This is a genomic window from Candidatus Binatia bacterium (assembly GCA_036563615.1).
GTDB lineage: Bacteria > Desulfobacterota > Binatia > UBA12015 > UBA12015 > DATCMB01.
Genome location: DATCMB010000022.1, coordinates 169,058 through 281,492 on the forward strand (window position 1 = coordinate 169,058; position 112,435 = coordinate 281,492).

Here is a 112,435-nt window from a genome sequence, read left to right on the forward strand (position 1 = left end):
TTGCGCTCCGCGAACGGGCGCAGCGGCGACACGTAGGCGCCGCTGCGGGCGTCGCAGCGCTGGCCGTCGTTGCTCTGCCAGGTGCCGTTCGAGCAGTACATGACGAGCCCGCCCGAGCACACGACCGCGTTCTCGGGGTAGCGGCGACCGTCGAGCAGGCAGCTCGAGCCATCCTGCGCGAGCGCGGACGCGGGACCGGCGAGCACGAGCAGCGCCGCGAGCAGCAGGGGCGAGCGATGCGCCATGGCGCGCGATTCTATGCGCGTCCCGACGCCGAAGCGAGGAAACGGAAGGGGGCGAGGGAACCAAGGCGGATCCGCTGCGGCGACCCGACTGGCGGTCGCCCGTCCGCACGCCTACGACTGCGACGTGCGACCGCGCCTGGTGGTGGACGAGAACATCCCGCTCGCGCGGGAAGCGTTCGGCGAGCTCGGCGAGGTCGAGCTCCTCCCCGGACGCCGGATCGACGCTGCGGCGGTCGCCCAGGCCGACGCGCTGATCGTGCGCTCGGTGACGCGCGTCGACGAGCGTCTGCTCGGCGCGAGCCCGGTGCGCTTCGTCGCCACGGCGACGATCGGCACCGACCACGTCGATCTCGGCTACCTCGAGCGGCGCGGGATCGCGTTCGCGCACGCGCCGGGCTGCAACGCGCGCTCGGTCGCCGAGTACGTCACGGCCGCGCTGCTCGAGCTCGAGACCGAGGGCGGTCGTCCGGCGAGCGGCTGGCACGGCGCGACGCTGGGCGTGGTGGGCGCGGGCAACGTCGGCACGCGCGTGATGGCGATGGCGTCCGCGCTCGGGCTGCGGGTCCTGGTGTGCGACCCGCCGCGTGCAGAGGTCGAAGGGGAGAGCGGCTTCGTGCCGCTCGCGCGCCTGCTGGAGGAGGCGGACGTCGTCACGCTGCACGTGCCGCTCACCCGCGACGGGCGTCATCCGACCTGGCACCTGCTCGGCGCCGCGGAGCTCGCGCGGCTGCGCCCCGGCGCGCTGCTGATCAATACCTCGCGCGGCGGCGTGGCCGACGATCGCGCGCTGCGCGAGGCGTGCGCTGCGGGCCGGATCAGCGCCGTGCTCGACGTCTGGGAAGGCGAGCCCGAGCCCGACGCGGCGCTGCTCGACCTCGTCCGCCTCGCGAGCCCGCACATCGCGGGCTACTCGCTCGACGGCAAGCTCGCGGGCACCCGGATGGTCGCCGAGGCGGCGTACCGCTTCTTCGGCGTCGCGCCCCCGGATCCGCGACGCTTCGAGGTGCCGAACCCCGAGCCGCTGATCCGGCTCGAGGGCGCCGGACGCGCCGCCGTCCGGGAAGCCGTCCGCCGCGCCTACGCGATCCGCGACGACGACGCGCGCATGCGCGCCGCGCTCGCCGCGGCGCCGTCGCGCGGGGCGGAGTTCGATCGCCTGCGCCGCGACTACCCGGTGCGGCGCGAGTTCCCGACCTTCGTCGTCGACGGCCCGGACCTCGCCGCGGACGACCGGACGACGCTCGCGGCGCTGGGCTTTCGCCTGGGAACCCGCTGAGTGCGCGCCCGACCTCGGTGGCTCGCACGGGAGCCCTCTGGTACGCGCTCCTCGATGCTGGACAACGAGGCAAAGGCACACTGGCAGCGGCACGGGTGGGTGTGGCTGCGCGGGTTCCTCGACGCCGAGGACACGAAGCGGATCGCGTCCTGGACCGAGGAGATCGCGGCCTGGCCCGAGACGCCCGGCAAGTGGATGCGCTACTACGAGCGCAGCAAGCAGGACGGCCAGAAGCTCCTCGCCCGGATCGAGAACTTCATGCCGTACCACGAGGGGCTCGCGTCCATCTTCGGCGGCGAGCGCTTCCGCGAGCTGCTCACCGAGTGCTGCGGCGAGCCGGTGGTGCTCTTCAAGGACAAGATCAACTTCAAGCTGCCCGGCGGCGCCGGCTTCGACGACCACCAGGACGCGCCGGCGTACGTCAACTTCGGCGTCGAGCACCACGTGACGCTGATGGTGCCGGTCGACCCGTTCACGCTCGACAACGGCTGCCTGGAGATGGCGCTCGACTCCTGCGAGCGCGTCTTCCTGCCGTCCGAGCCGGACGGGACGCTGAAGCCCGAGGTGATGGCGAACCTCGAGGTGGTGCCGCTGCTCGCGGTGCCGGGCGACGTCATCGTGTTCGACGCCTGGGTGCCGCACCGCTCGGGCCCGAACCGGTCGTCGCAGCCGCGACGATCGTACTACTTGACGTTCAACCCGGCGTCGGCGGGCGACCACCGCGCCGAGTACTACGCGCGCAAGCGCGAGTGCTTCCCGCCCGAGTACGAGCGCAAGCCCGGCGTCGACTACGCTTCGCTGGGACGCCAGTTCAACCTCGGCAACCCGTTCGACTGACAACCCGTTCGACGGAGCCGCGGACGCAGGTGGTGCGTCCGCGGACCGTCTTTTTCGACGTGCCTGAGAGCGCAAGGAGGAAGGATTCATGAGTGAGATTCGTTTCGACGGCCGCGTGGCGGTGATCACCGGCGCTGGCGGCGGCCTTGGCAAGACGTACGCTCTCGAGCTGGCGCGTCGCGGCGCGAAGGTCGTCGTCAACGACCTCGGCGGCAAGACCGACGGCACCGGCGCGAGCCACAGCATGGCCGACCAGGTCGTCGAGGAGATCAAGAAGAACGGCGGCGAGGCGGTCGCGAACTACGACTCGGTGTCGACGCCCGAGGGCGGCGAGGCGATCATCCGCGCCGCGGTCGACGCGTTCGGCACCGTCGACATCGTGATCAACAACGCCGGCGTGCTGCGCGACAAGACCTTCGCCAAGCTCACGCCCGAGGAGCTCAACATCGTTCTCGACGTGCACCTGAAGGGCGCGTTCTACGTCTCGCAGCCGGCCTTCCGCATCATGAAGGAGAAGGGCTACGGGCGCTTCATCTTCACGTCGTCGGCGGCCGGCATCTTCGGCAACTTCGGCCAGACGAACTACGGCGCGGCCAAGATGGGCCTCGTCGGCCTGATGAACGTGCTCGCGGTCGAGGGCCAGAAGTACAACATCCGCTCGAACGCGATCGCGCCGACCGCGCGCACGCGCATGACCGAGGAGCTGCTCGGCCCGCTCGCGCCGCTGCTCGACCCCGAGGCGGTGACGCCGCTCGTCGTCTACCTCGCGTCCGAGCGCTGCCAGCTGACGCACGAGATCTTCTCGGTCGGCGGCGGCCGCTTCGCGCGCATCTTCATCGGCTTGACGCCGGGCTGGGTCGCCCCCGCGGGCTCCAAGACGAGCGCCGAGGACATCGAGGCGCACATCGAGGAGATCCGGAACCCCGAGGGGTACACGATCCCGGACAGCATCGCGGACGAGCTCCGCATCCTCGCCAAGGCCCTGAAGGCCTCCTGAACGGATTCACGCGGCGGCCCCGTGCGGGCCGCCGCGTGCCGCGGGCGCCGTCCAGCGCGGCTCTCTCGGACGGTCTTACAAGAAGAACGTACAGCGGCCCGTGCGCGGGCAGCTGGGCTCCTCGCAGTCGAGTCGAGCCCGCCCGCGCGCGGCGGCGTCCGATCCTCGTTGCGTCCTGGCAGCGATCTTGCGTTAGCGAGCGCCCCGGCGCACCTGAGAAACGAGAGATCGGACGCACGCATGAGGGCCTCCACCGCTCGACCGTCGCGCGCGCGCAGGCTGGCGCTGCCGGCCGTCGCGCTCGCCGTCCTGCTGCAGGTCCCGACCGCGCTCGCGGTCGAGCCGACCGAAGACGTCCTGCAGTACGAGCTCCGTCCGGGCGACGATCCGTCGCGCGTCGCGCGGATGTTCCGCATCCCGGTCGAGGAGCTTCTCGCGCGCAACGGCATTCGCGACGCGAGCCGTCTGCGCGTGGGGACGGTGCTCACGATCCCCGACCCGCGCGCGACCGTGGTGCGCGAGCTGCGCGCCGAGCAGGCGCAGCTCACGAAGACCGTCGACGAGCTGCGCGCGACGCTCGACGAGCAGCGCGCACGGATCGCGTCCCTCGAGGGCGAGCTCGAGCGCGCGATCGCCCACCGTGAGGCGCTCGAAGGCCAGCTCACGATGTACCGCGTCACCAAGCTGGTCGCGGGGATCGCGCTTCTCCTCTGCCTCGCGCTCGCGGGAGCGCTGGTGCTCGTGCTCGCGCGAATGCGCGACGAGCAACGCCGCCGCCTGATGACCGTCAAGCACACCGAAGCGCTGCGCGCGGCGGTCGAGCGCTACCGCAACCTCGGCGCGCAGCTCGAGCTCAAGTACCACAACCTCTACCGGCAGACCCCCGATGTCTCGATCGAGACCGCGGCGAAGGCGCTGCGCTCCGCGTACGACGAGGAGCGGGCGGCGCTCGAGGCGAAGATCGCGGACAGCGAGGCCGCGCTCGCGGAGCTCGACAAGCCCGCGTCCGGACGGCGCCGCCACCACAAGGCGGCCTGAGCTTCAGAGCAGCGGCGGCGTCGTGCCGCCGTCGTAGACGATCCGTCCGCCGACGACGCGGGCGAAGTCGGGCAGGCGATGCTCCGCCGGGCGGTCGCGGCCGAGGTGGAGGACCTGCCAGCCGGCGACCAGCAGGTGGTCCGCGATCAGCCGGCGGTGGCACTGCCACCAGAGCGCTTCGGCGCACATGATCGCCGTCGGACGTTCCGCGGCGAGCGCTCCGAGCTCGGCGAGCGCGCGTGCGAACTCTTCCGTGTCGGCGTAGTCGGCGTAGGCGCGGAACGCGTCGACCGTCCAGGCGAGGTGCGGCGAGCGCTCCAGCGTCGGGCGGCGTCTTCCGCCGAGCTCCGGCATCCAGCGGTAGTCGATGCCCGCCGCAGCGCAGGAGGCGGCGAGCGCCTCGCGGCCGAACTGCGGATGACGGCGCGAGCCGGGAAAGGCGCGCACGTCGACCAGCCGTTGGATTCCCGCCCGACGCAGGACGTCGAGGAAGTCGTCGATTGCGAGGTTCGAGTGGCCGACGGTGTAGATCGTGCGCGTCACGCTCGAGAAGAGCTTGGCAGAGCGTGCGCCGTCCTGCATGCGCGATGCGCGGTGGACGACGGAGGGCGTTCGTCCGGAGCGCGCTCTTGAGCGCCCCGCGGCTTGGTGTCAGAGTGGGGCGCGCACGGTTCGCCGCAGCGGCGCGGGAGGAGCCTATGCAGACGGTTCGCGATCTGCTCCGCAAGAAGGGCGGAGAGATCTACTCGGTTTCGCCCGACAGCAGCGTGTACGAGGCGCTGCAGCTCATGGCCGACAAGAACATCGGCGCCGTGCTGGTTCTGGACGGCGAGCAGATCGTCGGCATCCTGTCGGAGCGCGATTACGCGCGTCAGGTGATCCTCAAGGGCAAGACGTCGCGCGAAACTCCGGTCCGCGAGATCATGACGACGCGGGTCGTGTTCGTGAAGCCCGAGCAGACCATCGAGGATTGCATGGCGCTGATGACCGACAAGCGCATCCGCCACCTGCCGGTCATCGAGAACGGCAAGCTCGCCGGCGTGCTGTCGATCGGAGACGTCGTCAAGGCGGTGATCTCCGAGAAGCAGTACCTGATCGAGCAGCTCGAGGCGTACATCACCAGCGGCGGCTGAGCGGTCGAGCGCCGACGCGGCCGGGTGCGTCGACCAGGACTTTCGACCACGGCCCGCGTCAAGCTATGCTCGAACACGCAACTTTTGACGGCACGGTGGACGTGCGCACGACGGCGCAGGGAATCCGGCGTCGCGTGCGCAGCCTCGCGAGACCTCGATGAGCGCATCGTCGGGATCATCCTCGGGACAGGGAACGGGCGGCGGCACGCGCAGCGTGATCCACGACCTGCGGCAGCCGCTCGCGGCGCTGCAGGTCTGGCTCGACCTGCTCGACGGCGCGCTCAAGGGCCGGCTCGACGAGAAGGAGCAGCGCTACCTCGCGAAGATCCGCGAGGAGGCGTCGCGGCTCGGCGCGTTGCTCAGCAGCGCGAGCAGCGCCGGCGGCACGAGCAGCGCCGCTGCGACGCCCGCGGAGCCTGCAGCGACGACGCGCGCGAGCACCCCAGGCGACCCGAAGCCCGGCGCGGCGCCCGAGAACCCGCCCGGGCTGCGCCTCGCCGGCGCGCCGCTGCTGCTGGTCGAGGACGACGACGTCACGGCCGAGGCGCTGCAGCTCGCACTCGAGGCGGAGGGCGCGTCGGTCGCCATCGCCGGCTCGATCGCGGACGCGCTCGCGCTCCTCGACGCCGCACCGCCGGTCGCGGTGCTGAGCGATCTGCGCCTGCCCGACGGCGACGGCTACGACCTGGTGCGCGAGATCCGCAAGCGCGACCAGGCGGCGGGTCGGCACACCGCGGTGGTCGCGGTGACCGGCTTCGACAGCTCGGAGACGCGCGCCGCGACGCGCTCCGCCGGCTTCGACGAGCTGATCGGCAAGCCGTTCTCGATCACGCACCTGCTCGCGACCCTCGATCGCCTGATCGCGGCCTGACGCGCGCTCTGCAGACGAGCGTTCCGTAGCGGCGCCCGCGGTCACGGACGATTTTCGCGCCGCGTCTGTAGAAGCTACATCGTGGCCCGGCGTCGTCGTGGCCCGTCGTCCAGCGTTTGCTGGCCTCCGACGCCGCTCGTCGCGTGGCACGGTTCGCGCTTTCCGCAGCGACGCTCGTTCGGGGCGAACGGCGGAACGTGTCGATGGCGGCTCCAAGTCCAACGCGCGACGTGCGCGACCACTCCATGCGCGACGATTCCTTGATCGCCGCGGTCGTGGACGTGTTCGACGCGGGGCAACGGGTGCTGCTCGACCGGATCGACCTCGCGTGGGTCGAGGGCCGCGCGATGGTCGCCGGCACGGTGACGAGCCTCGCGCTGCTGATCGCGGGGCTCGCGTTCCTGCTCGTCGGCTGGTGCGCGCTGAACGCGGCTTCGGTTCTCGTTCTGTCGCGCACGCTTTCGCTGCCGCAGGCGATCGGCCTGATCGCCGCCGTGAACGTCGTCGCCGGCGCCGTCGCGCTGGCGCTCGCCCTCCGTCAAACCAGATCCCTCACCGGGACCACGAACGAAGGACCGCAGGGAGGAGCACGCGCATGACGCAGGCCTACGCAGAGCAGATCGAGGCTCTCCAGGAGTCGCTCGATCACGACCGCGCCGAGCTGCGCGCCGCGATGGAGCGCGTCAAGCGCGCCGCGCGCGAGCCGCTCGCGGTGCGGCGGAGGATCCGCGAGCGACCGACGCCCTGGATGTTCGGCGCCGCGCTGGTCGGCCTGTGGCTCGGCGCAAGGGAGTCCGTATGAGCGCGCAAAGCACGCACGGGGGAATTTTGTCGAGCTCGCTCGAGCACATCCAGCTGCGCGACGGCACGACCGGGCGCGAGGAGCTCGAGCGCCTCGATCGCCAGGTCCGCAATTTCGTGACGGAGAAACCGCTGATGGCGGTGATGCTGGCGCTCGCCGCCGGCTACGTCGTCGGCCGCATCGTCTCGCGCATCTGACGCGTCGCCCGGTCGCACGGGTTGGGGAGCATCGTGAAGAACCAAAGGAAACAGAGCGAACAGCAGAGCTGGGAAGGCGAGGGCGGCATGGGCTCGGGCTCGAACGGACACGACCGCCAGAGCGAGGCCGTGACGCGCGTCTACGAGCAGTCGAAGCGCGTGCGCGAGGACTTCGAGGGGCTCGTCTCTGCGGTCTACGAAGCCAAGGCGGACGTCGAGTCCGCGCTGCGCGAGCGGCTCAAGGAGCATCCGTACCTCGGCCTCGCCGCGGCCGCGGGCCTGGGCTACGTGCTCGGCGCCGGCATCTCGCCGCGGCTGCTCCGCACCGCGTTCGGGCTCGGCACCCGCATCGCGTTCGCGGCGGTGATGCGCCAGCTCGCCACGCCGATCACCGAGGCGGTGACGGCGCGCACCTGAGCGCGTCGCCGCCTCTCCTTTTCACGACCAGACAACCAACGGAGAACGACATGCACGCGATGGAGCTCAGCAAGAGCTTGCCGTCGGCGGAGGAGCTCCTCCGCGCGATCGGCCTGCAACGGACGCGGACCACCAGCGACTTCGTCGGCAGCATGGCGCTGTTCGGCGCCGGCATGCTGGTCGGCGCCGGACTGGCGCTGCTGTTCGCGCCGAGCTCGGGCGCCGAGATGCGCGAGCAGCTCGGATCGCGCCTCGGCAGCGTCCGCGAGCAGCTCGGCGAGAAGGCCGAGCAGGCGCGCCGCACGGCGGCGAGCTCGGTCGGCGCGGCCGCGCATGGCGGGTGAGCGCGCCGGGGCGCGCGACACCTACGCTCCCCGGATCGTCGTCGCTCTCATCACCTCCGCGCTCGCGGGCGTCCTCGCCTGCGGCAGCGGCAGCAGCGGCGGCGGCGAGGCCGTGCCCGCGCCGCTGCCGCAGGAGAACCCCGGCTTCCGCGCGATCGCCGGCGTGTCGATGGGCGCCTACGGCGCGCTCAACGTCGGCACCAAGCACCCCGACGTCTTCGGAACCATCGCGGCGCTCGGCGGTCCGGTCGACCTGACGCAGCTCCTCACCGACACGGTCGAGGAGGGGCTCGAGGTCAAGCCGCAGACCGTGATCCCGCGCACGATCGGCGACGACTTCACGTTCGATCACCTGCCGCCGTACCCCGGACGCGACACGCAGGTCCGGCTGCTGCGCGATCTCGTGATCGCGTTCGGCAACCCGTTCCTGCACCACCCCGACCCGGCGCGGCAGTTCTTCGCGATCGACTCCGAGCCCGCGATGCTGCTGCGCGACGACGTCTTCGGCACCTTCACCGTCCCCGGTGAGGTGCGCGGCTTCTTCGACGGCGGCGACGGCAACGAGGACGGGCTGCGCCAGAGCGACGAGCCGGCGGATCTACCGACCGACGTGCTGCTGGTCGCGAACGGCTCGCTCGGCGCGATCGCGGGCGTCGAGCCGACGGCGATCGTCGGCGGACGCGCGCTCGCCGACCTCGACGGCGACGGGGTCTACGACGTCGGCGACGGCATCGTGCTGAACCCGTCCGAGCCGATCCGCGGCGACGACGGCGATCTCGTCCTCGAGCCCGAGCTCGGCGAGGAGTTCGACGACTTCGGCCTCGACGGCGTTCCCGGCACCGGCGACTTCGGCGAGGGCAACGGCGTCTTCGACGTCGACCCCGACCGCGCGACCTGGCTCGAGGAGAACCCGACGACGCGTCTCGCGGGCCGCTCGGCGAGCGACATCGCGCGCCAGCGCATCTACATGGACGTCGGCACCGAGGACGAGTTCGAGTTCGGGCAGCACTACACGAACCTCGTCGAGGTGCTGCGCGCCAAGGGTCTGCAGGTGCGCGTGCAGGACGGCTACGAGGGCGACTGCTTCGACGTGCCGAAGCCGTCCGAGCCGCTCTACCTGCTGCGCTACCCCGGCGGACACATCGGCATCCCCGAGTCCGACAGCGTCCTCGACGACCTGCTGAACGGCGAGGTCTGCGGCGCGATCGGCATCTGGCAGCGCCTGGTGAGCCTGATCGGCTACCTCGACGCGAGCTTCCCCGACGGCAACTACGGCGTCGGCGAGATCGACATCGACATCGATTTCGACGACTTCGATTTCGACTTCGGCGATCTCGACGTGCGCGGCGAGATGGTGGAGCGCGACGTGCCGGCGCCGAGCCTGCAGCTTCGTCCCGAGGACGCGGTGCCGACGCAGCGCGTGCTGGTCTACCGTCCGCCCGAGTTCGAGCGCAGCGACGGCGCGTTCCCGATCGTCTACGTGCTCGGCGGCTACGGCCAGACGCCGCAAGATTTCGAGCGCGCCGGCGACCTGCTCGATTTCCTCATCCTGACACGACAGGTGCAGAACATGTTCGTCGCGTTCCTGCCGGGCTCGGGCGGACAGCAGGGGTCGTTCTACGTCAATCACAGGGTCGCCGAGGACGGCATCCCGGACGTGATCGGGCCGACTTCGGGCCGCTACGAGGACGTGATCCTCTTCGACTTGATTCCGGCGATCGAGAACGACGTCGCGCGCGGACGGATCCGGCGCTGACGTCGGTAGAACGTGCCGAACGTCCGGCACGGATTACACGCGCCGAAGAAGCGAGCCCCATGCTTCGGGGCGCGCAACCTCGCAACCGCGCGGCTACGCGAGGCGAAACGCGCGCCGGACGGCGAGCCGACCGTGGCACCGCTGTTGCACTTCCCCCGCACCGAGCCGCTCCGCGACGACGCGGGCGGGATGGAGGAAACCGACATGTTGAGCTGGGCAGTTACTTTCTTCGTCATCGCGTTGATCGCCGCAGTGCTCGGCTTCCGTGGAGTCGCCGGTCTGTCGGCGGAGATCGGCTACGTGCTCGTCGTCGTCGCCCTGATCTTCCTCGCGATCGCCTTCTTCACCGGTAGGTCGACCCCCACACCTTAGCGGCACCGCCGAGCGGCGAGTTCCGAGAACGAAGGAGCACCAACAAAATGGGTCAGAGAGATCGGCGCAACGACGATCAGATCAACAAGGAAGGCGCACGTCGCTACGGCGAGGGCGTGCGGCAGAACGCGCCGGCGAGCGACCAGCAGGCGAAGGACGCTGCGAAGGCGCTCGACGGTCCCGAGGGACAGTCACTGCGCCGCGCCGAGCGGGCCGGCAAGGCCGCGGCGAAGCTTCCCCGTCACTGAAGCGGCTCGGGACGGGCGGCTGTGCGGCGCGCTCAGGCGCCTGCGGCCGCCCGTCACTTGACCGCCACCACCTCGACGTCGCCGAAGCGACGCAGCACGTTCACCCCGACGTCGTCTCCGTGGCGGTGAAAGGCGACGTCGATCGTTCCCGCGCCCACGTGAAGGTCGCGGATCTCCACGTGGTCGATGTACGCGGGCAGCATCGAGTGCCCAAACACGACGCGCTGGCCGGCGCCGTCGATCGAGATGCCCAGCACCGCCGCGAGCGTCAGCAGCGGAGCGCCCGACGCCCAGATCTGCGGCGCGCACGCCACCGGGTAGAGCGTCGGCCCCTCGCCGGGACGGCGCGGGAAGCCGCAGAAGAGCTCCGGCAGCCGACGTAAAGCAAAGAACTTGCTCGCGTCGTAGAGTCCCGTGAGGATCGCGCTCGCCTCGTGACGCTGCTGGTAGCGCGCCATGCCGGCCGCGATCATCGCATTGTCGTGCGGCCACACCGAGCCGTTGTGGTACGACATCGGGTTGTAGCGACGCTCCCCGACCGCGAGCGTGCGTACGCCCCAGCCCGAGAACGAGCCGGGATCGGTCAAGCAGCTCGCGACCCGGCGCGCGCGTTCCGGTGATGCGATGCCGGCGAAGAGACAGTGCCCCGCGTTGGAGGTGCGCACGCGACACGGTCGCTTGTCGCCGTCGAGCGCCAGAACGTAGGTGCCGAGCTCCTCGTCCCAGAACAGCTCCTCGAAGCGCTCGCGCAGACGGGTCGCTTCGCGCTCGAGCCGCTCCGCGGTGGACTCGTCGCCTCGCATGCGGGCGAGGCTCGCGGCGCCGAGCTTCGCCGCGTAGACGTACGCCTGGATCTCGCACAGCGCGATCGGCCCCGTGGCGAGCGTGCCGTCGGCGTGCATCACCGAGTCGTCGGAGTCCTTCCAGCCTTGCTGGCGAAGCCCGCTCGGGCAGTGCGACGCGTACTCGACGAAGCCGTCGCCGTCGAGGTCGCCGTGACGATCGATCCACGCGAGCGCGCGCTCGATGCTCGGCCACAGCGCCTCGACGGTCGCTCGGTCTCCCGTGCGCCGCCAGTACTCGCTCGCGAGCCAGATGAAGAGCGGCGTGGAATCGGCCGATCCGTAGTAGCGACCGAACGGGATCTCGCCGAGCGCCGCCATCTCGCCCGAGCGCGCCTCGTGCAGGATCTTGCCAGGTTCGGCATCCGCGACGTCGGAGGACTCGGTCGCCTGCGTCGCGGCGAGGTAGGTGAGGACGCCGCGTGCGAGCTCGGGCTTGCACCACAGCACCTCGAGCGCGGTGATGATGCCGTCGCGGCCGAACGGACAGCAGAACCACGGCACGCCGGCGTAGGGGTACAGACCCGTCGGCACCTCGGACGTCATCATCGCGAGGTCCGCGAGCGAGCGCTCGAGCCACTGGTTGAAGTCCTCGTTCGAGGTGCGCAGCGCGGCGCCGCGCGTCGCGTGGCGCGTGATCGCCGCTGCCGCCGCACGCCGCGCGTCGCCGAAGGAGAGCAGCTTGCGCCGCTGCGGCTCGAGCTCGCACGAGATCGCCACGTGCAGCGTCACGTCGTCGTGTGCGACGAGCCGCACGTCGTACTCTGCGCGGCCCGGCTCGATCGTCGTCGGCGCCGGATGGAACGCGATGCGCGTGCGGCGCACGACGCGGTCGAGTCCGTGGTAGCGCAGCACGACGTCGCCGCCCTCGACCAGCGGAGGCTCGAGGCGTCCGCGCGATGCGCGGCGCGTGCCGCGCACCTCGAACATGTCGGCGTAGTCGGCCGCGAAGTCGACGCCGAGCCGCAGCGCGACGGGCTCGGGCTGGTAGCTGCGCAGCCGCAGCTCCTGGTACAGCGTGCCGTTCCAGAGCAGCAGCGAGCGCAGGACGTGCACCGTGTCGCGCTGCACGATGCTGCCGTCGGCGAGCTCGAGGTCGGGGTTGGTGAGGTTCGCGACGAAGACCGCGTTGTCGTCGGGCACCGTCGAGCTCAAGAGCAGGAAGCGCAGCGACTGCACGTCGATCTCGAGCTGCGAGAGAAAGCGCGTTCCCTGGTGGAACAAGCCGTCGGTGCCGAGCCCGATCGGACGCACGTCGCCCGAGCGGTCGACGATCAGGAAGGTGTCGTCGTGCTTGAGGACGCGCGTGTGCTCGGGCTCGAGCGCGCCGGTGACCAGGATGTAGAACTGGTCGTGAACCTGGATGATGTTGCTCATCGGTCGCGTGCGTCTCGACGTGGAGACGCCTTCGTAGCGAGCGCCTGTCGCTCGCGTCGTGCGGAAGGAACGTCCGTCAGACGCCGCGCGCCATCGCCTCGGTCTGCGCCTCTCCGGCCGAGGTGATGTCGTGCGCGCCGAGCCGCTCGAAGACCTCGCGTGCGACCTTCCGCTCGTTGCTCGCCTCGGTGTGCACCGAGATGAGGTAGTTGCCGCCGGCGATCTTCCCGGCGAACCGCTTCGCTTCGAACTCCGGGATGCCGAGCCCGACGAGCGCTCCCGCGATCCCGCCGAGCGTCGCGCCGATCGCGGCGGCGCTGAGCGCCGCGAGCAGCGGGCCCGCGGCGACGAACGGACCGAGCCCGGGGATCGCGAGCGCGCCGGTCCCGGCGAGCCAGCCAAGCAGGGCGCCGATCAGGCCGCCTGCGCCCACTCCGGCCGCCGTTCCCTCCGGGGCCTTGCTGCGCAGCGCGTGCGCGAAGTGTCGGGTGCCGGTCTGGTCGGGAAAGAGCACCGAGATGTCGCCGCGCGAGAACCCCGCCAGGCGGAGCTCGGCGACGATCGCCTCGGCCTGCTCGTCGCTGTCGACCAGGCAGAAGACTGCTCTCGACACCTTTGCGTATCTCCGTGTGAGCGTGCCGTCGCGTGCGCGCCGAGCGCGCATCGCGGAACATCGGCCGCACGACAGGAGCGAAGGCCGTGCCACGAGCAACGAGGAAAGCGGTCTGCAGAGCCCGTGGCTGAGACGCGGCTGGCGCTTTCGCCGTGGCAGTCTTCCACAACTTACCCTGTAAAGTTTTCAGAGTGCCGAACGGGCCCAGTAGCTTTTACAGCCAGCAGGGTCCGATCAGGTCCCGCCGATCCCGCCTGCAATCGCGGCAATGCATCGAAAAATCCGCCGCTTGCGCCTGCTTCGCCGCAAGCTCCGAAGCGTCCGGCAGGCGTGGCGCACCCATTGCTCGACGTGCCCCGGACTTTCGTCTCAAGAGGAGGACAGCGGATGAGCTCGATGCCGGGATCGGCGCAGGACGTACCGCGGTTTTTCGCTCCGGACATCATCACGCCGGATCAACACCTCGACCGGATCCGGCCGGCGAGCGCGGACTGTCCAGAGATCCGGCTGATGCTTGCGGTGATGGAGAACGGCATCGCCACCTACCTGCGCTACGCCGCCGAGGCGCAGATTCCCGCCAAGCGACGCGCGCGCAGGCTGTTCGGCGAGGCCAAGGCGTGGGTCGAGTCGTCGGACACCAGCTGGCCGTACTCCTTCGAGAACCTCTGCACCGCGCTGGGCTTCGATCCGGGCCAGCTGCGCAAGGGCCTGGGTTCCTGGGAGATGGCGAACATGATGCAGCGGCGGCCGACGCGGCTGTCGATCCGGCGGATCAACGGGTCGCGGCACGTGATCGGCGCCGGCACGGACCGGCGGCGCAGCCGCGGCACGGCGCGCGTTCGCCGTCAGGAGCGCGGCGCCGGGGGGCAGTCGCCGCGCGAGGCGACCGCCTGAAGCGAGCAGCCTGAGGGCGACGCGGCGCTCCTTGCCGCGCCGGCCGGAGGAGCGAGAGCCCGCCATCCCGAGAGGATGGCGGGCTCTTTTCGTTCCGGATTCCCGCGCCGCTTCGTGACGCTCGAGTTTCAGCTCGAGCGCTTCTGCTGCGCGATCCCCGCCGACGCCGTCCCGGACACCGACGCGCCGGCCTGCGCACCGCGCTGCGCTTCGTCCGCGCCGCCCGGTTGCACGCGCAACCGATTGTGCACTTGCTTGACGCCGGGGATCTGCTCGACCAGGTCCTCCGCGTCGCGCTTCATCTGCCGGTCCTCGACCGAGCCCTCGAGCGTGACCTCGCAGGCGTCGACGGTCACGGTCATGAACGACGCGTCGATCTCGGGATCCGCCATCAGCGCGTCGCACACGTCTTCGCGGATGCGCTCGTCGCTGCGCTGGTAGCCCTGCGGGCCGCGTCCGGTGAAGCGTCCGGCCTGCATGCCGAAGCCGCCACGGAGACGTTCGCGCCAGCCGCCGCGCGCCCCCGCGTGACCGAGGCCCCACTCCGAGCTGCCCGCACGCCGGCGTCCCTCGAGGAACTCCGGCCCGACGCCGCCGTAGCCCTCGCGGCCGCTCTCGAGACCCTCGCGCTCGGGGCCGGGCCACTCGCCGTAGCCGCCGTAGCTGCGCTCGCCGTAGCCGCCCGGTCCGTGCTGCCAGGCGCCGAGGCCGCGCTCGTTCCAGCCCTCGTAGCCGCCGAAGCCTTCGTGCGGCGAGGGCGCGTTGCGCGAGCCCCCGTAGGGCTCGCCGCCGTACGGCGCAGCGCCGTAGCGACGCTGACCGTACTCGCCGCGACCGTAGCCTTCGCGGCCGCCGCCGTAGCCTTCCTCGTAGCCGCGGCCGTAGGACTCGCGCCCGTAGCTGCGCTCGCCGTAGCGCTCGGAGCCGTAGCCGCGCGGCGAGTGCTCGAACGACTCGCCCGCGCCCTGCGCGGACCAGCCGCGACGCTCGCCGCGCCCACGCTCGATCCCCTCGGTGCGGTAGCCCCAGTCGCGCTCGTCGTCGGTCGCGCGCCAGCGGCCGCGCGACTCCTCTTCGCCGAAGCGGCGCTGTCCCTGCCGCTCGTGACGTCCTTCTTCTTGACGGTAGCCGCCTTCGTGACGCTCAGCCATCACAGCTCCTTCCCTCGTGCGTGTTTCGCGTGTGGGCGAGCACACGAGCCGAACGACATGCGGCTGCAACGGCGGTGCCACGGGGGTTTCGACGTGAACCCGCGCTGGACCCGCGCGCGACGCGGCAGTCTGTACAAAGCGACGGGTAAGAGCGTCGGCCGCGGCTCGCGTCAGCCGTTCTCGCGTCAGCCGTTGATGATCTCGCCGCCGTTCGGGTGCAGCACCTGCCCGGTCATGTACGACGCGTCCTGCGACGCGAGGAACACGTAGCTCGGCGCGATCTCCTCGGGCTCGCCGGCGCGCTTGAGCGGCACGTCGGAGCCGAAGGTCGCGACCTTCTCGGGCGGGAAGGTCGACGGAATGAGCGGCGTCCACACCGGACCCGGCGCGACCGCGTTCACGCGGATGTGCTTGTCGGCGAGGCTCTCGGCGAGCGAGCGCGTGAAGGCGACGATCGCGCCCTTGGTCGCGGCGTAGTCGAGCAGCGTCGGGCTGCCGCGGTACGCGGTCACCGACGTCGTGTTGACGATCGCGCTGCCCTCGTGCAGGTGCGGCAGCGCCGCCTGCGTGAGGTAGAACATCGAGAAGATGTTCGTGCGGAACGTCCGCTCGAGCTGATCTGCGCTGATCTCGGCGATCGACTCGCGCGGGTGCTGCTCCGCGGCATTGTTGACCAGCACGTCGAGGTGGCCGAGCTCGCGCACGGTCTCGTCGACGACGCGCCGGCAGAAGTCCGGATCACCGACGTCGCCGGCGAAGACGATGCAGCGCGCGCCCTCGCGCTCGACGAGCGACTTGGTCTCGCGCGCGTCCTCGTGCTCGTCGAGGTACGCGATCGCGACGTCGGCGCCCTCGCGCGCGAACGCGATCGCCACCGCGCGCCCGATGCCGCTGTCGCCGCCGGTGATCAGCGCGACACAGCCGGCGAGCTTGCCCGAGCCGCGCTGACCCGGGCGCGTCGCCTTCGGGCGCGGCGTCATCTCGCTCTCGAGACCCGGCTGGCGGTCCTGCTGCTGCTCGGGACGCAGCTTCTTCTTGCGCTCAGACTTGCTCTTGTTCGCCATGCTTCGTCTCCTGCTCGTCGGCCGCGCCGTCGAGCGGTGTCAGATCGTGGTTCGCCGGACCGTTCAGCACGCGCCCCATGCACGAGAAGCGCGAGCCGTGGCACGGACAGACCCAGGTGCGCTCGACGGAATTCCACGACACGATGCAGCCGAGGTGCGGGCAGGCCGCGCCGAGCCGGTGCACGCGGCCGTCATCGTCGCGGTAGACCGCGATCTTGGTGAGCCCGCGGCGCAGCACGGCGCCCGAGCCGTTCGCGATCTCCTCTTCGGACGACACGCTGCCGGGACGCAGCCAGTCGACGTACTGCGCCGCGACGTTGAGGTTCTCGCTCAAGAGATCGGTCGCCGCGCCGACCGTCAGCCGGCCCGGGTCGTAAAGCCCGACCCACGGATTCGGACGATCGGCGATCAGGTCGCAGATCAGCATCCCGGCGATCGTGCCGTGCGTCATGCCGTGACCCGAATCGCCGGTCGCGACGTAGACGTTCTCCGCGTCGGACGGGTTGCGGCCGATGAAGGCGACGCCGTCGCTCGGCTCCATCACTTGCCCGCTCCAGCGCTGCTCGACGCCCTCGACGCTCGGGAAGCGCTCGCGTGCCCAGCTCTCGAGCCGTGCGAAGCGCTCCATGCCGTCGTCGGCCTGACCGCTCTTGTGGTCCTCGCCGCCGACGATCAGCAGATCGTGTCCGGCGCCACCGTTGGGTGGCACCGGCTGGAGACGCACGTAGTGGTAGGGATCCTCGGTGTCCCATAGCAGCAGGTCGGGCACCGAGCCGTGCGCGACGCGCAGCGCGATCGCGTACGTGGTGTACGGCGCCTGCTTGGCGTGGATCACGAAGCGGTCGTTGACCGGCGTGTTGGTCGCGACGACGACGTGCGCGCACGACACGCGGCGTCCGCCGAGCGTGTCGACGTGCGCGTCCTTGCCGCCGACGATGACGGTCGCGCGCGTGCCGGTGAAGACCTGGCCGCCGAGGCGCTCGAACGCGCGGGCGAGCCCCTCGAGGTAGCGCAGCGGCTCGATCCGCGCCTGGGCCGGAAAGCGCAGGCACGGACCGGTGTCGAACGACGCGAGCGGCGCGCGCATGACCTGCTCCACGCCAGGCACGCCCGCGCGCAGCGCCGCTTCGAGCTCCTCCTGCAGGAGATCGGACAGCGTGGGAAGCGTCGTCGGCGGCGCTTGGAGCGCGCTCGCTTCCGGTGCGAACAGGAAGCCGTCGACGCGCGCGAAGTCGCAGTCGATCCCCTCGTCGCGCGCGATCTCCTCGATGCGCGCGATCGCCGAGGTGTGGCTCTCCGCCGCGAGGCGTGCGCCGCTCTCGCCGTGCAGCCGCTCGAGCTCGCCGTAGCGGTCGTCGAGCGCGTTCGAGAGGTGCGCGGTGGTGCGACCGGTCTGACCGCCGCCGATCGGGCCGTCGTCGAGGACGACGACCTGCGCGCCGTCGCGCTGCAGCAGGTACGCGGTCGAGAGGCCGGCGATCCCCGCGCCGACGACGCAGACGTCCGCCCGCACGTGCGAGGAGAGAGCCGGCCGTTCGCGGACGTTGCCGTTGCCCGACCAGGGCGATCGCATGGAGACGCGGTGCAGCACGGCGGGGTGCCGCGCACGAAGCGTGCCGCGCCGTTCGCCGCGCGTCTTCCTGCGCGCGTCGGACGGATGTTGCCGCCCGCGTTGTAACAACTTCCGCGCGTGGCGAGGATTCTTGTCGCTCGCGCCTGCTCGGGGCCGCCTTTCGTCGTGGCCGAGCCTTTGCACCGCGACGTGGAGCCCGGCGGTGCCGCGGGCGATGACACGGGAGGGTCCGGCTTTGAGAGCAATCAGAATGAACCTCGAGACGTCAATCATGGTTGCGACGCGCTCGCTTGCGCGCGTCGCGTGCCTGGCCGTGCCGCTCTGTCTCGTGCCGACGCACGCGCTGGCGCAGGACGCGCCGTCCGGCGTCGCCGTCACCGGCGTGCAGCGGTCGGGCACGACGGTCACCGGCTGGGTCGAGAACCAGACCAACCACGAGGTGCGCGATCTGCGTCTCCTGGTGCAGCAGGACTGGCGTTGGGCCCGTGAGAAGTCCCCCGGGGAAGACAACCCCGGCACGAGCGAGATCGTCCGCATCCCGGAGTCGATCCCGCCCGGCGGCAAGGTGCAGTTCCGCTACCAGATGCCGCGGCCGCTGCCCGAGCGCACCGACGGTCACTTCGAGACCAACGTCAAGGTGCTGAGCTTCAGCGAGCACTGGCTCGTCGAGCCGTCCGCCGCGGTCGAGCAACGGACGACGACGATCGAGCGTCGCACTGGCCCGTGAGACGAATCCCGCGTGCGACCTATCGCATCCAGTTCGGGAGCTCGTTCGGGTTTCGTGACGCGGCCGCGATAGCGGACTACCTCGCCGCCCTCGGCATCAGCCACGTCTACGCGTCACCGTACCTCGCCTCGGCGAGCGGGACGCACGGCTACGACGTCGTCGCGCACGATCGGGTCGAGGAGCGGCTCGGCGGCGCGGACGCGCATCGCGAGATGTGCGACGCGCTCGCCGAGCACGGCCTCGCGCAAGTGCTCGACGTCGTGCCGAACCACATGGCGATCTCGGGTCGCGAGAACGCCCTGTGGTGGGACGTGCTCACGAACGGTCCCGCGAGCCGCTTCGCGTCGTTCTTCGACATCGAGTGGGAGCCTCCCGAGCGGCGCATGCGCAACACGCTGCTGCTGCCGGTGCTCGGCGATCACTACGGCCGCGTGCTCGAGAACGGCGAGCTGCGCGTCGCGCGCGAGTCCGACGACGAGCTGGTCGTCCGCTACCACGAGCGCGCGTTTCCGCTGAGCCCGCGCACCATCGACGTGCTGCTCGAGCGCGCGGCGGAGCGTAGCGGGATCACCGAGCTCGCGGCGCTCGCCGAGGACCTGCGACGTCTGCCGGATTCGAACCAGTGCGACCCGATCAACGTGCAGCTCCGCTTCCGCGAGTCGACGCGTCTGCGCGGCGAGCTGCAGCGGCTGCTGCGAGAGAAGGCCGACGCCGCCAACGCGCTCGACGCCGCGATCGCGGAGATCAACCAGGATCCCGACGCGCTCGACGCGCTGCTCGAGCGCCAGAACTACCGTCTCGCGTTCTGGCGCGCGGCCGATCGCGACCTCTCGTACCGGCGCTTCTTCGACATCGACACGCTGATCGGCGTGCGCGTCGAGGACCCGGAGGTCTTCCGCCGCTCGCACGAGCTCGTGCTGCGCTGGGTGGCGGAGGGCATCGCCGACGGGCTGCGCATCGACCACGTCGACGGCCTGCGCGACCCGCTCGGATACCTCGAGCGGCTACGCGCCGAGGCGCCCGACGCGTGGCTGCTGGTCGAGAAGATCCTCGGCCACGAGGAGCGCCTGCCGACGAACTGGCCGATCGACGGCACGACCGGCTACGACTTCGTGAGCCGCGTCGGCGGGCTGCTGATCGACCCGACCGCGGAAGCGCAGCTCACGAAGCTCTACGAGCGCTTCACCGGACGGCTCGAGACCTTCCCGGAGCTCGTCCGCGAGAAGAAGCACGCGGCGCTGCGCGAGCTGCTCGGCAGCGACGTGAACCGCTTGACGGCGCTCTTCCTCGACGTCTGCGAGCGCCACCGCCGGCATCGCGACTACACGCGCCACGAGCTGCACGAGGTGTTGCGCGAGGCGCTGGTCTGCATGCCGGTCTACCGGACGTACGTGCGCCCTGAGCACGGCGAGGTGAGCGAGGAGGACGTCGCGATCGTCGAGGGCATGATCGCGCGCGCGAAGGCGAACCGTCCGGACCTCGACCCGTCGGCGTTCGACTTCCTCGCCGACGTCCTGCTGCTGCGCGCGCGCGGCGAGCGCGAGGCCGAGCTCGTCACGCGCTTCCAGCAGCTCGCGGCGCCGACGATGGCGAAGGGCGTCGAGGACACCGCGTTCTACGTCTACAACCGCTTCATCGCGCTCAACGAGGTCGGCGGCGAGCCGTTGCAGTTCGGCGTGTCGCCCGAGGACTTCCACCGCGCGCAGAGCGAGGCGCAGCGGCTGTGGCCGCGCGCGATGCTGGCGACGTCGACGCACGACACCAAGCGCAGCGCCGACGTGCGCGCCCGGCTCGCCGTGCTGAGCGAGATCCCCGAGGACTGGGCGGAGGCGGTCGAGCGCTGGTCGAAGCTCGCCGAGCCGCACTGGGCGGGCGCGACGCCCGATCGCAACGTCGAGTACCTGCTGTACCAGACGCTGGTCGGCGCGTGGCCGATCGGCGCCGACCGCGTGCTGCCGTACCTCGAGAAAGCGTGCCGCGAGGCGAAGGAGCACACGAGCTGGACGCAGGCGAACGCCGCGTACGAGGAGTCGGTGCGACGCTTCGCCGAGGGCGTGCTCGGCGACGCGGAGCTGGTCGCGGATCTCGAGCGCTTCGTCGCGCGCCTCGTCGAGCCTGGGCGCAGCAACTCGCTCGCGCAGGAGCTGATCAAGCTCACGAGCCCCGGCGTTCCGGACGTCTACCAGGGCACGGAGCTGTGGGATCTGTCGCTCGTCGACCCGGACAACCGCCGTCCGGTCGACTTCGCGCTGCGCCGCCGTCTGCTCGCGGAGCTCGACCACCTCTCGCCGCAGGAGATCGCCGCGCGCAGAGACGAGGCATTGCCGAAATTATGGTTGACGAAGCAGGCGCTCGACGTCCGCAAGCGCCGTCCGGAAGCGTTCGGCGGCGACGCGTCCTACCGTCCGCTCTGGGGGACGGGCGCGCGCGCGCAGCACGTGGTCGCCTTCGTGCGCGGCGAGAGCGTGGTCACGATCGCGACCCGCTTCCCGCTCAAGCTCGCCGGCGACTGGGAGGGCACGTGTCTCGAGCTCCCGCCCGGACGCTGGCGCGACGTCCTCGGCGGCGTCTCGCACGACGGCGGCGCGCAGCCGCTCGACGCGCTGCTGGCGGTGTTTCCGGTCGCCTTGCTGATCGCGGAGGACGCGGCGTGACCGAATTTCGCGTGTGGGCGCCGAACGCCGAGCAGGTCGAGCTGGTGCTCGGCGACGAGCGACGCGCCGAACGCGCCGAGCGCCACGCGATGGCGCGCGGGGAGCGCGGCTGGTGGACGGTCGAGCTGCCGTTCGACGCGAGGGGACGCGACTATGCGTACGCGCTCGACGGCTCCGATCCGCTGCCCGACCCACGCTCGCCGTGGCAGCCGCACGGCGTGCACGGCTTCTCGCGCGTCGTGTCGCACGCCGACTTCGAGTGGCACGACGCCGGCTTCCAGGCGCCGCCGCTCGCGTCGGGCGTGATCTACGAGCTGCACGTCGGCACGTTCACGCCCGAGGGCACGTTCGACTCCGCGATCGCGCGCCTCGACCACGTGCGCGCGCTCGGCGCGACGCACGTCGAGATCATGCCGGTCGCCGCGTTTCCCGGCAGCCACGGCTGGGGCTACGACGGCGTCGATCTGTACGCGCCGTACGAGCCGTACGGCGGGCCGGCGGCGATGAAGCGCTTCGTCGACGCCTGCCATGCGCGCGGCCTCGCCGTGCTGCTGGACGTCGTCTACAACCACTTCGGTCCGGCCGGGAACTACGTCGAGCGCTTCGGTCCGTACTTCACCGACGCCTACCGCACGCCGTGGGGTCGCGCCGTCAACTACGACGACGCCGGCAGCGACGAGGTGCGTCGCTTCGTGATCGACAACGCGCTGATGTGGCTGCGCGACTACCACGTCGACGGGCTGCGGCTCGACGCCGTGCACGCGATCCACGACGAGTCGGCGCGCCACGTCCTGGAAGAGATGGCGGAGGAGGTGCACGCGCTCGGCGCGCGGCTCGGACGTCACCTCGTGCTGATCGCCGAGAGCGACCTCAACGATCCGCGCCTGCTGCGCGCGCGAGAGGCCGGCGGATACGGCCTCGACGCGCAGTGGAGCGACGACTTCCACCACGCGCTGCACGCCGTCCTGACCGGAGAGCAGCACGGCTACTACGCCGACTTCGGCCCGCTCGCCGATCTCGCCCGCGCCGTCGAGCGCGCCTACGTCTACGACGGCCGCTACTCGCCGCACCGCGGCCGTCGTCACGGGCGTGCGGCCGACGGGCTCGACGGCGAGCGCTTCGTCGTCTTCGCGCAGAACCACGACCAGGTCGGCAACCGCGCGGCCGGCGAGCGTCTCGCGCACCTGGTGAGCGAGGGCAGGGCGCGCATCGCGGCGGCGCTGGTCCTCGCGTCGCCCTACGTGCCGCTGCTGTTCCAGGGCGAGGAGTGGGGTGCGACGGCACCGTTCCAGTACTTCACGGCGCACGAGGAGAAGGAGCTCGCCGACGCCGTGCGCGAGGGACGCCGCAAGGAGTTCGCGGCCTTCGGCTGGGGCGACGACGTTCCCGACCCGCAGGCGAAGGAGACCTTCCTGCGCTCGAAGCTCGACTGGAGCGAGCTCGAGCGCGAGCCGCACGCAAGCCTGCTCGCCTGGCATCGCGAGCTGATCCGGCTGCGGCGCAGCGTCCCGGACCTCGCCGACCCGCGGCGTGCGCGCACCTCGGCGCGCTTCGACGAGGAGGCGCGCTGGTTCGTGCTCGCGCGCGGCGACGTCGTGATCGCGTGCAATCTGGCGCAGGCGAGGCAGCGCGTCCCGCTTCCTGCGGGGCCTGCGCGCGTGGTGCTGCTCGCCTCGGACGGCACGCAGGTCGACGGCGCGAGCGTCACGCTCGAGCCCGACGGCGTCGCCGTGCTCGCGCCGGCTCGCTGAGCTGGCTCGCCGAGACGTTGGCCCGCGTGCGCCGAAGGCGAAGGCGCGTCTCGATCCGTTGCCGGACGTCTCGAGGCACGTCGCTTGCGACCGTCGTCCGCTCATCGTCCCGCGACCGCGCTCCTTGCGGTCCCAGGAAGACGGAGGTGTGGCTTTGGCTTCAGCGAAGGGCAGCAAGCAAAAGACGTCCGCGCCTGGCGACCGGCCGGCGCGCGAGCGGCACAAAGCGCGAGCGGCTGCGTCGCCCGCGGCGATGGACGAGCGCATCACCGCCGGCGAGCGTGCGGCCGCGCGCGCCATGATCGAGGACGAGCCCGAGCTCGCGGGGCTCACCGAGGAAGCGGTGCTCGCGCTCGGCGATCTCGAGCGCGACACGGATCCGCTGGTCGAGGCGGGCGCGCCGGACGGCTTCGAGCACGCGGCCGCGGCGCAGCAAGGTCGCTCTCCGGTGCTCGCGGGCGGCGACGTCGACGCGTCGGAAGCGGAAGCGGGCAGCGGCGAGGAGGCGGTCGGCGGCTCGACGCCGACGCCCGATCAGGACAACGTCGACGAGCTCGGGCGCGCGCTCGGCGTGACCTTCGAGGACGACGAGCCGCTCAGCGGCGAGGAGAAGATCAGCAAGCGCGACGACGACCGCTGGGAGCTGGATCCCGCGTCGGCGGAGGACTGGTCCGAGCGGCGCAACTTCCGGCACGCGCTGCCCGAAAAGAAACGCGGCCGACGGAGTTGACCGCCGGCCGCGTCACGCTGCGGCGCGGGCGCGAGGCGCCCGCGCCGTGTGCGCCGAGAGGAGAGGTCAATCCTCTTCCACCTCGGTGCGGGTCTCGGTGCGGGTTTCATGCTTGACGGCCGGCGGCGCCGGAACGACGGTGCGCTCCTCGATCACGCGCTGCTGCACCGGCTTCGAGACGACGACGCGCTCGACCACGACCGGCTGCTCCTGGCTCTCCGTCACGTAGATCTTGACGGGCTGACCTCGAACCTGGTCGTACGTGATCACGTTGCCCTGCTCGTCGACGAACGTGGTGCGCTTGTCGATGCGATACGTGGTGGGCGTACCGGTGGACGACATGACGGTGATCTGCTGCGAGTTCGGCGTGATCTCCTTGACCGTGCCCGAGATCGTCTCGGTCTGCGTGGTCTCGCGACGGACGACGTCCGCGCTCGCTGCTCCGACCAGCGCGCCGAGCGCGATCGAGCCACACGCAGCAATGAAGAATGCTTTCATCGAATCCTCCTCGTGAGGGTAACGCGTCGTGCGACGCGCCGGCTTTGACGCCGTCGTTAGTCCTCGTAGCGCTCCTCGACGCGCTTGGTGCGCGTCGTGGTGGTGGTCGTGTCGTCGAACGGATCGGACGGTGCGATGACCGCCGTGCCCGACGGCACGCTCGCAGTGCTGCTCTCGCGATAGGTCGTCGTGGTGCGCTTGACGTTGTCGGAGCATCCGACGCTGACCCCGGCCATGCCGATCGCGACCGCAGTCAGAAGAACGAACTTTTTCATGTCGCCTCCTTGTTGGCTCGCGGACACGCGCCGGCGAGCAAGCTTCGGAGGAGTGGAGCTACTTGCGTGCCAGCGCCGGTCGTCGCGAACTCGCGTGCGAAAGCGCCCGCGCAGCGTGGATCGCGAGCGCGCGCTTGTAGGTTTCGCCGTCGCGCTTGGAAGCGTTTGCCTGGCGCGCGCTGCGCAGCGTGTGCGAACGACCTCGATCTACGACGACGCGCCGGTTCGCAGCTCGCCCGCGTGCGCGCGGCTTCGTCGCGCGCGCGAGCGACCGAGCTCGACGAGCGCCGCGGCGAAGCGCTTCAGGTCCTCGATGAAGAGGTTCGTCTCGCGCTCGCGGTCGGCGTCGGTCGGCGCGCGCAGCAGCGACGACGGATGAACCGTCGCCATGACCACCGGCGCGAGCGGCGACTCGACCGCACGTCCGCGCTGGGTGGTGACGCGGAAGCTGCGCCCGAGCAGCGCCTGCGCGGCGGTGGCGCCGAGACACAGGATGCCCTTGGGGCGCACCAGCGCGATCTCCCGATCGAGCCACGGACGGCACGCGGCGATCTCGCTCGCGTTCGGCTTCTTGTGGATGCGCGCCTTGCCGCGCGGCTCCCATTTGAAGTGCTTGACGGCGTTGGTGACGTAGACGCGCTCGCGCGCGATGCCGGCGGCCTGCAAGGCGTCGTCGAGAACGCGCCCCGCGGGCCCGACGAACGGACGTCCCGCGCGGTCCTCGCGGTCCCCCGGCTGCTCGCCGACCAGCATCATGTCGGCGTGCGCGGGGCCCTCGCCGAACACCGTCTGCGTGCCGATCTTCCAGAGCTCGCACGCGCGGCAGTCGAGCGCGGCCTCACGGACCTGCTCGAGGCGAGAACGGGGGACGCTCGATGCCATGGCTTCGCTCCTTCCGCCGACGACGGCATGCGCCGAACGGGCGGCTGCACGCGCGGCGCGCCGTGATCTCGGAGCAATCGTTCGGCCGACGAAGCGAAAGGCGAGCGCGCCCGCGCGGCGCTCGCGCGCGTAGTTCCTACATGCAGGACGGACCATCCTACACGCCGCGCCGAGGGGCTTCGTGCAGCCGCGGCGCCTCGATCAGCGTGCGCCGCGACGTCGCGGTGGCGTGCGAGTTGCTGCCTCGAGCAAGACGCACACGACGAACCGGGAGGGACGAACGATGGCACGTCGAATGGCAACCCTGTGCACCGCAGCGACGATCGCGCTCGCGATCGGCGCCTTCGGCTGCGACACGAACCGCGGCGACGGCAGCGTCGTCGAGGGCGATGCCCGCACGAGCGACGCGGCGCGCGACCGCACGTCCGAGCTCAACCCGCCGATGGGCGCCGGCGAGGCCGGCCGTCAGGCCGACCGCAGCGCCGGAGCGCCGGGCGTGAACGCCGGGGCACCGGGCGCGCCGGGTGCGCCAGGCGCGATGGGCGCCGGCGGCGGCGACGCGACGATCGTCGCCGAGGTGCGCAACAAGCTGCGCCGCGCCGTCGACATGGAGGCGAACACGATCGACGTGCGCGCCAACGACGGCGTGGTGACGCTGACCGGCCGCGTCTCGAGCGAGGACGTCAAGGACGACGCCGAGGAGCTGGCGAGCGACGTCGAGGGCGTCGAGCGCGTCGAGAACCAGATCACGGTCGCGCAGGGTCCCGGCGCGGGCTCCGGCAACCCCTGACCCTCGGTCCTGAGCGCTCGCTCACGACGCGGCGCGCGAGGCGCTGTGCACCGTGCGCCTCGCGGTCGGCTCCTACAACATCCATCGCTGCGTCGGGCTCGACGGGCGCTGCAGCCCGGAGCGCATCGCCGACGTGATCGCCGAGATGGCGGTCGACGTCGTGGCGCTTCAGGAGGTCGATGGCGGCTACTTCCTGCAGGAAGGCCGTGACCAGCTCGCCGAACTCGCGGAGGCGACGGGCATGGAGGCGGTCGCCGGGCCGACGCTGACCAGCGAGGTCGGCCACTACGGCAATGCGCTGCTGACCAAGAAGCGCGCGGTCGCGGTACGCCACGCCGACCTGTCGGTCGCTGGCAAGGAGCCGCGCGGCGCGCTGGACGTCGACCTCGAGGTCGACGGCCACTCGGTGCAGCTCGTCGTGACCCACCTGGGCCTGCGCCGCTTCGAGCGCGTCAAGCAGGTCGACCAGATCCTGCGCACGGTGATCGGCGCGCCGGAGGACCGGCTCATCATCGTCGCCGGCGACTTCAACGAGTGGCGGCCCGGCGACCACTCGCTGCGCCCGCTGCACGCGCGCTTCGGACGCTCGCGGCTACGGACCTTTCCCTCGCGCCGGCCGGTGTTCGCCTTCGACCGGATCCTGGTCGAGCCGCGCAGCGCGCTGGTCGAGCTCACGGTGCACGACACGCCGCTCGCGCGTGTCGCCTCGGACCACCTGCCGGTCAAGGCGATCGTCGAGTCCTGAGCGGGCACGGCTCTTGCGGGCGCTCGGAGGGTTCAACCCGGCCTGCGAACGATGGAGGTGAGGCATGGCCAAGTCCAATCGAGGAGTCGTCTCGAGCCTGAGGTCGCTGTTGAGCTTCGGCGAGGAGTCGGAAGCCGGCAAGGATGCGACGACGCTCTTGCACGAGGATCACGACCGCGTCGACGCCCTGTTCTCCCGCTTCGAAGCGGCGACCGGCAATGCCGAGAAGCGCGACATCGCCCGCAAGACCATCGCCGAGCTGCGCGTGCACGCCCAGCTCGAGGAGCAGCTGTTCTATCCGTCGCTCGCGAGCGAGCTCGAGGACGACGAGATGGTCAAGTGCGCCATCGAAGAGCACGGCCTGATGAAGCACCTGCTCGACGACCTCGACCGCATGCGTCCGAACGACGGCAGCTTCGACGCCAAGTACAAGGTGCTGACCGAGATCGTCCGTCACCACGTGCGGGAAGAGGAGAGCCAGGTGTTTCCGGCCGCGCAGTCGTCGGACCTCGACCTCGACGCCCTCGGCCTCGAGCTCCTCGAGCTCAAGCGGAGCCTGATCAGCGGCAAGCGCGTTTCGCGCAAGAGCGGCGGACGACGGAGCGCGGCGCGCAAGCGCTCGCGCACGACCGGACGGACCACCGCGGCCAAGCGTCGTGCGACCGCCGCTGCACGGCGCGCGAAGAAGACCGCCGCCAAGGCGCGTGGCGGAGCGAAGAAGAAGGCCAGCTCGCGCAAGAAGGCGGCGTCGCGGCGTCGCTGACGGACGGAAGATGATCAGGACCGCGGCCGGACCATCCGGCTGTGGTCGCGTGACACGAGGGCACGCGGCAGCGGAGCCGTCGGCATCACCACGGAGGGAGGTCGAGAGGACATGACCTATCTCATCATCGCTGCGGGCCTCCTGGTGGTGCTGTTCCTCTCGATCGAGGCGCGCCTGCGCGTCACGCGCGGGCGACCCGAGGACGCGCCGCGCGCGCCGCGCGTGCACCGCAGCGACGCGCGACGTCTGCGGCGCGGGCGTGCGGATCTTCGCCTGGTGCGCTCTGCGTCGGTCGAGCGCACGCGCCGCGCGCACGGCTAGCCCGAACGCGCTTTTCACATGCGCCTTTTGCAAGCGGCGCGGGAGTTTCTTAACCGCGCGCGCGGCGTCGCGCGCGCTTCGCCTCGACGGAGAAGGCGCTCGGCGGTGGCACGCCCGCTGCTCAGGGTCGCCCGTTGTGAACTGACGCCGCAGCCGCGGCGAGGGAGGTCGAATGAGTCTCGATTTGATGAAGGAGAAGGGCGTGCCCCTCGAGGAGCAGTCGTTCACGCTGCGTGAGCTGACGCCGCCGCCCATCAGCAAGCTCGACGACGACGCGTTCACCCGGGTGCGGATCATCCTGATGAACGGCATCGAGTCGCACGCGCTCCGCTTCAAGCACGCGTTCGCGTGGAACACGCGCGAGCTGCGCGGGACCCTCGCCGCCGTGCGACGCGCGGAGCAGCACCAGCAGACGATGGTCAACTGGCTCCTGCCGGCCGACCAGTCGGTGCTCGAGACCACGATCGGCTTCGAGCAGGTGGCGATCGAGCTCACCGCGAGCCTCGCGCTCAACGAGCCCGATCCCTACCTCGCGCAGACCTACCGCTTCGGGCTGCTCGAGGACTTCGACCACCTCTACCGCTACTCGGCGCTGATGGATCGGGTCGAGGGCAAGGACCCGAACAACATCCTGCAGAGCTACACCGACATCCTCCCGGGCCGTCCGACGCTGGTCGAGCACCGGGCGCCGATCGACGAGATCCGCTGGCCGTACGATCGCGCGAGCGTGCACCCGATGAGCCGCATCAACGCGCTCACGCTGGTCGGCGCGGAGTACCAGACGCACGACTACTACATGGTCGTCGGGCCGACGTTCGCCGATCCGGTCGCGCGCGGGCTCTACGCCGAGATCGCGTCGATCGAGGAGCAGCACGTCACGCAGTACGGCTCGCTCATCGATCCCGACGAGACCTGGCTCGAGAAGTGGGTCCTCCACGAGGCGATCGAGGTCTACAACTACTGGAGCTGCGTCAATTACGAGAGCAACCCGCGCATCCTGAAGATCTGGGAGCGCATGCTCGACTACGAGCTCGGTCACCTGCGCCTCGCGATGGAGACGATGAAGAGCATCGAGCGGCGCGACCCGGCGGAGATCCTGCCGGAGAGCTTCGACGAGCCGGTGCGCTTCGAGAGCCATCGCGAGTTCGTCCGCGAGACGCTGTCGAACGAGGTGCACCTGCGCGCGCGCGGCCCCGACTTCATCCCCGCGAGCGAGGAGAAGCCGGACTCGCCGTCCGTCCTGTATCGCCAGCGGCTGCACTCCGAGGGCACGCCGTCGGAGATCGTCGCCGCGGGCTACCGCTGGATGCCGGGCACCGAGCTCGCCGGCATGGCGCACAACGGCGGCGCGACCGCCGCACGAGAGGTCAGGCCATGAGGGAGACGTCGACGGGAAGGAATCGTACGGGCATCCAGGCGGCGTCGAGCGATCTGCGCCGCGCGATGGAGGACGTGACCGAGCTCACGCCGGTCGACGCGAACGACGGCTCGCTCGCCGCGACGCGCGCCGAGTTCGCCGAGGAGAGCGACGACAACGTCGGCAGCATCCCGCCGCCGCCGACGCTGAAGGGCATGGTCAAGTCGGCCGTCGGCGCGCTGTCGGGCGAGAGCGTCGCCGAGCTGCTCGACCGACTCTCGCAGCGTCTGGCCTTCGAGCGCAGCGGCAGCCGCTACTACGAGGGGCTGATCACCAAGTTCAAGGTCGCGCAGGCGGCGAACATGATTCCGGACGGCGGGCCGACGCTCGACGACCTCGTGCGCTTCCACGACGACGAGATGCGCCACTTCGCTCTGCTCAAGACCGCGATCGAGGACCTGGGCGGCGATCCGACGGTGCAGACTCCGGCGGCCGACGTCGCCGCGGTCACCGGCATGGGCATCGGTCCGGTGATCAACGATCCGCGCACCGACTTCTGGCAGGCGCTCGAGGCGATCCTGGTCGCCGAGCTCACCGACAACGACTCCTGGGACATGCTGATCCAGGTGGTCGCGGGTCTCGGCTACGACGACCTCGCGACCCGCTTCACCGTCGCCAAGACCGACGAGGACGAGCACCTGAGCAACGTGCGCATCTGGCTGCAGCAGCACGCGATGCGGCAGGCAGGCGCCTCGACCTGAGCGGCTGACGTCCGAGTCGGGCTCGCCGCCAACGTAGGGCAGGGCCCCCAGAAAGAATCGCGCGCAGCCGGCGCCGGTGACCCAGTGGTCGGCTGCCCGCGTGCTCGCGATGTAAATGAAATTGACTTTCAATTTCATCCAACGTAGAGCGAAGAGCACGACGCCGCCCGCGGCCGCCGAGGCCGCGACGGCGGCAACCAGGACGAAGGAGCGAGCATGGACGAAGTGGTCGCGTTCACCGAGGAGATGCTGGCGGCGTGCCGGGCGCTGGGCCGCGCACGGGTCGTGCTGCGCAACCCGGTCGGGGTGGTGGAGGTGTTCGCGGACCTGGGGACGCTCGAGCTGCGCGACGGCTGGGCGCACCTCTGCACCGAGCCTTTCCACCTGCACCTGCACTGCCACTCGATCGCCGAGGTGCACTTCCGCGTCCCCGACGGCGAGGGCGCGAGCGCGAGCCGCGCGGTGTGGTTCGCCGACAAGAACGGCGCGCCGCTCCTGCTGATCGTGCTCGACCAGGCGAAGGGCGACCGCGCGACCGAGCAGGCGCGCGTGTTCGACGCGCTGCGCGCGCAGCACGGGCCGTCGCGCCCGCTGATGTCGCTCGACGCGCTCCCGCCACGCAGCGCGATGAGCTGAGCGGCGCGACGCGCCGAGACGCGCGCCGCGGCGAGCCGAGCGCGCGTGTCGCGCGGCGATTCGCCTGCGGCGCGAACTCTCGTTAAGAGCGGGGCGATGGCGGTCCTCGGAACGCGCCTCGACCCTTCCTCCGAGAGCTTCGTGCGCAACCGCGAGGGGATGCTCGCGAAGCTCGCGGAGATCGACGAGCTGCACGCGCGCACCATCGACGGCGGCGGGCCGAAGTACGTGGCGCGCCACCGCGCGCGCGGCAAGCTGCTGCCGCGCGAGCGCATCGAGCTGCTGCTCGACCGCGACTCGCCGTTCCTCGAGCTGTCGCCGCTCGCGGCGCATGGCACGGAGTACGTCGTCGGCGCGAGCGTCGTGACCGGCATCGGCGTGGTGTCGGACGTCGAGTGCGTGCTGATCGCGCACGACCCGACGGTGCGCGGCGGCGCCACCAACCCGTACTCGCTGAAGAAGGCCCTGCGCGCGATGGACATCGCGCGCCAGAACCGCCTGCCGCTGATCAACCTGGTCGAGTCCGGCGGTGCCGACCTGCCGCGCCAGTCGGAGATCTTCGTCCCGGGCGGCGCGACCTTCCGCAACCTGACGCAGCTCTCGGCGGCGCGCATCCCGACCGTCGCGCTGGTGTTCGGCAACGCGACCGCCGGCGGCGCGTACCTGCCCGGGCTGTGCGACTACGTGGTCATGGTGAAGGAGCGCGCCAAGGTGTTCCTCGGCGGTCCGCCGCTCGTGAAGATGGCGACCGGCGAGGTCGCGAACGACGAGGAGCTCGGCGGCGCGGAGATGCACTCGCGGGTGTCGGGCGTCTCGGACTTCCTCGCCGTCGACGAGCGCGACTGCCTGCGCATCGGGCGCGAGATCATGTCGCGGCTCAACTGGCGCAAGCTCGGCCCCGGTCCGACGATGCCCGCCGACGAGCCGCTCTACGATCCCGAGGAGCTGCTCGGCCTCGCGTCGCTCGACTTGAAGCAGCCGATCGACGCGCGCGAGGTCATCGCGCGCATCGTCGACGGCAGCCGCTTCGACGAGTTCAAGCCGCTCTACGGCTCGAACCTGGTCACCGGCTGGGCGTCGATCCACGGCTTCCCGATCGGCATCCTCGCCAACCAGGTCGGCATCCTGTTCTCCGAGGAGGCCGAGAAGGCCGCGCAGTTCATCCAGCTCGCGAACCAGAACGACGTGCCGCTCGTGTTCCTGCAGAACACCACCGGCTACATGGTCGGCAAGGCGTACGAGCAGCGCGGCATGATCAAGGACGGCTCGAAGATGATCAACGCGGTGTCGAACAGCGGCGTGCCGCACATCACGCTGGTGATCGGCGCGAGCTACGGCGCCGGCAACTACGGCATGTGCGGCCGCGCCTACGATCCGCGCTTCCTGTTCGCCTGGCCCAACAGCAAGACCGCGGTGATGGGACCGCAGCAGCTCGCGGGCGTGATGTCGATCGTCGGACGGCAAGCCGCGGAGGCCGCCGGGCAGCCGTTCGACGAGGAGAAGGACGCGATGATGCGCCGCATGGTCGAGGAGCAGATCGAGAGCGAGTCGCTCGCGCTGTTCAACACCGCGCGGCTCTACGACGACGGCATCATCGACCCGCGCGACAGCCGTACGGTGCTCGGCATCGCGCTCTCGGCGTGTCACTCGAACGAGGTGCGCGGCGCCCGCGGCTTCGGCGTCTTCCGCATGTGAGCCGCTCTCTCCGCCAACCGATGTCCGCTTCCGAGCCGAAGACGATCCGCAAGCTGCTCGTCGCAAACCGCGGCGAGATCGCGCGTCGCGTGATGCGCACGTGCCGCGCCATGGGCATTTCGACCGTCGCCGTGTTCTCCGAGCCGGACCGCGGCGAGCCGTTCGTCGCCGAGGCCGACGAGGCGGTCGCGCTCGGCGGCGCGACGCCCGCGGAGTCGTATCTGCGCGGCGACGCCATCGTCGCCGCCGCGCGATCGACCGGCGCCGACGCGATCCACCCCGGCTACGGCTTCCTCGCCGAGGACGCGCGCTTCGCCGCGCTGTGCGTCGACGCGGGTCTGACCTGGATCGGACCGCCGCCCGAGGCGATCGCGGCCATGGGCTCGAAGCTCGAGGCGAAGCGCATCGCCGAGCGCGCCGGCGTGCCGCTCTTGCCGACGCGCGAGGTGCGCGCGGGGCAGGACGCGGCGCTCGACGCGGCGGCGCGCGAGCTCGGGCTGCCGCTGCTGGTCAAGGCGTCGGCGGGCGGCGGCGGACGCGGCATGCGCATCGTGCGCTCGGCCGCCGAGCTCGCCGACGCGGTGGCGAGCGCGAGCCGCGAGGCGCAGAGCGCCTTCGGCGACGACACGGTGTTCCTCGAGCCCTACGTCGAGGCGCCGCGGCACGTCGAGATCCAGGTGTTCGCCGACGCGCACGGCAACGTCGTGCACCTCTTCGAGCGCGAGTGCTCGATCCAGCGTCGATACCAGAAAATCATCGAGGAGGCCCCGTCGCCGGCGCTCGACGACGAGCTGCGCGCGCGCATGGGCGAGGCCGCGGTGCGGCTCGCGCGCGAGATCGGCTACCGCGGCGCCGGCACCGTCGAGTTCCTGCTCGCGCCGGACGGGCGCTTCTTCTTCCTCGAGGTCAACACGCGCCTGCAGGTCGAGCACCCGGTGACCGAGTGCGTGACCGGGCTCGACCTCGTGCGCCTGCAGATCCTGGTCGCGGAAGGACGTCCGCTGCCGGCCGAAGCGCTGACGCCGCGCCGCAGCGGGCACGCGATCGAGGTGCGCATCTACGCCGAGGTCCCGGAGGAGGGCTTCGCGCCCGCGACCGGCACGCTGCACCGCGTGCGCTTCCCCGAGGCGCCGGGGCTGCGCGTCGAGGCGGGCGTCGCGGACGGCTCGGTGGTCGGCGTCTACTACGACCCGATGATCGCCAAGCTCGTCGCGTACGCGCCGACGCGCGCCGAGGCGGCGCGGCTTCTCGCGAGCGCGCTGCGGCGCACGCGGCTGCACGGCGTGCGCAGCAACCGCGAGCTGCTGATCGCGGTGCTCGAGGACGACGAGTTCCTCGCCGGCAAGACCGACACGCACTTCCTCGAGCGCAAGCCGCCGCGCGAGCTGGTCGCGCGCGTCGAGCACCCGGACGCGAAGCGTCTGGGCGCGATCGCCGCGGCGCTCGCGGCGCAGGCCCGTCGCCGGCGCGAGGCCAAGGTGCTGCGCACGATCCCGTCCGGCTGGCGCAACGTGTCCTCGCAGCTCGAGCGCGCCGAGCTCGACTGCGCGGGACGGACGATCACGGTCGGCTACCGGCTCGGGCGCGGCGGCGCCGTGCTCGAGGTCGACGGCGAGCGCCTCGCGGGCGTGGTCGTGCGCGACGCGACGCCCGACACGGTGCTACTCGAGGCGGACGGCGTGCTGCGCCGCTTCGAGGTGCACCAGGTCGGCGACGTTTCGTGGGTCGACGGTCCGCTCGGCGCGTGCTCGTTCACCGAGCTGCCGCGCCACCCGCAGCCGAAGGTCGAGCTCGCGGCGGGCTCGCTGGTCGCGTCGATGCCGGGGATCGTCGTACGGGTGTGCGTCGCCGTCGGGCAGCAGGTCGAGGTCGGCGACGAGCTGGTCGTGCTCGAAGCGATGAAGATGGAGCACCGCGTGCTCGCGCCGCACGCGGGGGTGGTCGAGGCGGTGCGCGTCACCCCGGGGGCGAGCGTCACCGCCGGCGACGTGCTGGTGGTGGTGGCGCAACGAGAGGGCGAACGAGAGGTCGGCAATGCCTGAAGCGGTGCTTTACGAGAACGACGGTCCGGTCGCGTGGCTGACGATCAACCGGCCGGAAGCGCGCAACGCGCTCAACCAGGCCGTGCGCCAGGGCCTGTGGGACGGCTTCCGTCGCTTCGCGGCGGACGATGCGAGCAAGGTGCTGGTGCTGACCGGCGCGGGCGACGAAGCCTTCTGCGCCGGCGCCGACCTGAAGGAGATGGCGGAGCTCAAGCTCGAGGTGCCGCCGCCCGACTTCGCGCCGTACCTCAATCGCAACATCGAGATGCCGAAGCCGGTGATCGCCGCGGTGAACGGCATCGCGTACGCGGGCGGCTTCCTGCTCGCGCAGATGTGCGACCTCTGCGTCGCGGCCGAGCACGCGCGCTTCGGCATCACCGAGGCGCGCTGGGGACGCGGCGCGCCGTGGGCGGCGCCGCTGCCGTGGCTGATCCCGCCGCGGGTCGCGCTCGAGCTGCTGCTCACCGCGGAGCCGATCGACGCGCAGCGCGCATTCGAGATCGGGCTCGTGAACCGCGTCGTGCCGCGCGGGGAGCTGCGCGCGACCGCGCAAGCGCTCGCGCTGCGCATCGCGCAAAACGCGCCGCTCTCGGTGCGCGCCTCGAAGGCGATGGTCTACGCCGCCGCGGAGCGCGGCTGGTCGGCGGCGCTCGACGAGGGCGACCGCCTGTTCGAGCCGGTCTACCTGAGCCAGGACGCGCAGGAAGGCCCGCGCGCCTTCCGCGAGAAGCGCGCGCCGCGCTGGCAGGGGCGCTGAGGCGCCTCCCGTGACGACGAGCGCGGAGAAGCGGCCGGTCCGCATCGCGAACTGCAGCGGCTTCCTCGGCGACCGTCTGGCGGCGGCGCGCGAGATGCTCGAGGGTGGTCCGATCGACTACTTGACGGGGGACTACCTGGCCGAGCTCACGATGCTCATCCTGTGGAAGGCGCGTCTCAAGGACCCGACGCTCGGGTTCGCGACGACCTTCCTGCGCCAGATGGAGGACGTGCTCGGGCTCGCGGTCGAGCGCGGCGTCCGCATCGTGGTGAACGCGGGCGGGCTCAACCCGGCCGGGCTCGCGGAGCGCGTGCGCAACCTCGCCGACAAGCTCGGCGTGAGGGCGCGCGTCGCGCACGTCGAGGGCGACGACCTGCTGCCGCGGCTCGACGAGCTGAAGGCCTCCGGACAGAGCTTCACGCACCTCGAGACCGGCCGCAGCCTCGCCGAGGCCGGCGTGACGCCGGTCACCGCCAACGCCTACCTCGGCGCGTGGGGCATCGTCGCCGCGCTCGAGAGCGGCGCCGACGTCGTGATCTGCCCGCGCGTCACCGACGCCTCGCTCGTCGTCGGCCCGGCCGCCTTCCACTTCGGCTGGAAGCGCGACGACTGGGACCGCCTCGCGGGCGCCGTGGTCGCGGGGCACGTCATCGAGTGCGGTCCGCAGGCGACGGGCGGCAACTACAGCTTCTTCCGCGAGGTGCCGGGGCTCGAGCACCCGGGCTTCCCGCTCGCCGAGGTCTACGCGGACGGCAGCTCGGTGATCACGAAGCACCCCGGCACCGGCGGCGTGGTGTCGGTCGGCACGGTGACGGCGCAGCTGCTCTACGAGATCGACTCGCCGCGCTACGCGAACCCCGACGTCGTCGCGCGCTTCGACAGCATCCGCCTCGAGCAGGAAGGACCGGACCGCGTACGCATCTCCGGCGTGCGCGGCGAGCCGGCGCCACGCGACACCAAGGTCTGCATCAACTACCTCGGCGGCTACCGCAACGGCATGACGTTCGTCCTCACCGGGCTCGACGTCGAGGAGAAGGCCGAGCTGGTCCGGCGCTCGCTGTTCGGCGCGCTGGGCGGCGAGGAGCAGTTCGACGCGGTCGACGTGCGGCTCGTGCGCACCGACAAGCAGGACGCGCCGAGCAACGAGGAGGCGACGGCGCTCTTGCGCGTCACCGTCAAGGACAAAGAGCCGAAGAAGGTCGGGCGCGCCTTCGCCAACGCCGCGGTCGAGCTGGCGCTCGCGAACTACCCCGGCTTCTTCGCGACCACGCCGCCGGGGGCCGAGAGCCCGTTCGGCGTCTACTGGCCGGCCCTCGTGCCGCGCGAGCTGATCCGCGAGGAGGTGGTGACCGACGACGGGCGCCGCATCCCGGTGCCGTCGACGCTGCCCGGCGAGGCGTCGGCGAGCACGAGCACGCACGGGGCGGCGGAGCCGACGATCGAGGCGCCGGCGCTGCCGCCCGCGCCCGGTGGGCCGACCGAGCGCCGCCCGCTCGGCACGCTGGTCGGCGCGCGCTCGGGCGACAAGGGCGGCAACGCGAACGTCGGGCTCTGGGCGCGGACGCCCGAGGCGTACGCCTGGCTGCGCGAGCTGCTCACCGTCGAGCGCTTCCGCGAGCTCGTCCCCGAGGCGGCATCGCTCGAGGTGCGGCGCTACGAGCTGCCGAACCTCCTGGCGCTGAACTTCGTCGTCGTCGGGCTGCTCGGCGACGGCGTCGCGGCGTCGACGCGCTTCGACCCGCAGGCGAAGGGTCTCGGCGAGTACGTGCGCTCGCGCTGGGTGCCGATCCCGCGCGTCCTGCTCGACGCGGCGGCGCGCGGCGCGGCCTGACGCACGAGCGCGCGCGAGTCCGCGCTGGCGCGCGCGGCCTGACGCACGAACGCGCGCGAGTCCGCGCTGGCGCGCGCGCAGGCCGACACACGCAGCCCGCGCGCGCCGCCATCAGCGCGCTAACGCCGCCGGCGCGAGCAACCCCTTGCCGGGCACGAAGTTCACCTCGAGCCGGATCCCGTCCGGATCCTCGAACAGCACCGAGTAGTAGCCCGGCGCCCAGGGACCTTCCTCGGGCGGGTGGACGATCGTGGCGCCGAGCTCGAGCAGGAAGCGGTAGACCTCGTCGACGTCCTCGCGCGAGCGCGCGCGGAAGCACAGGTGGTGCAGCCCGACGCGGAACTGCGCGAAGCGCTCGTCGCGGTAGCGCTCCTCCGCTTGCACGACCCCGACCGCGGTGCGCCCGCCGACGTAGTACAGCATCTGATCCGTCTGGAGGATCGGCGTGAGGCCGAGGAAGGCGAGCAGCTTCTCGTAGAACGGCCGGCAGACCTCGAAGCGGCTGACCGTCAAGAACGTGTGCGCGACGCCGTTGATCTCCATCGCGCCACGATGCCGTCCGCGCCGTGGCGAGACAATCGCTCAGGGCAGCGCGTCGGCGGCGGTCGCGGCCGCGGTGGCCGCGGCGATCGGCGTGCCGCGACGCCGCATTCCCGCCTTGTCGTACACCGCGTCGATCACCCGCATGTTGGCGATCGAGTCCTCGGGACCGGTCGGCACCGGCGCGCCGTGCCGCACGTGCGCGACGAAGGCGCGCAGCTGGTGCACGTAGGTCGCCTCGCCGCTGACCCGCTCGGTGCGCGTCCCGGCCGGCGTGCGCACCGTCAGGCGGTGGTACACGTGCGGCAGGATCGGGTTCCACACGCGCATCTCGCCGTGGTCGCCGCGCACGATCGTCCGCACGTCGAGCAGCCGCGCCGACAGCAGCGACACCGTCATGCGGCCCCACGTCCCGTCCGGGAAGCGGAACTCGGCCTCCATCAGGCGGTCGATGTCCGGGCCGCGCAGCAGGGCGCGCGCGCGGACCACCTCGGGCTCGCCGCCGACCAGGTGGCGCATCTGGTGGATCGCGTAGCAGCCGAGGTCCATGGTGGCGCCGCCGCCGAGCGCGTAGTCGAAGCGGATGTCGCGCGGCAGGACGAGCGGCACGCAGAAGTACGACGACACCTCGCGCAGCCGTCCGAGCTCGCCGCTCGCGACGATCTGCCGCATGCGCTCGGCGAGCGGGTGGTAGCGCCAGTGGAAGGCTTCGACCAGGCGCTTGCCCGTGCGCGCGGCGACCTCGGCCATGCGCACCGCCTCGTCGGCGTTCGACGCGAGCGGCTTCTCGCAGAGCACGTGCTTGCCGGCCTCGAGCGCGCGGATCGTCCACGGACCGTGCAGGGCGTTCGGCAGCGGGTTGTAGATCGCGTCGACGTCGGGCGACGCGAGCAGCGACTCGTACGTCGGGTAGGCGCGCTCGATCCGATGCTTGACGGAGAAGTCGCCGGCCCGCTGCGCGTCGCGCGCCGCGATGCCGACGACCTTCGCCTCCGGAACCGAAGCGGCCGGACGCACCAGCGCCATCGGCGCGATGCGCGCGGCGCCGAGGATGCCGATCCGCAGCGGCCCCTCGGCGCGCGCCTCACCGCTGACCTGGACGTCCTCCGGCGGGACGCTCACAGCCCGAGGATCCGGTTGTAGCGCTCGAGCCGCGACACGTCGCCGCTCTGGATGCGCTTCGCGTGCATGTCGACCATCAGCATGTTGCGCCGGATGAACGACGCCGCGAGCTCGTACTTGGTCGGCACCACCTCTGCTTGGAAGAGCAGCTCCGCCGCCACCACCACGTCGATCACCATGTCGCACACCCGCTTCGCGTTGAGCAGCGCGTAGCGCGGATCCTCCATCAAGCCGGGCAGCGACGCCGTGATCGCGCCGATGCCGTCGCGCACCAGCTTCGCCTCCTCGGGGAAGCGGTCGTCGAGGTGCTCGAGGTCGGCGCGCGTCTGCTCGAGCGCGGTGAACAGCGCGCCCTTGCTCATCTCGCGCAGCGCGAAGCTCGCCTGGATCTCGGACGTGCCCTCGTAGATCGTCGTGATGATCGAGTCCGAGTGGTAGTGCCCGGCGGGCGACTCGGCCATGTAGCCGATGCCGCCGTGGATCTGGATGCCCGCGCGCGTCACGCGGTTCGAGACTTCGGTGCTGTAGTACTTGCAGAGCGGCGTGAAGAAGCGGATCAGCTGCGTGTTGCGCTCGAGCTCCTCCTGCAGCGCCGCGCGATCGACGCCCGGATCGTTGCGGTCGCTCGCGAGGTAGGCCTCGATCGCCGCCGTCATGTCGATCATCGCGCAGGTCCGGTAGAGCAGGGCGCGCGACGACTGGATGTCGAGCGCCATCAGCGTGAGCATCGACTTCACGAGCGGCTGCTCGATGATCGGCGCGCCGAACTGCACGCGCTCCGAGGCGTACGTGCGCGCTTGACGGTAGGCGGCCTCGGCGATGCCGATCGCCTGCGCGGCGACGCCGAGCCGCGCCTGGTTCATGAGGTCGAGCATGGCGCGGAAGCCGTTGCCGCGCTCGCCGAGCAGGAACGCCTCGGCGTGGTCGAACTCGACGGCGCAGGTCGGCGAGCCGTGGATGCCCATCTTGTTCTCGACGCGCGTCACGCGCACCGTGTTGCGCCGTCCGTCGGGCAGCACGACCGGACAGAGCAGCAGGTTGAGGCCGTTGGTCGTGCCCTTCGACTGGTCGTAGGTCGCGGCGTCGCGCGCCAGGACCAGGTGGACGTCCGAGCCGCCGTTGGTGATGAAGATCTTCGCGCCGTCGATGAACCAGCGGCCGTTCTCCTCGGTGGCGCGCGTCGTGATGCCGCCGAGGTCCGAGCCCGCCTGGGGCTCGGTCAGGTCCATGCAGCCCTGCAGCTCGCCGGACGCGAACCGCGGCAGGTAGCGCTGCTTGATCTCCTCGCTGCCGTACTTCTGGATGTCACCGGCGACGCCCGCCTGCAGGCCGACGATCGTCATCAGGCTGGTGTCGGCCCGCGAGACCATCTCGAGGTAATTCGAGTTGAGCAGGACGGGCAGTCCGTAGCCGCCATACTTCGGGTCGAGGATCAGGCAGACGAGGCCTGCCTGGCGCAGCTTGTCGTAGCCGCTCGCGATGTGCGGCGGCACGATGACGCGGCCGTCCTCGAGCCGGACCTCCTCGTGCCAGTGGTCCTTCGCCTCCGCTTCGATGTCCTCGCAGATCTCGCCGATCGTCTGGAGGATCGTCTTGAAGGTCTCGACCTCGCTGGCGACGTCGCCTTCCGAGCCGCGCAAGAGCTTGAAGTAGCGCGCCCAATCGACCCGGTGGTCGATGAACTGGCGCATGTCCTGGTGGAAGAATTCGCGGTTCATCCCGGCCTCCTTATCATGCAGCGCGTCATCGTCGAGCCGGGACGTGAGGGGGCTCGCGGGCCGTCCGCGAGGGGGACGCGCGTCGTCGGCGTCAGGATCTGCTGGCCGCGCGTGTCGCGATGCGCCGCCGGGCGTGCGTCAAGCTCCGCCGGCGGCGAGGCCGACCTCCTGGCCGTGCGACAGCTCGAGCGTGTGGCCGTCGGGGTCGGCGAGCATCGCGAAGTAGCCGACCGGCGCTCCGGCGTCGATCGGCCCCATGCGCAGGCGCCCTTCGGCGCGGGCGACGTCGCACAGGCGGTCGACGTCCTCGCGGGTCGCGCAGCCGACGCCCAGGTGCGCGAGCCCCTCGAGCCGCTCCTCGACGCGCTCGACCTCGATCAGCACGATCACGAACGGGCGCGTGCCGTCCGCGAGCCACACCACCTCGCGTCCGGTCGACGGGTCGCGCCGCCGGTGCACGACGTGCATCGCCGCATAGCGTTCGTAGAACGCGACGCTCGCCGCCGGGTCCGCGACCGGCAGCGCGACGTGCGTCAAGCCGACGTCGGACATGCGCTGCCCCGGTTTGCGCTTCGCCATCGCACGATCGCCACGCTCCGGCGTTCGGCGATCTGCCGCTTGACCGCCCGCCTCCGAGCGGGCACCGTTGTTGGCTGTTGTCCAGGGGTCCGCCGCGCCGTCGGAAACCGGCCGCCTTCGGGACTTCTGGCAGGAACCGCTCGAACCGAAGGAGGTCGATCGATGTCAGTACGCCGTTCCATTGCGTTGCTTGGTCTGCTGCTCGTTCCGGGGGTCGTGCTGCCCGGTGCGACGTCCGCCGCAGACCAGGATACGCTGATCAAGTACTACCGCAAAAAGAACAACGTCCCGCCGAGCGAGACCGTCACGGTGAAGGACGTCAAGGACTCGCCGATCAAGGGCGCGAAGCAGGGCGTCCTCGAGATCGGCACGCCGCCGCGCGCGCGCCAGGTGCCGTTCACCGCGTCGTCCGACTTCCGCTACGTGATCTTCGCCGAGGTCGACGACGTCACCGTCGATCCCGCGAAGGCGGTGATGGACAAGGTGTCGCTGAAGAACGAGGTCTGTCGCGGTCCGAAGGACGCGAAGGTGACCATCATCGAGTACTCGGACTTCCAGTGCCCGTTCTGCGCCAAGGGCTACAACACGATCGAGAACGAGGTGCTGACCGAGTACAAGGACAAGGTCCGCTTCTGCTACAAGCACCTGCCGCTGCCGTTCCATCCGTGGGCCGAGCCGAGCGCCATCGCGATGGAGTGCATGAAGCAGCAGAACCCCGACGCGGCCTGGGCGGTCTACCGCGGCTTCTTCGAGAAGCAGAAGGAAGTGACGCCGGCGAACGTCAAGGAGAAGGCGCTCGAGTTCGCGGCCAACGACAAGATCGACAAGGCCAAGTTCGAGGAGTGCTTCGACAAGAAGGAGACCCTCGACAAGGTCAAGGCGGACAAGGCCGAGGCGACCTCGCTCGGTCTGACCGGTACGCCGTCGTTCGTGATCAACGGCCGCATGGTGAAGGGCGCCCAGCCGGCGGCGAACTTCAAGGCCATCATCGACGACGAGCTCGCGTCGGCGAAGTGAGCAGCGCGGGGACGTGTCGCACGCCGGCACGTCCCCGCATCCATCCCGCCGCTCCCGCGTCCCGACGTGACGCCGCGCGCTCGCGTGGCGGCGTGCCGTCCCCGTCGCGGGTGCTAAAGTGCGCCGGCCAGGGACGGCCGGATGCTTCACGTCGATTCTCACGCTCTGGCGGCGACCCCCGCCGTCAATCATCGGGCGCGCGCTGCGCGCCTGGCGCAACGGGCGCGCGACACGCGCCTGACGCATCACACCCGCCACGCGCGTCACGCGCGCCCCACGGGCGCGTTCCCGCGTCGACCGTACGCGGGCGGCGACACGCCGTGGCTGCGCTGACGGAGCCGCCGCGACGTGCACGGCTCGCGTGACAGCGGAAGGGCAGGGGCGATGCGCTGGTGCTCGACGGCGTCGGAGCAGCCCCGGCTCGAGGACGCGGCGCGCGAGGCCGCCGCGACGCTGCGCGCGCAGCTCGACGGCGCGCGTCCGGACCTGGTGATCGCGTTCCCCTCGGACCAGTACCGCGCCGATCACCGCGAGCTCTCCGCGATCCTCGCCGACGAGCTCGGCGGCGGTCTGCTGCTCGGCTGCTCGGCGCACAGCGTGATCGGCGGCGGGCGCGAGATCGAGCACGGCCCGGCGCTGTCGCTCACCGCGGCGTCGTTGCCAGACGTGAGCTTGACGCCGTTCCACGTCGACCTCGACGCGCTGCCCGAGCCCGACGCGCCGCCCGAAGCCTGGCGGCGCGTGTGCGGCGTCGACGCCGGCGTCGAGCCGCACTTCCTGCTGCTCGCCGACCCGTTCTCCTTCGACGTCGAGCGGCTGATCCGCGGGCTCGACGCGGCCTTTCCATCCAGCAAGAAGATCGGCGGCGTCGCGAGCGGCGGCCGCACGCCGGGCGACAACGCGCTGCTGCTCGGCGACCGCGTGCACCGCTCGGGTCTGGTCGGCGTGGCGATGGCCGGCAACCTCGAGCTCGACACCATCGTCGCCCAGGGCTGCCGTCCGATCGGCGTGCCGATGTTCGTCACGCGCTGCCGCGACAACGTCCTGCAGGAGCTCGACGGACGCCCCGCGCTCGAGGTGCTGCAGGACCTCTACGAGAGCCTGCCGCCGGCGGATCAGGAGCTGTGCCGCGGCTCGCTGTTCCTCGGCATCGAGATGAAGCAGGCGCAGGGCGAGTACCAGCAGGGCGACTTCCTGATCCGCAACCTGCTCGGCTCGGACCGCGAGGAGGGCACGCTGATCGTCGGCGCGCTGCTGCGGCCGCTGCAGGTCGTGCAGTTCCACCTGCGCGACGCGCTGACCTCGGCCGAGGACATCGAGCGCCGGCTCGCGCGCTACGAGGCGGAGCGCGGCACCGAGGCGGTGCGTGGCGCGGTCCTGTTCTCGTGCCTCGGGCGCGGCGTGCACCTCTACGGACGTCCGAACCACGACAGCGACGTCCTGCGCCGCCACCTGGGCGACGTCGCGCTGGGCGGCTTCTTCTGCAACGGCGAGATCGGTCCGGTGCAGGGGACGACGTTCCTGCACGGCTACACGAGCGCGCTCGGCATCTTCCGCTCGCGCGGCTGACGAGCTCGCGCGCTCGCGCGGGCTCACGGTGGCGTCACGGGTCTGCGGTGGACCCGGCTGCGCCGCCCCGATAGACGCGTACGACGTGCCCGTGGACGTACCCGCCTGGTGCCGCTCCGTGGCCGGCGAGGGCCCGGTGCTCGTGGTCGTGCCGCACGGCGGACTGTGCGCGCACGATCTGCTCGAGCTGCGTCGCGGCGGCACGCTGCGCGGCAACGACCTGCACACCGGCGAGGTCGCGCGCGCGCTCGCGCAGCGCCTCGGCGCGTCGCTGATCGAGAACCTCGCGGTCGACCGCAACCAGCTCGATCTGAACCGCGTCGACGAGGTCACGACCCACGCGCCGTGGTTTCTCGACCTGCTGCGCGAGCACCTCGGACGCATCCTCGCGCGCCACGCGCACGCCGAGGTGCTGTTCGTGCACGGCTGGCACGTCGTGCAGCCGACCTGCGACGTCGGCGTCGGGGCGCGGCTCGCGACACCGACGGAGGCGGCGAAGCTCGCGCCGCGGCTCACGGCGTCGCCGAGCTACGTCGCGAGCGCGCTCGACACGCTGCGCGCGCTCGGCGCACGCGACGGCATCCACACGACTTTCGGCGAGCGCTGGCCTGCGGCGCACCCGAACAACGTCATGCAGCTCTTCCGTCGCGTGCCGCGCGCGACCGGCGGGCCGTGCGCGGCGCTCGCGGATCTGACCGCGTCGGGGCGCACGCACGCGGTGCAGCTCGAGCTCGGCGCGCCGCTGCGCTTCCCGGGCGCCTGGCGCGAGCGCTTCGTCGCCGCGGCGGCCGCGGCGTTCGGAGGCGCAGCGCAGCGCGCGAACGTGGACGCGGGCGCGAGCGTGGCGACGCCGTCCGCAGCGCTCGTCGCGCCGCGTGGGCACGCCGACGCGCGGCGTGGGCACGGCGACGCCGCGCAGCGTGCGGCCGCGGCGACGGCCGGCGCGCATGCACCCGTGCGCGGCGTCGCGCTGCAGGCGCACGACGCCGCGGTCGGCGCGCACGGCCTCGGCATCGTCGCCGGCCTGGGCGCGCTCGGACCCGACGAGATCGGCGGACGCCTGCTGCTCCTGCCCGGCGGCCAGCGCGTGCTGCTCTTCACCGGACACGGCCGCCCACGCGCCGACGGCCGCCTCGCGCTCGCCGGGCTCGAGGCGGAGATCGGCGAGCACACGGCCTGGGTTCGCTTCCGCGGACCGCTGCTCGACATCCCCGATGCCGCGCTCTACTTCCGCGACGAGCGCGCGCAGCTCGCGGCCCGCGTCGTCGGCGCCGACGTCGAGCTGCACTACGCGACGAGCGAAGCGCGCACCTGGGGGTGGCTCGAGGGGCGCGTCAGGCTCGACGGCGCCGTGCTGCGCGTCGGCGCGACGGCGTTCACCGATCCCGTGCTCGCGCGTCTCGCGCCGGAGCGTCCGGGCGTGCGCCTGCGCCTCGTCGCCTCGTTCGGCGCCGACCTCGGCGCGGTCGCGGATCTCGACCCCGGCGAGCCCGCGTCGTCGCTGCGGCTGCTCGGGGACGACGGCGCGACGGCGCTCGCGCTCGCCGAGGAGGCCGACGGTGCGCACGCGCCGCTGCCGGACGTCGTGCCGGGACGGCTCACGCCGCCTTTCGCGCTCGCGCTGCGCGGCGGTGGCGCGCTGCGCTGCACGCCGCGCAGCCACGTCACCATCCTGCGTCCGGTGCGTCCCGGGCTGTTCGCGCGGGTGACCTTCGGCGTCGCGGGCTACGCGCTCGGCGAGCGACGTGGTAGCGGCTTCTACGAGCACACGACCGCGTTCGCCTGCGGCGCGGACGCCCGCGAGCCGACATGAAGACCATCGATCTGCGCAGCGACACCGTCACCCGTCCGACGCAGGCCATGCGCGCCGCGATGGCGGCGGCGGAGGTCGGCGACGACGTCTACGGCGAGGACCCGACGGTCAACGCGCTGCAGGAAGAAGCCGCGCGTCTGACCGGCAAGGAGGCCGCGCTCTTCGTGCCGAGCGGCACGATGGCGAACCAGGCGGCGCTGCGCGCGCTCACGCGGCACGGCGACCTCGTGCTCGCGACCGAGGGCGCGCACCTCGAGCGCTTCGAGTCCGGCGCCGCGGCGGCGATCTCGGGCGTGCAGGTGAAGACCGTCGGGCGCGACGGCACGCTCGACCCCGACGACGTCCGACGCGCGCTCACGCCGCGCGACCACCACTTCGCGCCGCTCACGCTGGTCGCGCTCGAGAACACGCACAACACGGCGGGCGGACGCGTCTTCCCGCTCGACCTGCTGCGCAGCGTGATCGACGTCGCGCGCGAGCACGGGCTCAAGCTGCACCTCGACGGCGCGCGGCTCTTCAACGCCGCGGTCGCGAGCGGCGTGCCGGTCGCGGAGTGGGCGCGCGGCTTCGACACCGTGACCTTCTGCCTGTCGAAGGGGCTCGGCGCGCCGGTCGGGTCGGTGGTGTGCGGCTCGGCCGAGGTCATCGAGCGCGTGCACCGCGTCCGCAAGATGCTCGGCGGCGGCATGCGCCAGGCGGGCATCCTCGCCGCCGCGGGGCTGTATGCGCTCCGTCACCACGTCGAGCGGCTCGCCGAGGACCACGCCAACGCGCGGCGCCTCGCCGAGGGTCTCGCCGAGCTGGGTCTCACCGTCGACCCGTTCCCGGAGACCAACATCGTGCTGTTCGGCGCACCGAAGGCCAAGTTTGGCCTTGCGCTGCGCTCGCGCGGCGTCCTGGTCAACGAGGTCGGTCCGCGTCGCTACCGCGCGGTGACCCACCTCGACGTGTCGGCGGACGACGTCGAGGACGCCTTGGCGCGGATCCGGGACGCGCTCGACGCCGCGGCCTGAGGCGCGCGAGCCGCTCGGCCTGAGCTGCTCACGGCGTCGCACGAGCGGCGTCCGTCGCGCTGCCCGGCCCGGTCGCGGCCGCGCTCTGCCGCACGAGCTGCGCGCGTCCCGGCTCCTCGCCAGCGCGCAGCGCACTGCGCATGTCGGTCGCCTCCTGCGACCGTTCGCCGCGCCGCAGGTGCGGATGCGCCAGCGCGCGTGCGATGGCGGTGAATGGCGCCGCGGCGGGTGACGTCCATGTCGGGCAGGCGCCGCGCCGGGGACGCGGGCTCGTTCTTTGGCACGAAACGACCGATGCAACGACCGGTGCGAATGCGACTTGCACGGGGCCGCTGGAGCGGCCACAACGATCGCCGGGCGGCGCTGCGTCGAACGCCTCGGGAGAGCATCGGATGGCGGACATGAGAGCGAGCGCTGACCCACGGACGAGCTGCACGACCTCGCGCGCGAGGCGGCGGCTGGATGTCGCCCGCGCGCCGCTCTCGGCCGGTGCGCTGCTCGTCGCTCTCGCGCTGCTCGTGACCGGGGCGCTGCTGCCGACCGCCGTCCAGGCCGGCGACGTCGGACGCCTGATGGCGATCGCCCGCGAGCGCGGCACCGCGCGCGTGCTGGTCCGGCTCGACGTCCCGGAGGCGGCCGCGGCGGCGCCCGATGCCTCCGAGGCCTCTCGGGTCGCGTCGCGGCGCACGGCGATCCGCGCGTCGCGAGCCAAGCTCGCGCGCGACCTCGGCAGCACCGCGTGGGCGGTGGCGCGCGAGTTCGACACGATCCCGTACGTCGCGCTCGAGGTCACGCCCGCAGCGCTCACGGCGCTGACGCTGTCCGGCGCGGTCGTCGACGTCGAGGAGGACCGCCTCGAGAAGGTCATGCTGCCCGAGAGCGTGCCGCTGATCGGCGGCGACGCCGCGTGGAGCGCCGGCTTCGACGGCGACGGCTGGGTGGTCGCGATCCTCGACACCGGGGCGCTGCGCACGCACCCGTTTCTCGCCGGCAAGATCGTCGACGAGGCGTGCTTCTCCCGCACCGGCGACTGCCCCAACGGTCAGACCGAGCAGTTCGGACCCGGCGCAGGTGCGCCGTGCGCGTACGCGGAGATCGCGTGCCAGCACGGGACGCACGTCGCCGGCATCGCGGCGGGCCGCAACGCGGAGTTCGCCGGCGTCGCGCGCGGCGCGGGCATCATCTCGATCCAGGTGTTCTCGCGCTTCGAGGGGCGCGACTGCGACGACGACATCGAGGACCCGTGCGCGAAGTCCTACACGTCCGACACGATCGCGGCGCTCGAGTGGCTCTACGAGATGCGCAACACGTACAAGATCGCGGCGGCCAACCTGAGCCTCGGCGGCGGCAGCTTCTCCTCGCAGGCGACGTGCGACATGCAGGACGGCGCGCGCAAGGCGGCGATCGACCTGCTGCGCTCGGTCGGCATCGTGACCGTCGCGGCGTCGGGCAACGAGGCGAGCACGAGCGCGCTCTCGGCGCCGGGCTGCATCAGCTCCGCGGTGAGCGTCGGCGCGGTGAACAAGGGCGACCAGATCGCGGGCTTCTCGAACTCGGCGTCGTTCTTGACGCTGCTCGCGCCGGGCACGTCGATCTGGTCCTCGGTGCCGCCGGACGGCTTCGAGTTCGTCTCCGGAACCTCCGAGTCGACGCCGCACGTCGCGGGCGCGTTCGCCATCCTGAACCAGCGCCTCGGCCGCGGCGACGTCGACCTCGTGCTCTCCATCCTGCAGCAGACCGGCGTGCCGATCCGCGACCCGCGCAACGGCGTCGTCAAGCCCAGAATCGACATCCTCGCGGCGCTCGAGGCGCTGCCGATCGGCAACCCGTCGGGCCTGCAGATCACGCCGGATCAGGCGCGCACGCTGATCAGCAAGGACGTCGGCAACGAGCGCTGGGCGATCAGCTACAACCCGGAGGACCAGACGATCACGGGCAACGTGTTCGACGCGAGCGGCGGGCCGCCGAAGTTCGTCTGGTGCGAGCGCACGGGCGACGACGGCAACCCCGATCCGTACGACGTGCAGATCGACTTCGCGTGCTCCGGCGCCGACGCCTGCACGGGATCGTCGTGCCCCGTCGACGACTGGACGTTCATCGGCGAGGTGCCGCTGCCGGGCTCGTTCCTGCTGCCGCCGCGCGGCCAGGTCGCGAGCACGGGCGGCGCGGCGCCGGGGCCCGGTGGAACGTCCGGCGGGAGCGGCCGGCCGTCCGGCCTGCAGATCACGCCCGACCGGCGCCGCACGCTGATCAGCAAGGACGTCGGCAGCGAGCGCTGGGCGATCACGCTCAACCCGGACCAGACGGTCACCGGCAACGTCTTCCAGGCGAACGGTGCCGAGCCGAGCTTCGTCTGGTGCGAGCGCACCGGCGACGACGGCAACCCGGATCCGGCGCGCGTCATCATCTCGTTCTCCTGCTTCGGCGCGGATCGCTGCCAGCAGCAGAGCTGCTCGCCCGACGAGTGGACGTTCATCGGCGACGTGGAGCTGCCGGGCTCGTTCTTCCTGCCGGGCTGAGCAGGACGGACGCGCGCGTCGCCGGGAGTTGACCCGGGCCACGTTCGGGCCGAAAGCTGGAAGCATGGGCTACGCGGCGCGCGTCGGCGCCGAGCGCTTCGTCTTCGCGGACCTGCGCGAGGTGCTCGCGAAGGCGAACGAGGAGAAGTCGGGCGACCAGCTCGCGGGGATCGGCGCGCGCTCGGAGAGCGAGCGCGTCGCGGCGAAGCTCGTGCTCGCCGACCTCACGCTCGCCGAGATCGTCGCGAATCCGCTGATCGACCCCGAGCGTGACGAGGTCAGCCGCCTGATCCTCGAGACGCACGATCGCGCGGCGTTCGCGCAGATCGCGAGCTTGACGGTGGGCGAGCTGCGCGAGCTGCTGCTGCGCGCCGACGGTCGCGAGGCGGTCTCGCCGTGGGCGCTGACGCCGGAGATCGCGGCCGCGGTCGCGAAGCTGATGAGCAACAAGGACCTGGTGCTCGCGGCGCGCGGGCTTCGCCGCGTCACGCGGTGTCGCAACACGCTCGGCGAGCCGGGCGTGCTCGCGATCCGCGTGCAGCCGAACCATCCCGCGGACGACGTCGCGGCGATCCTGCTGTCGACCGTCGAAGGCTTGCTCTATGGCTGCGGCGACGCGGTGATCGGCGTCAATCCGGCGAGCGAGTCGGTCGACACGGTGGCGGCGATCCTGCACGCGCTCGCGCGTCTGGTCGACGGCTTCGCGATCCCGACGCAGACCTGCTGCCTCGCGCACGTCAGCACGCAGCTCGCGGCGCTCGAGCGCGGCGCGCCGGTCGACCTGCTGTTCCAGTCGATCGCCGGCACCGAAGCGGCGAACGCGAGCTTCGGCGTCTCCCTCGCCATGCTGCGCGAGGGGCGCGAGCGCGTGCTCGAGCACCACCGCGCGCGCGGCGTCGCGTGGGTCGGCGACGACGTCATGTACTTCGAGACCGGGCAGGGGAGCGCGCTCTCCGCCGAGGCGCACCACGGCATCGACCAGCTCACGTGCGAGGCGCGCGCCTACGGCGTCGCGCGCGCCTTCTCGCCGCTGCTGGTCAACACGGTCGTCGGCTTCATCGGCCCGGAGTACCTCTACGACGAGCGCCAGATCGTCCGCGCCGGGCTCGAGGACCACTTCATGGGCAAGCTGCTCGGCCTGCCGATGGGCTGCGACGTCTGCTACACGAACCACGCGCAGGCCGACCAGAACTCCGCCGACAATCTGCTGCTTCTGCTCGCCGCCGCGGGCTGCAACTACTTCATGGGCGTCCCGTGCGCGGACGACGTGATGCTCGGCTACCAGTCGACGAGCTACCACGACGCGGCGTCGGTGCGCCGCATCTTCGGGCTGCGTCCCGCGCCCGAGTTCGAGCGCTGGCTCGCGGAGCGCGGAATTTGGATCGACGGTGAGCTCGCGGCGCAGAGCGACGCGCTGCGCGACGACCTGCTGCGCGCGGCCGAGCGCCTCGCGCTGCCGGGGACGGCGTGAGCGCGCGCGACGACGACGCCACGCGCGCTCGCGACGACGTGACGCGGACGCGTCCGGAGGGCGTTGCGGCTGCCGGCGAGCGCGCGCTCGCCGAGGCCGTGCTCGCGCGCACGCCGGCGCGCATCCTGGTCGGCCGCGCCGGCACCGCGTACCGCACGCCGACGCAGCTCGAGCTGCGCCGCGACCACGCCGCCGCGCGCGACGCCGTGCGCGCCGAGATCGACCTGCACGGCGACCTCGGCACCGAGCTGGTCGAGCGCTGGCGTCTGTTCGAGGTGCGGACCGAGTGCCGCGACAAGGACGAGTACCTGATGCGCCCCGACCTCGGACGCAGGCTCTGCGAGGCGGCGCGCGAGCGCGTGCGCGCCGAGTGTCCGCCGCGCGCCGACCTGCAAGTCGTGATCGGCGACGGGCTCTCGGTCGCCGCGGTGAGCGCGCAGGCGCCGGCGCTGCTCGAGCCGCTCGCGCGCGCGGCGGCGGAGCGCGGCTGGACGTTCGGACGTCCGTTCGTCGTGCGCTACTGCCGCGTCGGCGTGCTGAACGAGATCGGCGCGTTGCTCGAGCCCGAGGTCGTCGTGCTGCTGATCGGCGAGCGTCCCGGGCTGCGCACGGCCGCGAGCCTGTCGGCGTACATGGCGTGGCGGCCGCGTCCGGGGCACAGCGACGCGGACCGCAATCTCGTGTGCAACATCCACGAGCGCGGGGTCGCGACCGACCTCGCGGTCGCGCGCATCGTCGCGCTCGCGGAGACGATGCGCGCCGCGCGCGCGAGCGGTGTCGCCGTCAAGGAGGATCTGGCGCGCCTCGCGGACGAGACGCGGCTCCTCGGCTGAGCGCGGCGCAAAAAGCCGGCGCGACCCTGCGGCCGCGCCGGCTTCTCCATCAGACGTCCGTCAGACGTCCGTTCTCGTGCGCCGACGTGCGCGTCAGCTCGCGCCCGGGGCCTTCTCGAGCGGCTTCTTGAACGCCTCGTGCTCGGACGCGAAGCGCAGCTTCTCGGGATCGAACAGCTCGTCCGGAAGCTCGACGTCGTAATCGATCGCCGTCACGTCGAGCGTCGAGCTGGTGTTGCTCGCGAGCGTCTGCATGCGGATCTGCAGCGGCGTCGGGACGCCGTCGACCTTCGACACCGAGCCGAACGTCTCGACTTTGAACACCTCGCCCGCCGGGCTGTAGAACTCGCGGCGCATCGGCAGCAGCGTCTCGGCGTCGATCCAGGTCACCGTGCGGGCGTAGTACCAGGTCTGGATCACCGACGTCGGGATCGACTGCACCTTGTACGCCTTGCGGCCGTCGATCACCTCGGTGCCGAGCAGCTCGTTGGTGGTCTCGAGCGGCAGCATGCCGAGGTCGGCGTAGCTGAAGTCGGTGTCGAGGAAGCTCTGGTAGTTCTCGGCCGGCACGAGCTTGCGGATGCGCCGGACCACCGGGACGTAGAGGTACTCGACCGCCGGGCCGTTCGCCGGGCTCATCGTCAGGTACGCGATGCCGCGCGCGCCCTCGGGCCCGAGCATCACCGTGAGCGTGCGGTCGCCGTCGGGAAAGCGCTTGCGCGCCTGGGCGAGCTGCAGCTTGGTGATGGTGCCGCGGTCGTCGAACGTGAGGTCCATCTTGCGCAGGCTCGGGCGCGGCGGCTCGAGCGCGGCCTTCATCTGACGGATGATCTCGTCCGCGCTCGGCGTGCTCTGCGCACGGGCGCTCTCGGGACGCGACACCGCGCTCGCCATCGCGAGCAGCGCGAGCGCAGCAACCTGGACGAACCTACGACGGTCAACGAGCATCGCCACCTCCCTCTCGGATCGAAGCTTTCGCGCCATAGCGCAACGTGCGCGGGAGACCAACAGGCGGCGGTCAGCCGAGCGCGCGACAGAACTCGGCGAGCCCGTCCTCCCACGGCGGCAGAACGATGCGCGGCTCCTGCAGCGTCGTCAGCACCGAGTAGCGCGGACGCGGCGCGGGACGCGGGAACTCCTCGGTCGTCACCGGCACCACCGGCGTGCGGATGCCGCGCAGCGCGTAGAGCTTGCACGTCAGCCCGTACCAGGTCACCGCGCCCGAACCGGCGAGGTGGTAGGTGCCGAACGCATCGGTCGTGATGAGCCGCGCGAGCGCCGCGGCGAGGTGCGGGGCGTAGGTCGGCGAGCCGGTCTGGTCGTCGACCACGCGCACCTCGGGACGCTCCGCGAGCGCCAGCATCGTGCGCGGAAAGTTCTTGCCGTGCTCCTCGTAGACCCACGCGGTGCGCACGACGTAGTGCCGCGGGTTGAGCTCGCGCACCGCGATCTCGCCGGCGAGCTTGCTGCGCCCGTAGACCGACTGTGGGTCCGGACGGTCGAACTCGTGGTACGGACGCGTCGCGCGGCCGTCGAAGACGTAGTCGGTCGACACGTGCACGAGCGGGATGCCCGCCTCGGCCGTCGCGAGCGCGAGGTTGCGCGGTCCGACCGCGTTGCCGCGGAACGCGCCCTCGACGTCGGTCTCGGCGTCGTCGACGCGGTTGTAGGCAGCCGCGTTGATCACGAGCTGCGGGCGCGCCGCGCGCACGGCGTCGCGCACCGCCTGCAGATCGACGATGTCGAGCTCGCCGTGCGTGAGCGCGGTGACGTCGTGCTCCGCGAGCGCCTTGCCGAGCGAGCGCCCGAGCTGGCCGGCGGCGCCGGTGACGAGGATCCTCACCGTCCCTCGTAGCGCGGCAGACGGTCGAGCAGCTCGGCGAGCGGCTTCCCGGCGCGGTCCTTGTCCGACAGCAGCGGCTCCGCGACCGGCCAGGGGATCGCGAGCTCCGGATCGTTCCAGGCGAGCCCGAGCTCGTCACCCGGCTGGTAGTAGTCGCTGCACTTGTACTCGACCTCGGCGACGTCGCTCGTCACGCAGAAGCCGTGCGCGAAGCCGATCGGCACGTAGATCTGGCGGAAGTTGTCCTGCGTGAGCTCGACGCCGATCCAGCGCTTGAAGGTCGGCGAGCCGCGCCGGACGTCGACCACGACGTCCCAGATCGCGCCGCGCAGCACGCGCACGAGCTTCGCCTGCGGGCGCGCGAGCTGCGCGTGCAGACCGCGCACGGTGCCACGCGCGGAGCACGAGTGGTTGTCCTGCACGAAGGTCGCGTCGACGCCGGCCTCGGCGTAGCGCTTGGCCTGGTACGTCTCGACGAAGAAGCCGCGGGCGTCGCGGTGCACGGTCGGCTCGATGACGAGCACGCCGGGCAGCTCGGTCTGCAGCACCTTCAAGGCGTCACGTCTCCTGTTCGAGGATGCGCAGCAAGTACTGGCCGTAGCCGGTCGTGTGCATGCTGCGCGCGATGCGCTCGACGTCCCGAGCGCCGATGTAGCCCATGCGCCAGGCGATCTCTTCGATGCAGGCGACCTTGAGGCCCTGGCGCTCCTCGATCGCCTGAATGAAGTTCGACGCCTGCAGCAGCGCCTCGTGCGTCCCGGTGTCGAGCCAGGCGATGCCGCGTCCGAGCTTCTCGACGTGCAGCTCGCCGCGCCGCAGGTAGTCGATGTTGACGTCGGTGATCTCGAGCTCGCCGCGGGCCGATGGCTTCAAGCCCGCTGCGACCTCGAGGACGCGGTTGTCGTAGAAGTAGAGCCCGGTCACCGCGTACGACGAGCGCGGCTGCTTCGGCTTCTCCTCGAGCCCGACCGCGCGTCCCTGCTCGTCGAACTCGACGACGCCGTAGCGCTCGGGATCCTTGACCCAGTAGCCGAACACGGTCGCGCCGCTCTCGCGCTCGACCGCCGCGCGCAGGTAGTCGGCGAAGCCGTGGCCGTGGAAGATGTTGTCGCCGAGCGCCAGCGCGACCCGCGACGTGCCGACGAACTCGCGGCCGATGATGAACGACTGCGCGAGCCCTTCGGGGCGCGGCTGCACCGCGTACTGGATGCGGATGCCGACGTCGCTGCCGTCGTCGAGCAGGCGGCGGAAGGCGTCCTGCTCGTGCGGCGTCGTGATCACCAGCACGTCGCGGATGCCGGCGAGCATGAGCGTCGCCAGCGGGTAGTAGATCATCGGCTTGTCGTAGATCGGCAGCAGCTGCTTCGAGGTCGCGCGCGTCACCGGGTAGAGGCGCGTGCCCGAGCCGCCAGCGAGCAGGATGCCCTTGATCTCCGAGCCCGACCTCGGGCGAGGGGGCGTGCGCGCCGCGTCCGGCGGGGTCATCGCGCTCCGTCCGCCGCGTCCGCGCGCGCGGCCGTGCCGAGCCGCTCGCGGCGGTACTTGCCCGCCTGCACCGCCTCGCACCAGTCGCGGTTGTCGAGGTACCAGCGGACGGTGGCGGCGAGGCCCGAGTCGATGTCGTGCGCGGGCTTCCAGCCGAGCTCGCGCGAGATCTTGCTGCTGTCGATCGCGTAGCGACGGTCGTGGCCCGGACGGTCGGCGACGAAGCGCTTGAGCTCGGCGTAGCTCTTGAGGTTGCGTCCGGCGAGCGCCGGGTTGTCGCGCGGCGGCAGCAGCTCGTCGAGCAGCGCGCACAGCCGGTCGACGAGCGCGAGGTTGGTCATCTCGCCGTACCCGCCGATGTTGTACTTGTCGCCCGGCACGCCGGCCTCGAGGACGCGCCAGATGCCGTCGCAGTGGTCCTCGACGTAGAGCCAGTCGCGGACGTTGCCGCCGTCGCCGTAGATCGGCAGCTCGCGGCCCTCGATCGCGTTGAGCAGCATCAGCGGAATCAGTTTCTCGGGATACTGGAACGGGCCGTAGTTGTTCGAGCAGTTGGTGATCAGGACCGGCAGGCCGTAGGTCTCGTGGTAGGCGCGCACCAGATGGTCGGCCGCCGCCTTGCTCGCCGAGTACGGCGAGTTCGGCGCGTAGGGCGTCGTTTCCGAGAAGGCGCCGGTCGGGCCGAGGCTGCCGTACACCTCGTCGGTCGAGACGTGCAGGAAGCGGAACGCACGGCGCTCGTCCTCGGGCAGCTCCGCGAGCCAGAGCCGCGACGCCTCGAGCAGCTCGAAGGCGCCGACGGTGTTGGTCTGGACGAAGGCGCGCGGGCCGTCGATCGAGCGGTCGACGTGCGACTCGGCGGCGAAGTTGACGATCCACGTCGGCCGGTGCTCGCGCAGCAGGCGTCCGACCAGCTCGCCGTCCGCGATGTCGCCGTGCACGAAGACGAAGCGCGGGTCGCGCTCGACGTCGCGCAGGCTCTCGAGGTTGCCGGCGTAGGTCAGCTTGTCGAGCACCACGACGCGGGCGTCGGTGCGCGCGAGCGCGAGGCGGACGAAGTTGGCGCCGATGAAGCCGGCGCCGCCGGTCACGATCATGCTCCGCATCGCCACCCCGGAATAGCCGAGCGTTGCCGGGCCTGCCAGCGAGGGTCGCCGGCGTCGGCGGGCGCGCCGAGCCGGGTCGCGGACGGCGGAAGGGCGGAGCGCGGGCGGAGCACGGGGCTCGTCGAGCGGCGTTCGCGCTGCGTCGGCGTGGCTACTGGTGCGCCGGCGACAGCAGGTCGTTGACCGTCTTCACCGGGTTGAAGGTCTCGGCCGGCACCTCGACGAACACCGTGTTCCAGTCCGCCATCGAGCCGTTCCACAGCCCCGGGTGCTCGAGCGCGCGCAGCTTCCGGCCGCCGTGCGACTTCTCGGCGATGAACACCGCCTGCCGGTCGACGTGCTTCTGGAGCTCGTACGGACGTCCGCGGTGGTCGCGCAGCGCGCACACCAGGTCGACCGGGTTGAAGTGCGTCGACGTGCCGAGCAGCGCGCGCTGCTCGGGGTCGCGCGTGTCGACCTGCGCGGTCTCGACGATCTGCCGCGTGACCTCGCCGGACGCGCTGCGCACCCAGAACGGACCGCCGCCCGGATCGCCGGAGCAGCGCACCATGCCGCAGACGCGCAGCGGACGGTCGAGCTTGGCGAGGACCCAGGCGCGCCGGCGCTCGAGCGGCCAGGTCGCGAAGCCCTCCGGCGTCGCGACCTCGAGGTCGCGCTCGAGGACCTGCGCCGCGGCCACGACGGCGTCCTCGCCGGCGTCGCGCTCGAGCCGTGCCAGCGCCGCGAAGGCCTTCGCCTGCAGGCCGAGCAGGACGCCACCGAGCACCTTGCGCCAGTGGACGATGGGCTCCTTCAGGCGGTCGGGCACGACGTTGTCGATGTTCTTGACGTAGACCAGGTCGGCGCCGGTGCGCTCGAGGTTGGTGAGCAGCGAGCCGTGGCCGCCCGGACGGAAGAGCAGGGCGCCGCTCGCGTCGCGGAACGGGTTGCCCTCGAGGTCGACCGCGACGGTGTCGGTGGAGGGCTCCTGGTGCGAGAAGCTCACCTCGAAGCGGGTGTCGAGGCGCTGCTCGTGGCGCCGCTGCGCCGTGGCGAGCAGCTCGCGGAAGCCCGCGAGGTGCTGCGGCGACACCGTGACGTGCAGGCGCGCCACGCCCTCGCGGCTGCGCGCGTAGCGCGCCGCCTCGACCAGGTGCTCCTCGAGCGGCGTCCGCGGACCGTCGGGATAGCGGTGGAAGAGCAGCAGGCCCTTGGGCAGCGCGGCGTAGTGCAGGCCGCGCTCGGTCAGCAGGTGCTCGAGGATCGCGCCGACGCGTCCCTCGCGCCGTGCGTCCTCGGGATCGAGGCCGTGCGCGCGCATCGCGTCGCAGAGCTTCTCGAAGAACGCGAAGCGCCGGAGGCCGTCGACGAAGGCGAGCACCTCGCGCGCGTCGCCGTCACCGTCGGCCGCGCGGCGCTCGAGGTCGCTGCGCCGCACGTCGCGGTTTTCGTCGAGCACCGCGAGCAGCGCGCGGAACATGCGCGTCGCCGCGCCCGACGCGGGCACGAAGGCGGAGAAGCGGCCGTTCTCGGCGGCCTCGGCGTGCAGGCGCAGCGCGCTCGCCACCTCGTCGTCGGTGAGCACGCGGATGCCGTCGCCCGGACGGCAGGCGCGCTCGAGACGGGTGTGCGGCGGCGGATCGCGCAGCAGCGCGAGCTGTCTCTGCACGTCCTCTGCGGCGAGCCCGCGTTCGGCGATGCGGCGCAGATCCTCCTCGTGCAGCAACCCCTCGGCCATCGACTGTCCTCCGAGCTTCGAGGCTATCGTGATCCGGCGCGGGAATCATCCTGCGCCGGCGCGCTCGGCGCGGGTCGCGGCGACGCGGTCGGCTCGGGCTTCGTTGGCGCGCTGAGGTCAGGCTGCGCCGACGCGGTCGGGTCGGGCGGGGTTGGCGCGCGGGGCTCGGCCTTCGTCGGCGTGCCGGCCTCGGGCGCGGGGACGCGATCCTTGCCGTCGAAGGCGGGCGCGAACACCGAGAAGCCGACCATCGGCTCCTCGGAGATCACGCGCGCGCCGTGCACGGTGTCGCGCGGCACGAGAACCGCGTCGCCCGGTCCGAGCTCGATGGTCTGGTCACCGATGCGCGCCCGCGCGCGTCCGCTGCGCACGACGATCACCTCCTCGTGCTCGCGGTGCAGGTGCGGCGGCATCTCGCTCGTGAGCTGCCACACGTTGACGCTCGCCGACTGGCCGCGCAGCACCTCGGTGACCTGCGCGCCGCGCGCGGGATCGATGGGGTGCGCGGCGATCACGTCGTCGAGGCTCGCGACCTGCGCGCCGACTGGGCCGCCGCAGGCGAGGCAGACCGCGCAGGCGAGGGCGACCGCGCGCGGCGGGCTCGTGCGTCGTCTCGCGCGCCGAGGGGAAAGCGTCATGGCGCCGCCGGCCATAGCACCACGACGCGCGCGCTGCGACGCGCGACGCCCACGCGCCACCCACGCGCCACCCACGCGCCACGCCCTCCGATGCCCCGTTTGCCCGCCGCACCCGGCGCTGGTAACCGAACGTTCGTTCGGGCCATGGCGAGCGAAGCGCAGAAGACCGCGCCGGTCGAGGCGGGATCCACCGCGACCCGCATCCTCGACGCCGCCGAGGCCTTATTCGCCGAGCGCGGCTTCGCCGGCGTCTCCGTGCGCGAGATCGCGGGCCAGGTCGGGCTCAACCAGGCGAGCATCTACAACCACTTCCCGAGCAAGCAGGCGCTCTACGAGGCGGTGCTGCAGCGCGGGCTGCAGCCGATCCTCGACCTGCTCGCCGAGTGCGCGCCCGTGCTGCACGAGGAGCGCGAGCGCGACCGGTTGCTCGAGCAGCTCGTCGAGCACCTGTGGCGCACGCCGCACCTGCCGAAGCTGATCCAGCGCGAGGTGCTCGACGGCGGCGAGTACCTCGAGCGGCTCGCCGACCACTGGCTGAAGCCGATCTACCAGCAGGGACGCCAGGCGGTGCTCGCCACCCCCGGCGTCGGCGACTGGCCCGAGCAGGACCTGCCGCTGCTGATCCTCGGCATGTACCACCTGCTGTTCGGGCACTTCTCGTCGGCGGCGCTGCTCGAGCGGCTGATCGGCCAGCCGGCGCTCTCCCCGGAGATGAAGCGCGCGCACCTCGCCTTCGTGAAGCGCGCAAGCGAAAGATTGCTCAGGGCTTGAGCCAGCGCTCGAGCCAGCCGAGCACCTCGCCGTCGACGCCCGCGAGATTGTGTCCCTGCCCCGAGTAGGGGACGAAGCGGAAGTGGTCGGGGACGCCGCGCGCCTCGTACGCCGCGCGGAAGCGCGTCACCGTGTTCTCGACGCACGCGTACGGGATCGCGCGGTCGAGCTCGCCGGCGAGCAGCAGCAGCGGTCGCGGCGGGTAGCGGTTCGCGTTGCGGATCGGCTCGCGCGCCGCGATCTCGACCGCGTAGTCTGGGTCGAGCTCGAGCTTGCCGTTCGGCAGCCAACGCGGGTCGTCGTTCAGCGCGAGCGACGACGAGCGCAGGAACGTGAGGTAGTCGCCGCACGCGACCCGCACGACGCCGACCGCGATGCGCGGGTCGTGCGCCATCGCCTGCAGCGCGGTGAAGCCGCTCGTCGAGCTGCCGGTGATCGCGATGCGCTGCGGGTCGACGCGGGGGTTCTCGAGGATCCAGTCGATGACGCGCGGGATGCTGTGCTCGGCGTCCGTCGAGATGATCTCGAAGTAGGCGCGTCCGACGATGCCGGGGCGCGGCGCGGCGAGGAGCCAGCTCCCGACCGTGTGCGAGTCCTCGTCGCGCACGGGGAGGTTGGTCGTGTCCTCGAGCCCCGCGCTCGAGCCGGAGGCCTCCGACGCCTTCTTGAAGCCGCGCAGCAGCTCCCAGTTGGTGTGGAAGCGCACGACCCCGAAGCCGCGATCGAGCAGATCCGCGTCGGGGACGATGGGCGAGATCACGACCGGCAGCGGCCCGGATGGCTGCGCCGGCAGCGTCAGCGCGACCGTGATCCAGCCGTTGTCGATGGTCGCCGAGACCTTCTCCGGCTCCGGGCAGGGATCGCAGGCGCGGGGTGCCGTTGCGGGCTCGGTGGCCGCGGCCGGCGCGGGGGCCGCGGCGGGGACGAGCGACGCGGGATCGGGCCGACGCACGGCGGGCTTGCACGCGGCCGCCGCGACGAGAAGGATGCCGAGCAGCGTGCGGAGCATCATCGATCTGACCAGTTCGCCTGGCATCCGGAGTAGCGATACGTGACTCTCGGCGATCGGGAAAGCGGAACGCGCCTCGTGCGCGCGGCGGCGGTCGGGCGCGGACTCGGGCCAGTGCTCTGTGCGCTGATCGTCGCGGTCGCCGCGACGGGCTGCGCGCGCTCCCTCGTCGAGCGCGCGATCGCGGCGCGGGGCGGTCCGCTCGAGAGCGCGTCGCGCGAGTCCGAGGCCGAGGTCTACGAGAAGATCCCCGGCACCTGGGCCTGGCGCATCGACTACCGCGTGCCGGATCGCCTGCGCTGGACGCTCGAGACCTGGGGCGACGAGCAGACCTACGCCTACGACGGCCAGACCGTGCGCTACTTCCTCGGCACCGCGCCGGTCGGATCGGATCCCGCGCTCGCGCGCGCGGTGCGCACCCAGGTCCGCTGGATCGGGCTCAGCCTGCTCGACGTGCTCGACGACGAGCGGCTGCTGGTCGTCGAGGAGCTTCCCCGCGACGCGCTGCCGGCCGGGGTCGCGAGCGGCTTGCGCGCCACCTGGCGCGAGGACGGGACGTCGTACCTGCTGTACTTCGACGAGCGCGACCTGCTGGTCGCGAGCCGCGGCCCGGTCGACGTGCCGGTGATCGGCAGCGGCGAGCTCGTCGCGTCGTACGAAGACTTCCGCGAGGTCGGCGGCTTCCTGCTGCCTTTCCGCGGCCGCTACACGCTCGACGGCCGCCCGCTGTTCGACGAGACCGTGCTGCGCTGGGTGCCGAACGACCCGGCGCTCACGGAGGAAGCCTTCACCCGCGCGCCGCCGCCGAAGCTACGCTGAGACGGTCCCCTCGGCTGGCCCCGCGCGCGGTGCCGGCGTCGCGGCGACGTGCGCGCGAAACGCGCCGGCGTCAATCCATCCCGAGCTTGGCGCGCCCCTCGGGCGAGATCATGTTCGGGTTCCATACCGGGGTCCACACGATCTCGACCTCGGCCTCGGCGACGCCCGGCAGCCCGAGGATCTTGTAGCGCGCGTCGGCGGCGATCGACGCGCCCATGCCGCAGCCCTGCGCGGTCAGCGTCATCTTGACGTCGACCCGGTTGCGGCCGTCGTCGAGCGGCTTGATCTGCATGTCGTAGACCAGGCCCAGGTCGACGATGTTGACCGGGATCTCGGGGTCGTAGCAGGTCTTGAGCTGCTGCCAGACGAGCGGCTCGAGCTCCTCGGGGGTCAGCTTCTCGCCGCTCGCCGCGGGCACCTCGGGCTCGGGCGCCGGCTCCATGCCGACCGCGTCGGCGTCGCGGCTCGAGATCCGCAGCAGTCCGCCGTACTCGGGGACGTGCACGGTGAAGGATCCGCCGAGCGACTGGGTGATCACGGCCTTCGTGCCCTGGGGAAGCAGGACCGTGTGGCCGGCGGGGATCATCACCGCCTCACAGTCGCGCGTCAGCTCGATCCACTGGTTGGACTCGCTCATGTCGAGCAGGATAGCGTCCGCCTGCAGCAAAACCCAGGTAGGCCGAAATCGCTGGCGCTCGCGCACGAGTCCGGCTACCAACAAACGTTGGCTCGGACGCGGCGCGACGGCGACGCGGGTTCCGGGAGGGAGCACAGACGATGGCGTACGAGCACGGCAGGATCACGGACGAGGGCATCGCGAAGCTGCGCGAGCGCATCGGCAAGGGCTTCGAGGGGCGCCAGCCGTGGCGCACCGAGGTCAACCGCGACACCATCTGGCACCTCGCGCACGCGATCGGCGACCTGAACCCGCTCTACACCGACCGCGAGTACGCCAAGAAGCACAGTAAGTGGGGCCGGCTGCACTGCCCGGGCGTCGTGCTGCGCTGCTACGACACGCTGAGCGCGCCGGGCTCGGCCGGATTGCCGGAAGGTCTCCCCGGGGTGCACTCGATCTGGTCGGGCTCGCACTACGAGTGGTACCGCCCGGTGCTCGAGGGCGACGTCATCCGCTCCGAGAGCTACCTCAAGGACGTCGTCGAGAAGACCAGCAAGTTCACCGACGGCCGCACGGTCTACCAGACGTACGAAGCGGTCTATTACGACCAGACCGGCGCCTGCATCGGCAAGCGCAGCGACACCTACATGCGCGCCGACCGCAACAAGACGCGCGAGAAGAGCGTGTACAAGGAGCAGGAGAAGCTCGCGCACTGGACGCCCGAGGACATCGAGCGCTTCCAGGAGGAGTACCGCAACGAGACGCGCACGGTGGAGCGCTACTGGGAGGACGTCAACGTCGGCGACGACATCGGCAAGGTGATCAAGGGTCCGCTCACGCCGACCGCGGAGATCGCCTTCGAGTCCTTCTTCGGCATCTATCTCGTCGGCAACATCGTCGCGTCCCGCCTGCTCGACAAGCACCCGATGCTCATGGTGCCGAACGAGCAGGGCGTCCCGGAGCCGCCGCAGCGCGTGCACTGGGACAACAAGTTCACCCAGGACACGCTCGGCCTGCCCGGCGCCTACGACCTCGGCCTCGAGCGCCTGTCGTGGATGTGCCACGTGGTCACCAACTGGATGGGCGACAAGGGGCACCTGGCCTTCATCGACGCGCGCTACAAGCGCTTCAACTACCTGGGCGACGTGACCTGGGCGCGCGGCAAGGTCGTCGAAAAATTCGAGCGCGACGGCCGCAAGATGGTGAAGCTCGACGTCTACACCATCAACCACCGCGAGCAGATCACCGCGACGGCGGTCGCCGAGGTCGAGCTGCCGAGCCGCGCTGCGTAGCCGGCGGCGCCCAAGCGAGCGAATCGGAGCAGGTGGGGCTGCGCTCGTGGCCCCGCCTGCGTCACTTGGCGGGGCGGGTAGCGCGTCGGTCGCGCTTGTCGCGCTCGCGGAGCTCGAGCGCGAGCTGGCGGACCTCGTCGCGCGCGACGGTGATGAAGGCGGCGTCGGACGAGCGCTTCACCCAGGCGAGCACCTCGTCACCGGACAGAATGGCGTACGGAAAGCCGGGCGGCCCGCCGGGGATGGCCTGGCAGCTCCAATGCTCCCTCGAGGCTTGCATGACTCTGGACCTCCGTCCCCGAGCTCCAGTGCGCGAGAGTGTGTCGGTAAAGCCAGAATCGATACCAAAATTCGGATGGTGTCAAGAGCTTTTCGTCGTCTGCTCGCCCGGCGAGCGTCCGCCGGCGCTGGATGCTCCTGCAACGGTGTTGCAGAACGGCCGCGCCGGCCTGTCGGGAGCGCGGCCGCCGTGGTAAGCGGGCTGCCATGACGCGCAAGAGCCGGGCTCAGGCGGCGAGCCGGGTCGCGGAGATCCGCGCCGCGATCCGTGCGGCCGGGATGCGCAGCACCGCGCCGCGCATCGCGGTGGTCGAGCGCCTGCAGCGCGCCACCGCCCCGATGAGCCACGCCGAGATCACCGAGGAGCTGCTGCCGCTCGGCTTCGACCGCGCCACGATCTACCGCAACCTGGTCGACCTCGCCGAGGCCGGGCTCGTGTCCCGCGTCGAGGTCGGCGACCACGTCTGGCGCTACGAGATGCGCAGCGCCGACCGCGGCACCGAGCGCGAGCACCCGCACTTCGTGTGCAACGACTGCGGCACCGTCGCCTGCCTGCCCGAGGTCAGCGTGAACATCCGCCCAGCGCCGGGCTCGCGCCGCTCGCCGGTCGCGGAGGTGTCGCAGGTCCTGCTCAAGGGCCGCTGCGAGAGCTGCTAGCGACCCGCGAGCGGCTCGCCTTCGCGGCGACCGTTCGCGAGCGCGCGCTCTGAGCGCCGCAGCAGCCAGGCGGCGACCAGCGTCAGGCTCAGCACGAACGCCGTCGTCTGGCCCGGCGGGTAGTCGAGGTCGTGCGCCACGACGAAGCTCACGAGGCTGCCGGCGAGGCCGAGCAGGGGCGCGACGACGAACATCGTGCGCACCTCGCGGCACAGGCTGCGCGCCGCGAGCGCCGGCAGCACCAGGCAGCCGAAGGTGAAGATGCTGCCCGCGACGCGGTTCGAGAGCCCGACGACGACGCCGAGCCAGATCGCGAGCAGCACGCCCCAGCGCCGGACGCCGAGCCCGACGGCGGACGCCATCTGCGGATCCATCGCGAGCAGCGCGAGCTCGCGGTGACGCAGCGCCACGCCCGCTGCGGTGAGCGCCAGCAGCAAGGCGAGCACCGCGACGTCGCCCGCGGTCGCGCCGATGATCGTGCTCGCGACGAGCCGGTGGATCTCCTCCGTGCCGTGCGGGCTGTGCGACAGCAGCAGCACCGACAGGCTCGCGCTGAAGAGAAAGACGAGCCCGGTCGCGGCCTCGCGGCTCTCGCCGCGCTCGTGCGCGCCGCGCGTCGTGAGCAGCGCCGCGAGCACGGCGAAGATCCCCGCCGCGGCGGAGAGGAAGGCGTCGCTCTCGAGCCACGGAACGACCGCGAGAGCAGGGAGCGTGGCCAGCCGCAGCCCGCACGCGATCCCGAGCAGCGACGCCTGCGACATCGCGGCGCCGAGGAAGATCTGCTCGCGCGCCACGACCATCACGCCGAGCAGCGGCAGCAGCAGCGAAATCAGCCAGCCGGCGAGGTAGGCGTCGCGGAACAGCGCCCAGGAGTCGAGGAAGGACGCGATCACGACCGCACCTCGAGCGCGGGACCCTTCGCCCGCTCGCGCGCGGTGCGCTCCTCGACGCGCACCGTGCCGTCGGCGAAGGTCGCGACGTGCGACGCGTGGCGCTCGGCCATCGCGGCGTCGTGCGTGACCAGCAGCAGCGTGAGGCCGTGTTGGCGGTTGAGCTCGACGAGGTCGCGCAGCAGCGCCGCCTCGGCGTCGGCGTCGAGGTGGTTCATCGGCTCGTCGAGCACCAGCAGCTCGGGCTCGCGGATCAGCGCGCGGGCGACGAGCGCGCGCTGACGTTGCCCGCCCGAAAGCGCGCGGAACGACGCCCGCTCGAGCTCGGCGAGCCCGACGCGCTCGAGCGCGCGCCGCAGCCGCGCGCCGCGCTCCGCACGCGGCACGTCGAGCCCGACGAGACCGAGCGACACGAACTCGCGCACCGTCGTCGGCAGCGACGGGTTCGTCTCGGCGTGCTGCGGCACGAAGCCGACGCGCGCACGACCGCCGAGCGACGCGGCGAGGCGGAGCGTCCCGCCCTGCGGCTCGAGCATGCCGAGCACCGCGTGCAGGAAGGTGCTCTTGCCGCTGCCGTTGCGCCCGACGAGGAACCAGAACTCGCCGCGGCGCACCGTCAAGTCGACGTCGCGCAGCACGACGCGCGCGCCGTAGCCGAGCGTCAGCGCGCGGGCCTCGAGCAGCACCTCGGGGCGCGACGTCATCTCGTCTCCGCACCCGCCGACGCGATCTGCTCGACGTTGTAGCCGATCATGTCGAGGTACGTCGGCGCCTCGGGAACCGCGCCGACCTGCGTCGCCATGCGCAGCACGCGGGCGCCGGTCTTCGAGCCGACGAGGTTCGCGTAGCGCGGATCGTAGTACGTCGACGCGAGCACGATCCGCACGTCCTGCGCGCGCATCAGCTCGATCACGCGCTCGAGGCTCTTGGTCGTGGGCGGAACGCCGGGCAGCGGCTCGAGGTCGGCGACCACCTCGAGGCCGAAGAAGCGCGTGAAGTAGGTCCACACCGCGTGGTCCTCGACGAGCTTCGTGCCCTGCAGCGGCAGCATGCGTCCGAGCCAGCCGCCGAGCTCGGCGCGCTGACCCTGGTCGTCGAGGAAGGAAGCGAGCTTGCGCGCCTCGTAGAGCCGGACGAGCTTCGGCACGTCGTCGCCGTAGCGCGCGGCGAGCGCGGGTCCGACCAGGCGGCGGAAGAGCTCGTCCTGGAAGGTCGCGAGCCGGCGCTCGAAGCGCGCGGCGGCGTCCGGCCGCAGCTCGGAGAGCTTCGCGGCGATCGCGCGCGCCACCGCGAGGCCGCGCAGCGGATCGAGCAGGTAGTGCGGGTTGCCGCGCGCGTGCACGTCGCCCTGGCTGCGGTCGACCGGCGTCGTCGGGATCCCGAGCGGCTGTCCGATCGCCGTCGACGCGTCGAGGTAGCCCGCCGCCCCCGGCTCGACGCGCGGGTTGCGCGCCTGTCGCAGCAGCGCCGGCAGCCAGGCGATCTCGAGGTCGAGCCCGATCTGCACCAGGAGGTCGGCCTCGCTGAGTTGCTTGACGAAGCTCGGCCGCGCTTCCGCGAAGTGCGGGTCCTCGGTGGGCTTGACGAAGGTCGTCACGGCGACGTCGTCGCCGCCGATCTCGCGCACGAGCGCGCCGAGGTCGGGCGTCGTCGCGCAGACGCGCAGCGGCGCCGTCTCCTGCGCGGTCGCGTGTGCCGCGGATGTGAGGGAGACGAGTACGGCGGCGAGGCCCGCGAGGGCGCGTGCGGCCACGCGTCGGCCGCACGCGCGCGAGCGATGTTCGATGCCTCGGGAGCGATTCGCGTTCATCGCCATCGGCTCCTTTCTCACCACTCGTGCGCCGGGTGGCTGCCGTAGAGCAGCTCGAGCCCGAGCCACACCGTGCTCGCCTCCTCGCCGGGCAGCGCGGTCGCGTGGTCGAAGTTGTACTGCAGGCGGATGCGCGCGAACTCCGACGGCTGGTAGATCAGCAGCGGCGAGAAGCGGAAGCGGTCGTCGCGCAGCGGGTCGTTCGCGCGCCCGCCGACGCTCTGCCCCGAGCCGCTCGCCCACTCGAAGCGCACGCCCGCGGACCACGGGTAGCGGAAGCCGTAGAGGAGCTGCGTGTAGAAGCCCCAGTCGCGCAGCAGCGCGCCGGGGATGGCCTCCTGCACGTGCGCGTCGTCGTGGTCGTCGTGGTCGTGCAGCGCGTGCGCGTGGCCGTGATCGTCCTCGGGGATGACCACGCCGGCGGGGATCGGCTCCGCGGTGTAGTCGCGCTTCATCACCTCGCTCTGCCAGAGCAGGAACGGCCAGCCGCGGAAGTTGTCGGTCGGGCGCCACTTGAGCGTGAAGTCCGCGCCATAGACGAACGTGCGCGCCGAGCCGCCGGTCGAGTTCGGACCGAACAGCCCAGAGAAGCCGAGCAGCGCCGAGACCTCGTCGCCGAAGCTCCACGCCGTCGCCGAGCGGACGAGGTAGAGCAGGTCGCCGAGGTTGCGCGTCTCGGTATCGATGCCGGGGCGACCGCCGATCCCTTCGGGCGCGAGGAAGCTCGTCGTGAGCTCGCCCTCGTTGGCGTTCTGCACGCCGACGTAGAGCTCGGAGAACAGCGGCACCGGCAGCAGCCACGACAGGCGAGCGCCCGGCGAGCGCAGCCCCTCACCGCCGAACATGCGGGTGTTGATGATCGGCTGGTCGATCCACGGCCAGGAGTGCGGGTGCGTCGGGTTGATGCGTCCGAACTCCGTCAAGTAGTAGCCGGCTCGCAGCTGCAGACCCCACGGTAGCCGTCGCGTCGTGCCGTACGCTTCCTCGAGCTCGACGCCGTCCGGCGTGAACAGGATGTAGGTGACCGCGTCGAAGTACGGGTCGACGGCGCCGAAGAAGCCGAGCTCGGCCTGCTGGAAGGTGAAGCCGCGGCGGTCCGGATCGTGCGCGCCGCCCTGCAGCGTCCGGATCTCGGCGTCGTTCGCGGTCGACCAGCCGGCGGCGACCATGAGGTCGATCGACGGCTCGAGGAGGCGCAGCGTCGCCTGGCCCGGCAACGGTCTGCTGAAGAGCGTGCCCGGCGGCGAGGAAGCCGCTGTGTGGTCGTGCGGCCCGCTCGCCCCATCGCCTGGGGCGCTGGTGCTCGGCGGCGGCGACGACGCGGCGAGCGGCGCCTGGGTCGGCTGCTCCGGGGTGGCCTGTGACGTCACCGAAGTCGCCGTCGTTGTGGTCGCTGCCCTCGTTACCGGCAGCACGCCGCGCGGCGCGCCAACGGCGCCTTGCGAGCCCGCGTGCGGCGAGCCCGCGTCCTGCTCGAGCTCGGCGATCGCGCGATCGAGCGCGCTGCGCGAGCGCGCGTCCTCATCCGCATCCGCTGCGAGCTTCGCGTCCACTCCGGGCGCCGGAGCGCGCTTCTCCTGCTGCTGCTGCTGCGCCAGCTCCGGCGCGATGCGCCGCAGCAGCTCGAGCATCTCGTCGAGCTGTCGCTGACGCTCGCGATCGCGGCGCTCGAGCTCCGCGATCTGCGCCTTCAACGCCTCGATCTCCGCGCGCTCGTCGGCTCGGGCGTTCGCGAGCGGCAGCAGCAACGCGAGCGCGAGCGACGCGCACGCGATGCGCGTCCTCTTCGTGACGTCGGTCCCCGACATCGACCCATCCTCCCGGCTCGTGGACGTGCCACGAGCCCACCAGCACGCCGTGCGGCGTGGTCGCCTGACGCCGCTCGAGCGAGCGGCGGCGTCGACGCGGCACGTGGCCGCGCCTGCTCCTCAGAGCGCGACGACGGGAGGGCTGCGCGGCGCGTGCCGCGCGACGAGGGAGATCCCCGCGGCAGGCGGGGGCGTGCAGGGCGTCCAGGGCCGCACCGCGTTCGGCGGCGTCGGCGTGCTGGACGGCGCGAGCAGCGCGGGGCGGTGCGAGAGGGCTTGGCAGGCCGGGCAGGGAGCGTCCGCGTGCTGCGCGCGCGCCGCGTACGCCGAGGTCTCGCCGATCGCTTCGGGGTGCTGCGCCGCGTGAACGTGCGGCAGCAGCGTCTGGCAGAGGAGCGTCAGCGCCAGGAACAGCGCCGCGCGCCAGCCGGGACGCCGCGTGCGCGCCGTCGCGGGCCTCGAGCGAAGGTTCGTGTGACGGATCGTGCTCACCCCGATTGGCGCCCTCGGAACTCGCGGTCGTTACCAGCCGTGCTCCGGCGCGGCAAGCGCAACGCGCAGCGGGCGCAACAGCGACCAAAGCGTAATCGCAACTCGATTGCAACTACAATCGTGGGAGCGCTCCGTGAAAACGACGCGTTTGCTGCTCTTGGTGCAGGGCCCGTCGTTCCGCTACAGCAGGCGCGGCCGCTCATGGAAGCCTTCCTCCTGTCGGGCGCCGCCGGAACCCTGACGCTCGGCGGCGGACTTCTCGCGCTGCGCTTGCAAGCGTACCGCGCGTACATCTTCGCCTTCTGCGGCGGGGCGCTGATCGCGGCGGCGCTGTTCGAGATCCTGCCCGAGGCGCTCGAGCTGCTGGGCTCCGTCGAGTCGGGCTTCGACGCCGGAGACCTGCTGCTCGCCTGCGGGCTCGGCTACTTCGCGTTCTACGTCATCGACCACATCGCGCACGGCGGCCACGTCCACCACGGCGCCGCGCACGAGGACACGCACCAGGCCGGGCTGTGGGGCGCGCTCGGCCTCGGCCTGCACAGCTTCTTCGACGGCTTCGCGATCGGGCAGGGCTTCCAGGCGGGCCACAGCCTCGGCTGGGCGATCGCGCTCGGGGTGACGCTGCACAAGCTCGCCGACGGCATCAGCGTCGCCGGCATCATGCTCGGGACGCAGCACAGCCTGCGCGCGACGCGCGCGATGGTTTACCTGGTCGCGGCGGCGCCGATCGCGGGCTTCTTCGCGCAGTCGTTCGTCGCGCTCGGCAGCGCCGTGCTGGCGCTGCTGCTCGGCTGGTTCGCCGGCATCTTCGTCTACCTGGGCGCGAGCAGCCTGCTGCCCGCCGCGCACGAGACCAGCCGCTCGCGCTTGCTGATGGTCGCGACGCTCGCCGGCGCGGCGTTCATCCTCGCCGCCCAGTGGTTGTCGCATTGATGGCGAACGAGGGAAGCTCGCACGCCGCGCACCGGGCGTGCGTTCGCCCTCTTGCCGGCGGCGACCGCGACGGATGAGGAAACCGATGGGCGCCGTCACCGTCGAGCGTAGCGTGCTGTTCGCCGACATCGTCGGCAGCACGCGGCTCGTCGTCGAGCAGGGCGACGACGCAGCGCGGGTCCTGCTCGTGCGCTACGTCGACCTGCTCGCGACCACCGCACAGCAGTGCGGCGGCGAGGTCGCGAACCGGCTCGGCGACGAGGTGCTGTGCATCTTCGAGCATGCGGACGACGCCGCCGGGGCTGCCGCCGCGCTGCACGAGGCGGTCGACGCCGCGTCCGTCCAGGATCGTCTGCCACGCCCGATCCGGCTGCGCATCGGATTCCTGCACGGCCCGGTCGTGCGCTCGCGCGAGGCTGGTTCGGCGGCACGGTGCACAAGGCGGCGCGTCTCGTCGCGCTCGCGAAGGCGGGGCAGATCCTCACCACGCGCGCGACGCTCGAGCGTCTCTCGCCGCGCTGGCGTCAGGCGGCGCGCTGGTTCGACCGCCGCGTCCTGCGCGGCGACACCGCGGAGGAGGAGATCCACGAGCTGCTGTGGGACGCGAGCGTGACCTCCGTTCTCAGCGTGGGTCCGCTCGACGCCGGTGCCGACGAGCGCGTCGACGGGGTCGTGCTGACGCACGGCGAGCGCTCGGTGCGCGTCGATCTCGCGCGGCCGCGCGTCGAGCTCGGTCGCAACCCGGGCTGCGACCTGCACGTCGCGAGCGCCGCGGTGTCGCGTCTGCACGCGATCGTCGAGTGGAACCGCGGCCGCGTGCACCTCACCGACGTCAGCACCAACGGGACGACCATCGAGCGCGCCGGCCTGCCGCCGCTTCGCGTGCACCGCGACAGCGCGCCGCTCGAGGGCGAGGGCACGCTCTGCCTCGGCAGCGCGAGCGCCGTGGGCGGCGCGTCGCGCGTGGCGTTCCGCTGCACGACGCGGGCGGCGTAGCCCGGCCGTTCGCCCGAGCGCGAACGCCCGCCCACGCGGCCACGCGCCGCGGACACGCCCGCGCTCAGCCGCCGCCGAGCGCCGGCACGAAGTGCACCTCGCTGTCCGCCTGCACTGCCTCGAGCAGCCCGCCGCTCACGACGTCGCCGTCGACCGACACCGCGAGCGACGGCACGAGCTCGCCGTTCTCCACGATGCGCTCCGCGAAGCCCGGATGGAGCGCGTCGATCGCCTCGACGAGCTCGCCGACCGTGCGGCCCGCGACCTCGATGCGGTCGCGCCCGCCGGTCAGCGGCCGCAGCTGCGCCGGGATGAAGACCAGCGCCACGCCTGCGTCAGCTCGCGGCCGCGATGCTCGGCGACTCCGGCGCCGTGCGCACGCCCGCCGCGCGCAGCGCCGCGAGAACGCGCGGCGGCGACATCGGCAGGCAGCGCATGCGGACGCCGGTCGCGTTCGCGATCGCGTTGGCGATTGCCGCGGGCGGCGGCACGATCGACACCTCGCCGACGCCGCGGATGCCGTAGGGGTGACGCGGGTTCGGCACCTCGACGATGATCGTCTCGATCATCGGCAGGTCGAGCGCGACCGGGATGCGGTAGTCGAGGAAGCCCGCGTTCAGGAGACGTCCCTGCTCGTCGTAGACGTACTCCTCGTTGAGCGCCCAGCCGATGCCCTGCGCGGTGCCGCCCTGCATCTGGCCCTCCACGTACGCCGGATGGATCGCGCGGCCGGCGTCCTGCACGACCGTGCAGCGCAGCACGTCGACCTTGCCGGTCTCGACGTCGACCTCGACGTCGACGATGGCCGCGGCGTAGGCCGCGCCGGTCGCCTTCTGGGCGTTGACCGTCGCGCGTCCGACCACCGGACCGCCGGTGCGCGCGAGCTGCTTCGCGATGTCGGCGACGCTGAGTGACGCGCTACCGTCGTTGCGCACCACCTGGCCGTCGACGAAGCGCACCTCGTCCGGCAAGATCTTCCAGATCGTCGCCGCGCGCTCGCAGAGCTGGCGCTTGACGTCCTGCGCCGCCTCGTAGACCGCGAGACCGGTCGCCATGGTGACGCGGCTGCCGCCGGTCACGTCGGTGTGGCCGATGGTGTCGGTGTCGGCGACCACGGGACGCACGCGCTCGACGGGCAGCCCGAGCTCCTCCGCAGTGATCATCGCGCACGAGGTGCGCGTGCCGCCGATGTCGGGCGAGCCGGTGACGAGACTCGCGGTGCCGTCGGCGTTGATGCCGATCGTCGCGCTCGATTGCAGCCCGGCGTTGAACCAGAAGCCGACCGCGACGCCGCGGCCGCGGCGCCGCGCGCTCGCGGGCGTCAGCGCGCTGCTCCAGTGCAGGTGACCGTCGCTCGCGGCGTCGCTCAGGCTCGACTGCCAGTGCGGCGAGCGTCGCGCGGCCTCGAGCACCTCGATGCAGCCGATGCGGCGGTGGCGCGGTCCGGCCGGCGTCGGCGTGCCCTCGCGCGCGGCGTTCTTGAGCCGCAGCTCGATGGGATCGATGCCGAGCCGCTCGGCGAGCTCGTCGATCACCGACTCCGCCGCGAACGCGGCGTTGCTCGCGCCTGGCGCGCGGTAGGCCGCGGTCTTCGGCCGGTTGACGACGACGTCGTAGCCCTCGATGCGCAGCGTCTCGATGTCGTACGGCGCGAGCAGACACATCGCGCCCGCCCACACCGGCGAGCCCGGGAACGCGCCCGCTTCGTAGAGCAGCGTCGCGTCGGCGCAGGTGATCTTGCCGTCGCGGGTTGCGCCCATCTTGACGCGGATGTGCGAGCCCGAGGTCGGGCCGGTCGCGCGCAGCACCTCGGCGCGGCTCATGACCAGCTTGACGGGGCGTCCGGCCTTGCGCGCGAGCAGGATCGCGATCGGTTCCAGGTAAATCGTCGTCTTGCCGCCGAAGCCGCCGCCGATCTCGGCCGGGATGACGCGGATCTGCGACAACGGCATGGCGAGGATCTGCGAGCAGAAGTGGCGCACGTCGAACGCGCCCTGCGTGCTGCACCAGACCGTCGCCTGGCCGTCCGGATTGACCTGGGCGACGGCGTTGTGCGGCTCGATGTAGCCCTGATGCACCATCGAGGTGTCGAACTCGCGCTCGATCACGACGTCGGCCGCGGCGAACGCGGCCGCGAGGTCGCCGCGCTCGAACAGCACCACGCTCGCGACGTTGGTCGGCTCGTCGCTCGGCGTCGGCAGGCCCTGCGTGCGCAGATCCTCGTGCAGGATCGGCGCGTCCTTCTTCATCGCCGCGCGGACGTCGAGCACGTGCGGCAGCACCTCGTAGCGCACGTCGATCAGCGACAGCGCCTGCTCGGCGACGTGCGGGCTCGTCGCCGCGACCGCGGCGACCGCGTGCCCGGTGTAGAGCACCTTGTCCTTGGCGAGGATGTTGTCCGACAGGTAGCGCGGGTTGACGGTGCTCTCGCCGGCTTGCTCGGTGGAGCTCGCGACGCGCGGCATGTCGGCGCCGGTGACGATCGCCTTGACGCCCGGCAGCGCGGCCGCGCGGCTCACGTCGATCGAGAGAATCCGCGCGTGCGCGTGCGGGCTGCGCAGCACCTTGCCGTGCAGCATGCCGGGCAGGTTGATGTCCGCGCCGTAGCGCGCGCGGCCGGTCACCTTGTCGATGCCGTCGTGGCGCAGCGGACGCGTGCCGACGACGCGAAACTTGCGCTCGACGTTCGCGCCGCTCGCCTCGCTGGACGTGCTCTTCCGTTCGTCGCTCGAGGACATCGCTCACTCCCGTTGCGCCGGCGCGGCGCTCTTCGTCTCGCGCATGGCGCGCGCCGCATCGAGCACCGCGCGCACGATCTTGTCGTAGCCGGTGCAGCGACAGAGGTTGCCCGACAGCTCGTAGCGCACCTCGCGCTCGCTCGGGTCGGGGTTGCGGTCGAGCAGCGCCTTCGCCGCGACCAGGAAGCCCGGCGTGCAGATCCCGCACTGCAGCGCCGCGTGCTCGAGGAACGCCTGCTGCAGCGGGTGCAGGCGATCGCCTTCCGCGAGACCCTCGACGGTCGTCACCTCGCGACCCTGGGTCTCGACCGCGAGCACGAGGCACGAGCACACGACGCGCCCGTCGAGCAGCACGCTGCACGCGCCGCAGTCGCCGGTCGCGCAGCCTTCCTTGGTGCCGGTGAGATCGAGCTCGTCACGCAGCACCTCGAGCAGCGTCTGGCGCGGCTCGCACAGGAAGTCGGTTTCCTCGCCGTTCAGGATCAGGCTGACGTGCGTTCGCTGGCTCATGCAGACACCTTCGCGGCGCGCGCGCGACGCGCGGCTTCCGCCACCACCCGGCGCAGGAGGACGCCGGTCACCTCGGTCCGGTACTCGGCCGGCGCGCGCATGTCGGAGATCGGCCGCGCATGGGCGCGCGCGGCGTCGGCGGCGCGCGCCAGCGCCGCGTCGTCGAGCGTCGTGCCGACGAGCGCCGCCGCGGCGTCGGTCGCGAGCACGGCGGTCGGCGCGACCGCACCGAGCCCGATGCGCGCCGCCGTGCAGCGTCCGTCCGCGCCGAGCGTGACCGAGGCGCCGACGCCGACCACCGCGATGTCCATCTCGTTGCGCGGGATGAAGCGCTGGTAGCAGTCGGCGCTGCGCGGCGCGGGCGCCGGCACGCGGATCTCGACCAGGAGCTCGCCCGGCTGCAGCGCCGTTCGTCCCGGCGCGAGCAGGAAGGACTCGCAGGGGATCTCGCGCGTCCCCGACGGCCCCTGCACGACGCACACCGCGCCGAGCGCGATCAGCGCGGGCGCCGTGTCGGCGGCGGGCGAGCCGTTGCACAGGTTGCCGGCGACGGTCGCGCGGCTCTGGATCTGCGTCGAGCCGATCAGCGCCGTCGCCTCGACCAGGCCGGGAAACGTCTCCTGCGCGCGCCGGTCCTCGGTGAGTCGCCAGCACGGCACGGCGGCGCCGACGTGCAGGTTGCCCGACGCGTCCCATTCGAGACGCGCGAGCTCGTCGATGCGCTTGACGTCGATCAGGTGCCGCGCGGGACAGGTCCCGGCGCGCAGCTGAACGAGCAGGTCGGTGCCGCCGGCGAGGACGCGCGCCTGCTCGCCGTCGGCGGCGAGCAGCGCCACCGCCTCGGGAACGGTCGTCGGCGCGGAGTAGCGGATCTCGTGCACGCGTTCGTTCTCCTTGCGGGAATCATCGATCTTAAGAGCCCGCTCGTGGTCGATGCAATCGTGACGCGGTAGACAGAGCGTGATGGACGATCTCGGCGCCTTCCTCGACGAGCTTCGCAGGCGGCTCGACGAGCCGACGCGCGACGGCAGCGGCGTCGCGATCGCGACCATCGTTCGCCATCGCGGCTCGACGCCGCGCAAGACCGGCGCGAAGATGCTGATCGATCCGTCCGGCGCGCAGCTCGGCACGGTCGGCGGCGGCTGCGGCGAGGCCGAGGTCGTGGCGCGGGCGCAGCGCGTGCTCGCGACGCGCGCGGCGCAGCGCATCGAGGTGAGCCTGCTCGAGGAGGACGGCTGGGAGAGCCCGTCGATCTGCGGTGGCGTGCTCGACGTCTTCATCGAGCGCGCCGACGACGAGGTGGGCGGCATCCCGCGCGCGGCGCTGTTCGCGGCGCTCGCCGAAGCGCGCGAGAGCGCGCGCGGCGTCGCGATCGTCACCGTGACCGCGGCGCCGCCCGAGCAGCGCGCGCTCGTCGGACGCAAGACGCTGGTCGACGAGCGTGGCGTGCAAAGCTTCGCGCTCGGCGAGCCGGAGCTCGATCGCGCTGCCGTCGAGGCGGCGCTCGCCGCGCTCGCCCGCGGCGCGCCGGGCGAAGCGTCCGTCGGCGACGAGGACGAAGCCGAGGCCACGCGCCTCTTCGTCGAGCCGCTGGTCGCGACGCCGGAGCTGGTGATCGTCGGCGCGGGCCACGTCGGGCAGGCGCTCGCGCGGCTCGCGCCGCACGCGGGCTTCGCGGTCACCGTGCTCGACGATCGCGCGACGTGGGCGAACCCGCATCGCTTGCCCGACGCGCGGCGCATCGTGGTCGACGATCCGCGCACGGCGCTCGCGTCGCTGCCGCCGCATCCGGCGCGCTACGTCACGCTCGTCACCCGCGGTCACAAGCTCGACGCCGAGTGCCTGCGCGTCGCGCTCGGGATGGAGCTCGTCTACCTCGGCATGATCGGCAGCAAGCGGCGGGTCGCGCGCATCGTCGAAACGCTCGCCGCGGAGGGCTTCGATCCCGACCGGCTCGCGCGCGTGCGGGCGCCGATCGGGCTCGACATCGGCGCCGAGACGCCGGGCGAGATCGCGGTCGCGATCCTCGCCGAGATGATCGACGTGCGGCGGCGGGGCAGGGCGGGCGCGGTCGCGCTGTCGGCGCGGCGTCGCGGGTGAGCCGCGGAAGGAGCGGCGTGGTTTCGCGCCGAGCTGTGAAGCGCAGCGTCGCGATGTCTCCGCGGGTCGTGACGCACGCCGCGCTCAGCGCAGCAGGCGCGCGAGGTCGTCCGGCGTGTCGACGTCAAGCAAAATCCCCGGGTCGTCCACCGCGACCTCGCGGACGCGCGCGGGCTCGGCGCGCACCACGGCGCGCGCGCCGAGGTCGTCCGGCGTCGCGAGCAGCTCGTCCCACACCGCGTGCGCGAACAGCACCGGATGACCGCGTCGCCCGGCGTGCGTCGGCAGCGCGATGGCGGCGGGCGGCGTGGCGCGCACGGCCTCGATGAGCGCCGAAACGGTCGTCGCGCGCACCGCCGGATGGTCGACCAGCGCCACGACCGCGAGCTCCACCTCCGGCGCAGCGGTGGCGAGATGACGGAGCGCGACCTTCAGCGACGACAGCTGCCCGCGCTCGGGCTCGGGATTGCGCAGCAGCGCGACGCGCTCCTTCGCGCCGAGGGCGCGCGCCGTCGCGTCCTCCGCCTCGCCGGTCACGACCACGACGTCGCCGACGCCGCCCGCGCGCAGCGTGTCGACGACCCGGGCGACGAACGTCTTGCCGTCGAGCACCAGCGCCGCCTTCGGCGTCCCCATGCGCCGCGACGCGCCCGCCGCGAGGACGATGCCGACGACGGAGCTCACGACGGTCGCGGCACGCGCATTCTGACGCGGCTCAGGGCTTGCGGTCGCGACCCGTCAAGTAGTCGCCGAGCAGCCCCTTCGAGTGCTCCGCCTCGTGGCAGTAGACGCAGAGGTTCTCCCAGTTGCTGCCGTCGGGCGGGTTGTTGTCGTGGTTGCCGTCCTTGTGGTGGACGGTGAGCAGGTGCAGGTTGTCGGCGTCGAACTCGCGCGCGCAGCGGGCGCAGATCCAGCCGTGCAGGGCGAGCGAGCGGGCGCGGTAGTCCTGCGAGCGCGCGAGCTGCTCGCGCTTGATCTCGGCGAAGATCTCGTCGAACGGCTTGCCGGTGACCGGATCGACGCTGCGGATCCCGCCCGCCGGACGGCGGCGCGGCTTGAAGCGCATCGTCGGCATGCGATCCCTTCGCGTCGCGCGGGGACGTCAGTCGACCGTGTCGCCCCCCGCGAGCTCCTGCTCGGCCGCCTCGAGGTGCGCGACCACCTGGCGGTCGATCTCGCGATAGCGTGCGATCGCGTTGTCGAAGCGGTCGAGCTCGCCGCGCTCCTGCGCCATCGAGCGGCCGAGCTTGCGGATCCAGTCGATGTGCCAGGCCTCGTCCTTGGTGACCGCCTTGAGCACGGCCTCGGTGTCGGCGTCGAGGTTCGGACGGCGCAGGTGCTGCTGATAGCGCCGCAGCGCGCGCTGCTCGACGACCACGGTGAGCGCCAGCAGATCGATCACGTCGCGCGGCACGCCGGCCGCCTTGCCGATGCGGACCTGGTAGCCGTCACAGACCACGAGCGGCTTGCCGCCGGCGCGGATGATGCGCTCGGTCCACAGCCAGGCGTGGCGGGTCTCGTCGGCGAGGTGCTGGGAGAGCGAGATCTGCGCGTCCGGATCGTGCAGGTGACGCAGCAGGCGGAAGAGCAGATTCGAGCCGTGCTGCTCCGCGTTCCGGTAATACGAGAAGACCGCGACCTCCGGCTTGATGCTGCCGTCCGCCAGGGCCGTCGCCAGGTCGATCGTATTCGTCGCCATTCCTACTCCTCTCGGGACGCCCGCACCCCGTACCGCCGCTGCGACCGATACCGTCATTGGCCCGCACGAACGGCGTTTCGGACACTAGAGATCTCCGACGCGTCGCGCAACCGAAGGGGGGCCCTTGCCGACCGGTCAGGCGGTGACGTCCGGAAGCACGGAAAGCCGCAGCCGCGCGGTCTGCTTGCGGAAGATCCCCGGCAGCAGGAGGCGAACCAGGTAGGCGAGCCCGACGTAGCGCGGCACCGTCACCTCGTAGGCGCCCTTGCCAAGCGCCTCGAGGACGTCGGCGCAGAAGCGCTCGACGTCGATGAAGTTCTTCTTCACGCTCTCCGGCATGCGCGCGAGCGTCGCCTCGTCGAACATCTCGGTGCGCACGAGCGCCGGGTAGACGCACATCACGTGGATGCCGAGCGGCTCGAGCTCGTACACCAAGCTTTCCGACAGACCCGCGATCGCGAACTTGGTCGCGGTGTACGCCGCCTCGTCGGGCTGGCCGAGCTTGCCCGCGACGGACGACAGGTTGACGATCCAGCCGCGTCCCTGCGTGCGCATCACCGGCAGCACGGCTTTGATCCAGTAGACCGCGCCGAGATAGTTGACGCGCATCATGCGCTCGATGTCCTCGACGTCGTGGTCCTTGAACAGCACGTGCCGGTTGTAGCCGGCGTTGTTGACCAGGAGGTCGATGCGTCCGAAGCGCTCGACGATCGCGCGCGCCGCGGCCTCGACCTGCGCGCGCTCGCCGACGTCGCACTCGAGGGCGAGCGCCTCGCCGCCGCCGGCCGCGATCTCTTCCGCGAGCGCCGCGAGCCGGTCGCGACGCCGCGCCACGAGCGCGACGCGCGCGCCGCGGCGCGCGAGCATGCGCGCGAGCCCGGTGCCGATGCCGCTCGACGCGCCGGTGACGATCGCGACCCGCCCGTCGAAGTTCGACAGTCCCTTCATGCGCTGCTTGTCGCAGGCGGGTGGCGGGGGGATCAAGCGCAGGCGTGCGCATCCGGCGATCGTGCGGGTGCGACGAGCGTGCGCGCGACGAGGCGAGGGGCGCCGCGTCAGACGGCCGGGCGCGCGCGGCGCGCGTCCTCGAGCTTCGCGGTCGCGCGACGCTTCGGGCGCGCTGCGGCCGCGACCGCGCGGCCATCGCTCCTGCGCCCGCTCGCGCGCTCGCTCTGCACGCGCTCGATGATCGCGAGCGCTTCCTCGCGGGTCGGTCCCGGGAACGGCCGGGTGCGCTCGCCCGCGGTCAGCGACTGCGCGATCACCGGCAGGACGCGCGCGACCACCGCGGGGGCGAGCAGCCCCGAGCGCGGCTCGTCGAGCATGTTCATCACGCGCATGAGCGCGCGGTAGACCTGACCGTCGCGGCGGCTCGCCGGGATCAGCCCGTGGTCGAAGTAGACCGCGAGCGCCTGGCTCGCGATCTGCGCGAGCACGCGGTCGGGCGAGGAGAACAGGCTCCAGAGCGCGGTAAGCAGGCCTTCGCGCGCGGCGTCGCTCTTGCCGACGGCGGCGGCTGCGCGCGCGCGGCTCACCTTGTCGCCCGCCGCCGCCGAGACCCAGAACGGCTCGATTTCCTTCTTGACGCGCGCGTCGAACGCGACGGCGGCGGCGACCGGATCCTCGGGGTGCTCGGCGAGCGCGTCGGCGAGCGCGACCGCCGTCAGGAGCGCGCAGGTCGCGCCGCGTCCGTAGATCGGATTCGTGTGGTACGCGGCGTCGCCGATCGGGAAGAAGCGCTCGACGAGCGGTGCTCCACGCGACACGAACGAGCGCAGCCGGTTCGAGAGCCCGCCCATCACCAGCACCGGCGTCTCGGGGCCGTCGATCGGCTCGGAGACGCCCGGACGCCGCCACACCGCGACCTGCGGGAAGGCCGCGACGATCGCCTCGAAGACGTCCGGGTCGGAGAGCGCGCGCAGCGGCTTGTCCGCGACGTCGCTGCCGACCGTGATCGAGAAGGTGCCGTTGTCGCCCGGGAAGGTCGCGAGCTTCAGCCAGCCGACGTCGCCCGCGACGAGGCCCGCGGTCGCGCCCGGCGGGCGCGGACCGGTGAGCCGGTAGAAGCGCGTGAAGTAGAAAATTCCGGTCTGGACGCTCTTCTCGCGCGGCGCGGCGGCGCCGACCTCGGCGAGCCACTCGGCAGCCTTCGAGCGCCGTCCGCTCGCGTCGATCACGACGTCGGCGAGGAGGACGGAGCGGCGGCCGCCGAGCGCCGGAGCCTCGCCGTCGGCCTGGCGCTTGTCGGGATACCAGGGGATGCCGTCGCCCCGCGCGGCGCTGGCCGGCAGGCGGCGGTAGCGCACGCCGGTCACGACGGGGCGCGCGTCGTCGCGACGCTCGCACCGCGCGACGAGCCCCTCGACGTACACGCCCTCGCGGATCTGGATGTTGCGCTCGAAGCGCGCGACCCGCTCGAGCGCCCACTCGAACGCCGCACGGCGGCAGCCGAGCAGGACGAGCTCGCCGTCGCCCTTCTCGCGCTCGCCGAGGTCGAGCCCCGGCGGCAGATTGACGGTGAGCGGCAGCTCGAGCGCGCCGTGCGTGCGCAGCAGGTTCAGCACCTCGGGGAAGCGCTCGCGCATGACGCACGTGAGGCGCGCGAGGAAGGTGTGCGAGTGCCGGAACTGCGGGACCCCGGCGCGGTCCCAGCGCGCGAACGCCTCGTCGGCCGTTTGCGCGGGCGGGCGGACGTCGCGCTCGAGCACGGTGACGCGCCAGCCGGCGCGTGCCAGCAGGATCGCCGCGGCGAGCCCGCTGATGCCGCCGCCGACGATCGCCGCGCGCCGCGCCGGTGAGCTGGCGCGCGATCCTCGACGGTTCTCCGGCACGGCTCCGAACGTACGGTCTGGGAGCCAGGCCTTCAAGCGTCAAAGACAACCGACGCGCGTCGCGACCCCAAACGCAAAGCAGCCGGTAGCGGAGGGAAGGCTACCGGCTGCATGCTTGCGTGACCCTCCGCACGTATCACGGACCATTCCGTGGTCGCGGTCGAGGCATCACGCGTGTCTGCCGAGCGCTTGGAGCAAAGCCGGTGCCGCCTCCGGACGACGTACGTACGCGGCGCTCCGGCGCGCGAGCGCGTTTCGCGTGCCGCTTTTGTGTGCGCCTGCGGTCGATCTACGCAGCCGCGGGCGGTCGCTCGGCGTCTTCGTCCGCGCTCGCGCCGTGCTCCATCAGCGCCCAGACGATCGCGAGCAGGAAGACGAGCCGCCCGTGGTAGAAGGGCATGTCGACGAAGCCGATCAGCAGGAAGACGCCGACGGAGATCGCGTACGCGATCGCTTCGAGCCGACGCTCCGGGCTGCGCGCGCCCGCGACGCCGCGCCAGGCGACGCGGACCAGCGTCGCGAGCAGCACCGCGGCCGCGACCGCACCCACCACGCCGGTGCCGGTGAGCACGTCGACGTAGAGGTTGTGCGAGTGGAAGAGGAACAGGCTCTCGCCGTAGAGCTCGAGATAGCGCACCGGGAAGAGCCGCTCGAGGTTGCGGATGCCGAAGCCGATGCCGACGAGCCAGTGCTCGCGGAACAGCGACATCGACGCCTCGATGATGCGTAGCCGCTGCAGGTCGGCTTCGGTCCTGCCCATCGAGAGGTAGCCGGTCGCCGCAGCGACCACGGCCGTCACCACGACGCCGGTCACGAGCGCGCCGACCGCGACCCGCCGCCTGCGCGTCGCGAGCGCGAGCGCGACGACGCCGAGCGACAGCGCGACCCAGGCCGAGCGCGAGAACGTGATCACGACGACGAGACAGCTGCACGCCGCGTAGATCCAGGCGGCGACGCGCCGGTCGTCGCGCACCGTTCCGGCGAGGAAGATCGGTGTGAGCAGCGCGAGCGCGAAGCCCAGCGTGTTCGCGTGATCGGTGACGAGCGCGACGCGGTACGCTTCGCGCAGCGTCAGCACCGCCGGGTTGTGCACGACCTCGCGCACCAGCACGCCGATCGTCAGCAGCCCGAGCCAGTGGAAGAGCCACAGCGAGCCGCGCGGTCCGGCGGCGAGGATGCGCGCGACGTAGAACATCCCGAGCGCGTTCGCGAGCAACCGGAAGTCGCCCCAGCCCCCACGGTTCAGCGCGATCGACAGCCCCGCGGCGGCGAGGAAGCCGAGCAGCGCAGGTCCGATGCGCGAGCGCGGGAAGCGCATCCCGTCGGCGCGCGCCAGCACGCCGAGCGCGACCAGCACGACGAGGTTACGCGCGAAGCTGTTGTAGCCGAACGACGCGCCGCCCGGCAGCGAGATGCGCCCGACCAGCAGCAGGATGCCGAACAGCGCGAAGCCGCCGATCGCGACCGGGCGCCAGGCGGCGCGCAGCCGGCTGGTGAGCTCGTCGAGCGTCATGCGTGGCGCTGCGGTCGGCTCACGAGATCCGCGCCGGCCGCTGTCCGGCGCGGGGCAGGGTGAGCAGGCGCCAGCGGTAGCGCAGCGAGGTCGGGTGGAGCGCGATCGCACGCTCGAGCGCCTCCGCTGCGCCGGCCACGTCGCCGGCCTTCAAGCGATGCCGCGCACAGCGTGCGATGCGCTTGGCGAGCGCGCGGTCGACGAGCCGCTTGCCCGCGACCTCGATCGCTTGGGGATGCTGGGCGAGAAACGTCTCGAGCATGTCGAGCATCTGGTGCGCGAACTCGTGCTGACGCGAGGTCACGCTGCCTTCGTATTGACGGTAGGCGAAGACCGCCTTGTCGACGAAGCGCACGCCGAGCACCAGCGTCGCGCGCAGCGCGAACTCCCAGTCCTCGGCCTTCTCGACGGTGAAGCCGCCGAGACGCTCGAACGCCGCGCGACGGACGCACATGCCCTGCGGATAGATGAAGCTGCCCTCGAGCAGCCGCGCGACGTCGACGCCGCGCTTGAGCCGCCGCGTGTAGCGCACCGGGATCACCGGCCCGAGCGGACGCCCGTCGGCGGTGATCTTGATGCCGTTGCCGAACACCAGGTCGACGCTCGGGTCGGCATCGAGCACCGCGAGCAGATCGCGGAAGCGTCCGGGCAGCACGAGGTCGTCCGCGTCGTGGAACGCGAGCACGTCGCCGCGCGCCGCCGCAGCACCGGTGTTGCGCGCGACGCCGGGATTCGACGGCAGCGGCCGCGAGATGATCGTGATGCGGTCGCGGTACGCTTCCAGCACGCGCGCCGTGCCGTCGGTGGAGCCGTCGTCGACGGCGATCACCTCGCTGTCCGCCGGCAGCTCCGCGAGCACGCTGTCGATCGCGGCAGCGAGGTACGGAGCGGCGTTGTGCGCGGGAATGACGACGGACAGCCGCACGTTCAGGTGCGGGATTGCGTCGAGGCGCGCGCGCGCTGCTTGCGCGCCAGCGACAGCATCTCGCTGTAGTGGTAGAAGCGTCCCTTGGCGCGGTACTTCTTCCGCACGTTGCCGACCAGGCTGTACGCCGCGTAATTGATGCACGCCTTCGCCAGGTTCGGCAGGATGCTGGTCAGCACCTTGTTGTGCTTGTAGGCGTAGCGGCTCCTTCCCTGCCGACGGTGGTACTCCTCGAAGTACTCCTCGGTGAGGCGCGAGCGGTCGATCTCGTGGATCACGCGCGCGCGGCTCATGTAGCCGATCCAGCCGCCGTGGGCGATGATGCGGTCGGCGAGCTCGTTGTCCTCGCTGAGACCGGCCGCGCCCGGACCGATTTTTTCATTGAAGAGCCCGACGACCGCGAACGTGTGCCGGCGGATCGCCATGTTCGCGCCGGTGAGCTTGGTGCGCACGGTGTCGGGATCGAGGTCGAGGTGGACGATCGTGCGATAGCGGTCGAGGAGGGCGTAGAGCTCCGGGTCCTCCATCGCCTCGCGCGGCCAGATCACCGAGCCCTGCGCCGCGAAGCAGTCGTGGCGCGTGAAGTAGTCCCACACCTCGGCGAGCCACATCGGCTCGGCGACGACGTCGTCGTCGACGAACGCGAGCAGCTGCCCGCGCGACGCCGCGATCGCCGCGTTGCACGCGCGCGACTTGCCGGGCTCGGGGACCCGCACCACGAGACGGCGCGGACCCGCGGTACGCCACTGGGAAAGCAAGCGCGGCGTCTCGTCGGTGGAGCCGTTGTCCGCGACGACGATCTCGTACGGCACCGGCGGCGGCACGAGCTTGTCGAAGCTGACCAGCAGCTCGCGGAGGCTGCGCGCGCGATTGCGCGTCGGCACGATCACCGAGAGGACCGCGTCACCATCCTGCTGCATGCTGCAACTCCGCTGTCGTGATGGCGGTCGGGGGCGACGGCAGGGCCGCGGACATCGGCTCGACGCGCGCGCCGCCGCCCTTGCGCGGGTCGCCGGCGCCGCCGACGTTGCCGGGCAGGTCGGTCGCGAGCGACACCGCGGCGATCGCCGGGAACTCGCGCAGCTCGTGCCCGAGCCGTGCGAGCGCCTCGCGATCGATCGGCCGCACGCCGGGCTCGACCAGCAGCACGTTCGGCTGCCACTGGTGGTGGACGCGCGGCGCCGCGACCGCGGCTTCCGGCGGCAGCCCGAAGTCGAGCACGTTGCTCAGCACCTCGATGGTCGCGCTGACGATGAGAGGACCACCGGACGCGCCGACGGCGACGACGGCACGTCCATCGCGCACCGCGACCGTGGGCGTCATGCTGCTCGCGGGACGCTTGCCGGGCTCGATGCGGTTCGTGCGCCCGGGCGCGAGGCCGAACAGGTTCGGGCTGTCGAAGCTGAAGTCGTCCATCTCGTTGTTGAGCACGATGCCCGTTCCCGGAACGCCGAGCATCGCGCCGAACCCCGTGTTGATCGTCGTCGTCAAGGCCACCGCCGACCCGTCCGGAGCGATTACCGAAAGATGCGATGTACCGCCATCGCGCGCGGGGACGCCGACGGTGCCGTACTGCTCGGGCGGCAGCGTGCGGCTGGCGAAGAGACGTCCGCGGAGCGGGGCGCCGCGCGGCAGGGGAGGCAGCTCGTCGAACGCCGGATCACCGGACGCGCGCGCGCGGTCGGCGAACGCGTGCTTGAAGATCTCGGCGAAGAGCTGGAAGCGGGTCGGCGTCGCGAGCCCGAGCGCCGCGACGTCGTAGCGCTCGAGCGTCCGCAGCGCGAGGACCAGCGCGGGTCCGCCGCCGCTCGGCGGCGGCATCGTGTAGACGCGCGCGCCGCGGTAGCCGACCTCGAGCGGCGTGCGCCACACGGGACGGTAGCGCGCCAGGTCCTCGACCGTCAGCACGCCGCCGCCGGCCTGCACGGTGTCGGCGATCTTTTGCGCGACGGGACCGGTGTAGAACGCGCGCGGCCCCTCGTCGGCGATGCGCTCGAGCGTCGCGGCGAGCGCGGTCGAGCGCAGCAGCGCACCCTCGGCCCACGGCGCGCCGGTGGGATCGAGGTAGACGCTCGCCAGCTCGGGGTCGGCGGCGAGCGCCTCCTTGTGACGCTGGAGCTGCGAGGCGAGGTGCTTCGACACCGCGAAGCCGTCGCGGGCGAGGCGGATCGCGGGCTCGAAGAGACGTCGCCACGGCAGCCGTCCGAAGCGCTCGTGCGCCGCGGCGAGCCCGGCGATCTCACCCGGCACGCCGACCGCGAGCGCACCGCGGCGGCTGCGCTGCGCGACGTACTGGCCGTCCTCCTCGTAGAGCTCCGGACGCACGCGCGCGGGCGCGGTCTCGCGGTAGTCGAGCGCGACCGCTTTGCGGCGCTCGTCGTCCCAGATGACCATGAAGCCGCCGCCGCCGATGCCGCACGACGACGGGTGCACGACGCACACCGCGAGCGCGGTCGCGATCGCGGCGTCGACCGCCGAGCCGCCGCTGCTCAGGATCTCGAGCCCGGCGTCGGCGGCGAGCGGGTTGTCCGCTGCGACGATCGCGACGCCGCGCGCCGACGCCTCACGCGGCGCGCAAGCGAGAACGAGGAGAAGGATCGCGACGCACCAGGAGCGGTGCCCGGAGCACCGCCCGGTGCACGAAGGTCTCAACGAGGCGACCGTTTAGACGCGCGTCCGAGGCGGCGCAAGGCGCGCGGCGGTCGCGCCCGCGACGAGCGGCCGTCGCTTCGCTGACGAGCGCCGCCACGTCGACGACGAGGAGCGGTCGTCGCGCCGACGAGCGTGGCGACGCGCGCGCCGGAAAGCCCGCGGACGCTGTGGTAAGGGCTCCGCGTGGCGTTCACCGAAAAGGATTTTTATCTCGATGAGTTTCGCGGCCGGACGCTGGTGCTCGCGGCGGAGAGGAGCGCGCTGCGCGCCGCGACCGCGCGTCGCCGCCTGGCCACCGTCGTCCGCGAGCTCCTGGCGCACGGCACGCAGCTGCTGGTCGTGGTCGGCGAGACCGCGCCGACCATGCGCGGCCGCTCGACGCGCCGCTGGCTCGGGCTGCCGCAGGCGCGTGCGCGCCGCCGTCCAGGCTCGCCGCCGTCGCGCCGCCGCGGGGACACCGTCGTGTGGCGCGACGACGATCCGGACGCGACCCTCGCCGACGTCTGGGACGTTCTGCGCGTCCGCGCGCTGTGCGTCGTCCTGTGCCGCGGCTCGGCGCTCGCGCCCGCGTGCCGGACGGCGGAGCGCTTCCGCGTCCACAAGCTCGTGCTGCTCGACCCGGCCGGTGGTCTGCGCGAGCCGAAGAGCCGGCGCGTGCTGTCGTTCCTCGACCAGGCGACGCTCGACGTGCTGCTCGAGGCCGGCGAGGCGGAGTTCCACGGCCTGTCGCACCGACGCGCGATGCTCGGCGAGATCGACCGCGTGCTCGAGAGCGGCGTCGGCTCGGTGAACCTGTGCCGCATCGACGGTCTCAGCCGCGAGCTCTTCACCTACGAGGGCTCGGGGACGCTGTTCACGCGCGACGACTACTGCCGGGTCGATCGGCTGTCGATCGACGACTTCCACGAGGTCGAGCGTCTGGTCGCGCGCGGGCAGAAGGAGGGGCTGCTCAAGCCGCGCAGCGGCGACGAGATCGCGCGCCTGCTGCTCGGCGGCTTCGGCGCGTGGATCGGCCGCGAGCACCTCGCCGGCATGGGCGCGCTCTACGTGACGCCGTACGCGGAGGAGAAGGCGGGCGAGATCGCCGGGCTCTACACGATCACGCGCTTCAAGGGCGAGCGCATCGGACGCCGGATCGTGCGGCGGCTCGTCGCCGAGGCCCAGGCGCGTCAGCTGCGCTACGTCTTCGCGGTGACCGCCAACGAGGAGGCGGCGCGCTTCTTCCGCGGCGAGGGCTTCCGCCAGGTCGGGCACGACGAGATCCCGGCCGCGAAGTGGAAGGACTACGACCCCGCGCGGCGGGGCCGGGTCAAGGTGTTCCGGCTCGACCTCGCGTGAGCGCGGGCGCGTCGTGCAACGAAATCAAAGAAAGAAAAAACGGCGCGGGGAACCGCGCCGTTTTTTTCTGGTTGAATGCCGTTCACGGGGACACCGGGCGTCCCCACGTGAGGGTTCTCAGCCCATCTTGAAGAGCGACTGCATCTTCATCGCGAGACCCATGTCGCCCGCGATCTTCAGCTTGCCGCTCATGAACGCCATCTGGCCGTTGAGCTTGCCCGTCGTCATGTCGACGTAGTCCGAGCCGGCCATGGTCATCGTCATGTTGGGCGACGGGTGCGTGCCTTCCTTCACCTCGAGCGTGCCGTCCTTGATGATCGCGTGGTACTGACCAGCGTTGTCGCCCTCGCCGGTGAGGTTGAACTGAATGACCGAGTTCATCCCCTTGGCCGCGTCGGCGTTGAAGCGGTTCGGCATCTCGGCAAAGATTTCCTTCACGGTCGGCATTCTTCTCTCTCCTTATTAGGTGCTGCGCGACAGCGGCACGCTGCGACTCCCCGAACTCTCGAGCGTGCCCCCTCCATGGATTCTCGGGCGGGAACGCCCGATTCGCGCTGGCTCGGAAGCCTCTCGATTAGTCGCACCCCCGATGCTTGTCAACAACGATGACGGCGCCGAGCGCGTCGCATCGTCCGTTTTTGCTCGACGGTACATTGGTGCCGACTGACCGTCCGGATAGAGGCGTTTCCTCGCGTCGGTTGGTGACGAAGCGCGCGCGTGCGTCGCGCGACGGAGGCGGTCGATGGAGAGCGACGGCGGTTCGTGCGCGGGCGACGAGATCGTCCTCGCGTTCGACGATCACGCGTATCCGGGTGCACTGCGCCACGTGCACGCGCCGCCGTCTCGGCTCTACGTGCGCGGACGATTGAGCGCGTGCCCGGAGGAGCTGTCGTCGCCGGCGATCGCGATCGTCGGCGCGCGCGACGCGACGGCCTACGGTCTCGCGTTCGCGCGCTCGCTCGCGCGCGAGCTCGCGCAGGCGGGTCTCTGCGTCGTGAGCGGGCTCGCGCTCGGCATCGACGGCGCCGCGCATCGCGGCGCGCTCGACGCGGGCGGGACGACGATCGCGGTACTCGGCACCGGAACCGACATCCTCTATCCCCGCGCGCACCGCGCGCTGCGCGACGAGATCCTCGCGCGCGGCGCCGTCGTCTCGGAGCTGCCGCCCGGCACGCCGCCGCGCCGCGAGCACTTCCCGCAGCGCAACCGGATCATCAGCGGGCTCGCGCTCGGCGTCGTGGTGGTCGAGGCGACGCTGAAGAGCGGCTCGCTGGTGACCGCGCAGCACGCCCTCGAGCAGGGGCGCGAGGTGTTCGCCGTGCCGGGACCCGTGACCTCGGCGCGCTCGCGCGGGCCGCACGCGCTGCTCAAGCGGGGCGCGCGCCTGGTCGAGAGCGTCGACGACGTGCTGCTCGAGCTGCCGCCGGGCGTCCTGCGTCCGCGGACGGCGGGCGGGGCGGCGACCGGGCTCTCGCCGGAGCTGGCGGAGCTCCTCACCGCCATCCGGGACGGGGCCTCCACGGTCGACGCGATGGCCGCCCGAACCGACACCCGGATCCCGGAAATCCTCAATCAATTGCTGCTTCTCGAGCTCCGCGGGCTGGTCGTCCGCGGGCCCGGCGGGCTGTACGTCGCCACCGCGGATGCCGCCGCATCTGGCACGGCTCGTGCTGAGGGCGGGGTTGACTCACCTCCGGACGAGCGTTAACCGCGCCTGGTTCGGGCGGAGATCACTGGATGGCGAAGAACCTGGTTGTCGTCGAGTCCCCGGCGAAGGCGAAGACCCTGGCCAAGTACCTTGGCCGGGATTACCAGGTCCGCGCTTCGGTCGGGCACATCCTGGACTTGCCGAAGAGCAAGCTCGGGGTGGACATCGAGAACGACTTCGCCCCGACCTACAACGTCATCCCCGGCAAGGCGAAGATCATCGCCGAGCTGCGCAAGGCCGCGAAGGAAAAGGAGACGATCTACCTCGCGCCCGACCCGGACCGCGAGGGCGAGGCGATCGCCTGGCACATCGCCGAGAAGCTCGGCGTGCCGCAATCCAAGCTGAAGCGCGTCCTGTTCAACGAGATCACCAAGGACGCGGTCAAGCGCGCGATCGCGAATCCGCAACCCCTCAATAAGGATCGCTACGACGCCCAGCAGGCGCGCCGCGTCCTGGACCGCCTCGTCGGCTACCAGGTGTCGCCGCTGCTGTGGAAGAAGGTCCGCCGCGGGCTCTCGGCGGGGCGCGTGCAGACCGTCGCGGTGCGGATCATCGTCGACCGCGAGCGCGAGATCCGCGCCTTCGTCCCGGTCGAGTACTGGTCGCTCACCGCGCGCCTCGAGGGGCCGCTGCCGCCGGCGTTCGACGCCCGCCTGGTCGAGGTCGGAGGCAAGCGTCTCGATCCCAAGGGCTTCCGGATCGAGAACGAGGAGCAGGCGAAGGCGATCCTGCAGGCGGTCAAGAACGCGCTGTGGATCGTCCGCGACGTCGAGACCAAGGAGCGCAAGCGCAACCCGCAGCCTCCTTTCATCACGTCGCGTCTGCAGCAGGAGGCGTCGCGCAAGCTGTCGTTCAGCCCGAAGCGGACGATGAGCATCGCGCAGAAGCTCTACGAGGGCGTCGAGCTCGGCAGCGAGGGCGCGGTCGGTCTCATCACCTACATGCGCACCGACTCGACCCGCGTCTCGCCCGAGGCGCAGGCGCACGCGCGCGAGTTCATCAAGGCCCGCTACGGCGAGCAGTACCTGCCGAAGGAGCCGCCGGTCTACCGCTCGCGCAAGCAGGCGCAGGACGCGCACGAGGCGATCCGTCCGACGTCGATGGAGTACACGCCGGAGCGCGTCGAGCCGTTCCTCGATCCGGCCGAGCTCAAGCTCTACACGCTGATCTGGAACCGCTTCGTCGCGAGCCAGATGGCGCCCGCGGTCTACGACCAGACGGCGGTCGACATCCCCGTCGGCGAGTACCTGTTCCGCGCCAACGGGCAGGTGATGAAGTTCGACGGCTTCATGCGGGTCTACATCGAGGGCACGGACGAGAAGACGCAGGACGAGTCCGCCGAGTCCGACTCCACCGACGATCGTCAGCTGCCGCCGCTCAAGCCGGGCGACCACCTGAAGCTCCTCGAGCTGAACCCCGAGCAGCACTTCACGCAGCCGCCGCCGCGCTTCACGCAGGCGACGCTGATCAAGGAGCTCGAGGAGAAGGGCATCGGCCGCCCGTCGACCTACGCCAGCATCATGGGGACGATCCTCGAGAAGGACTACGTCACCGAGGACGAGTCGCGCCGCCTGCACCCGACCGAGCTCGGCATGCTGGTCACCGACCTCCTCGTCGAGGCGTTCCCCGACATCTTCAACGTCGAGTTCACCGCCGGCATGGAGGAGGTGCTCGACACCGTCGAGGAGGGCTCGAAGAGCTGGGTCTCGGCGGTGCGCAGCTTCTACGACCCCTTCACCAAGGACCTCGAGCACGCCGACGAGCACATGCGCGACGTCAAGACGCAGGAGATCCCGACGGATCTCACCTGCGAGCGCTGCTCGGCGCCGATGGTCATCAAGTGGGGTCGACGCGGCGAGTTCATCGCCTGCACGAACTACCCCGAGTGCCGCAACACCAAGAACTTCACGCGGCGCGAGGACGGCTCGATCGAGGTCGCGAAGGAAGAGACCATCGACCGCACCTGCCCGAAGTGCGGCCGTCCGATGCAGATCAAGTTCGGCCGCTTCGGCAAGTTCGTCGGCTGCACGGGCTACCCCGAGTGCCGCGAGGTGCAGCCGCTCAAGCTGCCCGAGCCGATCGGCATGAAGTGCCCGGACTGCGGCGTCGGCGACGTCGTGCAGAAGTTCTCGCGCAAGCGGAAGCTGTTCTACAGCTGCAATCGCTACCCCGACTGCACCTTCAGCTCGTGGGACAAGCCGCTCGCCGAGCCGTGCCCGCGCTGCGGCGGCAAGTTCCTGGTCGAGAAGGTGACCAAGCGCGCCGGCGCCGAGAAGAAGTGCCCGAACCCCGAGTGCGACTTCCGCGAGGCGCTCGAGCAGGCGGTCGCCTGAGCGAGGCTTGGCGGCCGCTCCGCGCCGTTCGGTCGGTTCCGTCGGTCGCGCCTTCGTTCCCGACGGCCGCGCCGTCGCTCCTGCAGGCCGCGCGCTCGCCCCTGTCGATTCGCACGTCGGCGCGCTAATCTCGCCCGGATGAGCCCGCGCGTCTCGATCGTCGGCGGCGGCCTCGCCGGCTGCGAGGCGGCCTGGCAGCTCGCACGCCGTGGGATCGGCGTCGACCTCTACGAGATGCGCCCGGTGCGCAGCACCGAGGCGCACCAGACCGACCTGCTCGCCGAGCTGGTGTGCTCGAACAGCTTCCGCAGCGCCGAGCGCACGACCGCGATCGGTCTCCTGAAGGAGGAGATGCGGCGTCTCGGCTCGCTGGTGATGCGGATTGCCGACGAGCATCGGGTGCCGGCGGGCGGCTCGCTCGCGGTCGACCGCGAGGGCTTCGCGCGCGCGATGACCGAGGCGGTGCTCGCGCTGCCCGGCGTCGTCCTGCGTCGCGAGGAGGTGCTCGAGCCGCCGCCGGGCCTCACCATCATCGCCTCGGGGCCGCTCACCTCGCCCGGGCTTGCGGAGTCGCTGCGCAAGCTGTTCGGCGCGGAGTACCTCTACTTCTACGACGCGATCGCGCCGATCGTCACCGCCGAGTCGATCGACATGACGAAGGCGTTCCGCGCCTCGCGCTACGGCAAGGGCGGCGACGACTACGTGAACTGCCCGCTCGACCGCGAGGCGTACGAGCGGCTGGTCGACGAGATCCTCGCCGCGGAGAAGGTGCCGACGCGCGACTTCGAGCGCTGCGTCCACTTCGAGGGCTGTCTGCCGATCGAGGAGATGGCGCGCCGCGGACGCGACACGCTCGCCTTCGGTCCGATGAAGCCGGTCGGGCTCGTCGACCCACGCACCGGCAAGCGTCCGTACGCGGTGGTGCAGCTCCGCCAGGACGACCGCAACGCGACGCTGTTCAACATGGTCGGCTTCCAGACCAAGATGACCTACCCGGAGCAGCGCCGGATCTTCCGCACCATCCCGGGTCTCGAGAAGGCCGAGTTCGTGCGGCTCGGCAGCCTGCACCGCAACACGTTCATCGAGGCGCCGAAGGTCCTGCGCCCGACGCTGCAGACGCGCGTGCGTCCCGACCTGCTGATCGCCGGGCAGCTGATCGGCGTCGAGGGCTACCTCGAGTCGGCGAGCGCGGGCTATCTCGCGGGCGTCAACGCGGCGCGGCTGGCGCTGGGTCGCGAGCCGCTCGTGCCGCCGGCGACGACCGCGCTCGGCTCGCTGATCCGCTACGTCACGCAGCCCGGGCGCACCGACTTCCAGCCGATGAACGCCAACTACGGCCTCTTCCCGCCGCTCGAGGGACGTCGCCTGAAGGGCCCCGAGAAGAAGATCGCGCTCGCCGAGCGCGCGCTCGCCGACCTCGACGCCTTCGGCCACGACGCCGCGAGCGACGTCGCCCGCGCCGCCTGATGTCGACGGCGCAGGAGGCAGGGAGCGGCACGCGGGCCTCGCTCGCGGAGCGCGCCGGCCTCGCGCCCGAGCTCGTCGAGGGCGAGGCGGCGTACGCCGCGCAGCCCGAGCTCGCGCTCGCGCGCGCGGCCGACCTGTCCGACGTCGCCGAGGTTCTCGGGGGCCTCTCGCATGAGGAGCGGATCGCGCTCTTCGTCCTGCTCGGCGGCAGCGGCCACCTGAGCCGCGTGCTGCGCTCGCTCGACGACTGGCCGGGCTGGCTGCGCGCCGCGGTGCGCGACGAGCTGCCGCCGCCCGAGCTCGACGTCGACGCGCTGGTCGAGCTCGCGCACGAGCAGGGTGCGGCGGCGCGCGAGCTGCGACGCTGGCGGCAGCGCGCGTACCTGCGCATCGGTGCGCGCGACCTCTGGGGGCTCGCGCCGATCACCGAGACCTTCGTCGGCCTGACCGAGACCGCGGAGACGGCGATCACCGCCGCAACCGCGGTCGCGCGCGCGCAGCTCGAGGCGCAGCACGGCACGCTCGAGCTCGAGGGCGGACGGCGCAACCGCTTCGCCGTGCTCGGCTTCGGCAAGCTCGGCGCGTGCGAGCTCAACTACAGCTCGGACGTCGACCTCGTGTTCGTCCACGAGAGCGACGCCGCGACCAGCTCGGGTGGCGCTCGCGGCGCGCTCGCGGCGCAGAACTTCTTCACGCGGCTCGCGGAGCGGACCTCGAAGCTGCTCTCCGAGGTGACCGCCGACGGCTTCGTCTTCCGCGTCGACCTGCGGCTGCGTCCCGACGGCATGAACGGGCCGCTCACCAACTCGCTCGCCGGCACCCTGCAGTACTACGAGGCGCTCGGCCAGACCTGGGAGCGCGCCGCGCTGTTCAAGGCGCGGCCGGTCGGCGGCGATCGCGAGCTCGGCGACCTGCTGCTCGCCGAGCTCGAGCCGTTCATCTACCGACGCACGCTCGACTACACGATGATCGCCGACCTCGAGGCGATGAAGGCGCGCGTCGAGGCGCAGGAGCGCGGCAAGGGCAGGGGAGAGCGCAACGTCAAGCTCGGCCCCGGCGGCATCCGCGAGATCGAGTTCCTCGTGCAGTCCTTCGCCATGGTGCACGGCGGCAAGGACCGTCGGCTACGCGAGCGCAGCACGCTCGGGCTCCTGCAGAGGCTTCTCGAGATCGGGCTCCTGCAGCCGTCCGACGGCGAGGCGCTCGCCGCCGCGTACCCGTGGCTGCGTCGCGTCGAGCACGCGCTGCAGATCGACGAGGACCGTCAAGTACACGTCCTGCCCGAAGATGCAGAGGGGCGCACGATCGTCGCGCGTCGCCTCGGCCTGCACCTCGAGGGCGAGGGGCCGGTGTGGCGGCGGCGTCTCGGCGGCGACGCGCTCGCGCGCTTCGAGGAAACCCACGCGCGCCACACGTCGGTCGTGCGCGCCGCGTTCTCCGAGCTCTTCCGCGAGCGCCGCGAGCAGACGCTGCGCTCCGCGGACGAGGCGACCCGCACCCTGATCGACGAGCTCGACGCGCCGGACGCGCGCGAGCGCGCGGCGCGGCTCGGCTTCGAGGATCCCGACGCGGCGCTCGCGGCGCTGCGGTTGATCCGCGACGGCGCGCCGCACGCGCGCGCGAGCGCCGTCAGCCGCCGCACGCTGGTCGCGCTCGCGCCGGCGCTGCTCGACGCCGTCCGCCAGACGGCGCGGCCCGACCGCGCGCTCGCGCGTCTCGCGGACTTCCTGGTGCGCGTCGGCGCGCGGCGGACGTTCCTCGCGCTGCTCGCCGAGAACCCGGCGACGCTGCGCCTGCTGGTGACGCTGTTCGCGTCGAGCGACTACCTGTCGAACACGCTGCTGCAGCATCCCGAGCTGCTCGACACGCTCGTGCGCGCGGATCTCGCGGTGGTGCACAAGTCGCGCGACGACTTCGCGCGCGAGCTCGATGCGCTGCTCGAGCAGGCGCCGGACTTCGAGGGCCAGCTCGACGTCCTGCGTCGCTACCGCAACGACGAGTTCCTTCGCATCGGCTCGCGCGACGTCTTCGGCGAGCTGCACTACAGCGAGGTGAGCACGCAGCTCAGCGACCTCGCCGAGGTCTGCCTGTCGCGCGCGTACGACATCGCGCTCGCCGAGCGCAGCCGTCGTTACGTGCCGCCCGCGGGGCTGTCGCTCGCGGTAGTGGCGCTCGGCAAGCTCGGCGGACGCGAGCTCAACTACCACTCGGACCTCGATCTGATCTTCATCTACGGGCCGTCGCCGGAGAGCGAAGCACCACCGCCGACGGCGGAGACGTCCGAGCAGCACGCCGACGAGCGGACCGTGCTCGGCCCGCAGGAGTTCTTCGCCAAGGTCGCGCAGCTCCTGCTGCTCGTGCTGCAGCTCGCGACCCGCGAGGGCTACGTCTACAAGATCGACACCCGGCTGCGGCCGTCGGGGCGCTTCGGTCCGCTGGTCACCTCGCTCGAGGGCTTCGCGCACTACCACGCGCAATCGTCGGCGCTGTGGGAACGGCAAGCGCTGATCCGCGCGCGTACGGTGTGCGGACCGGAGCCGCTCGCCAAGAAGATTCACGAGATCATCGAGGGGTTCGTCTTCGGACGCGGGCTGACGCGCGAGGAGCTCGCCGAGATCGCGCGCATGCGCAGCCGCATGGAGCGCGAGCTCGCGCGCGAGGACGAGAAGCACGTCAATCTCAAGGTCGGGCGCGGCGGGCTCGTCGACATCGAGTTCATCGCCCAGGCGCTCGCCCTCGAGCACGGGCACGCCCGCCCCGAGCTCCGGCAGCGCGCGACGCGCCCGCTGCTCGACGCGCTCGGCGCGGCCGGGCTGCTGTCGCCCGACGACCTCCGCACGCTGGTCGCCGCGCACTCGTTCCTGCGCGGGCTCGAGAACCGGCTGCGCATCGAGGGCGAGCACCCGATCGAGCGCATCACGCGCGACCCCGTCGCGCTGGTGAGCGTCGCCCGCCGCATGGGCATCACGGAGGAGGGGGCGCAGGCCGGGGAGGTTTTGCTAGAGGAGCTCGATCGCCATCGCGACGCCGTGCGAGACGTCTTCCAGCGCCTCGTCGGCCGCGCCGCGAGCGGGTAGGCGAGCAAAGGAGCATCCGTGGAGAAGAGTAGCTGGATCTGGCTCGACGGCCGCTTCGTTCCCTGGGACGAGGCGAACGTCCACGTTCTGACGCACACCCTGCACTACGGCCTCGGCGTCTTCGAGGGCATTCGCTGCTACCGCGGCGACGACGGGCGCTCTCTGGTGTTCCGCCTGCGCGAGCACAACCGCCGCCTGTTCGACTCGGCGCGCATCCTCGGTCTCGAGATCCCGTTCGGCGAGCAGGAGATCGACGACGCGTGCGTCGAGACGGTGCGCAAGAACGGGCTCGAGGAGTGCTACATCCGCCCGCTCGTCTTCCTCGGCGACGGCGAGATGGGCCTCGCGGCGGAGAATCCGGTGCGGGTCGCGATCGCGGCCTGGCGCTGGGGCGCCTACCTCGGCGACGAGGGCATCACCAAGGGCATCCGCGCGAAGACCTCGTCGTTCCACCGCTTCCACTCGAACACGCTGATGTCGAAGGCGAAGACGGTCGGGAACTACGTGAACTCGATCCTCGCGTCGCACGAAGCGCGCTCGGGCGGCTTCCAGGAAGCGCTCATGCTCGACACCGAGGGCTTCGTCGCGGAGGGCAGCGGCGAGAACATCTTCGTGGTGCGCGACGGCGTGGTGAAGACGCCGGGCGGGCACTCGATCCTGCCGGGCATCACGCGCGACTCGGTGATCAAGATCCTGCGCGACCGCGGCGTCGACGTGCGCGAGGAGCGCATCACGCGCGACGAGATCTACATCGCCGACGAGGCGTTCCTCACCGGCACCGCGGTCGAGATCACGCCGATCCGCGAGCTCGACGGCCGTCGCGTCGGACGCGAGACGCCGGGCCCGGTGACGTCCTCGCTGCAGAAAGACTTCTTCGACATCGTGCGGGGCCGCAACGAGCGCTACCGCAGCTGGCTCACGCCGGTCTGAGTCCGGGAAGGAGCGGGCGATGCGTCGAGCGCTGGATGTGGCGACGTCGCTGGGCTCGAGCGTCGCGCGTCTCGGGGCCGGGCTCGCCGTCGGAAAGCTCGGCAAGCGGCCCGAGAAGCTCCTCGAGCTCTACGAGTTCGAGGCCTGCCCGTTCTGCCGCAAGGTGCGCGAGGCGCTGTCGATGCTCGACCTCGACGCGCTCGTGCGCCCGTGCCCGAAGAACGGCGAGCGCTTCCGTCCGACCGTGGTGGCGCGCGGCGGCAAGAAGCAGTTTCCCTGGCTCGTCGACCCGAACACCGGCCACGCGATGTACGAATCCGACGACATCGTGCGCTACCTCTACGAGCAGTACGGCGACGGCAGCCCGCCGTGGCACTTCGCGCAGCCGCTCGTCATGGCGACGCTCGTTGCGGGCACGCTGTGGCGGCCGATGAAGGGTGCGTGGGCGCGTCCGTCGCGCGCGCCGGAGCAACCGCTCGAGCTCTGGAGCTTCGAGGCGTCGCCGTACTGTCGGCTCGTGCGCGAGACGCTGTGCGAGCTCGAGCTGCCGTACCTCCTGCACAACGTCGCCAAGGGCAGCCCGAAGCGCGAGGCGTTCGTCGCGCGTTCCGGCAAGATGCAGGTGCCGTATCTCTTCGATCCGAACACGGGGCGTGCGCTCTTCGAGTCGGCCGACATCGTCGCCTACCTCGAGGAGACGTACGCGCTGCCGGCGCGCGCCGGGAGCACGGTGCGCGCCGCCACCGCGGGGACCAGCTCATGAGCGTGGCACCACGTCTCGGACGTCTGTTCGCGCCCGACGGGCGCTGCTTCGATGTTGCGATTGACCACGGCGTGTTCAACGAGCCGACCTTCCTCGGCGGCATCGAGGACATGCCGGCGGCGATCCGGACCATCGTCGAGGCCAACCCCGACGCGATCCAGCTCACGCCCGGGCAGGCGCCGCTTCTGCAGAGCATTCCGGGCAAGCACAAGCCGGCGCTCGTCGCGCGCGTCGACGTGGCGAACGTCTACGGACCGAACCCGCCCGACGAGCTCTTCTGCAGCCTGATGGACGGCGGCGTCGAGCAGGCGGTGCGGCTCGACGCGGCTTGCGTGGTCGCGTTCCTGCTGCTGGTGCCGGGCGAGGTCGATCTGCACCGGCAGTGCGTCGAGAACCTCTGCCGGCTGAAGCCCGAGTGCGAGCGCTTCGGTATGCCGCTCATGGTCGAGCCGATCGCGATGAAGCCCGACGGCAAGGGCGGCTTCGCCGTCGACGGCGACGTGACGCGCATCACGACGCTCGTCCGCCAGGCGGTCGAGCTCGGCGCCGACGTCATCAAGGCGGATCCCACGGACGACCTCGCGGACTTCCACCGCGTGGTGCGCGTCGCTGGCGGCAAGCCGGTTCTCGTGCGCGGCGGCGGCAAGGCGTCGGAGGAGGAGATCTTCGCGCGCACCGAGCAGGTCATGAAGCAGGGCGCCGCGGGAATCGTCTACGGGCGCAACGTGATCCAGCACGAGAAGCCGTCGGCGATCACGCGCGCCTTCATGGCGATCGTGCACGACGGCGCGAGCGCCGCGCAGGCGATGCGCATCCTGCGCGACGGCTGACGGCGCGCGCGCCGTCGGCACGAATCCGGCGGAATCAGCGTCTGAACTTCGCGAACTCGGGCGGGCGCTTCTCCTCGAAGGCCTTGCGTCCCTCCTGACCTTCGGGGCTCCCGTAGTACAGCTCGAGCGCGGCGAAGCCGAGCTCGGTGTTGCCGTGGATGTGGTCGGTATCGGCGTTGAACGACGCCTTGGCGATCTTGAGCGCGGTCGGGCTCATCGCGTTGAGCTCGCGACACCACGCCTCGACCTCCTCGCGCAGACGATCCGCGGGAACGACCTTGTTCACGAGCCCCATCTCGAGCGCTTCCTGCGCGCCGTACTGACGGCACAGGAACCAGATCTCGCGCGCCTTCTTCTCGCCGACGACGCGCGCGAGGTACGCGGTGCCGAAGCCCGGGTCGACGCTGCCCATCTTCGGTCCGACCTGGCCGAAGATCGCGCGGTCCGACGCGATCGTGAGGTCGCAGACGACGTGCAGCACGTGTCCGCCGCCGATCGCGTAGCCGTCGACCATCGCGATCACCGGCTTCGGGATCGCGCGGATCACGCCGTGCAGGCCGGCGACGTCGAGCCCGATGCCGGGACGGTCGCCGTAGCCGTGCGGGCCGCGCTCCTTCTGGTCGCCGCCCGAGCAGAAGGTGTTGCCGGCGCCAGACAGGACGACGACGCCGACGCCGCGGTCGGCCCACGCCTTCTTGAAGGCGTCGATCAGCTCGTCGACCGTCTCGGGCCGAAACGCGTTGCGCCGCTGCGGCCGGTTGATCGTCACCCACGCGACCTGGTCGCGCACCTCGTAGAGAATGTCCTGATAGCTCACGTTGCTCTCCCTGCGCGCAATCTGGCACGCTTCGCGCACCCTCTGCTACCGAGACGAGGAGCGATGAGCACGCTCTCGATCCAGGACGTTGATCGGCTGCGCGACGACCTCGGCGCGCTGAGAGAGGGCGCGGCGCTGTCGCCGCTCGACGACCGCGCGCTGCTCGCGGCGCGCGGCGAGGATCGCACGAGCTTCCTGCAAGGCATGCTGTCGAACGACGTGGCGTCGCTCGCGGCGGGGCAGGGGACGTACGCGCTGCTGCTCACCGAGCAAGGGCGTCCGGTGGCGGACCTGCTCGTGCTGGCGCTCGCGGACGCGTTCTGGCTCGAGACCGACGCGCCGGCGCGCTCGCGCGTCCGCGAGGCGCTCGAGCGCTTCATCGTCGCGGACGACGTCGAGCTCGACGAGCTGGTCGCGCACGGCGTCGCGCTGCGCGGCCCGCGCGCGATCGAGGTGCTGGCGGGCGCGCTCCCGGCGCACGCGGACGCGCTGCGCGCGCTCGCCGAGTGCGCGCACCTCGAGGTCGAGCACGGTGGTGCGAAGCTGCGCGTCGCCCGTACTCGCGACATGGGCCTCGACGCGTTCCGCGTCTGGACGTCGGACGCCGGCGCGCGCGACGCGCTCGCCGAGGCGCTCGTCGCACAAGGCGCACGCCGCGTCGGTGCGGACGCGCTCGAGGTGCAGCGCGTCGTCGCCGGCTGGGCGCGCGCCGACGTCGACTACGGCCCGCAGACGCTCGCCGCCGAGGTGCCGTGCTTCGCGCGCGCCGTATCCTACCGCAAGGGCTGCTACCTCGGGCAGGAGGTGATGGAGCGCGTCGCGGCGCGCGGGCACGTCAACTGGCTGCTGGTCCGCTTGACCGCGGACGCGTCCGCGTCGTTCTCTGGCAGTGCGAAGGTGAAGGACGGAGACGGCGAGGTCGGACGGGTGACCAGCGTCGTGCGGCTGCCGGACGGTGGCCTGGCGGCGCTGGCGCGCGTGCGCGCGGCGGTGGCCGAGACCGGACGTCGTCTCGCGGTCGAGGGCGACGCCGGCGACGTGCCGGTCGAGGTCGCGACCATTCCGGTGCAGACGTGAGCGGGACGATCCGTCCCGTTTGAGATTGACGATCGACGATCGGGAGGCAGAACGATGGCCAACACGCTGGGCAAGCGCTACCTGTGCGAGAGCTGCGGCACCGAAGCGCTCTGCAACAAGTCGGGCAGCGGGAGCATCTCGTGCTGCGGCACCGAGATGAAGCTCAAGGAAGCGAAGCCGCTGCCGTCGTCCGACTGAGCGACGTCCTGGTCGTCGGACGGCCGCTCGCGCCGGATGCGCGTGGCGCGCTGCGCGCGGCCGAGCCGGTGCTGCTGCGCGTCGCGCAGGGACGCGTCGCGTCCTGCACGCCGCTCGCGGCGCTGCCGGCGGACCGCCGCGCTCCGGCGGACGCGCTCGGCGACCCCGACGCGCTGCTGCTGCCCGCGCTGAGCGACGCGCACGTGCACCTGGTCGCGTGCGCGGCGGAGCGCGAGGCGCTCGATCTCACGCGCCCGCGGCCGGCGACGATCGCGGAGCTGCTCACGCGCCTCGTCGACGCCGCGCGCGGCGCGTCGCCGAGCAGGTGGCTGCGTGCGACCGGCTACGACGAGGCCTGGCTCGCCGAGCATCGCCACCCGACGCGCGCCGAGCTCGACGTCGCGGTGCCGGACGTGCCGCTGCGCGTCCGCCACGCGACGCGGCACGCTTCGCTGCTCAACTCTCTCGCCCTTCGTCGCGTCGAGCAGCAGCTCGGGCCGCTCGGCGCGGCGCACGTCGCGAATGCTCCCGACGGCGCGCCGCTCGCCGTCGTCTACGGGCTCGAGCCGGAGATCACGCGCGTCGTCGGACCGCTCGGCGAAGAGGGGATCCTGCGCGGGCTGCGCGCCGTCGGCGCGGAGCTCTCGCGCCACGGCGTCGTGCACGTCGACGAGGTGACGGCGAGCAACGACGCCGCGCGCGTCGCGCTGCTCGCGCGCGCGGTCGAGAGCGGCGCGCTGCCGCAGCGCGTTCGCGCCTACGTGCGCGACGCGGACGAGGTCGCGGCGGCGCGCGAGGCGGCGGCGGGACGCGTCGAGATCGCGGGCGTCAAGCTGCTCGCGCGTGCGGAGGAGGAGGCGAGGGCGCCCGCGTTTCGCGACGCCGTCGCGCGCGCGCGGCGGCTCGGTCTGGCGGTCGCGGTGCACGCGGTGGAGGCGGACGTCGTCGCCGCGGTGCTCGACGCGCTCGCCGCGGCGCCGCCGCGCAGCAGCGCTGCGACGAGGCCGCGCGCCATCGCTGCAACGCCGCTGCGCACCGCCGCCGCAGTGCCGCCGCGCTCGACGCTCGAGCCCGATCGCATCGAGCACGCGTCGCTCTGTCCGCCCGAGCTCGTGACGCGGCTCGCGTCGGCGGGCGTCGCGGTCGTCACGCAGCCGGCGTTTCTCGCCGCGCGCGGCGACAAGTACCGGCGCGAGGTCGAGGAGCCGCTCTGGCCCTGGCTCTATCCGCTCGCGACGCTGCGCAAGGCCGGTGCGCACGTCGTCGCGGGCAGCGACGCTCCGGTCGTGCCGCTCGATCCGCGCCTCGGCCTCGACGCCGCGGTCGAGCGTCGCGCGGGCGACGTCGTGCTGGCGCCCGAGGAGAGGCTCGATCCGGCTTCGGCGCTCGAGCTGTTCACCTCTTCGGCGGCGCGGCTGCGCGGCGAAGCGGCAGCGCCGCCGTGGACGCCTGGAGCGCCGTGCGATCTGCTGGTCGCGGACGCGTGGTCGCCGCGCGACGGCTTCGCGTCGCTTCGGGTGCGCGCGACGCTGCGCGCCGGACGGTGCATCGCATGAGCGAGGCCCGCCGTCCCGCGACGCGCCTCGAGCGCGAGGACCGCATCGTCACCTTGACGCTCGACCGCCCGGAGACGCTCAACGCGTACGACAAGACGATGCGCGACGAGATCTTCGCGACGCTCGAGTGGCTGCACCGCGAGCCCGAGGTCAGCGTGCTCGTCGTGCGCGGCGAGGGACGCGCGTTCTCGACCGGCGGCGACCTGAACGAGTTCGGCACCGCGCCGTCGCCGGTGCGCGCGCGCGAGGTGCGTCAGGTGCGCGACGTGTGGCGCCTGTGGTCGACGCTGCCGTGCGTGTCGCTTGCCGCCGTGCACGGCTACGCGGTCGGCGGTGGGCTCGAGATGGCGCTGCTGTGCGACTTCCTCGTCTGCACGACGGACGCGCGCTTCGCGCTGCCGGAGACCGGGCTCGGGCTGATCCCGGGCGTCGGAGGGACGCAGACGCTGCCGCGCGCGATCGGACTTTCGCGCGCCGCGAGCGTGCTGCTCGCGGGCGAGTGGATCGACGGACGCGAGGCGGCGCGGATCGGGCTCGCGCTCGAGGCCGTCCCGCCGTCGCGCCTGCTCACGACCGCGCGCAGGCTCGCCCGTCGCCTCGCGAGCGCCGACCCGCGGCTGCTGCGCGCGGCGAAGCAGTGCGTCAGACGCGGCATCGATCTGCCGCTCGCGGACGGCCTGCGGCTTGAGCGTCGCATCGGCTCCGCGATAGGACCGCGGGAGCAATGAACACCGCCAACTTTCTTTCGATCCCCGCCTCGATGTTCGGCGACCAGGAGATCCTGGTCTACGGCGAGCATCGTGCGACCTATGCCGAGACGCTGTCGCGCGTGCGGCGCCTCGCGCGCGCGCTCGCCGCGCGCGGCGTCGGGCGCGGCTCGAACGTCGCCGTGCTCGCGACCAACTCGCACCGCTACGTCGAGTGCTACTACGCGACCGCGACGACCGGCGCGACCTTCGTGCCGCTCAACTACCGCGCGAAGCTGCACGAGCTCGAGCACATGATCGGCAAGGCGGCGCCGCGCGTGCTGGTCTACGGCGAGCGCTACGCGCCGCTGCTCGACCAGCTGCGCGACAAGCTGCCGGGCGACATGCAGCGCGTCTCGATCGATGGCGAGGGCGGGGACACCGTCGAGTCGCTGATCGCGAGCGCCGACGAGGACATCGAGGACGCGGACGTCGAGGAGTCCGACACCTCGGTGCTGATGTACACGAGCGGGACGACGTCGCTGCCGAAGGGCGTGATGCTGAGCTTCGGCGACTTCACGGCGTACGTCGTCGGCACCGTCGAGATGGCGGACGGCGAGCCGCGCGGCACCGCGCTGCTGTGCGTGCCGCTCTACCACATCGCCGGCGCGACCAACATCATGACCTCGATCTGGACCGGCCGGAAGCTCGTGCTGCTGAGCCAGTTCGACGCCGGCGAGTGGCTCGCGACGGTCGAGCGCGAGCGCGTCACGCACGCGTTCGTCGTGCCGACGATGCTGAAGCAGATCCTCGACCACCCGCGCTTCGCGAGCACCGATCTCTCGAGCATGACGAACCTGTCCTACGGCGGCGCGCCGATGCCGTTCCCGGTGATCCGCCGCGCGCTCGAGGCGTTTCCCAAGACGTGCGGCTTCGTGAACGCCTTCGGTCAGACGGAGACCACGTCGACGCTCACCGTGCTCGGACCCGAGGACCACAAGCTCACCGGCGATCCCGCCGCGGACGAGGTCGTGCTGCGTCGTCTGCACTCGATCGGCCGTCCGCTGCCCGACGTCGAGATCAAGGTGGTCGACGAGGCCGGCAACGAGCTGCCGCCGGGCGAGACCGGCGAGATCCTGGTGCGCACGCCGCGCGTCATGAAGGGCTACGCGGGCGACGTCGAGGGCGGCGCGCGCATGGAGCCGGACGGCTTCCTGCACACGCGCGACCTCGGCTACGTCGACGACGACGGCTACGTGTTCCTGGTCGGCCGCAAGGACGACATGATCATCCGCGGCGGCGAGAACATCGCGCCGGCCGAGGTCGAGTCGATCCTGCAGGGACATCCCGCGGTGGAGGAGGTCGCGGTGCTCGGCCTGCCGAGCGTCGAGTGGGGGCAGATCGTGGCGGCGGCGGTCGTCCTGCGTCCCGGCGCCAGCGCGACCCCCGAGGAGCTCTCCGAGTACTGCCGACAGCGGCTCGCGAGCTTCAAGAAGCCCGAGGTGATCAAGATCGTCGATCAGCTGCCGCGCAATCCGCTCGGCAAGATCCTGCGCAAGGACCTCCGCGAGCAGCTCGCCGCGGAGCGCTGATGGCGCGTCCCGCGCGGCGCACCGTGCAGGACGCGGTCGAGGTCGCGCGCGACGGCGGCGTCTGCACGATCACGCTGCTCGGCGGCGCCGCCGGACCATGCTTGACGGCCGAGCTGCACGCGGAGCTCGCGGCGGCCGCGGCGGAGATCGACCTCGACGAGGACGTGCGCGTCGTCGTCCTGCGCTCGCGCGGTGCGGCGTTCTGTCGTCCGGCGGAGGTCGAGCCATCGCCGCGAGCGGCGGACGCGGTCGCGGCGGTCGCGGCGCTGCGCGTGCCGGTGATTTGCCTCGTGCAGGGCGACGCGCTCGACGTCGGCTTCGAGCTCGCGCTGGCCTGCGATCTGCGCCTCGCGGCGCCGCGCGCACGTTTTGGCTTGACGCAGATCGCGCGCGGCGCGCTGCCGCGGCACGGCGGGACGCAGCGGCTGCCGCGCGTCGTCGGCGCGGCGCGGGCGCTGCACATGCTGCTGCTCGGCGAGACCGTGCGCGCGACGCGCGCGCTCCGACTCGGGCTCGTGCACCGCGTGGTCGCTGCGCGAAGTCTCTTCGCCGAGGGCGCGCGCCTCGCGGCGCAGCTCGCCGAGCGCGCGCCGATCGCGCAGCGGCTCGCCAAGGAAGCCATGCTCGCCGCCTTCGACCTGCCGCTCGCCGAGGGGCTGCGGCTCGAGGGCGACCTCTACGTGCTGCTGCAGTCGACCCGCGACCGCGACGAGGGGATCGCGAGCTTTCGCGAGAAGCGCCGGCCGCGCTTCGCGAACCGCTGAGGCGTGCGGCGCTTGCGCGTCGCGCCTCGTCCGGCAAAAGAGATCGCCACAACCGTTCGAGGAGATTCCATGCCCAGCCAGCTCGGAAAGATCTACGTCTGCACGCAGTGCGGCGCGCAGTTCATCGTCACCAAGGCGGGGAGCGGCGACCTGACGTGCTGCGGCAAGCCGATGGAGCAGAAGAAGTAGCGCTTGCCCGCGGCCGGGGCGTCGCCCGGCAGCTCGTGCGTCAGCCGTCGCGCAAAGGCGCGCGCTCGCTCGCGAAGGCGTCGAGGACGGCGCGGGTCGCGTGACCGCACGTCGAGCGGCCGCCGAGCACTGCGAGGTCCTGCGCGGTGTCGACGTCGAGCGCGGCGCCGCGCAGCTCGCACGTGACCAGCTCGAGCCCGCGCGACTGCGCCGCCGTGCGGTGCAGCGCGAGGCTGCCGGGTCCGAAGTGCGTCTCCGGCAGGACGTCGAGCGGGCGCACGGCGAGGACGTTCGTCCCGGTGCCGTCGAGCGAGGGGACCGCGAGGACGCCGCGCTCGGGCAGGCGCTCGAGGGCGGACGCGAGCTCGCGCGCGTCGAGGCAGGGCAGGTCGCCCATCACCACGACGACGGCGGTCGCGCCGCGCGCGCGACAGGCCGCGATGCCCTCGGCGACGGCGGCGTTGAGCCCGCCGCCACGGGTCTCGTGCAGGGCGATCGCGCCGTGACGCTCGGCGAGCGACTCGACCACGTCGTCGCGCGTCACCACGACCGTTCCCGCGAGCGTCGGCACCGCGGCGAGGGTCGCGAGCACGTCGGACAGCATCGCCTGCGCGAGCGCGTGGCGCTGCGACGCAGTCAGCGTCGCGCCCAGACGCGTCTTCACCGCGCCACCGAGCTTCGCCGGCACGACCGCCCACAGCATTCCGTTTCCTTGCGCCTCCGATGGTGTTCTGCCAAACAGCGCCACGTGCAGCCTGTCGGTACGGGTCGATGCGCGTGATCGCAGGTACGGCCAAGGGCCGACGGCTGCGCGTGCCCCCTGGACTGCGCGTGCGACCGAGCGGTGCGCGGCTACGCGAATCCGCCTTTGGCATACTGGAGCATCGCGGCGCAATCGAAGGCGCTCGCGTCCTCGACCTGTTCGCCGGCACCGGCGCGCTCGGCATCGAGGCGCTGTCGCGTGGCGCTCGCGAGCTGGTCGCCGTGGAGCACGACCGTGACGTCGCGCGTATCCTGCAGGCCAACCTTCAGCAGACGGGCGTCGCCGATCGCGCTCGCGTGCTGGTCGAGCCGGTCGAGCGAGCCATCGCCCGGCTCGCCGCAGAAGCTCCGTTCGATCTCGTCCTGGTCGATCCTCCGTACCGCGCCGGGCTTGCCGAGCGCGCGCTCGACGCTCTCGTCGCGCGCGGCGTCGTGGCCGCGGACGGATGGATCCTCATCGAGCACGCTCGCACCGAGCCGCTCGCGTGGCCGAACGCGCTCGTGCGCGAGCTCGAGCGTCCGTGCGGCGACAGCATGCTGACGCTGCTGCGGGCCACGGCGCAGCCCGGTGATTGCCGCGAGGTTCCCGCACATGCCCACCCCTAGGCGCTCGACCTCCAAGGCGGCGAAGAAGTCGTCTTCGCTGCAGAACGTGCCCATGGCGATCTACCCGGGCTCGTTCGATCCGATCACCAACGGTCACATCGACATCATCCGACGCGCGTTGCACGTCTTCCCGCGGGTGACCGTCGCCGTCGCGTACAATCCGAACAAGGACGCGGCGATGTTCACCCCGGAAGAGCGCGTCGAGATGATCCGCGAGTCGCTCCGCGACGTCGGCGATCGTGTGATCGCGGACTCTTTCACCGGTCTGCTGGTCGACTATGCTGAGCGAATCGGCGCGCGTGTGCTGATCCGTGGCCTGCGCGCAGTGTCCGACTTCGAGTACGAGTTCCAGATGACGATGATGAACCGCCACCTGAGGCCGAACATCGAGACGGTCTTCATGATGGCGGGTGAGCAGTACTTCTACACCAGCTCGCGGCTCGTGAAGGAGGTCGCGACCTTCGGCGGAGACGTACGCAACCTGGTCCCGGACTTCGTGCTGGAGCGGTTCAAGGAACGGCTGAAGAAGAGAGCGGGGGACGTCCGCTCACGAGGCTAGGATGCGTCTTTCCTCCCGGACCAAGCTGATCAAGCCGTCGGCGACGCTCGCCGTGACGGCAGAGGTCGCGCGGCTGCGCGCGAGCGGCGTCGAGGTCATCGACTTCGGCGCCGGCGAGCCCGACTTCGACACCCCACAGCGCATCAAGGACGCGGCGATCCGCGCGCTCGAGGCCGGCATGACGAAGTACACGCCGGTCGCGGGCACGAAGGAAGTGCGCGAGGCGGTGGTCGCGAAGCTCAAGCGCGTGAACGGGCTCGAGTACTCGGTCGACGAGACGATCGTCAGCTGCGGCGGCAAGCACACGCTCTACAACGCGTTCCAGGCGCTGTTCGGACCGGGCGACGAGGTCGTGCTGCCGGCGCCGTTCTGGGTGAGCTACGCCGACATGCTCGTGCTCGCGGGCGCGACCCCGGTCGTCGTGCAGGCGCCGGCGTCGCAGGGCTTCAAGCTCCGTCCGGAGCAGCTCGCGTCGGCGATCAACGAGCGCACGCGCGGCGTCGTGCTCAACAGCCCGTCGAACCCGACCGGCGCCGCGTACCAGGAGAGCGAGCTGCGCGCCCTCGCGGAGGTGCTGCTGAAGCATCCCGACGTCGCGATCATCGCCGACGACGTCTACGAGATGCTCTACTTCGACGACGCGCGGCCGCCGCACCTGCTGCGCATCGCGCCCGAGCTGCGCGAGCGCACGGTGATCGTGAACTCGGTCTCGAAGACCTACGCGATGACCGGCTGGCGTCTCGGCTACGCGGCCGCGCCGGCCGACGTCGTGAAGGCGATGGCGACGATCCAGGGGCAGTGCACGTCGAACCCGACCGCCATCGTGCAGGCGGCGGCGGTCGAGGCGCTCACCGGCCCGCAGGACGAGCTGCCGGCGATGGTCGACGAGTTCCGCTGGCGGCGTGACTACGTGATGCAGCGACTCGCCGATCTGCCGGGCGTGACCTGCGTGAAGCCGTCGGGAGCGTTCTACGCCTTCCCCGACGTGTCGGGGCTGTTCGAGCGGCGCTGGCGCGGCGAGCCGCTCGGCAACGCGCAGCGCGTGTGCGCGTTCCTGCTCGCCGAAGCGCGCGTCGCGCTCGTCGCCGGCGACGACTTCGCGGCGCCGCAGCACATCCGACTTTCGTACGCGACGTCGCGGACGAACCTCGAGCGCGGCTTCGACGCGATCGCCCGTGCGCTGCGCACGCTCGAGTAGCACCAGGCGGCACGGAGGAGCGAACGAGCGTCGAGCGCTTCGTTCGCGGAGCGCTTCGTTCGCGCGAGCTTCGCTCCCGCGCGCGCAAATGCAACCCGAGCACCGAGCGCGGGACGTCGCTCAAAATGCAAGCGGCGACCTGGGTCGCCCCAAGGTCGCCGCTTTCAATGGTTCTCCAGAAGGATGCGCGGGAATTACTTGCGCATGTTCTTCTGGAAAATCGCCTCGGCCTTCGACGCTGCGGCCTCGGCGCGATCCGCGGCCTGCTGCGCACGGGTCGCAGCCGCCTCGGCGCGCGACGCCGCCGCCTCGGCGCGGCTCGCGGCCTGCTCGGCCGGGCTCGGGCCCTTCTGACCGCTCGAGCAGCCCGTGCCAGCCGACACCAGCATGAGAAGTCCGGCCGCAATGGCCCCCGCCTCGATCATCTTCCGCATCGTGTCACCTCCTCCCTCTGTCTGTCCCGTTCGTCGATCCTTGTTTTTGTAAAACAAGGATTCAACCCGATCGGCCGAGGATTACATACCTCCGCCGTCGTGACAAGCCAGCCCACGTCTTTTCGTACGTTACACGCGCACCTTGCGCCATGGCAGACGCGAGCCGGGGCTTCGACATGCAAAACGGCCGCCTTGTCTCCTCGGGGTGGAGCTTGTAAGGCTCCTTCGTTCGTCGTCGGCATGCCGCAGCGGGATGCCGCGCAGCGAGACGGGTTCGAAGCCGCTGGGATCCGGGAGGTTCGGTCGCGATGGCGACGATGATTACCGACGAGTGCATCAACTGCGGTGCCTGCGAACCAGAGTGTCCGAACACCGCGATCTACCAAGGGGGCGTCGAGTACGAGTGGCAGGGAGCGAAGCACCCGCCGCTCAGCAACGAAACCTTCTACATCGTTCCTGACAAGTGTACCGAGTGCGTCGGTTTCTACGACCACGAGGCCTGCGCCGCGGTCTGTCCGGTCGACTGCTGCGTCCCCAACCCGAACATCCCGGAGACCGAGGACGTCCTGATCGCCCGCGCTCGGGCGCTCCATCCGGACAAGACCTTCGGTCCGGACTTCCCGTCGCGCTTCAAGACCGGTAACGGCGCCGCGGCGCCTACGGCTGCAGCGTCCGCGCCGGCCCCGGAGCCGGCCGCTGCGGCGTCTGCTCCTGCGGCTCCGGCTACGCCTGCGCCCGCCCCGGCGGCCGCGCCGAGCGCTCCGGCCGCCGCTGCTGCCAAGCCGGCCGCTGCCGCGCCGGCACCGGCACCGGCCCCCGTGATTCGACTCGGCAAGGTCGAGAAGAAGGTCGCGCCGCCGCTGCAGCAGCCGCCGAAGCGGACGGCACCGTTCCGCGGCGAGCTCGAGATCGACTTCGACGAGGCGCGCGACATGCTGCTGCCGCCGCTCGGCGCCTCCAGCGGCCCGCGCATCGTGCCGATCCTGGTGATGCTCGCGCAGCCGCTGCTCGGCGCGCTGCCCGCCAAGACGAAAGACCGCCTCGAGGCCGCCTTCGGCGACCGGCGGATCTTCAGCTCGGCGGGCGCGACCGCGATGAACATCTTCCTGCACCTCCTGGTGCTGCCGCTGCTGTTCCTCGCGTTCGCGGTGTTCGTGCTCGACAAGAGCTTCTACAGCGCCGGCGTGCGCCCGTGGTTCTTCTACGGCGGCATCGCGGCCGCCGCGGAGGCGATCTTCCGTCTGCGCGAGGCGGTGATCTCGCCGCGTCCGGTCTCGGAGCTGATCTACCGTGGCAGCATCTACGGACCGCTCCTGATCCCGTTCGTCGCGCCGCTCCTGCGTCGCGCGGAGAAGAGCAAGATCGGCAGCCGCGAGGCCTTCGAGGGCTACTACGAGACGGCCGGCGCGTTCGACGAGAAGCGCGAGCGCGAGCGCCGCTATGGCGAGGTCTACACGCTCGAGGAGCGGCCGAACGGCTACCTGTTCCGCATGGAGCTGCCGCGCCGCATCCCGCCGTCGGGCGTCAAGGAAGAGCTCGGGCTCGGCGACGAGATGCCGGATTATGCGCTCGACCTCGCGCTGCACGGCTCGTACTTCGAGGTGCGCGGCAAGGTGGTCGATCCGCGCTTGCGCACGGTCGCCGCGACGGCGCCGGCGTTCCCGCCCGACTTCACGACGCGCGTCGAGCTCTCCGAGCGCTGCATCGGTTTCGTTCACCGCTACGCCGACAAGCTTCTCGAGGTGGTCCTGCTGAAGCAGTCGGCTGGCCGTCTCCCCACGCGCGCCGATGCAGCCTGACGACGTGCGGCTGCTGGGAATCGCGTGTCACCTGCCGGGTGACCCGGTCGGCAACGAGACGCTGGCGACCGCGCTCGGCACGACGCCCGACGAGCTCGCGCGCGAGACCGGCATCGCGCAGCGGCATCACGCGGCGGACGGGCAGGGGCCCTCGGACCTCGCGCTGCGCGCCGCGACGGACGCGCTCGCGGCCGCGGGCACGAGCGTCGGCGAGCTCGGCTTGATCGTCTTTGCGACCGCGACGCCGGACGTCACCTTTCCGGGCGCGGCCTGCTTCCTGCAGGACAAGCTCGCGGCGCCGACGGTCGGCGCGCTCGACGTGCGGGCGCAGAGCGCGGGCTTCCTGTGCGCGCTCGATCTCGCGCTCGCGTTCTCGCGTCTGCCGGTGCCGGGTGCGGCGTCCGACGCGCGCTACGCGCGCGTGCTGATCGCGGCGGGCGAGGTGTTCTCGGCGGGGCTCGACTTCTCGCCGCGCGGGCGCGTGCTGACGCCGCGGCTCGCGGACGGCGCGAGCGCGGTGGTCGTCGGCACCGGCGGCAGCGGGCCGCGCGTGCGCGCGCTGCGCTGGTACACCGACGGCACGCTCGCCGACCGCTTCTGGTGCGAGTACCCGGCGAGCCGGCAGTACCCGGTGCGCATCACCGCGCAGAACCTCGCCGAGGGACGCCACTACCCGTCGGCCGACCTCGGCACGCTCGCGCCGATCGTCGAGACGCGTCTCGCCGAAGTCGCGCGCGAGGTGCTCGAGGAGAGCGGCTGGAAGGCGGGTGAGGTCGAGCTCGCGATCTTCGACTACGTCGCGCCCGAGACCGCGCGCGCCGCGGCGCGGGCGCTCGACATCGCGGACGCGCGCACCGTCGTGCCGACGGCGCAGTTCGGACACGTCATGGCGGCCGGCCTGCCGATCGCGCTCGCGCGCGCGGGCGAGCTGCCGCGCGGGGCGCGTGTCCTGCTCGCCGCGGCCGGCCCGGGGCTCGCGTGGGGCGCGGCGACGCTCGAGATCTGAGGAGCAACACGGGGATGAGCAGCGGCGGGGCGAGCGTCAAGCGCAATCGAATTCTGGGCATCGGCAAGGCGGTTCCCGATCACGTCGTGACCAACGACATGCTGTCGCGCGTGATGGAGACCTCCGACGAGTGGATCCAGCAGCGCACCGGGATCCGCGAGCGCCGTCACATCACGTCCGACTGCGGCGCGACCGACCTCGGCAAGATCGCGGCGGAGGAGGCGCTGCGCGCCGCGGGTCTCGGGATCGGCGACATCGACCTGATCATCTTCGCGACGCTGTCGCCGGACATCGACTGGCCGTCGTGCGCGTGTCTGCTCGCGGCGAAGCTCGGCGCGCGCCAGATCCCCGCGTTCGACGTCAAGAACCAGTGCTCGGGCTTCATCTACAGCCTCGCCTGCGCGGACGCGATGCTGCACGCGGGACGCGCGCGTCACGCGCTGGTCGTCGGCGGCGAGATCCACTCGACCGGCCTCGACCTCACGACGCGCGGGCGCGAGGTCGGCGTGATCTTCGGCGACGGTGCCGCGGCCGTGGTGCTCGGACCGTCGGGCGACGCGCAGAAGGGCATCCTCTCGACGCACCTGCACGCCGAGGGCAAGTTCGCCGAGAAGCTCTGGCTCGAGGCGGCCGCGAGCCGCAAGCGTCCGCGCATCCGTCCGGAGGACCTCGAGGGCGACAGCCCCGCCGCGTTCCCGCGCATGCAGGGCAAGTTCGTCTTCAAGCACGCGGTGACGCGCTTCCCCGAGGTGATCCGCGAGGCGCTCGAGTTCAACGGCCTCGGCCTCTCGGACCTCGACCTGCTGATCCCGCACCAGGCGAACCTGCGCATCAACCAGTTCGTCGCCGCCGACCTCGGGCTCGACGAGTCGAAGGTCGTCAACAACATCGATCGCTACGGCAACACGACCGCGGCCTCGATTCCGCTCGCGCTCTACGAGGCGGTGCACGACGGTCGCGTGCGCGACGGCAGCCTCGTCTGCCTGGCCGCGTTCGGCGCCGGCTTCACGTGGGCGGCTGCGCTGCTGCGCTGGTGACCGCGTCGCTGCGCTGGTGACGGCGTCGGAGACGGCAGGGGCGTTCGCGCTGCGTCCCATGCAGCCGGCCGACGTCCCGGCCGTGGCCGCGATCGAGGCGGTGTCGTTCGAGCGGCCGTGGAGC

At 71.8% G+C, this 112,435-nt stretch carries 112 protein-coding genes and 1 pseudogene (2 of these 113 cut by a window edge); 66 read left to right on the forward strand and 47 right to left on the reverse strand.

The window, feature by feature from the left end:
- A protein-coding gene (locus tag VIS07_19190; GenBank protein ID HEY8517638.1) for a hypothetical protein crosses the window boundary here: on the reverse strand, positions 1-245 show its 5' portion. It extends 58 nt beyond the left edge of the window; the window shows 245 of its 303 coding nt (coding positions 1-245); it begins with the start codon at positions 243-245; its stop codon lies beyond the left edge, outside the window.
- 124 nt (positions 246-369) lie between these two features.
- Between VIS07_19190 and VIS07_19195 the strand changes: the two genes are divergently transcribed.
- The 4 genes from VIS07_19195 (at position 370) to VIS07_19210 (ending at position 4,393) form a co-directional block, all read left to right on the forward strand.
- The gene (locus VIS07_19195; protein ID HEY8517639.1) at positions 370-1,521 is read left to right on the forward strand and encodes a 4-phosphoerythronate dehydrogenase; all 1,152 of its coding nucleotides are present in this window, start codon (positions 370-372) and stop codon (positions 1,519-1,521) included.
- Between the two features lie 54 nt (positions 1,522-1,575).
- Positions 1,576-2,358, forward strand: a complete 783-nt coding sequence (locus tag VIS07_19200; GenBank protein HEY8517640.1) for a phytanoyl-CoA dioxygenase family protein — start codon at positions 1,576-1,578, stop codon at positions 2,356-2,358.
- Positions 2,359-2,446: 88 nt separating this feature from the next.
- Positions 2,447-3,355 (forward strand): SDR family oxidoreductase, encoded by a 909-nt coding sequence (locus VIS07_19205; GenBank protein ID HEY8517641.1) that lies wholly within the window; start codon positions 2,447-2,449, stop codon positions 3,353-3,355.
- 240 nt (positions 3,356-3,595) lie between these two features.
- A complete protein-coding gene (locus tag VIS07_19210; GenBank protein ID HEY8517642.1) occupies positions 3,596-4,393 on the forward strand; it encodes a LysM peptidoglycan-binding domain-containing protein in 798 nt (265 codons plus the stop codon).
- A gap of 3 nt (positions 4,394-4,396) precedes the next feature.
- Here VIS07_19210 and VIS07_19215 read toward each other — a convergent pair whose 3' ends face one another.
- Complete coding sequence (locus tag VIS07_19215; GenBank protein ID HEY8517643.1) at positions 4,397-4,936, reverse strand: DUF488 domain-containing protein; 540 nt, start codon at positions 4,934-4,936, stop codon at positions 4,397-4,399.
- 155 nt (positions 4,937-5,091) lie between these two features.
- Here VIS07_19215 and VIS07_19220 point away from each other — a divergent pair, with 155 nt between their 5' ends.
- The 10 genes from VIS07_19220 to VIS07_19265 all read left to right on the forward strand — a co-directional run bounded on the left by VIS07_19220 (position 5,092) and on the right by VIS07_19265 (position 10,533).
- The gene (locus VIS07_19220) at positions 5,092-5,526 is read left to right on the forward strand and encodes a CBS domain-containing protein (GenBank protein HEY8517644.1); all 435 of its coding nucleotides are present in this window, start codon (positions 5,092-5,094) and stop codon (positions 5,524-5,526) included.
- 157 nt (positions 5,527-5,683) lie between these two features.
- Positions 5,684-6,397 carry a response regulator gene (locus tag VIS07_19225; GenBank protein HEY8517645.1) on the forward strand — a complete coding sequence of 238 codons (714 nt, stop codon included), beginning with the start codon at positions 5,684-5,686 and terminating at the stop codon, positions 6,395-6,397.
- Positions 6,398-6,642: 245 nt separating this feature from the next.
- Positions 6,643-6,996: a hypothetical protein gene (locus VIS07_19230; protein ID HEY8517646.1), complete on the forward strand. Its 354-nt coding sequence runs from the start codon at positions 6,643-6,645 to the stop codon at positions 6,994-6,996.
- The gene (locus VIS07_19235; protein HEY8517647.1) at positions 6,993-7,199 is read left to right on the forward strand and encodes a hypothetical protein; all 207 of its coding nucleotides are present in this window, start codon (positions 6,993-6,995) and stop codon (positions 7,197-7,199) included. The genes VIS07_19230 and VIS07_19235 overlap by 4 nt, the downstream gene beginning before the upstream one ends.
- A complete protein-coding gene (locus tag VIS07_19240; protein ID HEY8517648.1) occupies positions 7,196-7,396 on the forward strand; it encodes a hypothetical protein in 201 nt (66 codons plus the stop codon). Before VIS07_19235 ends, VIS07_19240 begins: the two co-directional genes overlap by 4 nt.
- Before the next feature lie 33 nt (positions 7,397-7,429).
- Positions 7,430-7,813: a hypothetical protein gene (locus VIS07_19245; protein ID HEY8517649.1), complete on the forward strand. Its 384-nt coding sequence runs from the start codon at positions 7,430-7,432 to the stop codon at positions 7,811-7,813.
- Positions 7,814-7,863: 50 nt separating this feature from the next.
- Complete coding sequence (locus VIS07_19250) at positions 7,864-8,157, forward strand: YtxH domain-containing protein (GenBank protein HEY8517650.1); 294 nt, start codon at positions 7,864-7,866, stop codon at positions 8,155-8,157.
- A complete protein-coding gene (locus VIS07_19255; protein ID HEY8517651.1) occupies positions 8,147-9,913 on the forward strand; it encodes an alpha/beta hydrolase-fold protein in 1,767 nt (588 codons plus the stop codon). The genes VIS07_19250 and VIS07_19255 overlap by 11 nt, the downstream gene beginning before the upstream one ends.
- A gap of 204 nt (positions 9,914-10,117) precedes the next feature.
- Positions 10,118-10,285: a DUF1328 domain-containing protein gene (locus tag VIS07_19260; protein HEY8517652.1), complete on the forward strand. Its 168-nt coding sequence runs from the start codon at positions 10,118-10,120 to the stop codon at positions 10,283-10,285.
- A 47-nt stretch (positions 10,286-10,332) separates the two neighbouring features.
- On the forward strand, positions 10,333-10,533 hold the full coding sequence (locus VIS07_19265) for a hypothetical protein (GenBank protein HEY8517653.1): 201 nt from the start codon (positions 10,333-10,335) through the stop codon (positions 10,531-10,533).
- 53 nt (positions 10,534-10,586) lie between these two features.
- Here VIS07_19265 and VIS07_19270 read toward each other — a convergent pair whose 3' ends face one another.
- Together VIS07_19270 and VIS07_19275 are read right to left on the reverse strand one after the other, a co-directional pair.
- The gene (locus VIS07_19270) at positions 10,587-12,752 is read right to left on the reverse strand and encodes an amylo-alpha-1,6-glucosidase (GenBank protein HEY8517654.1); all 2,166 of its coding nucleotides are present in this window, start codon (positions 12,750-12,752) and stop codon (positions 10,587-10,589) included.
- Positions 12,753-12,828: 76 nt separating this feature from the next.
- Positions 12,829-13,365, reverse strand: a complete 537-nt coding sequence (locus tag VIS07_19275; GenBank protein HEY8517655.1) for a hypothetical protein — start codon at positions 13,363-13,365, stop codon at positions 12,829-12,831.
- Between the two features lie 342 nt (positions 13,366-13,707).
- On the opposite strand from VIS07_19275, the gene VIS07_19280 reads away from it, so the two are divergent.
- Positions 13,708-14,259, forward strand: coding sequence for a hypothetical protein (locus VIS07_19280; protein ID HEY8517656.1), 552 nt, complete (start codon positions 13,708-13,710; stop codon positions 14,257-14,259).
- A gap of 128 nt (positions 14,260-14,387) precedes the next feature.
- Here the strand turns inward: VIS07_19280 and VIS07_19285 are convergent, their stop codons facing one another.
- From VIS07_19285 to VIS07_19295, 3 genes are all read right to left on the reverse strand, one after another.
- Positions 14,388-15,410 (reverse strand): BON domain-containing protein, encoded by a 1,023-nt coding sequence (locus tag VIS07_19285; protein HEY8517657.1) that lies wholly within the window; start codon positions 15,408-15,410, stop codon positions 14,388-14,390.
- A gap of 185 nt (positions 15,411-15,595) precedes the next feature.
- Positions 15,596-16,474, reverse strand: a complete 879-nt coding sequence (locus tag VIS07_19290; protein ID HEY8517658.1) for an SDR family oxidoreductase — start codon at positions 16,472-16,474, stop codon at positions 15,596-15,598.
- Positions 16,452-18,047 (reverse strand): FAD-dependent oxidoreductase, encoded by a 1,596-nt coding sequence (locus VIS07_19295; protein HEY8517659.1) that lies wholly within the window; start codon positions 18,045-18,047, stop codon positions 16,452-16,454. Before VIS07_19295 ends, VIS07_19290 begins: the two co-directional genes overlap by 23 nt.
- A gap of 313 nt (positions 18,048-18,360) precedes the next feature.
- Here VIS07_19295 and VIS07_19300 point away from each other — a divergent pair, with 313 nt between their 5' ends.
- The 4 genes from VIS07_19300 (at position 18,361) to VIS07_19315 (ending at position 23,909) form a co-directional block, all read left to right on the forward strand.
- Entirely contained in the window at positions 18,361-18,774 is a 414-nt protein-coding gene (locus VIS07_19300; GenBank protein HEY8517660.1) for a hypothetical protein, read from the forward strand.
- Positions 18,771-21,428: a malto-oligosyltrehalose synthase gene (treY, locus tag VIS07_19305; protein HEY8517661.1), complete on the forward strand. Its 2,658-nt coding sequence runs from the start codon at positions 18,771-18,773 to the stop codon at positions 21,426-21,428. The genes VIS07_19300 and treY overlap by 4 nt, the downstream gene beginning before the upstream one ends.
- A complete protein-coding gene (gene treZ / locus VIS07_19310; GenBank protein ID HEY8517662.1) occupies positions 21,425-23,179 on the forward strand; it encodes a malto-oligosyltrehalose trehalohydrolase in 1,755 nt (584 codons plus the stop codon). The genes treY and treZ overlap by 4 nt, the downstream gene beginning before the upstream one ends.
- A 253-nt stretch (positions 23,180-23,432) precedes the next feature.
- Complete coding sequence (locus VIS07_19315) at positions 23,433-23,909, forward strand: DUF6335 family protein (GenBank protein ID HEY8517663.1); 477 nt, start codon at positions 23,433-23,435, stop codon at positions 23,907-23,909.
- 66 nt (positions 23,910-23,975) lie between these two features.
- Here VIS07_19315 and VIS07_19320 read toward each other — a convergent pair whose 3' ends face one another.
- From VIS07_19320 to VIS07_19330, 3 genes are all read right to left on the reverse strand, one after another.
- Complete coding sequence (locus VIS07_19320; protein ID HEY8517664.1) at positions 23,976-24,407, reverse strand: hypothetical protein; 432 nt, start codon at positions 24,405-24,407, stop codon at positions 23,976-23,978.
- A 56-nt stretch (positions 24,408-24,463) separates the two neighbouring features.
- On the reverse strand, positions 24,464-24,682 hold the full coding sequence (locus VIS07_19325) for a hypothetical protein (protein ID HEY8517665.1): 219 nt from the start codon (positions 24,680-24,682) through the stop codon (positions 24,464-24,466).
- A 207-nt stretch (positions 24,683-24,889) separates the two neighbouring features.
- Complete coding sequence (locus VIS07_19330) at positions 24,890-25,720, reverse strand: UdgX family uracil-DNA binding protein (GenBank protein ID HEY8517666.1); 831 nt, start codon at positions 25,718-25,720, stop codon at positions 24,890-24,892.
- A 139-nt stretch (positions 25,721-25,859) separates the two neighbouring features.
- Here VIS07_19330 and VIS07_19335 point away from each other — a divergent pair, with 139 nt between their 5' ends.
- The 11 genes from VIS07_19335 to VIS07_19385 all read left to right on the forward strand — a co-directional run bounded on the left by VIS07_19335 (position 25,860) and on the right by VIS07_19385 (position 37,262).
- Complete coding sequence (locus VIS07_19335) at positions 25,860-26,354, forward strand: BON domain-containing protein (protein HEY8517667.1); 495 nt, start codon at positions 25,860-25,862, stop codon at positions 26,352-26,354.
- 52 nt (positions 26,355-26,406) lie between these two features.
- Positions 26,407-27,099 (forward strand): endonuclease/exonuclease/phosphatase family protein, encoded by a 693-nt coding sequence (locus VIS07_19340; protein HEY8517668.1) that lies wholly within the window; start codon positions 26,407-26,409, stop codon positions 27,097-27,099.
- A 64-nt stretch (positions 27,100-27,163) separates the two neighbouring features.
- A complete protein-coding gene (locus tag VIS07_19345; protein HEY8517669.1) occupies positions 27,164-27,862 on the forward strand; it encodes a hemerythrin domain-containing protein in 699 nt (232 codons plus the stop codon).
- A 111-nt stretch (positions 27,863-27,973) separates the two neighbouring features.
- Positions 27,974-28,183, forward strand: coding sequence for a hypothetical protein (locus VIS07_19350; GenBank protein ID HEY8517670.1), 210 nt, complete (start codon positions 27,974-27,976; stop codon positions 28,181-28,183).
- Positions 28,184-28,355: 172 nt separating this feature from the next.
- Entirely contained in the window at positions 28,356-29,561 is a 1,206-nt protein-coding gene (locus tag VIS07_19355) for a hypothetical protein (protein HEY8517671.1), read from the forward strand.
- Entirely contained in the window at positions 29,558-30,301 is a 744-nt protein-coding gene (locus VIS07_19360) for a ferritin-like domain-containing protein (GenBank protein HEY8517672.1), read from the forward strand. The genes VIS07_19355 and VIS07_19360 overlap by 4 nt, the downstream gene beginning before the upstream one ends.
- Positions 30,302-30,517: 216 nt before the next feature.
- The gene (locus tag VIS07_19365; protein HEY8517673.1) at positions 30,518-30,937 is read left to right on the forward strand and encodes a ChuX/HutX family heme-like substrate-binding protein; all 420 of its coding nucleotides are present in this window, start codon (positions 30,518-30,520) and stop codon (positions 30,935-30,937) included.
- 96 nt (positions 30,938-31,033) lie between these two features.
- Positions 31,034-32,632 (forward strand): carboxyl transferase domain-containing protein, encoded by a 1,599-nt coding sequence (locus tag VIS07_19370; protein ID HEY8517674.1) that lies wholly within the window; start codon positions 31,034-31,036, stop codon positions 32,630-32,632.
- Between the two features lie 20 nt (positions 32,633-32,652).
- On the forward strand, positions 32,653-34,674 hold the full coding sequence (locus VIS07_19375; GenBank protein ID HEY8517675.1) for a biotin carboxylase N-terminal domain-containing protein: 2,022 nt from the start codon (positions 32,653-32,655) through the stop codon (positions 34,672-34,674).
- Positions 34,667-35,431: an enoyl-CoA hydratase-related protein gene (locus VIS07_19380; GenBank protein HEY8517676.1), complete on the forward strand. Its 765-nt coding sequence runs from the start codon at positions 34,667-34,669 to the stop codon at positions 35,429-35,431. Before VIS07_19375 ends, VIS07_19380 begins: the two co-directional genes overlap by 8 nt.
- Before the next feature lie 10 nt (positions 35,432-35,441).
- Complete coding sequence (locus VIS07_19385) at positions 35,442-37,262, forward strand: acyclic terpene utilization AtuA family protein (GenBank protein HEY8517677.1); 1,821 nt, start codon at positions 35,442-35,444, stop codon at positions 37,260-37,262.
- Between the two features lie 111 nt (positions 37,263-37,373).
- Here the strand turns inward: VIS07_19385 and VIS07_19390 are convergent, their stop codons facing one another.
- The 4 genes from VIS07_19390 to VIS07_19405 all read right to left on the reverse strand — a co-directional run bounded on the left by VIS07_19390 (position 37,374) and on the right by VIS07_19405 (position 41,194).
- Complete coding sequence (locus VIS07_19390) at positions 37,374-37,805, reverse strand: VOC family protein (GenBank protein ID HEY8517678.1); 432 nt, start codon at positions 37,803-37,805, stop codon at positions 37,374-37,376.
- Positions 37,806-37,844: 39 nt separating this feature from the next.
- Positions 37,845-38,924, reverse strand: a complete 1,080-nt coding sequence (locus tag VIS07_19395) for a Gfo/Idh/MocA family oxidoreductase (protein ID HEY8517679.1) — start codon at positions 38,922-38,924, stop codon at positions 37,845-37,847.
- The gene (locus tag VIS07_19400; GenBank protein ID HEY8517680.1) at positions 38,921-40,642 is read right to left on the reverse strand and encodes an acyl-CoA dehydrogenase family protein; all 1,722 of its coding nucleotides are present in this window, start codon (positions 40,640-40,642) and stop codon (positions 38,921-38,923) included. Before VIS07_19400 ends, VIS07_19395 begins: the two co-directional genes overlap by 4 nt.
- A 138-nt stretch (positions 40,643-40,780) precedes the next feature.
- Positions 40,781-41,194 carry a VOC family protein gene (locus VIS07_19405; protein HEY8517681.1) on the reverse strand — a complete coding sequence of 138 codons (414 nt, stop codon included), beginning with the start codon at positions 41,192-41,194 and terminating at the stop codon, positions 40,781-40,783.
- A 189-nt stretch (positions 41,195-41,383) separates the two neighbouring features.
- Here VIS07_19405 and VIS07_19410 point away from each other — a divergent pair, with 189 nt between their 5' ends.
- From VIS07_19410 to eutC, 7 genes are all read left to right on the forward strand, one after another.
- Entirely contained in the window at positions 41,384-42,238 is an 855-nt protein-coding gene (locus VIS07_19410; GenBank protein HEY8517682.1) for a thioredoxin domain-containing protein, read from the forward strand.
- A gap of 384 nt (positions 42,239-42,622) precedes the next feature.
- Entirely contained in the window at positions 42,623-43,807 is a 1,185-nt protein-coding gene (locus tag VIS07_19415; GenBank protein HEY8517683.1) for an FIST N-terminal domain-containing protein, read from the forward strand.
- A 91-nt stretch (positions 43,808-43,898) separates the two neighbouring features.
- Positions 43,899-45,620, forward strand: a complete 1,722-nt coding sequence (locus tag VIS07_19420; protein ID HEY8517684.1) for a hypothetical protein — start codon at positions 43,899-43,901, stop codon at positions 45,618-45,620.
- Positions 45,617-46,633 (forward strand): low-specificity L-threonine aldolase, encoded by a 1,017-nt coding sequence (gene ltaE, locus VIS07_19425; protein HEY8517685.1) that lies wholly within the window; start codon positions 45,617-45,619, stop codon positions 46,631-46,633. The genes VIS07_19420 and ltaE overlap by 4 nt, the downstream gene beginning before the upstream one ends.
- Before the next feature lie 401 nt (positions 46,634-47,034).
- On the forward strand, positions 47,035-49,152 hold the full coding sequence (locus VIS07_19430; protein ID HEY8517686.1) for a S8 family serine peptidase: 2,118 nt from the start codon (positions 47,035-47,037) through the stop codon (positions 49,150-49,152).
- 64 nt (positions 49,153-49,216) lie between these two features.
- Positions 49,217-50,623, forward strand: a complete 1,407-nt coding sequence (locus VIS07_19435; GenBank protein ID HEY8517687.1) for an ethanolamine ammonia-lyase subunit EutB — start codon at positions 49,217-49,219, stop codon at positions 50,621-50,623.
- Complete coding sequence (gene eutC, locus VIS07_19440; GenBank protein ID HEY8517688.1) at positions 50,620-51,456, forward strand: ethanolamine ammonia-lyase subunit EutC; 837 nt, start codon at positions 50,620-50,622, stop codon at positions 51,454-51,456. Before VIS07_19435 ends, eutC begins: the two co-directional genes overlap by 4 nt.
- A gap of 93 nt (positions 51,457-51,549) precedes the next feature.
- Here eutC and VIS07_19445 read toward each other — a convergent pair whose 3' ends face one another.
- The 7 genes from VIS07_19445 to VIS07_19475 form a co-directional block, all read right to left on the reverse strand.
- Positions 51,550-52,404: an outer membrane lipoprotein-sorting protein gene (locus VIS07_19445; GenBank protein HEY8517689.1), complete on the reverse strand. Its 855-nt coding sequence runs from the start codon at positions 52,402-52,404 to the stop codon at positions 51,550-51,552.
- 70 nt (positions 52,405-52,474) lie between these two features.
- Positions 52,475-53,299, reverse strand: a complete 825-nt coding sequence (rfbD, locus tag VIS07_19450; GenBank protein ID HEY8517690.1) for a dTDP-4-dehydrorhamnose reductase — start codon at positions 53,297-53,299, stop codon at positions 52,475-52,477.
- The gene (rfbC, locus tag VIS07_19455; GenBank protein ID HEY8517691.1) at positions 53,296-53,853 is read right to left on the reverse strand and encodes a dTDP-4-dehydrorhamnose 3,5-epimerase; all 558 of its coding nucleotides are present in this window, start codon (positions 53,851-53,853) and stop codon (positions 53,296-53,298) included. The genes rfbD and rfbC overlap by 4 nt, the downstream gene beginning before the upstream one ends.
- 4 nt (positions 53,854-53,857) lie before the next feature.
- A complete protein-coding gene (gene rfbA, locus VIS07_19460) occupies positions 53,858-54,784 on the reverse strand; it encodes a glucose-1-phosphate thymidylyltransferase RfbA (protein HEY8517692.1) in 927 nt (308 codons plus the stop codon).
- Positions 54,781-55,890: a dTDP-glucose 4,6-dehydratase gene (gene rfbB / locus VIS07_19465; GenBank protein ID HEY8517693.1), complete on the reverse strand. Its 1,110-nt coding sequence runs from the start codon at positions 55,888-55,890 to the stop codon at positions 54,781-54,783. Before rfbB ends, rfbA begins: the two co-directional genes overlap by 4 nt.
- A 151-nt stretch (positions 55,891-56,041) precedes the next feature.
- Positions 56,042-57,607 carry a DUF4301 family protein gene (locus VIS07_19470; protein HEY8517694.1) on the reverse strand — a complete coding sequence of 522 codons (1,566 nt, stop codon included), beginning with the start codon at positions 57,605-57,607 and terminating at the stop codon, positions 56,042-56,044.
- Positions 57,608-57,630: 23 nt separating this feature from the next.
- Positions 57,631-58,245 (reverse strand): cupin domain-containing protein, encoded by a 615-nt coding sequence (locus tag VIS07_19475; protein ID HEY8517695.1) that lies wholly within the window; start codon positions 58,243-58,245, stop codon positions 57,631-57,633.
- Positions 58,246-58,389: 144 nt separating this feature from the next.
- Between VIS07_19475 and VIS07_19480 the strand changes: the two genes are divergently transcribed.
- Positions 58,390-59,016, forward strand: a complete 627-nt coding sequence (locus VIS07_19480; GenBank protein ID HEY8517696.1) for a TetR family transcriptional regulator — start codon at positions 58,390-58,392, stop codon at positions 59,014-59,016.
- On the opposite strand, the gene VIS07_19485 is transcribed toward VIS07_19480, so the two are convergent.
- Positions 59,006-60,028: a prolyl oligopeptidase family serine peptidase gene (locus tag VIS07_19485; GenBank protein ID HEY8517697.1), complete on the reverse strand. Its 1,023-nt coding sequence runs from the start codon at positions 60,026-60,028 to the stop codon at positions 59,006-59,008. The two genes, VIS07_19480 and VIS07_19485, sit on opposite strands and share 11 nt — an antisense overlap.
- A 111-nt stretch (positions 60,029-60,139) precedes the next feature.
- Between VIS07_19485 and VIS07_19490 the strand changes: the two genes are divergently transcribed.
- Complete coding sequence (locus tag VIS07_19490) at positions 60,140-60,844, forward strand: hypothetical protein (protein HEY8517698.1); 705 nt, start codon at positions 60,140-60,142, stop codon at positions 60,842-60,844.
- Positions 60,845-60,914: 70 nt separating this feature from the next.
- On the opposite strand, the gene sufT is transcribed toward VIS07_19490, so the two are convergent.
- On the reverse strand, positions 60,915-61,481 hold the full coding sequence (gene sufT, locus VIS07_19495; protein HEY8517699.1) for a putative Fe-S cluster assembly protein SufT: 567 nt from the start codon (positions 61,479-61,481) through the stop codon (positions 60,915-60,917).
- A gap of 140 nt (positions 61,482-61,621) precedes the next feature.
- Between sufT and VIS07_19500 the strand changes: the two genes are divergently transcribed.
- Positions 61,622-62,752 (forward strand): MaoC family dehydratase N-terminal domain-containing protein, encoded by a 1,131-nt coding sequence (locus VIS07_19500; protein HEY8517700.1) that lies wholly within the window; start codon positions 61,622-61,624, stop codon positions 62,750-62,752.
- A 61-nt stretch (positions 62,753-62,813) separates the two neighbouring features.
- Here VIS07_19500 and VIS07_19505 read toward each other — a convergent pair whose 3' ends face one another.
- Positions 62,814-63,032, reverse strand: coding sequence for a hypothetical protein (locus VIS07_19505; protein HEY8517701.1), 219 nt, complete (start codon positions 63,030-63,032; stop codon positions 62,814-62,816).
- 206 nt (positions 63,033-63,238) lie between these two features.
- On the opposite strand from VIS07_19505, the gene VIS07_19510 reads away from it, so the two are divergent.
- Positions 63,239-63,688: a transcriptional repressor gene (locus VIS07_19510; GenBank protein ID HEY8517702.1), complete on the forward strand. Its 450-nt coding sequence runs from the start codon at positions 63,239-63,241 to the stop codon at positions 63,686-63,688.
- Here VIS07_19510 and VIS07_19515 read toward each other — a convergent pair.
- The 5 genes from VIS07_19515 to VIS07_19535 form a co-directional block, all read right to left on the reverse strand.
- Positions 63,685-64,581: an iron chelate uptake ABC transporter family permease subunit gene (locus tag VIS07_19515; GenBank protein HEY8517703.1), complete on the reverse strand. Its 897-nt coding sequence runs from the start codon at positions 64,579-64,581 to the stop codon at positions 63,685-63,687. The genes VIS07_19510 and VIS07_19515 overlap by 4 nt on opposite strands.
- Positions 64,578-65,282 (reverse strand): ATP-binding cassette domain-containing protein, encoded by a 705-nt coding sequence (locus VIS07_19520; GenBank protein ID HEY8517704.1) that lies wholly within the window; start codon positions 65,280-65,282, stop codon positions 64,578-64,580. The genes VIS07_19515 and VIS07_19520 overlap by 4 nt, the downstream gene beginning before the upstream one ends.
- Entirely contained in the window at positions 65,279-66,331 is a 1,053-nt protein-coding gene (locus tag VIS07_19525) for a metal ABC transporter substrate-binding protein (protein ID HEY8517705.1), read from the reverse strand. Before VIS07_19525 ends, VIS07_19520 begins: the two co-directional genes overlap by 4 nt.
- Positions 66,332-66,405: 74 nt before the next feature.
- Positions 66,406-68,196, reverse strand: coding sequence for a TonB-dependent receptor (locus VIS07_19530; GenBank protein HEY8517706.1), 1,791 nt, complete (start codon positions 68,194-68,196; stop codon positions 66,406-66,408).
- A 120-nt stretch (positions 68,197-68,316) separates the two neighbouring features.
- Positions 68,317-68,688, reverse strand: coding sequence for a hypothetical protein (locus VIS07_19535; GenBank protein HEY8517707.1), 372 nt, complete (start codon positions 68,686-68,688; stop codon positions 68,317-68,319).
- Between the two features lie 201 nt (positions 68,689-68,889).
- On the opposite strand from VIS07_19535, the gene VIS07_19540 reads away from it, so the two are divergent.
- Positions 68,890-69,621, forward strand: a complete 732-nt coding sequence (locus VIS07_19540) for a ZIP family metal transporter (GenBank protein HEY8517708.1) — start codon at positions 68,890-68,892, stop codon at positions 69,619-69,621.
- Here the strand turns inward: VIS07_19540 and VIS07_19545 are convergent.
- Positions 69,590-70,012, reverse strand: coding sequence for a hypothetical protein (locus VIS07_19545; protein HEY8517709.1), 423 nt, complete (start codon positions 70,010-70,012; stop codon positions 69,590-69,592). The two genes, VIS07_19540 and VIS07_19545, sit on opposite strands and share 32 nt — an antisense overlap.
- 41 nt (positions 70,013-70,053) lie before the next feature.
- On the opposite strand from VIS07_19545, the gene VIS07_19550 reads away from it, so the two are divergent.
- Positions 70,054-70,617, forward strand: a complete 564-nt coding sequence (locus tag VIS07_19550; protein HEY8517710.1) for an FHA domain-containing protein — start codon at positions 70,054-70,056, stop codon at positions 70,615-70,617.
- 64 nt (positions 70,618-70,681) lie between these two features.
- Here VIS07_19550 and VIS07_19555 read toward each other — a convergent pair whose 3' ends face one another.
- From VIS07_19555 to VIS07_19570, 4 genes are read right to left on the reverse strand one after another with little or no spacing between them, the layout of a single operon-like run.
- Positions 70,682-70,945 carry a MoaD/ThiS family protein gene (locus VIS07_19555; GenBank protein ID HEY8517711.1) on the reverse strand — a complete coding sequence of 88 codons (264 nt, stop codon included), beginning with the start codon at positions 70,943-70,945 and terminating at the stop codon, positions 70,682-70,684.
- A 7-nt stretch (positions 70,946-70,952) separates the two neighbouring features.
- The gene (locus VIS07_19560; GenBank protein HEY8517712.1) at positions 70,953-73,355 is read right to left on the reverse strand and encodes a xanthine dehydrogenase family protein molybdopterin-binding subunit; all 2,403 of its coding nucleotides are present in this window, start codon (positions 73,353-73,355) and stop codon (positions 70,953-70,955) included.
- Between the two features lie 3 nt (positions 73,356-73,358).
- Entirely contained in the window at positions 73,359-73,865 is a 507-nt protein-coding gene (locus VIS07_19565) for a (2Fe-2S)-binding protein (GenBank protein ID HEY8517713.1), read from the reverse strand.
- Complete coding sequence (locus tag VIS07_19570) at positions 73,862-74,746, reverse strand: xanthine dehydrogenase family protein subunit M (GenBank protein ID HEY8517714.1); 885 nt, start codon at positions 74,744-74,746, stop codon at positions 73,862-73,864. The genes VIS07_19565 and VIS07_19570 overlap by 4 nt, the downstream gene beginning before the upstream one ends.
- A gap of 82 nt (positions 74,747-74,828) precedes the next feature.
- Between VIS07_19570 and VIS07_19575 the strand changes: the two genes are divergently transcribed.
- Positions 74,829-75,965 carry an XdhC family protein gene (locus VIS07_19575; GenBank protein ID HEY8517715.1) on the forward strand — a complete coding sequence of 379 codons (1,137 nt, stop codon included), beginning with the start codon at positions 74,829-74,831 and terminating at the stop codon, positions 75,963-75,965.
- An 84-nt stretch (positions 75,966-76,049) separates the two neighbouring features.
- Here the strand turns inward: VIS07_19575 and VIS07_19580 are convergent, their stop codons facing one another.
- The 9 genes from VIS07_19580 to ggt form a co-directional block, all read right to left on the reverse strand.
- Positions 76,050-76,649 (reverse strand): nucleotidyltransferase family protein, encoded by a 600-nt coding sequence (locus VIS07_19580; GenBank protein ID HEY8517716.1) that lies wholly within the window; start codon positions 76,647-76,649, stop codon positions 76,050-76,052.
- Positions 76,650-76,680: 31 nt separating this feature from the next.
- Entirely contained in the window at positions 76,681-77,040 is a 360-nt protein-coding gene (locus tag VIS07_19585; GenBank protein HEY8517717.1) for a YajD family HNH nuclease, read from the reverse strand.
- 27 nt (positions 77,041-77,067) lie between these two features.
- On the reverse strand, positions 77,068-77,664 hold the full coding sequence (locus VIS07_19590; protein ID HEY8517718.1) for a ferritin-like domain-containing protein: 597 nt from the start codon (positions 77,662-77,664) through the stop codon (positions 77,068-77,070).
- A gap of 135 nt (positions 77,665-77,799) precedes the next feature.
- Positions 77,800-78,612 (reverse strand): SDR family NAD(P)-dependent oxidoreductase, encoded by an 813-nt coding sequence (locus VIS07_19595; GenBank protein ID HEY8517719.1) that lies wholly within the window; start codon positions 78,610-78,612, stop codon positions 77,800-77,802.
- Between the two features lie 107 nt (positions 78,613-78,719).
- The gene (locus tag VIS07_19600; GenBank protein HEY8517720.1) at positions 78,720-80,495 is read right to left on the reverse strand and encodes an FAD-dependent oxidoreductase; all 1,776 of its coding nucleotides are present in this window, start codon (positions 80,493-80,495) and stop codon (positions 78,720-78,722) included.
- Between the two features lie 289 nt (positions 80,496-80,784).
- Positions 80,785-82,008, reverse strand: coding sequence for an O-antigen ligase family protein (locus VIS07_19605; protein HEY8517721.1), 1,224 nt, complete (start codon positions 82,006-82,008; stop codon positions 80,785-80,787).
- A 19-nt stretch (positions 82,009-82,027) separates the two neighbouring features.
- Positions 82,028-82,933 (reverse strand): glycosyltransferase family 2 protein, encoded by a 906-nt coding sequence (locus VIS07_19610; protein HEY8517722.1) that lies wholly within the window; start codon positions 82,931-82,933, stop codon positions 82,028-82,030.
- Between the two features lie 2 nt (positions 82,934-82,935).
- Positions 82,936-83,853, reverse strand: a complete 918-nt coding sequence (locus tag VIS07_19615; protein HEY8517723.1) for a glycosyltransferase family A protein — start codon at positions 83,851-83,853, stop codon at positions 82,936-82,938.
- Positions 83,837-85,585 carry a gamma-glutamyltransferase gene (gene ggt / locus VIS07_19620; protein ID HEY8517724.1) on the reverse strand — a complete coding sequence of 583 codons (1,749 nt, stop codon included), beginning with the start codon at positions 85,583-85,585 and terminating at the stop codon, positions 83,837-83,839. The genes VIS07_19615 and ggt overlap by 17 nt, the downstream gene beginning before the upstream one ends.
- 183 nt (positions 85,586-85,768) lie before the next feature.
- Here ggt and VIS07_19625 point away from each other — a divergent pair, with 183 nt between their 5' ends.
- Entirely contained in the window at positions 85,769-86,923 is a 1,155-nt protein-coding gene (locus VIS07_19625) for a GNAT family N-acetyltransferase (GenBank protein ID HEY8517725.1), read from the forward strand.
- 117 nt (positions 86,924-87,040) lie between these two features.
- Here the strand turns inward: VIS07_19625 and VIS07_19630 are convergent, their stop codons facing one another.
- Positions 87,041-87,370, reverse strand: coding sequence for an SCP2 sterol-binding domain-containing protein (locus VIS07_19630; protein HEY8517726.1), 330 nt, complete (start codon positions 87,368-87,370; stop codon positions 87,041-87,043).
- 295 nt (positions 87,371-87,665) lie between these two features.
- Between VIS07_19630 and dprA the strand changes: the two genes are divergently transcribed.
- From dprA to VIS07_19665, 7 genes are all read left to right on the forward strand, one after another.
- A complete protein-coding gene (dprA, locus tag VIS07_19635; GenBank protein ID HEY8517727.1) occupies positions 87,666-88,631 on the forward strand; it encodes a DNA-processing protein DprA in 966 nt (321 codons plus the stop codon).
- Positions 88,632-88,660: 29 nt separating this feature from the next.
- Positions 88,661-90,964 (forward strand): type I DNA topoisomerase, encoded by a 2,304-nt coding sequence (gene topA / locus VIS07_19640; protein HEY8517728.1) that lies wholly within the window; start codon positions 88,661-88,663, stop codon positions 90,962-90,964.
- Positions 90,965-91,102: 138 nt separating this feature from the next.
- Positions 91,103-92,431 carry a methylenetetrahydrofolate--tRNA-(uracil(54)-C(5))-methyltransferase (FADH(2)-oxidizing) TrmFO gene (gene trmFO, locus VIS07_19645; protein HEY8517729.1) on the forward strand — a complete coding sequence of 443 codons (1,329 nt, stop codon included), beginning with the start codon at positions 91,103-91,105 and terminating at the stop codon, positions 92,429-92,431.
- On the forward strand, positions 92,431-95,508 hold the full coding sequence (gene glnE, locus VIS07_19650) for a bifunctional [glutamate--ammonia ligase]-adenylyl-L-tyrosine phosphorylase/[glutamate--ammonia-ligase] adenylyltransferase (protein HEY8517730.1): 3,078 nt from the start codon (positions 92,431-92,433) through the stop codon (positions 95,506-95,508). Before trmFO ends, glnE begins: the two co-directional genes overlap by 1 nt.
- 18 nt (positions 95,509-95,526) lie before the next feature.
- A complete protein-coding gene (ilvE, locus tag VIS07_19655; protein HEY8517731.1) occupies positions 95,527-96,438 on the forward strand; it encodes a branched-chain-amino-acid transaminase in 912 nt (303 codons plus the stop codon).
- Positions 96,439-96,457: 19 nt separating this feature from the next.
- Positions 96,458-97,201 carry a glutathione S-transferase N-terminal domain-containing protein gene (locus VIS07_19660; protein ID HEY8517732.1) on the forward strand — a complete coding sequence of 248 codons (744 nt, stop codon included), beginning with the start codon at positions 96,458-96,460 and terminating at the stop codon, positions 97,199-97,201.
- Entirely contained in the window at positions 97,198-98,031 is an 834-nt protein-coding gene (locus VIS07_19665; GenBank protein ID HEY8517733.1) for an aldolase, read from the forward strand. Before VIS07_19660 ends, VIS07_19665 begins: the two co-directional genes overlap by 4 nt.
- A gap of 34 nt (positions 98,032-98,065) precedes the next feature.
- Here VIS07_19665 and menB read toward each other — a convergent pair whose 3' ends face one another.
- Positions 98,066-98,848 carry a 1,4-dihydroxy-2-naphthoyl-CoA synthase gene (gene menB, locus VIS07_19670; protein ID HEY8517734.1) on the reverse strand — a complete coding sequence of 261 codons (783 nt, stop codon included), beginning with the start codon at positions 98,846-98,848 and terminating at the stop codon, positions 98,066-98,068.
- 63 nt (positions 98,849-98,911) lie between these two features.
- Between menB and VIS07_19675 the strand changes: the two genes are divergently transcribed.
- The 7 genes from VIS07_19675 to VIS07_19705 all read left to right on the forward strand — a co-directional run bounded on the left by VIS07_19675 (position 98,912) and on the right by VIS07_19705 (position 104,910).
- Positions 98,912-99,925, forward strand: a complete 1,014-nt coding sequence (locus tag VIS07_19675) for a hypothetical protein (protein HEY8517735.1) — start codon at positions 98,912-98,914, stop codon at positions 99,923-99,925.
- Positions 99,926-99,979: 54 nt separating this feature from the next.
- Positions 99,980-100,123, forward strand: a complete 144-nt coding sequence (locus VIS07_19680) for a hypothetical protein (protein ID HEY8517736.1) — start codon at positions 99,980-99,982, stop codon at positions 100,121-100,123.
- Between the two features lie 68 nt (positions 100,124-100,191).
- Positions 100,192-101,679, forward strand: coding sequence for an amidohydrolase family protein (locus VIS07_19685; GenBank protein ID HEY8517737.1), 1,488 nt, complete (start codon positions 100,192-100,194; stop codon positions 101,677-101,679).
- Positions 101,676-102,407, forward strand: a complete 732-nt coding sequence (locus VIS07_19690; protein HEY8517738.1) for an enoyl-CoA hydratase/isomerase family protein — start codon at positions 101,676-101,678, stop codon at positions 102,405-102,407. The genes VIS07_19685 and VIS07_19690 overlap by 4 nt, the downstream gene beginning before the upstream one ends.
- Entirely contained in the window at positions 102,404-103,957 is a 1,554-nt protein-coding gene (locus VIS07_19695; protein ID HEY8517739.1) for an AMP-binding protein, read from the forward strand. The genes VIS07_19690 and VIS07_19695 overlap by 4 nt, the downstream gene beginning before the upstream one ends.
- Complete coding sequence (locus VIS07_19700) at positions 103,957-104,721, forward strand: enoyl-CoA hydratase/isomerase family protein (GenBank protein ID HEY8517740.1); 765 nt, start codon at positions 103,957-103,959, stop codon at positions 104,719-104,721. The genes VIS07_19695 and VIS07_19700 overlap by 1 nt, the downstream gene beginning before the upstream one ends.
- Positions 104,722-104,790: 69 nt before the next feature.
- Positions 104,791-104,910 carry a hypothetical protein gene (locus VIS07_19705; protein HEY8517741.1) on the forward strand — a complete coding sequence of 40 codons (120 nt, stop codon included), beginning with the start codon at positions 104,791-104,793 and terminating at the stop codon, positions 104,908-104,910.
- Between the two features lie 40 nt (positions 104,911-104,950).
- On the opposite strand, the gene cofC is transcribed toward VIS07_19705, so the two are convergent.
- Positions 104,951-105,613 carry a 2-phospho-L-lactate guanylyltransferase gene (gene cofC / locus VIS07_19710; protein ID HEY8517742.1) on the reverse strand — a complete coding sequence of 221 codons (663 nt, stop codon included), beginning with the start codon at positions 105,611-105,613 and terminating at the stop codon, positions 104,951-104,953.
- Between the two features lie 68 nt (positions 105,614-105,681).
- Between cofC and rsmD the strand changes: the two genes are divergently transcribed.
- From rsmD to VIS07_19725, 3 genes are read left to right on the forward strand one after another with little or no spacing between them, the layout of a single operon-like run.
- Entirely contained in the window at positions 105,682-106,278 is a 597-nt protein-coding gene (gene rsmD, locus VIS07_19715; GenBank protein ID HEY8517743.1) for a 16S rRNA (guanine(966)-N(2))-methyltransferase RsmD, read from the forward strand.
- Positions 106,279-106,324: 46 nt separating this feature from the next.
- Positions 106,325-106,837 (forward strand): pantetheine-phosphate adenylyltransferase, encoded by a 513-nt coding sequence (gene coaD / locus VIS07_19720; GenBank protein HEY8517744.1) that lies wholly within the window; start codon positions 106,325-106,327, stop codon positions 106,835-106,837.
- Between the two features lies 1 nt (position 106,838).
- The gene (locus VIS07_19725) at positions 106,839-108,035 is read left to right on the forward strand and encodes a pyridoxal phosphate-dependent aminotransferase (GenBank protein HEY8517745.1); all 1,197 of its coding nucleotides are present in this window, start codon (positions 106,839-106,841) and stop codon (positions 108,033-108,035) included.
- A 194-nt stretch (positions 108,036-108,229) separates the two neighbouring features.
- Here the strand turns inward: VIS07_19725 and VIS07_19730 are convergent, their stop codons facing one another.
- On the reverse strand, positions 108,230-108,469 hold the full coding sequence (locus VIS07_19730; GenBank protein HEY8517746.1) for an alanine-zipper protein: 240 nt from the start codon (positions 108,467-108,469) through the stop codon (positions 108,230-108,232).
- A gap of 308 nt (positions 108,470-108,777) precedes the next feature.
- On the opposite strand from VIS07_19730, the pseudogene VIS07_19735 reads away from it, so the two are divergent.
- The 4 genes and pseudogenes from VIS07_19735 to rimI form a co-directional block, all read left to right on the forward strand.
- Positions 108,778-109,047 (forward strand): annotated as a pseudogene (locus VIS07_19735) (4Fe-4S dicluster domain-containing protein).
- Positions 109,048-110,257: 1,210 nt separating this feature from the next.
- Positions 110,258-111,274, forward strand: a complete 1,017-nt coding sequence (locus VIS07_19740; protein ID HEY8517747.1) for a 3-oxoacyl-ACP synthase III family protein — start codon at positions 110,258-110,260, stop codon at positions 111,272-111,274.
- 14 nt (positions 111,275-111,288) lie between these two features.
- On the forward strand, positions 111,289-112,311 hold the full coding sequence (locus VIS07_19745) for a beta-ketoacyl-ACP synthase III (GenBank protein ID HEY8517748.1): 1,023 nt from the start codon (positions 111,289-111,291) through the stop codon (positions 112,309-112,311).
- A gap of 16 nt (positions 112,312-112,327) precedes the next feature.
- On the forward strand, positions 112,328-112,435 hold the start of the coding sequence (gene rimI / locus VIS07_19750; GenBank protein ID HEY8517749.1) for a ribosomal protein S18-alanine N-acetyltransferase. It continues 363 nt past the right edge of the window; 108 of the gene's 471 nt are visible here — the first part of the coding sequence; it begins with the start codon at positions 112,328-112,330; its stop codon lies off the right edge, out of view.

Coding starts and splice junctions, on each gene's coding strand:
- VIS07_19200 (HEY8517640.1), top strand. CDS start 1,576: ATGCTGGACAACGAGGCAAAGGCACACTGGCAGCGGCACGGGTGGGTG.
- VIS07_19205 (HEY8517641.1), top strand. CDS start 2,447: ATGAGTGAGATTCGTTTCGACGGCCGCGTGGCGGTGATCACCGGCGCT.
- VIS07_19210 (HEY8517642.1), top strand. CDS start 3,596: ATGAGGGCCTCCACCGCTCGACCGTCGCGCGCGCGCAGGCTGGCGCTG.
- VIS07_19220 (HEY8517644.1), top strand. CDS start 5,092: ATGCAGACGGTTCGCGATCTGCTCCGCAAGAAGGGCGGAGAGATCTAC.
- VIS07_19225 (HEY8517645.1), top strand. CDS start 5,684: ATGAGCGCATCGTCGGGATCATCCTCGGGACAGGGAACGGGCGGCGGC.
- VIS07_19230 (HEY8517646.1), top strand. CDS start 6,643: ATGCGCGACGATTCCTTGATCGCCGCGGTCGTGGACGTGTTCGACGCG.
- VIS07_19235 (HEY8517647.1), top strand. CDS start 6,993: ATGACGCAGGCCTACGCAGAGCAGATCGAGGCTCTCCAGGAGTCGCTC.
- VIS07_19240 (HEY8517648.1), top strand. CDS start 7,196: ATGAGCGCGCAAAGCACGCACGGGGGAATTTTGTCGAGCTCGCTCGAG.
- VIS07_19250 (HEY8517650.1), top strand. CDS start 7,864: ATGCACGCGATGGAGCTCAGCAAGAGCTTGCCGTCGGCGGAGGAGCTC.
- VIS07_19255 (HEY8517651.1), top strand. CDS start 8,147: ATGGCGGGTGAGCGCGCCGGGGCGCGCGACACCTACGCTCCCCGGATC.
- VIS07_19260 (HEY8517652.1), top strand. CDS start 10,118: ATGTTGAGCTGGGCAGTTACTTTCTTCGTCATCGCGTTGATCGCCGCA.
- VIS07_19265 (HEY8517653.1), top strand. CDS start 10,333: ATGGGTCAGAGAGATCGGCGCAACGACGATCAGATCAACAAGGAAGGC.
- VIS07_19270 (HEY8517654.1), bottom strand. CDS start 12,752: ATGAGCAACATCATCCAGGTTCACGACCAGTTCTACATCCTGGTCACC.
- VIS07_19285 (HEY8517657.1), bottom strand. CDS start 15,410: ATGGCTGAGCGTCACGAAGGCGGCTACCGTCAAGAAGAAGGACGTCAC.
- VIS07_19290 (HEY8517658.1), bottom strand. CDS start 16,474: ATGGCGAACAAGAGCAAGTCTGAGCGCAAGAAGAAGCTGCGTCCCGAG.
- VIS07_19295 (HEY8517659.1), bottom strand. CDS start 18,047: ATGCGATCGCCCTGGTCGGGCAACGGCAACGTCCGCGAACGGCCGGCT.
- VIS07_19315 (HEY8517663.1), top strand. CDS start 23,433: ATGGACGAGCGCATCACCGCCGGCGAGCGTGCGGCCGCGCGCGCCATG.
- VIS07_19320 (HEY8517664.1), bottom strand. CDS start 24,407: ATGAAAGCATTCTTCATTGCTGCGTGTGGCTCGATCGCGCTCGGCGCG.
- VIS07_19325 (HEY8517665.1), bottom strand. CDS start 24,682: ATGAAAAAGTTCGTTCTTCTGACTGCGGTCGCGATCGGCATGGCCGGG.
- VIS07_19330 (HEY8517666.1), bottom strand. CDS start 25,720: ATGGTCCGTCCTGCATGTAGGAACTACGCGCGCGAGCGCCGCGCGGGC.
- VIS07_19335 (HEY8517667.1), top strand. CDS start 25,860: ATGGCAACCCTGTGCACCGCAGCGACGATCGCGCTCGCGATCGGCGCC.
- VIS07_19345 (HEY8517669.1), top strand. CDS start 27,164: ATGGCCAAGTCCAATCGAGGAGTCGTCTCGAGCCTGAGGTCGCTGTTG.
- VIS07_19350 (HEY8517670.1), top strand. CDS start 27,974: ATGACCTATCTCATCATCGCTGCGGGCCTCCTGGTGGTGCTGTTCCTC.
- VIS07_19355 (HEY8517671.1), top strand. CDS start 28,356: ATGAGTCTCGATTTGATGAAGGAGAAGGGCGTGCCCCTCGAGGAGCAG.
- VIS07_19360 (HEY8517672.1), top strand. CDS start 29,558: ATGAGGGAGACGTCGACGGGAAGGAATCGTACGGGCATCCAGGCGGCG.
- VIS07_19365 (HEY8517673.1), top strand. CDS start 30,518: ATGGACGAAGTGGTCGCGTTCACCGAGGAGATGCTGGCGGCGTGCCGG.
- VIS07_19370 (HEY8517674.1), top strand. CDS start 31,034: ATGGCGGTCCTCGGAACGCGCCTCGACCCTTCCTCCGAGAGCTTCGTG.
- VIS07_19375 (HEY8517675.1), top strand. CDS start 32,653: ATGTCCGCTTCCGAGCCGAAGACGATCCGCAAGCTGCTCGTCGCAAAC.
- VIS07_19380 (HEY8517676.1), top strand. CDS start 34,667: ATGCCTGAAGCGGTGCTTTACGAGAACGACGGTCCGGTCGCGTGGCTG.
- VIS07_19390 (HEY8517678.1), bottom strand. CDS start 37,805: ATGGAGATCAACGGCGTCGCGCACACGTTCTTGACGGTCAGCCGCTTC.
- VIS07_19400 (HEY8517680.1), bottom strand. CDS start 40,642: ATGAACCGCGAATTCTTCCACCAGGACATGCGCCAGTTCATCGACCAC.
- VIS07_19405 (HEY8517681.1), bottom strand. CDS start 41,194: ATGTCCGACGTCGGCTTGACGCACGTCGCGCTGCCGGTCGCGGACCCG.
- VIS07_19410 (HEY8517682.1), top strand. CDS start 41,384: ATGTCAGTACGCCGTTCCATTGCGTTGCTTGGTCTGCTGCTCGTTCCG.
- VIS07_19415 (HEY8517683.1), top strand. CDS start 42,623: ATGCGCTGGTGCTCGACGGCGTCGGAGCAGCCCCGGCTCGAGGACGCG.
- ltaE (HEY8517685.1), top strand. CDS start 45,617: ATGAAGACCATCGATCTGCGCAGCGACACCGTCACCCGTCCGACGCAG.
- VIS07_19430 (HEY8517686.1), top strand. CDS start 47,035: ATGAGAGCGAGCGCTGACCCACGGACGAGCTGCACGACCTCGCGCGCG.
- VIS07_19435 (HEY8517687.1), top strand. CDS start 49,217: ATGGGCTACGCGGCGCGCGTCGGCGCCGAGCGCTTCGTCTTCGCGGAC.
- VIS07_19445 (HEY8517689.1), bottom strand. CDS start 52,404: ATGCTCGTTGACCGTCGTAGGTTCGTCCAGGTTGCTGCGCTCGCGCTG.
- rfbA (HEY8517692.1), bottom strand. CDS start 54,784: ATGACCCCGCCGGACGCGGCGCGCACGCCCCCTCGCCCGAGGTCGGGC.
- rfbB (HEY8517693.1), bottom strand. CDS start 55,890: ATGCGGAGCATGATCGTGACCGGCGGCGCCGGCTTCATCGGCGCCAAC.
- VIS07_19470 (HEY8517694.1), bottom strand. CDS start 57,607: ATGGCCGAGGGGTTGCTGCACGAGGAGGATCTGCGCCGCATCGCCGAA.
- VIS07_19475 (HEY8517695.1), bottom strand. CDS start 58,245: ATGACGCTTTCCCCTCGGCGCGCGAGACGACGCACGAGCCCGCCGCGC.
- VIS07_19480 (HEY8517696.1), top strand. CDS start 58,390: ATGGCGAGCGAAGCGCAGAAGACCGCGCCGGTCGAGGCGGGATCCACC.
- VIS07_19485 (HEY8517697.1), bottom strand. CDS start 60,028: ATGATGCTCCGCACGCTGCTCGGCATCCTTCTCGTCGCGGCGGCCGCG.
- sufT (HEY8517699.1), bottom strand. CDS start 61,481: ATGAGCGAGTCCAACCAGTGGATCGAGCTGACGCGCGACTGTGAGGCG.
- VIS07_19500 (HEY8517700.1), top strand. CDS start 61,622: ATGGCGTACGAGCACGGCAGGATCACGGACGAGGGCATCGCGAAGCTG.
- VIS07_19505 (HEY8517701.1), bottom strand. CDS start 63,032: ATGCAAGCCTCGAGGGAGCATTGGAGCTGCCAGGCCATCCCCGGCGGG.
- VIS07_19510 (HEY8517702.1), top strand. CDS start 63,239: ATGACGCGCAAGAGCCGGGCTCAGGCGGCGAGCCGGGTCGCGGAGATC.
- VIS07_19520 (HEY8517704.1), bottom strand. CDS start 65,282: ATGACGTCGCGCCCCGAGGTGCTGCTCGAGGCCCGCGCGCTGACGCTC.
- VIS07_19530 (HEY8517706.1), bottom strand. CDS start 68,196: ATGTCGGGGACCGACGTCACGAAGAGGACGCGCATCGCGTGCGCGTCG.
- VIS07_19540 (HEY8517708.1), top strand. CDS start 68,890: ATGGAAGCCTTCCTCCTGTCGGGCGCCGCCGGAACCCTGACGCTCGGC.
- VIS07_19560 (HEY8517712.1), bottom strand. CDS start 73,355: ATGTCCTCGAGCGACGAACGGAAGAGCACGTCCAGCGAGGCGAGCGGC.
- VIS07_19565 (HEY8517713.1), bottom strand. CDS start 73,865: ATGAGCCAGCGAACGCACGTCAGCCTGATCCTGAACGGCGAGGAAACC.
- VIS07_19575 (HEY8517715.1), top strand. CDS start 74,829: ATGGACGATCTCGGCGCCTTCCTCGACGAGCTTCGCAGGCGGCTCGAC.
- VIS07_19585 (HEY8517717.1), bottom strand. CDS start 77,040: ATGCCGACGATGCGCTTCAAGCCGCGCCGCCGTCCGGCGGGCGGGATC.
- VIS07_19590 (HEY8517718.1), bottom strand. CDS start 77,664: ATGGCGACGAATACGATCGACCTGGCGACGGCCCTGGCGGACGGCAGC.
- VIS07_19595 (HEY8517719.1), bottom strand. CDS start 78,612: ATGAAGGGACTGTCGAACTTCGACGGGCGGGTCGCGATCGTCACCGGC.
- VIS07_19605 (HEY8517721.1), bottom strand. CDS start 82,008: ATGACGCTCGACGAGCTCACCAGCCGGCTGCGCGCCGCCTGGCGCCCG.
- VIS07_19615 (HEY8517723.1), bottom strand. CDS start 83,853: ATGCAGCAGGATGGTGACGCGGTCCTCTCGGTGATCGTGCCGACGCGC.
- VIS07_19630 (HEY8517726.1), bottom strand. CDS start 87,370: ATGCCGACCGTGAAGGAAATCTTTGCCGAGATGCCGAACCGCTTCAAC.
- dprA (HEY8517727.1), top strand. CDS start 87,666: ATGGAGAGCGACGGCGGTTCGTGCGCGGGCGACGAGATCGTCCTCGCG.
- topA (HEY8517728.1), top strand. CDS start 88,661: ATGGCGAAGAACCTGGTTGTCGTCGAGTCCCCGGCGAAGGCGAAGACC.
- trmFO (HEY8517729.1), top strand. CDS start 91,103: ATGAGCCCGCGCGTCTCGATCGTCGGCGGCGGCCTCGCCGGCTGCGAG.
- glnE (HEY8517730.1), top strand. CDS start 92,431: ATGTCGACGGCGCAGGAGGCAGGGAGCGGCACGCGGGCCTCGCTCGCG.
- VIS07_19660 (HEY8517732.1), top strand. CDS start 96,458: ATGCGTCGAGCGCTGGATGTGGCGACGTCGCTGGGCTCGAGCGTCGCG.
- VIS07_19665 (HEY8517733.1), top strand. CDS start 97,198: ATGAGCGTGGCACCACGTCTCGGACGTCTGTTCGCGCCCGACGGGCGC.
- VIS07_19675 (HEY8517735.1), top strand. CDS start 98,912: ATGAGCACGCTCTCGATCCAGGACGTTGATCGGCTGCGCGACGACCTC.
- VIS07_19680 (HEY8517736.1), top strand. CDS start 99,980: ATGGCCAACACGCTGGGCAAGCGCTACCTGTGCGAGAGCTGCGGCACC.
- VIS07_19690 (HEY8517738.1), top strand. CDS start 101,676: ATGAGCGAGGCCCGCCGTCCCGCGACGCGCCTCGAGCGCGAGGACCGC.
- VIS07_19695 (HEY8517739.1), top strand. CDS start 102,404: ATGAACACCGCCAACTTTCTTTCGATCCCCGCCTCGATGTTCGGCGAC.
- VIS07_19700 (HEY8517740.1), top strand. CDS start 103,957: ATGGCGCGTCCCGCGCGGCGCACCGTGCAGGACGCGGTCGAGGTCGCG.
- VIS07_19705 (HEY8517741.1), top strand. CDS start 104,791: ATGCCCAGCCAGCTCGGAAAGATCTACGTCTGCACGCAGTGCGGCGCG.
- cofC (HEY8517742.1), bottom strand. CDS start 105,613: ATGCTGTGGGCGGTCGTGCCGGCGAAGCTCGGTGGCGCGGTGAAGACG.
- rsmD (HEY8517743.1), top strand. CDS start 105,682: ATGCGCGTGATCGCAGGTACGGCCAAGGGCCGACGGCTGCGCGTGCCC.
- VIS07_19725 (HEY8517745.1), top strand. CDS start 106,839: ATGCGTCTTTCCTCCCGGACCAAGCTGATCAAGCCGTCGGCGACGCTC.
- VIS07_19730 (HEY8517746.1), bottom strand. CDS start 108,469: ATGCGGAAGATGATCGAGGCGGGGGCCATTGCGGCCGGACTTCTCATG.
- VIS07_19740 (HEY8517747.1), top strand. CDS start 110,258: ATGCAGCCTGACGACGTGCGGCTGCTGGGAATCGCGTGTCACCTGCCG.
- VIS07_19745 (HEY8517748.1), top strand. CDS start 111,289: ATGAGCAGCGGCGGGGCGAGCGTCAAGCGCAATCGAATTCTGGGCATC.